We start from the raw sequence: 115,343 nt of genomic DNA on the forward strand, positions 1-115,343 counted from the left end.
CAAATAAGCGATAGCAGCTCTCTTAAAAGCCTTAATAAAACGGCTGAATTTTATCCAAATAGATTGAATGTCAGCCTAAGCTGTGCTTAAGTAGAGACTAAGCTATATCTTCATATAAACACCATTAAAACAGCTTATTTACCATGAGTATTTACGCTGTAATGTATAGCTATAACGATAACAGTACTACTAACCTACAGCATGATAAATAGAATAATCTTTGGCCATCACTCTAGGAGATAGTGTGTCAAAACAAGAGTTAGTATTCGACGACGACTTGTTTGTTTTTGAGACAGTGATGCGTGTGCGTCATACGGAAGCCGACGCAGGACAGCATATGACGGTCGAATCTCTGACAGCGCTATTGTCCGAAGCACGGCTAAGATTTTTATATGCTAAAGGTGTCAAGGAAATCAACGCAGACCATCAAGGCTTGATTATTGATAAATTGCAGCTAGATATTGTTAGCCGTATCCGCGTACGAGAAGAGTTGTTATTTGAAGTTGGTGTTGAGCCAATATATGATAATGGCGGTAATATAATCCTAAAAGTCACACGGATGCACACGGGCGAGATAGTAGCAAAAGCGCGCCAGCATTTTAGAGGTTACGACTTTAACCTCAATAAAGTGACTAAGCTTGATAATACGATCAAAGAAGCGCTGTATCCACATTTATTTAGACTATAGAATCGCTTGAGTACAAGTAGTATGCTGTCATTTAGCATACTTGCACTCTATAGCGCATTTAGTTGACATCATATTGCGAGCTGTCAGCATATTACAGAGCATTTCAGATAATCTCCCCGCTTTAATCATAAGTAGTATAATTGCTTATCACTTTTTTTCACTTTCTACCTATAAGACGACAAATACATTATGACTTTACCTGCTTGGCTGACTGCCGTAACTTTCAATGATGATGGTTTGATTCCTGCAATTGCTCAAGATCATCAGACAGGTCGTATTTTGATGATGGCGTGGATGAATGCAGAAGCATTACAGCTCACTGCACAAACACAGACAGCGATTTATTTTTCGCGCTCACGTGCCAAGCTATGGCATAAAGGTGAGTCATCAGGTCATACGCAAACCGTACATGATATTCGTCTAGACTGTGATGCAGATGTGATTGTGCTTAGTGTCACTCAGGCTGGCGGCATTGCTTGCCATACGGGACGCGAGTCGTGCTTTTATCAGCGTTTGGATTTATCAGGTCAAACGCCTGAATGGCAAACTGTCGATAAAGTATTAAAAGACCCTGCGGATATTTATCATTCTCATGAATCTACTAGCGACACTCGTGAAACTGAAAACACTGGTGCGAATACTGACTCTGATACCATCCAAGCACAAACTGATACTGCTCAAGCACAAGTCGATAAAGCCTCTGTATTGCAGCAACTTGATAGCGTATTAGCAGAGCGCAAACAAGCCGATGCCGACAGCTCTTATGTGGCCAGCCTGTACGCCAAAGGATTAAATAAGATATTAGAAAAAGTTGGTGAGGAGAGCACAGAAAGTATCATCGCTGCCAAAGATTTTGCTAACTGCGATGAGAGTACAGACAAAGCAAGCTACGATGAAGCGCGTCATGAGCTGATCTATGAAGTCGCCGATGTCTGGTTCCATACCTTAGTCGGACTGGCCTGGTTTGATATAGAGTCGGACGCCGTATTAAACGAGCTAGGCAGACGTTTTGGGTTATCAGGTATCGATGAAAAAGCCGCTAGATAAGCCTAAATAAAAAATAAACGTCTATTTTATTGGATTATTGTTGCTTTCACCTATTTGTAATAAGTGCAGGTTATAATATAGCTCTGTTTTATCTCGCATTATATGTCGATGCTTTTTGTTTGCTAGATAGACCTTTTTGCAAACTAAAAGCAGGCATATAAAGACTGAAAACCAAGTCACAAAACCAAGTCACAAAACCAAGTCACAAGGATACCATTATGGGTAGTTTTTCTATTACACATTGGCTGATACTATTGGTCGTTGTCGTTGTCGTGTTTGGCACCTCAAAACTCAGAAATGCTGGTAAAGATTTGGGCGGTGCTGTCAAAGGCTTTAAAGAAGCTGTTAAAGATGAAAATACAGAGCATGCCAAAAAACACGCGGTTCTTGACCACGATGCGACGGCACACACTGAAGAGCGCTCAACCACCAAGGTTGATGATAAGCATAACGTATAGCATCTAAACAGTGACATCGGACCATTATGTTTGATATCGGGTTTTCTGAACTACTTCTCTTTGGCGTTATCGCCCTAATCATACTGGGCCCAGAAAAACTGCCACAGGCAGCGCGCACGGCTGGGCAATGGTACGCCAAAATTCGCCGCACAGTCTCAACATTGCAATCTGAAATAGAGGCTGAGCTTGACTTGGCTGAGACACGTCAGCAAATGCAGAAAGAACTCGCCAAAATTCGCCAGACCGAAGCCGAAATGAGGCGCGAGATGGCTGAGATGCGCGGTAATATGAAAGCTTTTGAAAGCTCGCATAGTCCTGCTTCGATAGCTTCTGAAACATCTACGAATGCTGAAAACAGCAAGGGTGACGAAGCTCATAAAAATAGCCGCACACAAAAGCAGCAATCAGCCACACCAAAAGCATTCGACTATGCTTATGCCACTGACGAGCAGCCAGATACATTAGAAAATAGCCAATTATCGAAGCGCGGTCACAGCGGTGACAATATAAATGATGCAAATGTAGATGATGCAAATGTGAGTGACAACGCCAAAGCAGCACCAGTTGTTCAGACCATCACTACCCGACCGTGGGAAAACATGTGGTTTCGACTTGGCGCTTATGACAAAGCACGTCGGCTTCCAATGCCGCCATACGTGCCAAACTATAAAGCGGATGCCCTACTCAACAGTCCTGCCAACATGCAGACTTCTGACCATAAGCAGGAGACTGACTGATGCAACTACTCAAACGCAAAAAAAGCCGCCAAGAAAAACTCGCGATTTCAGATACTCCTGCTTTAGATGGCATTGATCAAGACGATAAAGCAACAACTGATAGCACTCAAAACGAATCATCAGATGATATTTTAAGCCCTTTGGCCGATATGCCTATTACTGAGCATTTGATTGAGCTGCGTCGGCATTTGATCAAAATATGTGTGGCTGTACTGATAATATTTTTAGGCTTGGTCGGCTATTCGCGCGAGCTATATAACTTGTTGTCTGATCCACTAGTTGCGCAGTTACCTGCCAACTCGACCATGATTGCCACTGATATCACGTCAAACTTTATGGCGCCGATACGTCTGACCGTATTCGTAGCCGCGTTTTTGGCGATGCCCTATATCCTTTATCAAATTTGGTCATTTGTAGCGCCCGGCTTGTACAAGAAAGAAAAGAAAATCGCTATTCCAGTGCTGCTATCTTCTATATTTTTGTTTTATGCTGGTGTGGCTTTTTCTTACTTTATTGTGCTCAAAGGGGTCTTAAAGTTCTTTATCATGTTTGCCCCGCAAAACGTACTACCCATGACGGATATCGACAGCTATCTCAGTTTTGCCTTAAAATTATTTATGGTATTCGGCTTAACCTTTGAGATTCCAGTTGTCACTTTGCTATTGATATTGGCAGGTATTGTCTCCATTCAGAGCTTAGAAGAAAAACGTCGTTATATCATTGTGGGCTGTTTTGCTGTGGCTGCCGTTGTCACGCCGCCAGATGGCGTATCGATGCTCATGCTAGCGATTCCGATGTGGTTGCTGTTTGAGCTTGGTTTGTTTTTGGCGAAGATTTTAATCAAAGAAGAGCCCAGTCCTACTCTCGTATCGACAGACAAAGAATAAAACACTTACCAGTCTAATCTAGACTAAAATAAAGTTATTGATTACATATAGCTATGCGTTAAACTACCATTACACCGTTTTATTCTTGCCTCATTAGTAAGCTGATTGCTTATTATCACGTTTTAGCATCACCACCATCTATAAGCCATTGTTTACCCAGTGGCTTTTTTTGCCCCTTTTATTTTTAATCAATTTTTGTATTTAGGTAGCTTTATTATGTCCGCATCTATGCCAGCTTATATGAGCGATCCCACTGACGAGCAGCTGAGCGCGCTGAATATGGCGATGGATCATAAGTCGTTTAAAGTGGTTGCTTATGCGGGCGCCGGTAAGACAACGACGCTCAAGCTAATCGGTGAGCGCTTACGTGGCCGCGGACTGTATCTGGCTTTTAACAAAGCGATTGCCAATGATGCTCGGTCAAAGTTTCCGCCGCATGTAGAGTGCCGTACTTTTCATTCATTAGCTTATCGTCATGTTGCTCGTGATATTACCGCCAAGCTATCTTTGCCGCGCTTTTCACCTAAGCGTCTCGGTGATGATTTAGGACTACAGCCTGTACAAGTACGTCGACAAATGGATGGGGTTAATAAATACATTACGCTGACACCCGCACGACTATCGCGTTTCGTCAGCGATGCAGTAAGTAATTTTTGCAGCACGCATGCCAGCTACCCTGCGCCAAGGCACATACTGTTCCCAAGTTGGCTCGATGACTCAGATGCAGAGCAGCTGCGCGAAATGCTCTACCCTGCTGTTGAGCAGCGCTGGTTACAGTCGATTGATGCGCGTCACCCTGCTGGTATTGGCCATGATATTTATCTCAAGCTTTGGGCGTTGTCTAAGCCTAGTATCCCAGCGGACTTTATCTTATTTGATGAAGCACAAGATGCTGATCCATTGATGATGGGTATCTTGACCCAGCAGTCGAGACAAGTCATCTATGTGGGCGATGCCCATCAGCAGATTTATGAATGGCGCGGCGCGGTCAATGCGATGAAAAAGCTGCCATTACCGCAGACATTATTGACGCAATCTTTTCGCTTTGGTGAGCCGATTGCAGAAGTGGCCAATACTCTACTAAAAGCACTACAAGAGGACGTACCGCTAAAAGGTAACCCGAATAAGCAGTCTTCTACCGATAAGGGCATGGTACATAGCAAAAAAGATGCTATTTTGTGCCGTACCAATGCTGCTGCCATGTCACAACTGTTGACAGGGCTAAAGCACGGACATCGCGTGGCGCTACAAGCGGATACCGACCGTATGCTCAAATTCTGTCAGGCAGCCGAAAACTTAAAAAATGGTAAATCGGCTTACGGTGTACCTGAGCTGGCGTATTTTTATAACTGGGGTGATGTGCAAGAGTATGCCGAAACCAATGAGGGTAGCGATCTCAAAACACTGGTCAAACTGGTCGATGACCACGGTACCAACGTCTTGAGCCAAGCAGTCAATAGTCTCACCAGTATCGAAAATGCTGACTATGTCATCTCCACCGCTCATAAAGCCAAAGGGCTAGAATGGGGAAAAGTGCAATTAGATGATGATTTTTACTACGATGTGACCACCAATGCGGTCAAGATCAGTCCAGAAGAGCTGCGTTTGCTTTATGTCGCCTGTACTCGCGCGCAAAGCAATTTGGATATTCATAATATTAAAGACTTGATATCAGGATTACAGACGGGCAAAAAAGTGATTTTTGGTAATACTTAATTACCCTACACCTCTGTCAGCCTCAAGTTTTATTCAATCTCTCTTATAACGACCCTTTAGCAGTGAATCACCAGCATGAATAATAGCCAGCAACTTCAAGAACGTCAAAATACTATTAATCAGTTATTTGCGACTCCCGTGCGTTTGCTCGCGCCTATGGAGGGCTTGACCGATCCATTAATGCGCCAAATTTTAACTCAAATTGCGTCTGACTTGGGTCGTCCTTATGATTGGTCGGTCAGTGAATTTATCCGTATCACTCAGCACATCTTGCCTGCACATGTGTTTTATAAATATGTGCCTGAGCTACATCATGATGCCAAAACGGCCGCGGGCACGCCCATTCATGTACAGATTTTGGGTAGCGAAGCGCAGCTTATGGCAGAAAACGCCGCGTACGCTTGTGAGCTTGGTGCACCTGCTATCGATATCAACTTTGGCTGCCCTGCAAAAACAGTAAATAGCCATCGCGGTGGTTCTGTATTGTTAGATGAACCTGAAACCATGTATCAGATTATCAGTGCCGTACGTCAAGCCGTTCCCGCCCATATACCAGTATCAGCTAAGATTCGTCTAGGCTATACCGATACCAGTCGAATGGATGATATCCGAGGCGCAATTAACGACAGTGGCGCTGATTGGCTCACCATCCATGCACGTACCAAAACCCAAGGCTATAAGCCACCTGCCTATTGGGATAAAATTCAGAGTTTTAATGCGCTCGATATTCCAGTCATTGCCAATGGAGAAATTTGGAACTTTGAGCATGCGCAAAACTGTATGACGCAAGCAGGTACGCCGCATTTGATGTTAGGTCGCGGCGCAGTAACACGTCCTGATTTAGTCGCACAGGTTGATAATGATACTGAAAAAAGTACTAACAGCGTAGAGAATACGGCTACATTGTCATGGCAAGACTTAATTGCCCATCAGATTAAATTTTTGGAAGGTGAAGCAAAGAACGATGTAGTGTTAGTTGGTCGATATAAGCAATGGCTAGGTATGCTCACCAAAGGCTATGTTGAGGCGCAAACAATGTGGGAAGGTATTAAACGAGAAAAAAACAAAGCGGTGATTATTAGCGCCCTACAAGCAAGCGTACGAGATTAATCACCTGCTTGTATTTGAGCGTTTCGGTAGTTACGGGTATTTTTATTAGGGTGTGTCCTCATTTCAAAAATGGAGATAAAAATGAGATAAATTGCCGTCAAACGAGAAAAATAGCGTAGATAATATCGAGATACTAGCAAGCGATTTGACGCTGTTTGGCAAAATTTAGCCATTTTTAATCCGTTTAGATAACTGTCGTTTGAATTGAGGACATGCCCTAGACGCTGACTCGTATCGCTAAATAAAATAGCATCAGACAACATGCCATTGATAGTACCCAGAGGATAGAGCGGAACATTGCCAAGTTAGTAATATACGCCACACAAAAACCAATTCGTATCATCACATACAGCCAAGCCAATACGTTGATAATCGACTGCGGTACAAAGAAAAGCATCGCTACCAATACTGCTGCCAAGAATACTGGCAAGGTTTCATAACTGTTTTGTTGTGCTGCATTAGCACGTGCTGCCATGCCTGTTGCATTTTGAAAAAATTCGCGAGGATGTGCATTATTTCTGATTCTAAAGCCACCAGATACTTTTGCAACGACTGACACCGCCCATGGTAGTAGGCTTGCTACCACCATGGCTAAAATGGCAGACGCCACTTTATCAGTTACCAACTCAAAGAATGCACTTATCATTATATAAGTCCCTAGCCTGCAACCACTTCGAAATCATGGGTGATATTGACCCCACCTGCTACTAACATACGGCTGGCAGAACAGTATTTTTCTGCTGATAACTGGATAGCTTTTTCGACTTGTTTTTCTTTGACATCTTGACCAGTGACAACGAAATGCATATGAATATCAGTATAGACCGCTGGTACAGTTTCAGCGCGCTGGGCGGTTAGCTCACAACGTACATCCGTCACTGCTTGGCGTGATTTCTGTAAAATCTCTACGACATCATAACTAGCGCAGCCGCCAAGTCCTAGCAAAATCAGCTCCATTGGGCTTGAGCCTTTTTCTTTATCAGCATCGATTTGTACATTATGTCCTGATGGTGACACACCCATAAAGGCTTTATTCTCTTGCCATATGACGCTTGCTTTTGATTCTGACATTGCAGATGTTCCTTATTTTAAATGGCGTATTGCCTATTATTATTGTGTGAATGATATATTGCCCAGCTAGTGTAGCATAAGCCAAAGCAAGATTTTATAGGCTCATTGTTTTGCTATTAACTCACCAGTGAAATCTGTGCTTTTATCACTTTATACATATCGAAATAGTAGAGTTCGATAGTTTACTGAATAATCGTATATCCATGTGCCTATTACTACTCTTCAACACTTGCCTAAAAATGCCGTATGAAAACCTACAAAAGTCTATTTATAAATAGTTGATTTTAAAAGGTAAAACTCGTGAAACATTTTATAGCAAAATACTGTTACACATTTTGCTTGTTTCTTGGTTTAATAACGGTAATAAATCTTGTTTTGAGCGGATATCGATAACAATCACCTTATAATAATTACGATTGCTGTCACGGTTTCAAGTCAAAACAAGCTATTTTTAAACAAATTAAAAGGTTTAGTCATGATAGATGCAGACGGCTTTCGCGCCAACGTCGGCATCATCTTGGCAAATACACAAGGGCAGGTTCTGTGGGCAAAACGTATTGGTCACAACGCTTGGCAATTTCCGCAGGGTGGTATCGACCGCGGGGAAACGCCGATGGATGCAATGTATCGCGAGCTCTGGGAAGAGGTCGGCTTACATCCGCGTCACGTAGACTTATTGGCAGTCACGCAAGACTGGTTGCGCTATCGTTTGCCAAAACGTTATGTACGTCATGGTCAGCACCCCTTATGTATTGGGCAAAAACAAAAATGGTTTTTGCTACGCTTAGATGAGCCAAATACTCAACATATCCGCTTTGATGAAGGGAAACCTGAATTTGACCATTGGCAATGGGTCAGCTACTGGTATCCACTCGGACAAGTGATTCACTTTAAACGAGGCGTTTATCGTCGTGCCTTACAAGAATTGGTACGCGAACTCCCCCTAAAGCAAGAGCTGATCATTCCTGAGCAAAATAATCATTTGCTTATGTAATGAGTCACTCAATAGTACAACGCAAAACACCCACGATAGTAGCTAGAATGTTAGCAATTACCGTGGGTGTTTTTTTATTATCTATTAACGGTCACTTTGAATGACTGTCAAACTCTCGGCTAATAATATTAGCAATACAATCTGCATCGCTCTCTTTGCGCAACGTTAAGATGCTTTGAGTGCGGGTACCATAAGTAGGTTTGCTGGTTTTGGTATCGCCAAAAGCGACGGGTTCAATATAAACAGACGATAACATCTGCTCCACTTCAAATGCCACGCCAGTAATAGGCAGTTTGTCTTCTGGTGCTTTGATACTATCTGACAAGACATTAAAAGCCGCCGCTTGCCAGTACGCAGGCGAACTATCCTCCGCAATCAATGGCAGCACTTCTTGACGTAGTCGCCCGCGCAACCGCTCTGTCTTAAACCAGCTGTCCTCTGGTTGTCCGTTAGAGATAACATGTAGACCTGCATATAATGGCGTGGGTGCATGACCACGATTATTGACGATCACAGCTTGCACAGCATCACCAATAATCAGATTAAAACCCGCATAATCTTGCAAATCAATCTGCCGTGCAAAATCCATTGGACTTAGAGTCCCTGTCAAGAATTCAGTGACCAGTGCGCCCCGCGATCGCTCATCACTGCTTGCCTGCACTCCATCACGAAAATTTAATACTGCAGCCCAACGACCATTTTGTTGATGATACTCTGCACTCTGCGCTGGTGACACTTGCTGATGAATGCCTAACCACGTGCCACCGCTTTGCTTATCGCGTCCAGCATAGATAGGTTGGTCAGACCACTGGTGGAGCGGCTCAGTTGGGCGCTGCAAAAACTCATCACGATTAGACAGTAGTACCAGTGGTAACTCATCAAATAATTGCCAAGCAATAGCGACAATACACATAGCTTTCCTTTTATAATAATTTTCGTTATGCGGGTAATTTTTAATAAAGGTAAAAATAAGGCAAAAATATTATTCCTGACTTTACCTATTAATAAGGTAGCACTTACAGGCAGTACTTATTAATTGCCAGTTAACAATTTATTGGCAGGATAACTAATTTGGGAGGTTGAACGTATTACTTGTGACTGTTTACTTGGTAAGTCAAATTCCCACGTTACCATGCCTTGATTTTCATTCCAATCTCGCTCAGTTACAGGCGGCGTATGAGTCACCGCAACTTTTAAACTATCGTCACGACTGATAGGTTCACTGCCCAGTACTTGCAAGCGTACGCTACGATTGTGCTGATTGGTCAATTGATATGCCTTGGTAGTCGTCAGTGTTTGCGTACGGTTTAGCACGCCTTTCTCACCTTGCTTATCTTCATTGGTCAGCTCTTTTACGAGCATATTTGAATCACGACCAAATCCAATCCCCTGCTCTTTTAGCACTTGATAATTATAACGTGACTGACCTACATAGTTGTCATCACGGTACAGCTGTAACGAACCATCGATCCAGTCCAGCGTCAAAAACGGCGCTGATGCATACCAGTAGGCAGCAGTCTCAACACTTGGCGTACTGCGAATCCAGAGCTTACTATTACCTGCCTGCTCCCCAATCACTGTGCGTACGCGTCTCCCGTCACTCGGAATACTGACCAACTGCGGTAAACGATACTCGATAATGCCATTCTTGTTTTGGCTACTGACCGTAAAATTAGGTAGCGGTGCCATAGCTGCGCCTGCACCTTTGTTATAAGCAGGCTCTTCCATCATAACAGGGGACGCATCCATCATAGGTAGTTCACGTCTTACTCGAGCATCTTCGCTCTCTTCATACAATGACAGACGCTGCACATACGGCAATTTCCCCGTCGTACTTTGATTGGGATTAACGGTACTAAGTGTCAGTGGTACGTTTGTCCAGTTCTCGCCAGTTTGCTGAGCGATAATCGCAGAAGCTGTGATACTTAACTGTTCACTGTTTGTGTTTAGGCGAGCTTGATACGCAGGTTCCCAACCTGCACCTTGCACTTGATAATGCAACTTAATACTAGTTGGCGAGCGGCTTGCTGTACGTACACTCACCTGTGTCACCTCGTTAAAGGTCGATGTTGCACTGCCTGCCATCAGTTGATTCAGTGCGTCTTGGGCACGCGCTTGTCGCTGTTGAATCTCTAAAATTCTTTGGTTAATACTGGTCGCTTGAGTTTCTATATCGCGGGCATTATTGGCAATCGTACTATCTGTATTGACTTGCGTGGCTTTGGTCAAATTCTGCAAGTAGGCCTTTGCTAACCGTGCCGCTTCTAATTCAGCATTGATATTGGCTAGGGTATTTTGTTGCGTCTGTACCTTGGTATCACCTTGATATTGGCACTGGGCTGCCTGTTCACCTGTCAGCTCTTCGATACTGACTTCCCCAATGTTTATACTACCTGTCGCTTGTACACTTAGACTTTCTTTATCCATATAAGGTGACAGGCACGAAAACACCACCGTTTGCTCACCGCTACCTTTGATTGGCAATGCACGCGTCACGCTCGCTAGCCCCTGATAAATGGTCACTTGCTCAACACTACTGGTGGCCGCTTGTGCCGAAGATAATCCCAAGACGGCACTACTACCAAGTACAAATGGCAGGATAGCAAATCTAGTCATTTGGTTAAGTGGCGGTAATACGCTGCCATGGTCTGTTGAGACAGGCGAATCCGTTAATTGTGCGTTCATACATCATTCCTTAGCAGTAAAAACTCTCACGGCAGCCACGCATTGGCTCAACGCGCAAAATAGTAACTATCTTAGAGATATTACCGTAGCCGTTTTGCAGGTCTTTGGCAATAAATGCTTTTAGCAAGCAGCATTTTTGTTAAGAAGCACTTTTAACGATAAATCTCTTCATGTGGCAGCTATTCAGTTTTAACAATTTGGTTTTTAATATTGCACCATTTTTTTGTTCCTCTCCCCTTTATGGTGCAATTTATTAACTATCCTGCACTAAATTAATGAATATATTAATCAGAACTTAATTATTGCTCAATTATTACTCGATTATTGGCTTTTTTAACTTGGCACGGAACTTGAACTCTTAATAGATGTTCAGGAACATTATTTTACCTTTTATATTTATTAGGAGATGTCCATGTTTTCGTTACCAATTTTAGCCAATACTCAAGTAGTAGACCCTCAATCACACGGAAAAATCAAATCGCGTTTTTCGTTACTAGCGGTGGCCGTCGTTGGCAGCCTAAGTCTTATTGGTTGTCAAAAACCTGCCGAAACTGCAGCATCAACAGAGACTACAACTGAAACCAGCACAGAAACAACCACCGAGCCTGCTGCTGATGGCGACACTATCAAAGTCGGCATTCTACATTCGCTATCTGGCACCATGGCCATCTCTGAAACCTCTCTCAAAGATACCGCGTTGATGACGATTGATGAAATCAATGCCAATGGCGGCGTGCTCGGCAAGCAACTCGAACCAGTAGTTGTCGACCCTGCTTCTGATTGGCCACTATTCGCTGAAAAAGCACGTCAGCTACTCACTCAAGACAAAGTAGATGTCATCTTTGGTGGTTGGACATCAGTATCACGCAAATCTGTATTACCTGTGGTTGAAGAGTTAAACGGGTTGATGTTCTATCCAGTACAGTACGAAGGACAAGAGCAATCAGAAAACATTTTTTACACTGGTGCGGCACCAAACCAGCAAGCCATTCCAGCAGTAGAGTACTTGATGAGCGAAGAAGGCGGCGGTGCAGAGCGCTTTGTGTTGTTAGGTACTGATTACGTCTATCCACGCACCACCAACCAGATTTTAAAGGCATTTCTAAAATCGAAAGGCGTGGCTGATGCAGACATCATGGAAGAGTACACACCATTTGGTTTCAGCAATTATCAAACCATCGTATCTAATGTCAAAAAATTCTCAACGGGCAAAAAGACCGCGGTTATCTCGACCATCAATGGCGATTCAAACGTTCCGTTCTATCGTGAACTAGCGAACCAAGGTATCAAAGCGTCAGATATTCCAGTCATGGCATTCTCAGTCGGTGAAGAAGAGCTACGCGGTATCGATACCAGTCTGCTACAAGGGCATTTGGCGGCGTGGAACTACTTTATGTCGATCAAAAACCCAACCAACAGTGCCTTCACTAAACGCTATAAGCAGTATGCATTGGACCAAAAACTACCAAATGCTGAAAAAGTCGTGACCAATGATCCCATGGAAGCTACTTATGTCGGTATCAACATGTGGAAGCAAGCTGTCGAAAAAGCAGGTACGACTGATGTCGATAAAGTACGTATTAGCATGGCGGGACAAACGTTCGACGCACCTTCTGGCTACACGCTAAAAATGGATGAAGAAAACCATCACCTATGGAAGCCTGTCATGATTGGTCAAATCCGTGCCGACGGACAGTTTGATACGATTTTCAAAACGCCAGAAGTCATCCAAGCACAGCCATGGAGCGAGTACATTCCTAAATAGGCTACTCCCTAAATAAGACAGTACTGAAAAAAACATGGATAGTAATTGAACAGTAGGCGGATGGATAAACGATATAAATAAGCGACCCACCGCCTACTCTCCACATTTATTTTTAACACTTATTCTCAACTTTTAAATAACGCCAAACCTTATCAATACTTCTATCGCTTAGTACGCTAGGCAGTAGTGGCTAAGGGTTTGTTGTCTGTGAAAAACAGGGAGCCGCACATGCAGCACCATACTTTACGCCCGTTTGTAGGGCAAACATCGTCCAAAAATGGTAATAACCCACAAGCATCAGTCAGTGAAGTCATGCAGCATGCGGCTCGTTTTTCAATTTATGTGCCTCTGCGATTACTTGCATTGACGGCATTATGCATAACAACCTTCACCACCACAGCGTATGCCGATCATGATGGTCAGGTACATGACCACGATACGGATATCGCTCATAGTGAGCAATCGTTGCTCACGCCTGTCAACGTAGCCACTTCTACTCAAGCCAGCACCTCAAATATTTCGACAGCAACTACAGGCTCAGGTGATGCCATTCAACAATTCGTGGCGGGTGATTTTAGTAAACGCCAAGCCATGCTAAGTGATTGGCCAGGATCCGTTGAGAGTTTAGATGGTTTGGTTGAATTCATTGCCAATGATGAGCTATATCAAGGCAACGGTGGGCAAACGTATCTACTGAATAAAGATGACCAGCTGTTTACTTATCCTGATAAAAAAGAGACTGATGATTGGCCAAGTGATTTATCACAAATCACCCTGACCAATGCCCTACGTTCAGCGCTCATCTTTGGTCAAGCTAAGGTGAAACTAGCATCTGACAAGCCCGCACAGCGCCTACAAGCTGTAGAGATTTTGGCCGATAATATTGACCAAGTAGATCCATCTATTATCACCTCTGCTGCAGCAAATGAGGACAGCGCTAAAGTCAAAAAGGCACTAATTGCTCTACAGGCGCGTATTGATTTCAAAAACGGCGACCTGCCCACTCAGATTGCAGCGGTCAATCTACTTGCAGATAGTGATAACCCACAAGTTTTGGTCGATATTGAATCTGCCCTCGCTGCGGATAACTTAGATGCCTCGCTCAAAGCTGCACTTATCGATGCTGAATCTAGCGTGTCACGCCGTATCGAGATCAGCACATGGACGGGACATATCTTTACTGGTATGAGTACCGCCAGCATTTTACTGCTAGCGGCACTTGGTCTCGCCATTACTTTTGGTTTGCTCGGCGTCATCAATATGGCGCATGGTGAGCTAATCATGATTGGCGCGTATACCACTTATATGGTTCAAAATTTCTTTCAAGCTTATATACCGAATATGGCAGGTTGGTATTTGCTTGCTGCTATTCCGGCTGCTTTTTTAGTTAGTGCCATCATCGGTATGATTATTGAGCGCATTGTCATTCGCCCACTATATGGTCGTGAGCTAGAAACCTTACTGGCGACCTTTGGCGTCAGTCTGATTCTGATGCAATTGGTGCGGATGATTTTTGGTGCGCAGAACGTTGAAGTCAGTAACGTGGCATGGCTCAGCGGTGCCTATCAGGTGTCATCAAGCCTCGTACTGCCTTACAACCGTATTGCCATTATTGGTTTTACCGTCATCGTCGTGGCACTCTTGGTGTACTTACTCAACAAAACCCGCTTTGGATTGTTTATACGAGCTGTCACCCAAAACCGTCAAATGGCACGTGCTGTCGGTATCCCCTCTGCACGTATTGATATGATGGCATTTGGGTTGGGCTCTGGACTGGCTGGTATGGCTGGCTGCGCCCTTGCCCAAGTCGGCAACGTCGGTCCTGATCTGGGTCAAACTTATATCATTGATACGTTTTTGGTCGTCGTCGTTGGCGGTGTCGGACAAGTATGGGGCGCAGTATTGGCTGCCTTAGGACTTGGTGTGAGCGGTACGGTACTTGAGATTGGTATCGGTGCAGTATTGGCAAAGATTGTGTTGTTGGTTCTTGTGATTCTGTTTATTCAGAAACGGCCACAAGGTTTATTTGCACTCAAAGGCCGCTTTGTCGAATAAGGAGACTTCTATGATACTGACCAAATCACTGTCTGATACGCCGCGTAGTGCTGTTTTAATTGGCTTGTGTTTTGCTGTACTACTGATACTGCCTTGGCTACATCTTATGCCCGAGACTTCAGCCTTTCACCTTTCAGCCTACTGGATTACCCTGATTGGCAAAATCATGGCTTTAGCCATGGTAGCTTTGGCACTAGATCTCGTCTGGGGCTATGCCGGTATTTTGAGCTTGGGACATGGTTTGTATTTTGCTTTGGGTGGTTATGCGTTTGGCATGTATCTAACACGTGAGACAGCAGGCGATGCGCTTCCTGATTTTATGCGTTTCTTGAGCTGGACCGAAATGCCATGGTACTGGGCTGGCACGCAGCATTTTTGGTGGGCAGTCGCACTGGTTGTATTAGTGCCTGGCTTGGTTGCTTTTCTCTTTGGTTTCTTTGCCTTTCGCTCAAAAATTAAAGGGGTGTACTTTTCTATCATCACTCAAGCCATGGTCTATGCAGCAGCCTTGCTATTCTTCCGTAATGAGACAGGCTTCGGTGGCAACAATGGCTTTACTGGTTTTACGACCCTTCTCGGCTACGACATTACCGCTGCCTCTACTCGCTCAATGCTGTGCTTTGTCACGGCCTTAGCATTGTTAGTCTCTTATATGGGTTTGCGTCATTTAATGAATCAGCCTTATGGTCGAGTACTCGGTGCGATTCGTGACAGCGAAAACCGCTTGCAGTATTTGGGTTATCGCACGCTGTGGTACAAGCTATCCGCTTGGGTATTATCCGCTGTCATCGCTGGTATCGCAGGTGCGCTATACGTACCGCAAGTAGGCATTATCAATCCGAGTGAAATGAATCCTGTGAACTCGATTGAGATAGCCGTCTGGGTAGCGACTGGTGGTCGAGGAAGCTTAATTGGCGCGATTTTAGGAACTGGTGTGGTAAATGCTGTGAAAACCTACTTTACGGTCGCCTACCCTGAGTTTTGGCTACTGATATTAGGCGGGCTATTCGTCGTCGTGACGTTGTTTTTACCTAATGGCATTATGGGCTTGTTCGATCGATTCAAAAAGGAGAAACAGTAATGCTAAATGATAAATCCTTATCAACTGAACAATCGACCAAAGCGCTGTCTGAATATGATCATACTGATGGACGTGACGGTCTCAGTCACCCCAAAAAATCAGGCGTCGATTTTAGCCATGGTATTGCTCTGTACTTAGAAGATGTGAGTGTCTGGTTTGATTCGTTTCGCGCACTTAACAATCTATCGCTCTATATCGAAGAAGGCGAGCTACGCTGTATTATCGGCCCCAACGGCGCTGGTAAAACCACGCTAATGGATGTCATCACAGGTAAAACCCGCCCTACGGAAGGCAGCGTGTTTTTTGGTCAGACTCATAACCTTGCCAACTTATCTACTGAAGAAATTGCCGAAGCTGGCATTGGACGTAAGTTTCAAAAACCTACTGTCTTTGAAAATTTTACGGTGATGGATAATCTGTTACTTGCTGCGCCGAAAGACAAACGTGTGGTCAAAAGCTTATTCAACAAACTCAATGCCGATACTCGCGATACCCTCGACGCGACCCTACAACAAATTCGCCTGACCGACAAAATCAACAAGCCTGCTGGTTTGCTCTCACATGGGCAAAAACAGTGGTTAGAGATTGGCATGCTGCTGATGCAGAGTCCCAAACTGATTCTGCTTGATGAGCCAGTGGCAGGTATGACCGATGCAGAAACTGAGCATACCGCCGAGCTGTGTCTACGCCTCAAAAAGAACCATACTTTGGTCGTGGTTGAGCATGATATGACCTTTATCGATGCCATCAGTGAAAAAGTCACGGTATTGGCACAAGGAGCGATTTTGGCCGAAGGTACATTAGCGGAAGTACAAGCCAATGAAGCAGTAATTGAATCCTATTTAGGTCGATAGCCGAACGAATCATCTAGACGAGCCAAACGAATATTCCCTTTGAAATATTAAAAAAGTTTTAGAGTTTAGGAGACAGCCATGTTACAAGTGAACGATATCAACCAGTATTACGGCGGCAGTCATATTTTACGAGATGTCTCGTTTACAGCACCTGTAGGCGCATGCAGCGTGGTACTTGGACGTAATGGCGTGGGCAAAACCACGCTACTTAAGTGCCTGATGGGGATACTACCGATTAAATCAGGAGAGATTTTGCTCAATGATAAAGACATCAGCAAGATGTCTCCCGAGCAACGTGTTCGAGCAGGACTGGCTTATGTACCACAAGGCCGCGACATTTTTTCGACACTGACGGTAGAAGAGAACATATTAATTGGTATGGCAAAGTTTTCACGCAGTAAGGCCAAACATGTACCTAAGCATTTATACGATATTTTCCCCGTACTCGATGAGATGAAACATCGTCGTGGCGGTGATTTGTCTGGTGGTCAGCAGCAGCAGCTTGCCATTGCACGCGCCTTAGCCTCCGAGCCGACTGTGTTGATTTTAGACGAGCCAACTGAAGGTATCCAACCCTCTATTATAAAAGATATTGGCCGTGTCCTTCGAGACCTAGCAGATAAAGGTGACATGGCCATTGTGCTGGTTGAGCAATTCTATGAATTTGCCGAAGAGCTAGCTGACAATTACACGGTACTATCACGTGGTAAAGTAGTCTCACAAGGTGCAGGCGACACAATGGTCGAAAATAACGTACAAGATCTGGTCGCCATCTAATTTCTTTTAATAATAGATGTAATAATACAAATTGGTAGTGAACGCTCGATAATGCTAAAAATGGCATTTTTATCCCAAGCTGCTAGCTACCAAGATTACATATCATCACGAAAACACTCCTTAATTAAAGTCACTTTTTTCACCTCACTTCTTATTTTTTGACGCTTAGCCTATACATTCTCTACTATCTAAAAAACTCAAATTACTCATACACTCTGATTGGTGTCATAGCAATTATGTATGCCCAGCGAACGAAATTTGCTATTATAGTCAGCATTTTATTATCAATATTATGATGCCCTTATGATGATTCATCCTCAGTACGATCCTGTAGCATTAGCAGTTGGACCCGTCGAAGTCCATTGGTATGGGCTGATGTATTTGTTGGCATTTGCTGCCGCCTACGGACTGGCGTGGTATCGCAGTACCAAGCGTGAAGGCTGGACGACAGATATGGTCTCAGACCTAGTGTTCTTTGGCGCACTTGGTGTGATATTAGGTGGCCGTGTCGGCTATGTATTGTTTTATCAGTTCGGTGAACTGCTTCAAAACCCTGCTTATCTGTTCAAGGTCTGGGAAGGCGGCATGTCATTCCATGGCGGCTTGATTGGTGTCATGTTGGGTATGCTGTATTTCGCCCGCAAATATAAAAAGACACCTTTCCAAGTGCTCGATTTTGTCGTTCCCTGTGTACCAACTGGTTTATTGTTCGGACGTATTGGTAACTATATCAATGCCGAACTATGGGGCCGCGTCTCTGACGGTGGCTATAACTGGTTGACCTACTTTCCGCAGGCCGCTAGCGTTGATATGCAGCAGCTACAAGCCAACCCTGCGCTACAAGATCTGATGACTGAGGTCAATGGTCAGTACCTGTTGCCCCGTCACCCGTCGCAATTGTATGAAGCCCTTGCAGAAGGTCTGCTGTTATTTCTATTCTTGTGGTGGTACTCATCGAAGCCCCGTCCTCGTATGGCAGTGACTGGTGTCTTTATGCTTGGTTATGGCTTTAGCCGCTTTATCATTGAGTTCTTCCGCCAGCCAGACATCGACCAAGGATTCATCTTGCTAGGCTGGATGACCAAAGGTCAGATACTAAGCGCCCCAATGATAATTATCGGTCTGTTCTTGATCGGTTATGCCTATAAACGCGGCATCTACGACTGGGGTAAGCAAGCTGCTTATTAAGCCTACCCTTTTGTGATAAAGGTTGAGGACTTAAAATAGGGTAAGCTGTCAAAACGCTTATCCTAGCAATACTTTCAATAATGACAGTGTATATATCGACTATCCATCTAGCCTGTATGCGCAGTCAGTAGTAACTAAAGAGCATTTTATGATCAATGGCACCCAAAGTAATAACGAGCAAGGCTATTTAGATTTGCTACGCCACGTTCTCGACAATGGCACTGAAAAAGGTGATCGTACTGGTACGGGTACGCTTAGCCATTTTGGCGCGCAGCTACGCTTTGACTTAGCAGAGGGATTTCCACTGCTAACGACCAAAAAGGTTCACTTTAAATCCATCGCTTATGAGCTATTATGGTTTTTAAGTGGCAGCACTCATGTCGATTATCTACAACAGAATAACGTTCGTATCTGGAATGAGTGGGCGACAGCAGAACAGACAGCACGCTTTAACCGACCTGCTGGTGATTTGGGTCCTATCTATGGTCATCAATGGCGTAACTATGGCGCAACCAAAAATGAAGATGCCAGTTATAACGCTGATGGCGTCGATCAAATCGCACAAGTCGTTGAACAGATAAAGACCAATCCGAATTCACGTCGTTTGATTGTTTCTGGCTGGAATCCAGGTGAGGCAGAGCAAGTAGCCCTACCACCATGTCATACGTTATTTCAGTTCTTTGTCGCAGACAATAAGCTGTCATGCCAGCTATATCAACGTTCGGCTGACTTATTCCTAGGCGTGCCTTTTAACATTGCGAGCTATGCGCTATTGACTCATATGATCGCGCAGGTGTGTGGTCTAGAAGTTGGAGAGTTTGTCTGGACAGGTGGTGATTGCCATATCTATCAAAACCACCGTGAGCAGGCTGAGCTACAGTTGACTCGCTCGCTATATAAATTGCCGACATTGTCTTTGAACCCTGATGTTAAAGACATATTTGCGTTTGAGTACGAAGACATTAGTGTCAATGACTATGAGTCGCACCCTGCTATCAAAGCCAAAGTTGCCGTATAGAGTTAGTCTGGTTAACTACGCTAAATAAAAGCAAAATTTAAGAATATAATAAAAAGGATATATTATGAGCTATGCCCATACCGAAGTTGCCCAAATCGCTGCCATCAGTAGCAATCGCTGTATCGGCAAAAACAATGAGCTACCGTGGCATATCTCAGCAGATTTGCAACATTTCAAAAGCATGACGACCAAAGAAAACGATAGTAAGATTCAAGGTATCGTGATCATGGGTCGCAAAACATTTGAGTCAATGGGTAGTAAACCATTACCAAAGCGTGTGAGCTTCATTGTCACGACACAGATGGATTATGCTGAGACAAAAGGTCTTTCAGATAGCAGCAATGCTTATGTGGTACACAACCTAGACGATGCTCTGACACAAGCAGCTAGCCTAGCACATGGCGCGCATCTCGATACAATTTGGGTGATTGGCGGCGAGCGAGTATTTAGTGACGCTCTGATGTACACCGACCGTATTGAGCTGACTCATGTAGATACTGACATTGCTGACGGCGATGCATTTTACCCTGAGTTGCCAGAACGCTTTAAAGTAGCAGACGAATCTGAGCAAATGCACGATGAAAAAAGCGATTTAAGCTTTAAATTTACCACTTATAAAGTAGAAACTGATAAGTAGTAAAAGCTTATTAAAAAAGGGGCAGTCTTGGATAAGTAAAATTATCTAAGACTGCCCCTTTTTCTGTTTAACCTCTACACAGTCTTATTTGTAGTCAATTAATATAAATTGCTGCTTGATAATATCTAATCCATTACTCGTGCAATACTTTATAAATCGTCTTTGCGAGTACTGGTCCGATACCTTGTACGCCTGCCAACTCCTGCTGCGAAGCGCCAAGCAGCTGTTGCATACCACCAAAGTGATTGAGCAAGTCACGACGACGTTTCTCACCCAGCCCAGGTATTACCTCTAGCACTGATGACGAGCGACGCTTATCACGTTTCTTACGGTGAGCAGTAATCGCAAAACGATGCGCCTCATCACGAATATGCATCAGCAAGTGCAATGCTTTGCTATCCATTGGTAGATCTAATGGCTCATGATCTAAAAAGTGCAATACCTCAAGCCCAGCCTTGCGCCCTTCCCCTTTTGCCACACTAATGAGCAAGGTGTCACCAAGAATACCCAACTCAGTTAATACTTCTTTGGCAATGCCAAGCTGACCTTTACCACCATCAACCAATAGCAAATCCGGCAACGGCTGCTTTTTATAACGTCTGGTCAGCACTTGTTTCATCGCGGCATAGTCATCGCCGCCTTGGATATCATGGATAGCATATTGACGGTAATCGCGACGACGCGAGCCACCTTGGTCAAACACCACGCAGCTGCCAATGGTCGCTTCACCCATTGTATGAGAGATATCAAAACACTCAATGCGATCAATCGTCCGATCTGTGACAGTCGCCAATACGTCTTTTAGTGCACCAAATCGTGCATGCAGCTCTAGATAATCGCCAAGCTTAGTTTTTAGTGCATTACTGGTATTCAATGTAGCTAAGTCCAGCCACTCTGAACGGTGTTCGCGTACATTGGTCTTGATGACTACTTTATTACCAAAGTGCGTTGCCAATGCTTCACTCACTGCCACCTGATCTGGTATCTGATGGCTTAATATGATTTCGGCAGGCAAATCATCGGTCACTTGGAAATAGAATGACGTAATAAAAGCCGATAAATTGTCTGCTAGCGACTCACTACTATCCACATCTGGGAAATAGTTTTTCCCGCCCAATACACGGCCACCACGTACCGTCAGTACGTTCACACAGGTCATGCCAGCCTGACTGGCAATCGCAATCACATCTGCCTCACCTTGTACGGTATAGACTGCTTGCCTTGCTTGTACTTCACGCAACATGGACAACTGATCACGATAAAATACTGCTTTCTCAAAATCTAACGCTTCAGCTGACGCTTCCATCTTTTCAATCAGCGTACTATGAATATCACTAGAGTCGCCCTTTAAAAAACGGATGGTGTTATTCACATCTTCTGCGTACTCTTCTGGCGAAACCAAACCGACACAAGGCGCACGGCAACGTTTGATCTGATACTCAAGGCAAGGGCGCTGACGCTGCTTAAAAAAGGTATTGGTACATTGACGCATTTGAAACATCTTCTGCATCAATACCAGCGTTTCTTTTGCCGCATGTGCAGAGGGAAACGGGCCAAAGAATCGACCCTTTTGGTGATTGCCTTTGCCGCGGCCGTAAGCCAAACGTGGATAAGGCTTATCGGCTGAGATAAACACATAAAGATAGGATTTATCATCACGCAGCAGCACGTTATAGGGCGGTCGATGTTCTTTGATTAGATTCTGTTCAAGCAACAGCGCTTCGGTTTCACTACGCGTGATAATAGTCTCAATATTATGAATCCGCGCCACTAGCGCCCGCGTCTTTGGATGATCTATCGTCTTGGCAAAATAGCTATTTACTCGGCTTTTTAGCGACTTAGCTTTACCAACGTATAATATATCACCGTTCTTACCCAGCATCTTATATACCCCTGGCAAGTTAGGCAGGCGTTTAATCAAATGCTTAAGACGGGCTTTTTTATCATCGACAGGACTCGATTCTGAGACATTAACCATAGAATTTATTGCTCTTAAAAATCTTAGTAATACTGCTAGTTATGGGGCGGGAGTCATTGTTTTACAAGCCAATTATTATCGCAGCGCTACCCATAAAAAAGCCAGCTTTCGCCGGCTTAGTTTGTTCTATTATCGTGTATGTAACAACATACTACTAATGACGGAAGTTTGCCATCAATGCTGGGATACCCGGCAGCATACCGACGATAGCCATGACGCCTGTCAGTACCACAAACATAATACCTGGTATGATCCAGCGGCTCATCTTAGTCAAATTGGCACTACGCTCTTTAGAGCCAATCAAGCCTAAGTTATCAAGCAACAACGTGAGCGACCAACCAAAGGCTGGGTTAACCAATGCCGACGCGAATACCACGATAGCAGCAGATTGCGTGGTTTTACCTTCACGCGTCATCTCCATACCAGCTTCTAGTAATGGAATAAATACCCCAACGATCAAGGCCACACACATCACTGGCTGCCAAATGGCCAAATCCATCGGATAGCCCCAAACTCCTGCGATAATACAGAATAGAGCCGTCAATAAAGCGCCGGCAGGAATCGGACGTTTAGCAATCGCTGCAGGAACAATATACGTTCCCCACGATGACGCAAAGTTAGCACCGCCCAATACAGAGCCGACTACCTGACGAAATGAAGCGCTAGTCATGGTGTCATCGATATCCATAAGCACTTTTTCAGTACGCTTAGGATAGCTGATTTTTTGGAATACTTGATGGCCCAAGAAATCTGGTGACCACATCGCTACGGCCAAAATAGCAAACGGCAGTACTACAATGAAGCTTTCAATCGTCGGCAGACCTAACATCCAACCTGTGTTTTCGCCCCACCAATACATTGGATTCATGTTTGGTAGACCTGGCGCTGTTTTGAACTCAAAAGGTGCACCCAATGCAAATGCAAGACCACCACCTAACACACAGCTTAGCGGAACCGCGAGCCAGCGTTTTTGCCAATGTTCAAGCAGTGCATATAGCAGGATAGTCGCCAGAATAATAAAGAAAGCGATATGTGACATGCCAATCCCTTCTGCCCAAGCAAAGAGATTTTTGACCTGTGAGGTAGTTCCGATAAAGCCCAAGTAAATCAAGAGGCCACCGCACACACCCTTACTGGTCAAATTAGCCAGCAAACTCCCCCCTTTACTAATCGCGAGGAGCAGACCAAAAGCACCGATAAGCAAACCAAAGGCCATCGGGTGCCCACCAGCTGCTACCACAATAGGAATCAGAGGGATTAGTGGGCCGTGAGTACCAGCGAGGTTGGCCGTCGGCAGTAGAAATCCCGAAAATAAGATAATAAAGAAGGAGACGATCAATAGCTCGTAGCGCACGTTTTCTAGAACAAACGCATCACCTAAGCCGAGTGGACCTGCAAAGGTTGCTGCAATGGCGCCCACCATAACAACTTTACCGATGGTCGCGGCCATTGCTGGAATAGTATCTTCGTATTCAAAACGGTAATCACGGAATGGTAAATTAGGACGCCAGCGTTTCGGCTGCATGATTTGTAATTCATGGTTTAAGTAAGCGTCACGACTGTCGAAACTAGAACTGGGCTTATGCAAATCTACATAACTGCCTTGTACTTGATTGTCGTGGTTTATGTTCGAGGTCGGCGTATTAGACCCTGAAGAGGGGGTCTGAGGGTTACTCATCACATTTCCTTGTGTCGATTACGTCTTTGATTGACTACACACGCTCTGCTCTAATGTCATAGACCAAAGCGCCTATTACAAACTGCGAACTATTGTATGCCAAGACTTGATGAAATGCGAACCTAAAACCATTTAAAGATACTATGTATCTCATTATAATATATAAACTAAAGTTTCTATTTGAGACAAAACTGACCTTGATAGAAAACCATGAGGAAAAATCTCTCTGTTATAGACTTTGAATTAGGATAAACGACCGTTTTATTGATAATGATTTACATCTAGATGATTTTTTATCACATAGATGAATAGCAAAGATAGTTATAATAAATAACGATTGTTACCTGTAAGTGGGCATAAATATGTCATTTTGGTTACGCTTTAGAGCTAGCGGGCTGAGTACTTTTTAATTATGATAAATACTTTTTATTGATTTATTTCTCAGTGATACTGTTTAAAATCGCGTTATTGATACAATCAAAAAATTGAGAAAAAAGGCAACAGGACAAGTTTATGAGCGTATTACCTACCAACCTTGAGACTTTGAAACGTCGGGCCAAGCAAAGCATCATGCCATTGCTGACACCGCATTTATTAAAGCTGCGCCTTAATACTTATGCACCATACATTGGCGCAGGTATCAAAATCGATCATATCAGTCTCGATCAGGGTTTGTGCGTGGTCAGCATGGGACTAAACACTCTGAACAAAAATATCGTCGGTACCCAGTTCGGTGGTAGCTTATATTCAATGGTTGACCCTTTTTATATGCTTATGTTGATGCATCAATTGGGTAGCAATTACGTAGTGTGGGACAAAAGCTCACATATTGATTTCGTTGCGCCTGGCAATAGCAAAGTCACTGCACGCATGAAAATACCTAGCTCTGAAATCATTACCATTCAAAAGCTGGCAAAAGAAGGCGAAGCGGTATTTCGTGAATATAAAGTCGATATCGTTGATGAGCAGCAAAAGCTAATCGCAACCGTCACCAAGACTTTATACATTAGACTGCGCAAATACAGTAAGTCCAAAGAGCAAGTCAACCGTATCGATACATTTGATGCTCAATAAACTTTGGCTGATAACTGATAATTGATAGTATTAGAGCTAATAAAACTTAAATTATTAATGCTATACATACAAAAACCCCAATCTAGCTCTCGCATAGATTGGGGTTTCGTCTTTTTTGGTATGGCCCGCTTATTTATAAATAAACCTATGAATAAGGGCTTGTATCTACTATTACCTTGTCTTGAGACAATCCTAAAATTATAAGACTAACTCAAAACGGCAAACTTGTGCTTAGATACCAGGTGCAGTATCAACTGCATCAGGTACGCCAGCGTCAGTTTTTTTCTTAGCAACTGGACGAGCACCAAGTTTTTCGCGGATACGTGCTGATTTACCAGAGCGCTCACGTAAGTAGTATAGTTTCGCACGGCGAACAGCACCGCGACGTTTCACTTCGATGCTCTCGATGATTGGTGAATGCAATTGGAATGCACGCTCAACGCCAACGCCGCTTGAGATTTTACGTACGGTAAACGCTGAGTTTAAACCGCGGTTACGCTTAGCAATTACAACGCCTTCAAAAGCCTGTAAGCGCTCACGCTCACCTTCACGTACTTTTACTTGTACCACAACGGTATCGCCGGGTGCAAAGCTTGGGCGCTCAAGCAATTGAGCGTTTTCGATGACCTGAACCAATGGATGCTTGTTGCTCATGAGAGTTATCTCCTCACATTAGATAATAGAGGCTTGACGCATATCACCTGTTTGTAATAATTAATCGCATCTCTTTATAGTGAGACACAACGTAAATGGGTTATAACCAACGGCCACTATGCTATGACTCGTTTTATTATTGCTCAAAATTCTGTTTCTTAACTGTTTATCAAACTTAGTAACGATAAAGTTAGATTTTAAACATCTACTTTTTATCTGCTTTGGCCAATGCTTTCAACCACTTCGCTTGCTCTACCGTTGGGGTAAACGCTTGCCATAAGTCTGGACGACGCGTTTGCGTACGACTGACTTGCTGACTAAAACGCCACTTAGCGATATTGGCATGGTGACCTGAAAGTAATACCTCAGGAACTGCCATACCCGCAAACTCATGCGGCTTAGTATAGTGTGGACAGTCAAGCAAGCCATCGACAAAAGAGTCTTGCTCCGCTGACTTGTCATCACCCATGATATCAGGCAGACGACGTATCACACTATCCATCAGCACCATTGCTGGCAACTCGCCACCAGTCAACACGTAATCACCTAACGATACTTCCATATCGACGTATTGTGATAGTAAACGCTCGTCGATACCTTCATAACGACCGCATAATAAAATCATGCCATCGTAATCAGTCATATTGACTACGCTACTCTCACTAAGCGTCTGTCCTTGCGGCGACATATAAATCACCGGACAGTGCTCACTATCGACACGGCAACCATGCTGACTGGCACGCAATCGTGCATCCTCAATGGCTTTCGATAATGGCTCAGCCATCATCACCATCCCAGGACCACCCCCATAAGGGCGCTCATCAATACGGCGATAGTTATCGGTGGTATAATCACGTGGATTAATGCATTCAATCGTAACTTGCTCTTGAGTCACTGCGCGGCCCGTGATTCCAAATTCACGAATCGTGGCAAACATCTCAGGAAAAATACTAATTACGGCAAAATACATCTGATGTCTACTTGCGTTAAGGCTAAAACAATCGGTGTAAGTACTAATAATGTCTGACTAAAAAGCCAGAAACGCTATTAGTAATCACTCGGCCATGCCACAAGCACTGTTTTTTCAGTCATATTGACTTCTATTACAGTTTGCTTATGCCATGGAATCAGGCGTTCTTCATTGTCTAAACTGTCTGAATTTGCCGTTACACGCATGATGTCATGGGCACCGGTTTCAAACATTTCAGTGATATTACCTAGATACTCATCCTGCTCGTTCATCACGCGCAGACTGACCAAATCCGACCAATAATATTCGTCTTCAGCTGTTTCAGGTAGGACGTTCTGTTCGACCCAAACGGTAACACCGTTCATAGTCTCAGCAATATTACGATCAGGAATCTGCTCAAATTGAGCCACAATCCCTGTTCCTTGCTCACGCCAAGCCTTCACAGTTAAAGGTTTCATGCCAGTGGCAGTTTTCATCCACCACGGCTTCATGTCGAATATCGCTGTACGGTCATCCGTATCACTGAATACCCAAAGCCAGCCTTTAATGCCGTAAGGCTTCTTAAGCTGACCAATTTTCATAAGGGCACTAGCGTTTGGAACAGATGACATAGCAGCTAACCTAACAATGATTAAAACAGCAATTGCAAAAACAATTGCGTCAAAAGCGATAAACAGTTAATGGCGCACCCTGGTCAGACCAGTTACGCTATGTATTCTAAAGTCTACTGAGTCATGTCATAGTTTTGCTACGAACGTCTCAGTAACAACCAAAACTTAAGCAGTTGCTTCAGTTTGAGCTGCAGACTTGTTGTAAGCTTTTGCTAATGAAGCAACGCGATCTGAAGGTTGTGCACCTTTTGCGATCCACGCATTGTACGCTTCCATGTTTAGGCGTACTGCTTCTTCAGACTCTTTAGCGAGTGGGTTAAAAAAGCCGATGTTTTCAATATAGCGACCGTCACGCGCGCGGCGTTGATCAGCAACAACTACTTGATAAAATGGGCGTTTCTTGGCACCGCCCCGTGCTAAACGAATAACAACCATGTGAATTCTCTCTTTCGCAGGTATACCAAAAAGGGCATAATTATATCACAGTCTTTATTTGTTGAAAACATAAACTGTGCATATTTAATTATTTATTAACAATAGCTTAAATGATGACCTAAGTAAAATATAACTGATGATAATGGCTTATTTTTAAAGTTTTTCTTTAGGTTCTATAGACTACTATGGTTATTTCTAAAGGTTTTACAGTTATTAGATGGTCTCACCCTTAAGCTTAACTTGATATCTATTCCAATAGATATCTGGCTCGCTCGTCGATTGCATACTGTATCAGTACTATTTATTGGTTATGCTATTCTATGATATATCGCTATAGATTGATGCACGGACTAGCTTCAAGGCAATCGTATTTAGAGAGCTACACGCTATATCACACTAACTTTTCTTTTACTCTGTTGGACACATATGATCTCTCCGAACCCAAAGCCGCGTCGTAAAGGTTGGCTGCCACGCTCTTATTCCAACACTTGGCTAACGACCTTGATGGTTGCCTTTATCGTGCTTATCAGTGTGAGCTTATCAATTTTGTTCTTTTGGCGTAGTCTGTATCTGCCAGAGTTAAAAAACCATGCGCGCTATTTAACGAGTGAATTGCAGCTGATCAATAGTGTCAATAAAGACTGGCAAGGTCGTCCCGAAGTACGCCAATGGATCTACCAACACTCTCATGTCGTCGTGGTAAATAATCCGAGTGATTTCCCAGAGGTCGCTGATAAGCCATTCGTGAGCTTTTTTACTGACGTACTACAACGTGAAATCGGTGCGCAGCTTGGTCGTCCTGTAGAGGTTTATTTTAAATTTAAGCCAACGCCGCAGCTATGGGTACAAGATAGCCGTGATGACAGTTTTTGGGTGCGTGAGCCTGTGGTTTACTATTCACAATATAGCCCGACATTACTGGTTCTATTTTTGATTGGACTGCCTATCCTATCGCTACTAACGATTATTCTATTAGCCCGTCAGTTAAATCGCCCGCTACGCTACTTACAACGTGCAGCCACTAATTATATTCGTCTCGGTCATGCAACCACACTGCCAACACAAAAAGGCCCCACAGAAATACGTCAAGTGAATATGGCGTTTAACCGACTGTTTACGACCTTAAACCAAGCGCAAAAAGAGCGAACAATCATGCTTGCCGGCATCTCACATGACTTGCGGACACCATTGACACGTATGCGCTTGACCGCAGAGATGCTACCAGATGATTTCTTTCGTGAAGGGCTAATCTACGATATTGAGGATATGGACGCTATTTTGGAGCAGTTCATCTCATTTATGAAAGACGGTTCTGATGAGCCAGTCAGCTTAACCAACCTAGACACTATATTTAATGAAATCATGGTGCAGTTTGCGCCAATGAAGTTTGTATATGAGTCAGAATGCGACAAGGTCGTTCCCGTACGTCCATTATCCATCAAGCGTCTGATTATCAACTTGGTCAATAATGCCAATCGTTATGGAAAACCACCTATTTATTTATCGGCAACGGTTGTACCGACATTTATAGAAACTGTCGAAGACGAAGATACGGATGTGGTCAGCGAAAATGTGGTGAACAAAGAAGCTCAAGAACAGCTAGTGATTTGTGTACGAGATTGCGGTGATGGCGTCGCCGACGATCAATTAGAGCGGATTATGCAACCGTTTGAACGTGGAGAGACGGCACGGACTACTCAAGGTAGCGGACTAGGTCTTGCAATTGTTGATCGTATTGCACGATTACATCATGGTACTGTTGAAGCCATCAACCACCCTGAAGGTGGGTTACAAGTATGTGTACGTATTCCCCTACTCTCCAAAGTCGCTGGAGATACGACATTAGCGGCTGAAGTAGAAGAGGTATCTGAGGTAGACCGTACGGTGCCAAATTCAAAATAGCGATGAGGCTTTAATCTGAATAAGCAAAGATATCAAAGCTAGTCTTTGCTACCAATAGCCGGCGGGATATACTCAGCACTGTTAGTAAAAGCTAATGGCTGGGTGATTTCAGCCTGAGCTGCTTGTAGTGTTTGGGTCGTTGACGGCTGTTTTAAGAATAAATAATAGCCTAGCGTAATCGCATTCAACACTACCAAGCCACCAAATAAATATGGCATCCTATGCCCTCCTATGACATTGTCCAACTGTCTTAAAAATAGCGACAAGCGCGTCACCCAGCTATAAAGCTGTATCCCGTTATACCATTAAGATGACGCCTATTGTTTTCAATATCATGACTAATAATTATGGCCTAGCCTTATAATTTAGCCTGATAGCTTGCTCTTATAACTTAGCCCTATAACTTGGTCTAATCTGACAACTTAGTATCGAAGTCGCGCTCGCTTTTCTCTTGCGTCAATTCATCAGCAGCAAGAATCTGCGTCAATGGTTTAATAGGCCACGTCATCACAAACCTTGCTCCGCCTAACTCACGGCTCTCATCTACTTTCATACTACCATTAAACCAAAAGGCGATACGCGATACAATAGACAAGCCTAGGCCATAGCCACCTGAGGCGCGTGTACGACTATCATCTAAGCGTGAAAATGGAATAAATACTTTTTCGCGATCTGCCTCAGGAATACCATGTCCATCATCTTCGACACTGACGAAGGCATTGCCTTTTTTGACACCAGCACTAATGATAATAGTTGTTTCTGCATAGCGTAACGCATTACCTGCAAGGTTCTGAATCACACGGTGTAAGTAGCGTCTATCCGCAACTGCCGTTACTTTTGCATTTGGCAAACTGGTTACTATTTTGATGGGTTTACCGAGTGCATTGGTTTCGCGCTCGATCTGCTCTAACAGCTCTCTTAAGTTTACTGGTTCTAAATCTAACTTTGGCGACCCTTCCTCAAGCTTAGCATAGGTCAAAATCTCATCAATCAAACCATTAAGCGACTCAATATCTTCATCAATATAGTCACGCTGCATAAAACGTGAGTCTTCGTCATCCGTATCAGCAAGCATATCTACTGCAAATCGAATACGAGCCACTGGCGTACGCAGCTCATGTGAGACCGCTCGAGTAAGCTCTCGCTGTGATTCAATCAAACGCTTAATATGTGAGGTCATGGCATTAAAAGTCGCTGACAAACGCGCTATTTCATCTTGACCAATCACCTGTACTTGAATATCAAGGTTACCTTGGCTGACCTCATTCACACCTACCTGAATCAATTGTAGCTTACGTTCAAGCGGGAAGATGAGCGCATATACACCTAAGCTAATTAGGAACATGCTGATAAGAATCATACTGATAATTAAGTTAAGCGGAAACCAATTAAATAACGGTATAGGCCCAATTAAAATTGCCATATCATTGATTTCAGAGGGTACTATTACCCTAATCGCAGAGTTACTCGTACTACTGTTAGTATCTTGCAGTGATATGACAACTTCATCACGACGCAGACGAGACAGCTGATCTGAATCTAACTCAAGTGTATTGACAGCTTTGAACGCTAAAGGGAAAGAAAACTTTTTCTCCAATTCAGCCAAACGTGCGCGCTTGTCCGATAGCGTCATGTGATAAGACAAATCATCTAATAAAAAGACCGCGATTGCCCGTACTTGCTGTTCGGTAACTTGAGAGATTCTTGCTGTTAAAACACTCTTATTATCCGGCAGACGATAATAAACATCTGCATATACAGGCTGGTTAAAATAACGTACAACGGTATTATCATTTTTAAAGCGGCGTAACTCACTGGCGCTAAAATCTACTTCGTCAATAGGCAAGACTTTAAAAGTAGTACCAAACAAACTACTCGCATCTGATAACCAATATTCACGCTCTTCTTCGCTGTTTTGGTGAGCAATTCCTTCACTCACCAAATGAAATGCCCCCATTGCCATATTTTCACGATAGGACTGCACACGCTCCTTATTAATGGTATCCATCAATAACTGCGCAAAGAGTGCCACACACAAGCAGACTATAAGTAGCCCAGCATAGATACGAACAAAAATACTGTGTTTTAAAGAAGAGACTAATGACATACGTGCCGTGACCAACTTAATAAATAAAGATTGCTAATATCATCAAACATATAAGTAGTGCTACGTGTTTGATGATATCGAACATAATCGAATAGAGATAGACTTTAACTTTGACTTTTAATTACCGCATTTTAATTCATATGCAGCAATCATCCAAAGACTTATATGTATGACATATATTTAGTCAGCGTCTATAATAATGGGTTAATTAAACCACATAACACTGCATTTAAGTTTAAAAATTAGAATTTAGCCACAAAAAAACCAGCATCGTTGCTGGTTTTTTCGAATAGTGATTAATAATTAATCAACCTATAGAAGCAACAATATTAGTTGCCTTCTTTTACGAATAGATAGCCTTTACTACGTACGGTCTTAATACGTTTTGGATTTTCTGGATCATCACCGATTTTTGGACGAATACGTGAGATACGTACGTCAATTGAACGATCTTGACCATCATATTCGATACCACGTAGACGCTCAAAGATATCTTCACGAGATAGAATACGACCTGCATTAGAAGCAAGTAACCATAGTAAATCGTATTCAGCACTGGTGAAATCAACCAACTCATCACCTAGGTTAACTGAACGACCACCGTTATCAATTACTAACTCGCCAAACTCTAGACGTTGTGGCACATCTTCTGATGGTGCATTTTCTGAGCGGCGTAATAGCGCACGAATACGTGCAAGCAATACACGTGGCTGAGCAGGCTTAGCAACATAGTCGTCAGCACCCATCTCAAGACCCAATACCTGATCCATGTCTTCAGTACGTGCAGTCAACATCAAAATTGGATTTTGATAATGCGGGCGTACTTCACGGCAGACGGTCAAACCATCGCTACCAGGTAGCATGACATCAAGTACAACCATATCTGGCTGCTCATTGACGATACGGCGAATAGCACGATTACCATCAGTTTCAATTGCCACTTCTAAACCATTTTTGACCAAGTAATCTTGAGTTAACATGGCAAGACGCTCATCATCTTCAACAATCAAGATTCGGGGGGTGTTGTCTTCTTCATTCGTTGTCATTGTTATATCCTCTAATACATCTAATTTAAAAGCAGTAAAAGTAAGAGCGGTAAAATTAATAGCACCATATAGTGGCACAATTGATGTTCGTATAGCTGTTACAAACTTGGTAGCACAGTATACTATTAAATTATCAGCTTCCTATACTATAGCTGATAGTCGGTAACAAAACCTATAAACTACCCCTATCAAAACTTTAGTTTGCGTCCAGAAATTACGCCAATTACTTCATTAGTACATCGCAATTTGTATTATCTATCGTTTGCTAATTATCCAAACCATCGAGCCAACATTATCGCGTACAGTTACTGCTCGTTACTTATAATACGTTATGTCTAATATAACCATATATTACCGTTGTCGCCAGTGTCTTTTTAAGAAAATTCTAATAGGCGATGATTCATTGATAATAAAAGATTTTTCCTAAGAATGAATTGAACTACCGCAAATACTATCCAAGTAATAACTATATGTATTTACCGTAGAACAGTTAATTTCATAATGAATAGGCATAAAAAAACAGCCCATATAATGGACTGTCTTTTTATCATTACTTCTAGCGATAACTATAAATGATTAGCTAGAGCTATCAGTAATAAATTACGCGCGGTTTTTGTACTTACGAATAGTCTGTAATTGTCCTACTGACTCTGCAAGTGAGGCCAAAGCCGCATTGGTTTGTAGCGTATCAGACTGGTTAACTAGCATTTGCTCAGCTTTTTTACGTGCTTCGACGATTTTGCTTTCGTCAAGATTGTGTGCACGCATGGCTGTATCAGCCAATACCGTAACCATCTTAGGCTGTACTTCTAGTACACCGCCTGAGACGTAAATTACTTCTTCTTCACCGTTTGGTGTTTGCACTCGCATTGCACCTGGCTTTAGCAAAGTAATAAGCGGTGTGTGACCTGGCAATACACCAATCTCGCCTTCGGTACCAGTAGCTATTAACATGCTAATTTCGCCTGAATACAACTCTTCACGAGCACTTACGACGCGACATTGTAACGTTGCCATACTTAATTCCTTACCATCAAAGCGCGATCAAAAAACAGTAAAACTGCGATGCGTTACTGAAGAGTAGATACAAGGTTTATATTATATCTACTCGTTAGCTTATGCTTATACAACTTACGCTGACTTAGACTTCATTTTTTCAGCTTTAGCGACTACTTCATCGATGCTACCAGCCATGTAGAACGCCTGCTCTGGTAGGTCATCGTATTCACCAGCGATGATTGCTTTAAAGCTAGCAATGGTATCGCGTAGTGGTACATATTTACCAGGTGCACCAGTGAAGACTTCAGCTACGTGGAATGGCTGAGACAAGAAGCGCTGAATCTTACGAGCACGATAAACAACCAGTTTATCTTCTTCTGATAACTCATCCATACCCAAGATAGCGATGATGTCTTTAAGCTCTTTATAACGCTGTAGAACTTCCTGAACACCACGAGCAACATTGTAATGCTCTTCGCCGATTACTTGTGGATCTAGCTGACGTGATGTTGAATCCAATGGATCAACCGCAGGATAGATACCTTGTGATGCGATATCACGGCTTAGTACAACTGTTGCATCCAAGTGAGCAAACGTTGTAGCAGGTGATGGATCGGTCAAATCATCCGCAGGTACGTATACCGCCTGAACTGAAGTAATAGAGCCTGACTGAGTTGACGTAATACGTTCTTGTAGTAAGCCCATCTCTTCAGCTAGTGTTGGCTGATAACCAACCGCTGATGGCATACGACCAAGTAGTGCTGATACTTCTGTACCCGCTAGTGTATAACGGTAGATGTTATCAACAAACAATAGTACGTCACGACCTTTGCCAGTAACAGGATCTTTGGTATCACGGAAGTACTCAGCCATGGTCAAACCAGACAGTGCAACACGTAAACGGTTACCCGGTGGCTCATTCATCTGGCCATATACCATTGCTACTTTAGACTTACTAAAGTCTTCAGTGTTTACAACGCCAGCTTCCTGCATTTCGTGATAGAAATCGTTACCTTCACGAGTACGCTCACCAACACCAGCAAATACTGACAAACCTTCATGTTTTAGAGCGATGTTGTTAATCAGCTCCATCATGTTAACGGTTTTACCAACACCAGCACCACCGAACAGACCAACTTTACCACCTTTAGCAAACGGGCAAAGTAGATCGATAACTTTGATACCAGTCTCTAGTAGCTCAGTGCTGTTTGACTGATCCGCGTAGCTTGGCGCTTCACGGTGGATAGACCATTTTTCGTCAGCAACAACAGGACCTTCTTCATCGATAGGACGACCAAGAACATCCATGATGCGACCTAGCGTACCAGTACCTACAGGCACAGAGATAGGTGCACCAGTATTAGTAACAGGTAGGTTACGCTTTAAACCTTCGGTTGAACCCATTGCAATAGTACGTACAATACCGTCACCTAGCTGTTGCTGTACTTCTAGGGTAGTTTCGGTACCGTCTACTTGCAAGGCATCAAAAATTTGAGGAACTTCATTACGGTTGAACTCAACGTCAAGAACCGCGCCAATAATCTGTACAATACGACCGCTACTCATTGCGTTCTCCTTGAACTTCTATATATAGGTGTAGTCAATTATGAAACAGCAGCAGCACCGCCAACGATTTCCGAGATTTCTCGGGTAATCGCCGCTTGACGCAGCTTGTTATAAACCAACTGTAAATCGTTAATAAGGTCACCAGCATTATCTGTTGCCGCTTTCATCGCAACCATACGTGAAGACTGCTCAGAGGCAATGTTTTCCATTACCGCTTGATAAACAATCGACTCAATATAGCGACCAAGCAATTCATCAATTAACGTCTTGATGTCAGGCTCGTAGATATAATCCCAGCTAAGTTCTGTCTGTAGACCACTGTCTTCATCATCAAATGACTGCTCTGGTAGAGGAACCAACTGATTGACTGTTGGTTTCTGAGTCATCGCATTGACGAATCGGTTATATACCACATAGATACGGTCAATATTGCCGTTGCTATAGTCTTCAAGCATCGCTTGAACCGGTGCATTTAATTGTTCAAACGTTGGTTTATCGCCATAATCGGTCACAGCCGATGTAACTTTACCACCAAAGTTTTTGAAAAAACTCACACCTTTGGCACCGATGACTGCAAACTCAGCTTGTACAGACTGATCTTGATAATCTTGGATACTTTTAGTTAGGGCTTTGAATAAGTTAATATTCAAACCACCCGCTAGGCCACGGTCAGAGGTAATGACAATATAGCCAACCTTATTGACTGGACGCGATACCATATACGGATGTTTGTAGTCTGATGAGGCATGCACCAAATGTGAAATAACCCGGCGCATACTATCAGCATACGGGCGACCCACTTCCATGCGCTCTTGCGCACGGCGCATTTTACTTGCCGCTACCATTTGCATAGCACGAGTAATTTTCTGGGTGCTTTTAATACTGGTGACTTTGGCACGTATCTCTTTTAAGCTTGCCATAATGATTCCAATATAAGAGGGTTAAAAAGCATTGGCGCATGCGACAATCGTTTGATATACAACATCAATCCTACAGAATAACATTTTATATCTTGTGGCATTACGCGATCTAATACCGATAATGGTTAAAACAGTGGCGCAAATATCTGGTCAGACAACGCGCCACTTTATCAGCTCTAAGCTACAGTTATAACCAATTCGGCTTAACCCGTTAAATTAATAACTGTGATTTTGTTTAAAGGTCTCTAGAGATGACTTTAAACGACCTGCGATATCATCATTGTAGTTCGCAGTGTCATCAATCTCACGCATCAATTCACTTTGCTCATCATGCATATAACGTAGGTACGCTTCTTCGAAAGAACCAATCTTTTCGACAGGTACGTCAGCTAAGAAGCCTTCGTTTGAAGCATAGATAACGGCTGCTTGCTCAGAGATTGACATCGGCTGATACTGCTTCTGCTTCATCAATTCAGTCACACGCTCACCATGATCAAGCTGCTCGCGAGTTGCGTCATCAAGATCTGATGCGAACTGAGCGAATGCTGCTAGTTCACGATACTGAGCTAGAGCGGTACGAATACCACCAGATAGCTTTTTGATGATCTTAGTCTGAGCGGCACCACCAACACGAGATACCGAGATACCAGCGTTTACTGCTGGACGGATACCTGAGGCGAATAAACTAGACTCTAGGAAGATCTGACCATCAGTGATCGAAATCACGTTAGTTGGTACGAATGCAGATACATCACCAGCTTGTGTTTCAATGATTGGTAGAGCGGTTAAAGAACCAGTTTTACCTTTCACTTCACCGTTAGTGAACTTTTCTACGTAATCAGCATTTACACGTGATGCACGCTCAAGTAGGCGTGAATGTAAATAGAATACGTCACCAGGATAAGCTTCACGACCTGGCGGACGACGTAATAGTAGTGAAATCTGACGATAAGCAACTGCTTGCTTTGATAAGTCATCAAATACAATCAGTGCGTCTTCGCCGCGGTCACGGAAGTATTCGCCCATCGTACAACCTGAGTACGGTGCGATATACTGAAGTGCTGCAGGCTCTGATGCTGAAGCAACCACAACAGTGGTATATTCTAGTGCGCCAGTTTGCTCAAGCTTACGTACTACGTTAGCGATAGTCGAACGTTTCTGTCCGATAGCCACGTATACACATTTAATGCCTGACGCTTTCTGTGCGATGATCGCATCGATAGCCATCGCTGTTTTACCAGTCTGACGGTCACCAATGATAAGCTCACGCTGACCACGACCGATTGGAATCATGGTATCAACGGCTTTATAACCAGTCATTACTGGTTGATCTACTGATTGACGGTCGATAACGCCTGGAGCGATCTTTTCGACTTTATCAGTCATCTTGGCATCGATAGGACCTTTGCCATCAATAGGATTACCCAAAGCATCAACAACACGGCCTAACAGCTCAGGACCTACTGGTACTTCAAGAATACGACCAGTACAATAGGCTTTTTGACCTTCTTGCAGCTTTAGGTAATCACCAAGTACTACCGCGCCAACAGAATCACGCTCTAAGTTTAGAGCCATTCCGTAGATTTCGCCTTCAAACTCAATCATTTCGCCGTACATGGCATCTTCAAGACCATGAATCTGCACGATACCGTCAGATACTTTGACAATCGTGCCTTCATTCTTTGCAGTTGCACCCGCATCAAGGTCTTGAATACGCTGCTTAATCAGGTTACTGATTTCCGCTGGATTCAATTGTTGCATTGCCTTGTTTCCTTTAATTTATGATAACCCGCCCACTGACTTAATTGCTCTTATAATCATACAGCCAATATTTGACTATATTGATGATTGGCATTAGGCAGTTAGCTGTGTTTTTAACTGTTGTAACTTGCCGCGCATCGAATCATCAATGACTTTGTCACCGACTTTGATTGTAGCGCCTGCCAATAGACTTGGATCAACTGATTCGTGAATCACTACACTAGCATTTAGCGAGGCAGCAAGACGCGTTTGTAGCGTTTGACGCTGTTCATCAGTCAATGGGTAGGCAGAGGTCACATATGCGTCAAGCTGCTTTAAGCTTATTGCCTTGTGACGGCGATAATGCTCATAAACTTCAGGAAGCAGCGCCAGACGCTCTTGTTCTGATAACTGTTTAACGAAGTTACTAAGTGCTACTGATACTTTTGGATAGCTTACGTTACTGTCAAGGCTAGTCCCTTGAGCTTCGCTTAATAACTGCTTAAAAGCAGAATCATTAGCGCTAGCTACTTGCGTATCATAAAGATCGACCAAAGCAGCTGACTTATGCTCAGCAGAAACAGCTGGATTGTCTAGCCAAGTACTGAACGACTTGTCATTGACAACAGTGCTAGCAACAAGTAAGAAGTTTTCCCACTCGTTGACTGCGCCGTTTTCGTTGGCATAGTCAAACGCGGCTTTAGCGTACGGTCGTGCTAAGGTTGATAAGTCAGCCATTATATCCTCACAATTACAGCTTCGCCGCCAGTTGGTCTAACATACTGGCATGTTTTTGCACATCGACTTTGTCTTGCAAAATCTTCTCTGCACCAAGTACAGCCAGTTCAGCAACTTGGGCACGCAATGATTCACGCGCTTGATTGATTTCTTGATCGATAGATGCTTGCGCTTGTTGACGAATGCGCTCGCCTTCCGCTTGGGCTTGCGATTTTGCATCTTCGACGAGCTGATTGGCACTCTTGTTCGCTTGCTCGATTAGAGCGGCAGCCTTGGTCTTTGCAAGATCAAGTTCCTGCTGGACATTTTGCTCCGCGGTCGCCAAATCTGCTTTTGCTTTTTCTGCGGCATTCAGACCTTCAGCGATTTTACGCTGACGCTCATTGATGGCACCGATAAGTGGTGGCCACACGAATTTCATGCAAAAAATCACAAATATTGCAAAAGCAATGGCTTGACCGACGAGGGTAAAATTGATATTCACGTGATCACCTCTTTGTTAATGAAAAATCAGTTTCATTGATCATGTTTGGTAGTCAAATCTTGACTATATTTGATAGAAAGTCTCCGAATACCAAACATTTACAACTGAGCTTTCGGATTAACCTGCTAGAGGGTTAGCGAACAACAATAGCATAGCAATACCAACACCGATCATCGGAATAGCATCAAGAAGACCTGCTACGATGAACATACGAGTTTGCAATTGTGAGCCAAGCTCTGGTTGACGCGCAACGCCTTCTAAGAATTTTCCACCTAGAATAGCAAAACCAATACCTGTGCCAAGTGCGCCAAGACCGATAAGTAGTGCTACTGCGATAACTGTGTAACCACCTAATACTGGATCCATTGATGTATCCTCATTTACCTATTGAATGTCTAATTAATGTTCAGTTGATGATGCAAGCGACATGTAAACTATCGTCAGCATCATGAATACGAACGCTTGAAGTGTAATAACTAAGATGTGGAAGATAGCCCACGGTACCGATAACGCCCATTGAATCCAAAACGGCATTAGAGCAATCAGTATGAAAATCAATTCCCCAGCATACATGTTGCCGAATAGACGCAAACCAAGTGATACAGGTTTGGCTATTAGAGTAACTGCTTCTAGGATGAAGTTGATGGGAATCAAAATCGCTTGTACGATTGGGTTTTTGGCACCAAACGGATGCAGTGTTAACTCACCGATAAAGCCGCCCAAACCTTTTTCTTTAATGCTATAAAAGATAATCAGTGCAAAGACAGAGAACGACATGCCAAGCGTGATGTTAGGATCAGTCGTTGGAACAATCTTAAAGAAAACATGATGTGGATCATGGCCCATAGCGGCACCAATTTGTCCAGCAATACCTGGAATGAAATCAACAGGTATCAAATCCATCAAGTTCATCAAAAAGATCCAGACAAAAATGGTCAACGCCAATGGCGCAATCAGTTTTGATGTACCACTATATGAATCACGAACGTTGTTATCAACAAACTCAACGATCATCTCAACTGCTGCCTGAGTTTTTCCTGGCACGCCTGAAGTGACTTTTTTGGCAACCATCCAAAAGACGGCGCAAAATAAGATACCTAGACCAATCGACCATAGCATAGAATCAAGATGGATAGCGTTAAAGCCCATTGCCCCTGCTTCTTCAGCAGTATGAGCAACTTTCCAACCTTCGCCCGGCAGATAGCCATACGTCCAATTCGTTAAGTGGTGAGAGATATATTCTGATGATGTTTGCTCGGATGCCATAATGTAAGCTTCTTATTAATCAACGATTTAATCAACTACCAAAAATATGGTTGTCATCTGATGAGGTGTAGTATTGATATCTATCTTGCTATTAAGCAGACAAATAAACCTTACTAAAACACTCATGTAACCAACAACATCCAACCCATAGTTCTATTACTAATATGCAATATTTGATAGCGTGAGATAAATTTTAGCTATCAAAAAAGGGCTTATGATAACTCAGTAATAGCCCTTGCATTTTTATACGCAAAATTATTATATATGTGCTTGCCCACTGACCGTTTTTTACGATCGGCGCTTAATGTAGCGCTTATAAGCAAAATATTTAGCCGCCTATATTAATGCAGCGTTGTATTCGTGTAAAGTCAATTGTGATTTTTTTATCCACTGTATGAATAAGTTAGCCACCAGTTTTACTTGCTAATATAGCTACTAACCATAATTAGATAACAGTACTCTAATTATCAGCAATACAGATAGTTGAATAACCCCTACCCTCTCACTGCATACTACGTCTAACATTGAGACTCATAGTGCGGTCTTTATAATCACTGGTGCTATCCTAAGACAGCGTTGTGCTTCGACTTTTCGAACTAGTCATAGAGAAGCTGGACGGCAGGGTGACTTGCCAGTACTATTAATAAACCATCTGTTTAGCGATCATTTATTAGCGCTAGCGTATATGCCACAACATCCAACTGTGACTAATTTGCATTACCATAAAACCGATAAACAGCGCTGGCGCAGATAGGGGTTGTACGGTAATAAAAATTAGTGCAAAACCAAACACGGTCAATAACCATTTTGACATTTGACCCCGATATAGCTGGCTAACGATGTGTTGGCGCGCGCGATATCCGGTGTACCAAAAAACAAAAAACGCAAATACTGCTTGAGTGATAAAACTTAGTAGCGCACCAATTGCAGCGCTTTTTGCTATCGTAAGCTCACTATGTAGCCAAATAGTATCTACTATCCAAGCAATGATAATAAGGATAAATAGTATCCATACTTGTCGTTTAATATAGATGCCAATCTTGTCTTTTTGCGTGCGTTTGGCAGGCTTGGTCATCGGTATTCCTATAGCCCTTACAGCATTGGGACAATATATCATACTTATGATAATTTTATCCGTGAATGACTTACTCTACAGGCATTACCTTTCGGCCAAAATAAAACGCTACTTATTATAGGTAGAGCGTAACTATTAAGCAAGTAAAATATGACTTTTATCAGTCACCTAACGCATTTTGCTAAGATTATTATATTATGCAGTCTGTAATAAATGCTTGAAGCGAAGCTATACAACCAACTCAAACAATCCTAGCAAATTGCTGTTCTTGATTACATTATGAGATACATTGATATATCTGCTTGGCCATACTCTGCCAACCGCTGATAAAGTCATCGCTACTACTCATATCTTCTGGCTGTACCGTACTCTTCACTGGTTGTAGCTTCGCAAGTAAGCCTTTTGCTGGCTCACTTGGACTGACCAAACACATTTGTTTGGCTGGGCGTTGCTCATTCAACCAACGGAGTTGGCTTGCTTTGGGCGATAGATGATGATCCACGCTAAGGCTACCAACGAGCGTTAAGTTTAAGCTGTCTTCGATATATTGATAGGCATCATGATAAGCCCAATAAGGTCGTGTTTTTGAGTCACTCTGAGTAAAGCTTTGCTCAAATGTAGCAACTTCTTCGTCTAGCTGCTGCGCAAATTTTTTCGCGTTGGCTTGGTATAGATCTTTATATTGTGGATTGGCATGACTATGAATCACAGCCAATGCACGGGTAATGGCTTTGGCATTTTCAGGATCTAGCCAAATATGTGGATCTAGTGTACCCGCGATAGCGTTGCCCTTTACATCACGTAATGGATGTCGATTGAATGCATCGAACTCAAATAAAGCAATGGTATTCGGGGCTGTTTTTAGGCTTGCTGCTAGATTGTTTTCTAGCGGCTCACCAAACCATACGACGAACTTGCTGTCTTTGATTGCCTTGATATCACCAGGGCTGATACTACCATGATGCCCAACCTCCCCCGCTTGCAATAGTCGATTGGCTGATGGCGCACCTTCTGTTACTGCTTCACTTAACAAGAATAGCGGATAATTACTAACACTGACCGTTGCAGCTTGTGCATTCAGTGTGAAAGTTCCTAAAACTATCAGTCCTGTCATTAGCAAGCGCTGTAATGTGATAAGCGAACGTACGGAGTAAGTAAAAACAGCGTTCATAGTAAGCTCTTTTATTGTTAGATAGCATTGTTGGATAACGAACGTATGAGTAATAGTGTCCTGCCCCACTCCTGTAAAAAGGGTAGATATACAAGACTACTATAAGACAATTAACTCAGTTCTTATTTTAGTATGTTATACTATAACAATAAAAAACGCTATCATAAAAAACGTCATGCGATTACCATGCTATTTTTAGGAGCTTGTACCATGTCTATTACTTCATCGATCTGCGAACATTTGCATGATGTGCAAGATCTGACTCCGCATGATGTTTATGAACGCTTAGCAGCAGCTAAAGAGCATTGCCGCCTAAATGGCGCGCGCTTTACGCCTTTGCGTCAGCAGATATACCAATTGGTTTTAGAGGCGGATCAGCCCGTTGGCGCTTATGACCTAATCACTCAGTTGCAGCAAATGCGGTTGTCTATACCTGATGACAGCGATATTCAAAAAGTAGCGAGCTCACCAACACTTTCGGTAGAAACTAAGACAACCAAAAAACGCGCGCCAAAAAACGTCGCGCCACCAACGGTTTATCGCAGTTTAGAGTTTTTGCTAAGTGAAGGGTTGATTCATCAGTTAACCTCTATTAATGCTTATGTTCCTTGCTGTCATCCGCGCGCCCAACATACAGCCGCCTTTTTGATCTGCGATCAGTGTCAACGAGTGCAAGAATGCAGCAGCCTACCTGTTCAGGAAATGATGAGCTTCGCCGAGCAAGATGTGGGGTTTGTGGTTGAGCGTAGTGTCATTGAGCTTAGCGGTCGTTGCCAAGCTTGTCAGTAGAGCTACTATGGTTTGTGTAAACGTTTTAAGCATGATTCGTCGATTGTCTATTTACCTATGCGTTGTCATATTATGAATACCTCTACCCTACCTTATAATCAGTCAAATCCTGCTGTTACAAATGACAGTACTGTGAGTAACGCTGACAAATTATTGAGCTTAAACAATATCAGTTATCATATTGGGCCTCAACGCCTGCTCTCTCACATCGATATTGACATTGCTGTTAACGAGACAGTCAGCCTTATCGGTCCCAATGGCGCTGGTAAGTCAACGCTAGTCAAACTTATCTTAGGTTTGATTGAGTCAACTGATGGCTCTATGACAGCACATCAGCCGTTACAGCTTGGCTACGTACCGCAGCGATTTGCTGTACCACCGATATTGCCATTACGCGTTTGCGACTTGTTGGCGCAAGCAGATAAAAAACGTCTAACCCCTGAGCAGCGGCAGTTTATCTTTGATAACTTATCATTAACGCATTTACTGTCACGGCAGATGTTGCATTTATCAGGTGGTGAGACGCAGCGCGTACTATTGGCCAGAGCGCTACTAGACAAACCCAATTTGCTTATTTTAGACGAGCCAATGCAGGGGCTCGATCCTGATACTGAAGTTTGGCTATATCAGTTCATTGATGAGCTACCAGATTTCTTACGTTGCGCCATGCTAGTGGTGTCTCATGATTTGCACTGGGTCATGAAAGGCAGCCGCCGCGTCATTTGTTTGAACAAACATATTTGCTGTGAAGGACAACCAAGCGAGCTAGCTATTAGTACCGAATTTCAAAAGCTATTTGGTCATCATTACGAGCAGCCATACGTGCATCAGCCTCATTCCTGTGAACACCATGCGCCAAGCGAGTTATAGCGTTAGTAATCAAGGTTCGAAATCGTCGAAATCCAGCTCATTAAAGCCAAAACTATTAAACATATAAATAATACGGCTTTACTCTATTTATAAAAATTTTACGGACATTCATTATGACTGCTTGGTTAGCCATCATTGCGCCTGCTTGGATCGCTGGCAGTATATTAGCGTTGTTATCAGCGCCGTTAGGTTGCTTAGTATTGTGGCGGCGTATGGCGTTTTTCGCTGATGCCTTAGCCCATGGCACGTTGTTAGGTGTGGCGTTGGCTGTGTGGTGGCAACTGCCAATGGGTATCGGCATTGCATTAGTCAGTGTCATGGTCGTGCTGGGACTGGTCTTGATTGATGATGAGCGTCTGCCAGTGGATGCTGTATTGGCAGTCGTGTCAGTGTCGCTCTTGTGCCTAGGCTTACTGGCTTTGACCCAATTGACTGACCAACAGGCCAATGTGCTCGGGTTTTTATTCGGCAATTTGCTAGATCTCGATTGGGCAGATTTGCCTTTGCTTGCTGGTAGCGTATTAGCTGGCTTGGGACTGCTTATCTATATTTGGCCTGCGCAAATCAAGCTTGCAACACATGAAGCATTGGCACGTATTCAAGGTATCAACCCAACACGGCAACGACTGTTTTTTATGGGTGTACTGGCAGGGTTTTGTGCGATTGCACTACAAGCAGTTGGAAGTCTATTAATTAGCGGATTATTAGTGCTACCTGCACTGACCGCACGTCTATGGTCAGCATCGCCAAAACAAATGGTGATTATAGCGTTGATAATCGCTCAACTGGGTGTGACACTTGGTGTGTGGGGCAGTATTTTGCTAGATATCCAAACGGGTCTTTCTATCGTCTTGATATTAGCTGCTTTATTTTTTGCTGCACTCATTTTTTCGAAGTTAATAAAGATAAAACTTTAGTTAGCGTCGCTGTAAATACGTTATAATGAATAAATTACGACTATTTTTCGCTATCTTTTTGTTCGACTTTATTTTATTAATATAATGAATACTTTAGTTCAACATTACTATAAGTTGGCTCTAACTTTGATATTACTAGTTGATAGTATAAACATCGTTGATTGGAGACAAAGTAAGCTCAAGGCAAACGCTGTGCTCTTTTATAGTGGATTAATAATAATTATAAATACCCAGTGAAAAATAGTTGCTCATTTATCCATACTCGCGCTAACAATGCTTATTGTTGTGATTCGATAAGGGACTGGACCAATGCCAAACTATCCTGCCAATAAGTTAAGCACCTCTGATCAAACGATAAATATCTTGCAGATTACTGATTTGCACTTATCGACGCCTGTCCTTGTTGATGAGAGTAATACCTATAGTGATGACGTGACTTGTCAGCATAGTTTTGAAGCCGTGCTTCAACAGGCGCTTAGTGAAGATATTCGCTGTGATTTGATTATTGTGACTGGTGACTTGGTCAATCGAGTAAAGTCTTCAATTTATGATCATATCTTTACTGTATTACAGGCGACTCAGATTCCTTTTGCTTGTATTGCTGGCAATCATGATGTGACGGACGAGAATGGTAAAGACTTGCCGTTTTTTCAGCGAGAGCTTGTCGCTCAGCCTGCTGACTCACGTTTGTTAAGTCGTCATGTCATTGAGACTGAATACTGGCAGCTGTTGTTATTAGACTCCTCCATTTCTGGTAAGGTCGCAGGCGAGATTACGCCTACTGATATCAATTGGTTATGTGAGAGACTCAGCACCTGTGATAAGCCCGCATTAATCGCCCTACACCATCATATTGTTCCAGTTGACTCTGACTGGATTGATACCCATATGGCAGAAAACACTGAGAGTTTTTGGCAGCATATGGCACCATTTGAACAGCTACAAGTGGTGATCAGTGGGCATATTCACCAAGAGCAAGTTCGACTGCGCCAAGGCGTCACGGTGTATAGCACGCCATCCACCTGCTATCAGTTCAAACCCTACGAAGATGATTTTTCTTATGATGAACATGCATTACCAGGATATCGCTGGTTGCAATTAGCCAACAATGGAACAGTTGCAAGCTGGGTTGAAAGACTGGATACTTGATGCCCAGAATTATTGGTACTAGTAAAAGCTATAACCCTTTATACTTATAGCTTTCGTCAATAATTCCTAATCAAAAATGCAGTGATGAACAAATAAAAGATGCATTCAATATAAAAAATCACTTCATTATTATTACAAACAATGATACAACTTATGAAATAAAGCAAGGGTGGCCAAATATCTAATATGAAGTCACTGCACGATAGCTAGGATGGCCCATTAACCACAAGCTCAGTTTTCACAATCAATGACCTACGGCATGCTTTAGACAGTATTATTAAATACCGAAGTTTATATAACAACCTATCTAACAATCGGTATATAACTGTCAAGATATAAAGTCTACGATATTATTTGATCAGCTGTGTTACTTGTATTACCAAGTGGTGAAACGTTTGACAAAAGGACAAATTGTAGCGTTTGTAGCATTAATAACGTCTTGTCTTTTGATACGTCGTTTTATTGAATTAATTTGAAAAAGTAGGATACCCATATGAGCACCCTGACCACGAATCCGAGTGAAGTTAAATTTACTCCTTATGTGCCGGCCAAAGACGAAGAGTATATGTCTGATGCGCAGTTGGAGCACTTTAAGGCTATTTTATTGGATTGGAAAAACCAACTGATTGGCGAAGCGGATCGTACTAAAAACTACATCCAAGATGAGTCAAGCGCCATGCCAGACATCAATGACCGTGCCACTCAAGAAGAAGAGTTTGCATTGGCATTACGTACTCGCGACCGTGAGCGCAAACTTATCCGCAAAATTGACAAATCTATGTTAGAAATCGAAAATGATGACTATGGATTTTGTGAGACTTGTGGTGTAGAGATTGGATTACGTCGCCTTGAAGCACGTCCAACCGCTACCCAATGTATCGACTGCAAAACCTTATCTGAAATCAAAGAACGTCAAAACCAAGGCGCTTAGATCAGATATTACAGATATGAATGTAAGCAGAAGCGACCTTATAATAGGTCGCTTTTTGCATTTTAGACTGTCACTACTTTGCTGTATTGCTGACTTTGTTCTGAAAAACACAATCGCTTGAATAATGACATGACTAACAAAACAATCTCATTTAATGAATATCTTTTGATACTTATATTTATTATTCTATCTTTATTACCTCTTATAGACAGCCATTTATTTTGAAAACAATGCCTACCGCCATGCCGACTCAAACGCCACCATCACAGCCCATTGGCCGCTTTGCGCCTTCACCAACGGGTGAGTTACATCTTGGCTCTCTAACGACTGCGCTTGCCAGCTTCTGCCATATCAAATCACTCGGTGGTAAATGGCTGTTGCGTATGGAAGATACCGATACTGAACGCTGTGACAGGCAGTTCACTGAGCAAATTTTGATGGATCTTGAGGCCCTTGGGCTACATTGGGATGGTGATGTTATTTATCAGTCTGAGCGCATTGATATCTACAACGATTATCTATCATCATACCTAGGGCCGTTGACCTATGGCTGCCAATGCTCCCGTAAAGACTTAGAACAGTACTGGGCGCAAGAAGAGATAAGTAGAAACCATAGTCTTGCTAGCTTAGCTGCGCTGACCGACCAGACATCGTTAGACGAACAGGTTTCATCAATTAGCCAAGTACAGCCAAATCGGCAGCGCTATCCGCGGCGCTGTGTGGCAGCTGACCTTGATAGACAGCAGCATAAGCTACGTATTCAGCTACCAGACTATCGGATTGGGTTCAATGATGGTATTCAAGGACTACAATGGGATAATCCGCAGCAGACATTAGGCGATATGGTTGCTCGCCGTCAGGATGGCATGATTAATTATATACTGGCAGCCAGTCTCGATGATGGTCTACAGCAGGTTACTCATATCATGCGTGGTCTTGATATTCTACCTATGACGACGGCGCAAATCGGTATCATGCAAGCCGCGCGCCTACCCACTATTGATCAATGGTATCATCTGCCATTGATTAATAATGCTGATGGCCAAAAGCTCTCTAAGCAAAACCTTGCTCAACCCATCGATACATCAGACCCGAGTCAGCTAATTGCTGAAGCCCTATCGCTACTGCAGCAACCAAAGGTGGATATCGATACCCCTGAAAATATGCTTAAACAAGCCATTGCTCAATGGGATAACTCCCCGTTACAAGGCAAGCAACAGTTAAATTTGTCCTATTAATAGGAGTTCAAAGGCTATAAATAGACAATAAAAAGCGCCACTATAAGTGACGCTTTTATTGCAATAATGCTAAACACTATTTACCGAAAATCTGAAGCTATGCAACGACTATTATATATAGAGCCTATTAGTAATAACGACATTGGCTTTTTTCTATTTCAGGGCTTTCTTTATATATCTTTAATAATAGCGCGACCATAACCAAACTAATCAACATAGACGAACCGCCATAACTAAAGAACGGCATAGTCAGACCTTTGGTTGGAATGGCGCCCATATTCATCGCAGCGTTAATAATCGTCTGAGCAATAAATACCACACCGATTCCGAAAGCGGTATAGCTCATACGCATCTGGCGGCGTTTTAGCGCGTTGTAACTGATCCGCATCGCACTACCGATGATCAACGCTTCAAGTATCAGCACCATGCTGACACCGACGAACCCTAATTCTTCACCCGTAATGGCTAATAAAAAATCCGTATGCGCCTCAGGCAAATGCGACAGTTTCTGTACACTTTCACCATAGCCGACACCCGTGAACTGGCCACGGCCAAAGGCGATCAAACTACGTGCCAACTGATAATCGGTATCCTGCACGTCATCGAATGGATCCATAAACGACATCACACGCACCAATCGGTACTCTGCCGTAGTCACCATCAACACTGCACCGCCAACAGCAGCAGCCCCCAATGCTAAGAAATGCTTGTAAGGCGCCCCAGCGATATAAAAAATCGCGAACAGCGTACCAATAATGACGACAAAAGAACCAAAATCTGGCTGCGACAATAGCAGTATCGTTATCAGCGCCACTACCAGCATAATTCGTAAGAAACCGTCTAGGCCATTACGAACTTCAAAAGATCGGCGCACCACAAAGTCAGATACAAACACAATCATGACCAGTTTGGCTAACTCGGCTACCTGAAAGTTAAAACCACCTACCGTAAGCCAGCGTTTGGAACCATTGATTGGTGTGCTAAACAACGTGGCAACAAGCAGTAGCCCTGTGATGCCTAACAAAGCAAACTGGGTCTCGGTCTTATATAGGGTGCGTAAAGACACGCCATAATAAGGAATGACCGCAACGATTAAACCAATCGTCATATACAACAGCTGATTTTTGAAAAAATACAGCTCTGTCATACCGCGGCTAAGCGCAAAAGGAATAGAAGCAGAAGCAACCATCAGCAGACTAAGCACCATCATACAGCCGACGCTTGATAATAAAATTGCGCGCGCTGATGGCATAGACAGAACACCATCTGAGCCAGAGGCTTGCTTGGTTTGGGGCGAGGAACGAAAAAAAGAAGAGAGCGCCATAATTTTATATACACTAACAAACGAAAAAACACGGCGTCTATGAAACGCCACCGTTTAAAAAATCATAAAATAAATCGTACTAAATAGATGGTGATAGAAAACCTGTAACCATCGGCAAACGCCTTAGCTAGCACCTATTTTAGCAATCAGGATTATATGCTTGACAGTAGCAGTAATCTATAAGCAAAACAATCATTTATCCAGAAAATACTGGCTGTTGCTAGAGAAGAGACATCTGCTATGCCAATCTATATAGCTGCTTAATATATTCGACTACCTATCAAGCTTCTGATTGTGCGGTATCTAATTGATTGACCAGTTGGCTAAAGTGGTCACCGCGAGCCGCATAACCACTATATTGGTCAAAGCTGGCACAGGCAGGTGACAGCAATACAGCCTGTACTTGCGATAAACTACTAGTAGTGACTTGTTGGATAGTCGCAAAGGCATTCTCTAATGTCTGACACTGATGTAGCGCAACATCATCACTCAGTTTCGCAGCTCTTAAGTGCTTTTCAATCTGCTGGCCATCTTCACCAATGAACAAGACTTGGCTCACGTATTGATTGATAAAAGGCGTTAATTCACCAAACTGTTGCCCTTTGCCTTGCCCGCCTAAGATCAATAGTAGCTTACCGTCTTTTGGCGCATAGACTGCACCCAAGCCTTCGATAGCGGCCATGGTCGAACCAATATTTGTGCCTTTAGAATCATTGAAATAATCAATACCAGCAGCATTGGCCACATATTGGCAGCGGTGCTCAAGACCTGTGAACTGCTGCAAAGTGGTCAGCATACTCTCTAGAGGCAATCCTGCAAGCTCACCGAGTGCCAAAGCCGCTTGCGCATTCAGTAGATTATGACGACCTTTAATCAACAGTTTGTCTGCCGACAGTAATCGTTCTGTACCACGAGCAAGATAAGTTTGACCCTCTGTGTCGGTAATCAGACCATACTGACCTTTATCAGGAGCATGAATACCGGTACTAATTCTCGGTAGGTTGTCTGCGACCAATGGACGAGTCAGCGCATCTTCACGGTTAATCATCACTGACTTAGCACCTTGGAAAATACGATGTTTGGCTTGATGGTAGCCAAGCATGTCTCCATGACGATCTAAATGATCAGGCGACATATTGAGCACAGTCGCTACTTTTGCGCCCAAGTTAGTGACGGTTTCTAATTGGAAACTAGACAGCTCAAGCACCGCAAGCTCCATATCAGAATTATCTAGCAATGTTAAAGCTGGTACACCGATATTGCCGCCGACACCCACGTTAACGCTAGCATCTGCCGCCATTTGACCAACTAACGTAGTGACCGTACTTTTAGCGTTAGAGCCTGTAATTGCTACGATTGGTGCGGTACACGCTTCACAGAACAATTGAATATCGCTGACTACAGGAATATTGGCTTGGCGAGCAGCAGCCACAGCGGCAGTCTCGAGAGAAATACCTGGGCTAATAATAATACGTGCCGCTTGCTGCAATAAATCGGCATCTATCTCACCGAATTGACGAATCTCAATCTCGGCTGGCAACTGATCGGCCAACTTAGGGGTAGCTTGAGCATCAGTTACTGCGACTTGATAGCCTTGCTTGGCCAGATAATGCGCGACTGACAATCCAGACTGCCCCAAACCGACCACAACTTGTAGACCACTACCCTTATGAAGTAAGGCTTCTGTTGCTATGTTAGTGGTCATATCTATTCCTTCTATTAAACGAGAAAAGTTGTATCAAATAAATCTACTGTATAGCGACTCTAAACGACGCCGCTAAGATGTGCAGCATCTTAACGCCATCGTTCAGATTTCGGTACTGATTTTTTATGAGTTTATGCTATTATTCGCCTGTTTTTATATTAAGTGGCTAATGCTATAATAGTCAGCTTGATTAATATTTATCAGTATTTTGCTGAGCACATTGCTCAAGCATTTTAGTTTAGCATGTTGTCACATTTATCGCGCTATTGTCACGCCTCTTCATCAACGATTCTTGTTGTGATAAGGGTGTATCAGACAATTTTGATAATTTGACGAGTGATATATCACCTTCTACTACAGCAAGTGATTGCTGACTCTATATATTATTGTAGGTACATCTATCTAGTCGCCTATTTTAAGCAATCTTTTAAAAAATATTTTTAGGTAATTTACTGCCCTTATCATCGTATTGATTATTGATGAGCGTATTTTTGATACCAAAAAAATCAGTAGATACCTCGGTTATTAGTTAGATATCTTGGTTATTAGTTTCTCACAATTCAACACAGCAACATGACCTAGTGCATGTTGAAGTAAAAGAAAAATGAATAGCTATTATTAGCGACGCGATCATTTTATAAATGAGTAATGATTACTTTTTTTGCCTCTAACCCTATGTAGTTTACTTATGACATCTTTTATTGATAACTTGCGTGACGAGTGGTTTTCCAATGTTCGCGGTGACGTTTTATCGGGTTTGGTTGTAGCCCTAGCCCTTATTCCAGAAGCCATTGCCTTTTCTATTATCGCTGGTGTTGATCCAAAGGTTGGCTTATACGCCTCATTTTGTATCGCGGTAGTGATCAGTTTTGTCGGTGGTCGTCCAGGTATGATTTCGGCAGCGACTGGTGCTATGGCATTGGTCATGGTCGATTTGGTTGCTGATCACGGTCTGCAATATTTGCTTGCTGCAACTTTGCTTTGCGGTGCCATTCAGGTCGTGATGGGCATTCTAAAGCTTGGTAATCTGATGCGCTTTGTCTCTCGCTCAGTGGTTATCGGTTTCGTCAACGCTTTAGCAATATTGATTTTTGCTGCGCAATTGCCAGAATTGAACCCGATGACTGAGCGTGTTGGCATGACTGTTTATATCATGACGGCAGCTGGTTTAGCGATTATTTATCTATTTCCACTTATCCCTAAAATCGGTCGCATCGTTCCTTCACCGCTTATTTGTATTGTAGGTTTGACCGCCGTTGCAATGTATATGAATCTCGATATTCGCAATGTTGGCAGCATGGGTGATTTGCCAGATTCATTGCCAGTATTCTTGTTGCCTGACATTCCGTTAAACCTAAATACCTTGCTGATTATTGCACCCTATTCTATCGCACTTGCCATCGTTGGTCTTTTAGAGTCTATGATGACAGCGACAATCGTCGATGAATTGACCGATACACCAAGTGATAAAAACAAAGAGTGTCGTGGACAAGGTATGGCTAACGTCGTGTCAGGTTTCTTTGGTGGTATGGCAGGCTGTGCGATGATTGGTCAGTCAATGATCAACGTCAAATCGGGTGGTCGTACGCGTCTGTCTACTTTGATGGCCGGTGTTGTCCTTCTGATTATGGTTGTGTTCTTAAGTGAATGGGTCAGTCAAATTCCAATGGCAGCCTTGGTTGCAGTCATGATTATGGTATCGATTGGCACGTTTAACTGGCAGTCTATTCGCGAGTTTAAGACGCATCCAATGTCGTTCAATATCGTTATGCTAGCGACTGTATTGACTACCGTCTTTACTCATAACTTAGCTTACGGTGTGGGCGTAGGTGTCTTGCTATCTGCTTTAGCATTTGCTAATAAAATTGGTCAGTTCTTAACGATCTTTAGTGAATATGATGACAGCAGCAATACCCGCTACTATTATGTTCAAGGGCAGGTATTCTTTGCTTCTACCACCCAGTTCCTACATAGTTTTGATACTAAAGAAGCTGTAGATAGTATTCAGATTGATGTAAGCCAAGCGCATTTTTGGGATGTTAGCGCTGTTGATACCTTAGACAAGCTAGTGATGCGCTTGCAACGTGAAGGTATTGATGTCAAAGTGGTAGGACTCAACAATGCGAGTCGAACACTGATTGATCGCTTCTCTGTTCATGACCGCCGAGACATTGGCTTGTTAGACTAAGCGAAACTGCTAAGCGAATCTACGCGGTTGCCATGTGGCTATATTTTTAGTCTATGGCTAATATATCGGATATTAATAGACAGTTATATTGGTAAAAGGGTTGGATGTATTTTGCATACACCCACCCTAAACTGAGATAGCCGATTTTTATTATTAAAATGATGTGGTCGTTTTATGAGTAATTTAAAACCAGATAGTGTGATTGCTTGCTTGGACTGTCCTGATCATGTTCAAGCGGTACTAGAGGCCAGTATGTGGGCTTCTATTCGCCTGCGCGCGCCTGTTGGCTTATTGCACTCGATGCCAAGCTTGCAGCAAAAAGCCGCTATTAATTATTCTGGTTGCCTCAATATTGATGATGAAAACGCTTTGCTCGAACAGTTCACATCCAAAGAGCATCTAAGTAACTGTGAGCTAAAAGCGCAGGGCCGACTGCTATTATCTCAAGCTACCTCGTATTGTGAGCAGCAGCGCCATAAGCTAAAGACATATACATTGCATCGTCATGAGAACCTCAATCAGAGCATTGATTACGTCGATGACCAAGCACAATTGATCGTTATAGGGCATCATGTCACTTGCAAATCTACACTGAGCCAACTTATTCGAGTCAGCCACTGCCCTATTTTGGTGACACATGCACCATTTTTGCCCCCTACTACTGCTTTATTTGCGTTTGATAACAGTCCAACGTGCCATAAACTACTAAATTGGCTGTGTAAAACGCCACTGGTGCGTGCACTAACGGTTCATATTGTGATGGTTGGCAAGGAAACTTCTGATAACTGTGATGCGTTGCGTGAAGCCTATGCCAAGCTCAAACAGGCGGGTATCAAATCTAAAAAGACATTGCTTGACTGCCGTGATGTAGCTGCGGCTTTGAACTACTATCAAAACCAACATGATATCGGTTTACTTATGACTGGGGCTTTTGGCCAATCTCGTCTACGCGAATTACTACAAGGTAGCGATACAAAAAAGCTATTGGTCAGCACAAAAACTCCTTATCTACTATTTCCTAAAGCATAACGACATATATACCAACACGTCCAAACCCTTTATCTACCTAAGCGCAGGGGTCTGACTACTATGTTAGGCTCTGACGCTTATCTCTATTTTCTCTCTACCTTCCCGCCATTCATCTTTGATACGCTTGCATGAAAAGGCCAAGCTAACGACCAAACTCAAGTTAGCAAATCGTCACATGAAATAAAGGGATAGCCTCCCCAAGCACTCAAAAAGTTGGTTATAATAAAGTTTTCGTTAACCAAACGCTAAAGATTGATTCACCTTTATTATGCTTGTAGCGATGGCTCTAATCGTTGCATCGTAGCCCATACTCTATGTTACTACTGTCATTACTTTTTAATGAACAATGCCAATTCTACCTCCCCCCTTGAGTAGGTTGGCATGGTTCTTGAATAACTTACAGTAAGCAAGGCAGAGATATGATGATGCATCATAGTACTTCTATCAATCTGCGGCATCACACAAATAAGGAATTTTTTATGAAGCTAATCACTGCGATCTTAAAACCGTTTAAGCTCGACGACGTGCGTGAAGCGCTTTCCGACATCGGTGTTAAAGGTGTCACTGTCACTGAAGTCAAAGGTTTCGGTCGTCAAAAAGGTCATACAGAGCTCTATCGCGGCGCAGAATACGTGGTGGACTTTTTACCTAAAGTAAAAGTCGAAGTCGCTGTGATCGACGAGATGGTTGAGCCTGCTATCGAGGCAATCACTCGTATCGCTAGCACTGGTAAGATTGGTGATGGCAAGATTTTCGTCACTGCACTTGAGCAAGTTATCCGCATCCGTACGGGTGAAACGGGACCTGACGCTATCTAAATTTGAAGACCTACCTACGGGCATAAACTTATAGGTACAGACTCTTACAGCATTTTTATCTATCGGTAATGCCGATATCTATATTATAAATTCAAGGGGGAATTTAAATGGAAAGTCAAATCTTTGAGCTCCAATATGCGCTCGATACGTTTTACTTTTTGATATGTGGTGCGTTGGTCATGTGGATGGCAGCAGGCTTCACTATGTTAGAGGCCGGACTGGTCCGATCAAAAAATACAGTCGAAATCTTAACCAAAAACGTCGCACTATTTGCAACGGCTAGCATCATGTATATGGTATGCGGCTATGCGATTATGTATGGTGGCGACCTATTCTTAAGCGGAATTGCAGGCGGTGATACGTTAGTAGAAGACGCCTTAGCAGCCTCTGCTGAAAACGGCTTCGGTGGCGACTCTGTCTACTCTGCCGCATCAGACTTTTTCTTCCAAGTGGTCTTTGTAGCGACCTGTATGTCAATCGTATCAGGTGCTGTTGCTGAGCGCATGAAACTGTGGTCATTCTTGTTATTCGCTGTGGTCATGACCGGTGTTATCTACCCATTAGAAGGTAGCTGGACATGGGGCGGCAACGATGTCTTTGGTTTATTCAACCTAGGCGACATGGGCTTCTCTGACTTTGCAGGCTCTGGTATTGTACATATGGCTGGTGCAGCAGCAGCTCTAGCAGGTGTATTGCTCTTAGGCTCACGTAAAGGTAAATATGGCCCTAACGGCGAGATACGCGCTATTCCTGGTGCCAATCTACCATTGGCGGCACTTGGTACGCTAATCTTGTGGATGGGTTGGTTCGGTTTCAACGGTGGTTCAGTGCTCAAATTAGGCGACATCGCTAGTGCTAATGCTGTTGCAATGGTATTCTTGAACACTAATGCTGCTGCTGCTGGCGGTGCTGTCGGTGCCTTGATCTTAGCTCGCATCATCTTTGGTAAAGCGGATCTAACTATGCTCCTAAACGGTGCATTAGCAGGTCTAGTTGCCATTACTGCTGAGCCTTCAACCCCTTCTGCATTACAAGCTACTATCTTTGGTGTTATTGCCGGTATCATTGTAGTGTTATCAATCTTAGCCTTAGACAAAATCAAAATTGATGATCCAGTGGGTGCAATCTCAGTTCACGGTGTGGTCGGTCTATTTGGTTTGCTAATTGTACCTATCACTAACCCAGCATCTACCTTTATCGGTCAGATTGTGGGCGCTGCAACCATCTTTGCTTGGGTATTCATTGCCAGCCTAGTGGTTTGGTCTATTATCAAGCTGGTTATCGGTCTACGTATCTCTGAAGAAGACGAGTACGAAGGTGCTGATATTGCAGAATGTGGTATGGAAGCTTACCCAGAATTTATAAGATAAGCTCCTTTCCAGTAAGCTAAGGATTACTGTTAAATACGCTGATACTACCTACTGTAGTATCGGCGTTTATAATTTTAGTGTTTAAAGATCTCCCCTATTGAAGCCATAAGCTTAAATCTAAAACGTAAAAATCCCGCGAGACCTTTCGGTAACGCGGGATTTTATATATTAAGCTAAGACTAATTTTTTAGTTTATTTCTTTTTCCACTCTTGGCTACGAGAGAATGGCCCGATATAGCCTTTTAGCTTTAATGTGTTGCCGCTTAAGCTTGCAGTCATACGATAGTCTTTACCTTTTGCTGGATCAGTAATCGTACCACCACTATATTTACCACCACCGTCAGCTTTTAGACCTCTAATAACAGTCGTACCAACGTGCTTTTTGCCTTTCGCAGTATTAGCAGCAATAAGAGTACCGGTCAGAACACCATTTGACTCAGTGATTTTTACCGTACCTTTTGGTTCACCATCATCATATGTCTGCCAAGTAGTGTTGGCTAATGGGTCAGCGGCGAATGCCATGCTAGCAATACCAATACCAGCAACTGCTAAAGTGGTCTTTGTAAATAATTTCATAGATTGACTCCCTTCATACAATGATTACTCGAAACGTTATGTTTCTGTTGTCCTATGCTTATCCTTTGCTAGAACCTTTCATTACGAGCTTTACGGTTTCGACCTTTTTCAATGATAGTTACCATTACAACTTATAAGCTTTTGGTTAAAGATTCGAGCGACACAAGCGATGTCTTAACTCATTATAAGCAATTTTTAGGTTTTGCCTAGTAATTTTTTTATAGTTTCTTATTTCTACAAAAATAAAGCCATATCAAAGACTTATAGGAAAGGATTGTCGATATCCTTATCTAATTGGTCATCATTTTCCTTTGACTTAGCATCGTTCTTGCTATATAGATTTTTATCTGTAAACGCTTGTACGATTTTCCCCGACAGCTCATGTAGCTGTTGGGCTTGCTCGTATCCTAACTCATCAAAAGTGAGATCAATATCACCATATATAATAATCTTGTCTTTTTGATTTTCAATGACAAGATCACCAATCTGCATGCTTTGATGGTCGTTGGCGAATGGCTCAATCATTTGATTATCCTTATTATCAGTAACATTTTATTTTTTTCGAAATGAGTGTGTTTTTGGGTCTTTCTTTCAGTTTAAGCCTGCAACTGTGCAATTAACCATTCTAAAATAGCCCACACAAACAGCATCCACTCTGGCTCTTCTACTGGTGCCTCAGGGGTATCTGAGCTCTCACCTGCCTTCAATGGTAAATCAAACGCTTGAGATTTGGACTGACTATCTAGCATAGGCAATACATCGATACCAATCTCAGTGGTTAGCTCATCGATACTAATCACATCGATGCGTTCCGACTCATCATTTGGTGCGTAATACACGCCTGCTTGATTGGTTGCTGGGATATATACAGCTTTGAAGAAATGGCTAGGCACAAAGACACGATTAGCGAGCTGCTTGGTTTTTTTATCAGTAAATGCCACACCTGTGATGGTATACACCTCACCGTATTGCTGCGTTAAATACCGAGTGGCAGATTCGATATTACGCCAGATATAGCGATTGTTACGTGGTGACTGCGGGGCAATATTGGCTAAACTAAAACTATCATACTGCTGGCTGCGATTGGCCATATTGGCATTGGGTGCCAAATGCCCTCGATCATAGCCAGAACCTGAATAATCAGACAATGAGGCTCGTGCTGACTTTGGCAGTTTACTCTCTTCGTGGAAGCTATCTTCACGATCGATCTGCTTAGCTTGTTGTAGACGTGTGCGATCGAGATGCTCTGCTGACCAAAGCGGTGTACGCGATACCCCCGAGTACATAACCACAAAACCATCCATGCATAATGCTTGTGTGTCTTTTTTTAGCTTGGTATTGGTAAATTCAGGATAAACACCCCCATAAAAAGACTGGCTACACTGGGTCAAATCATCAGCATGTGCTTGGGTAATACCCGTCGCGACAAGCAATACTGCCATCAGCGCACTATTCTTACATCCGTACTTAAGCCTACTAAAACTTATCATTCAACTTTCAACCATTTATACTTGCCGTTACATACTTGCTATCCTAGCAGGCGCTTGCCAATAAAGAAAGATAGCGCGCAAGTCGTGACATTCTAAATGGTATCCGCTATACTTAGGCGTTCAAAAAACGGTGAAGTGGGTGAGTGGCTGAAACCGCACGCCTGGAAAGTGTGTATACGTTCATAGCGTATCGAGGGTTCGAATCCCTCCTTCACCGCCAATCTTATTTTGCGTAAGCAAAGCCTTTGTTTTTCATCTTGTTCTACCCTTTCCTAAACATTCTTTATATATTTTAACAGTAAGACTTTCAGTCTATACTCACCCTATACTGCTGTCTGAAACATTTCTGTTTAGCCTTAATTTCATATGTCGTATGAGATCTAATCACTATATATCTAATTGAATAACACATTAATTGACCAATCTAAAAAACTCGTATCATGGACTGAGAGTGACTCATATAAGAGTTATAACACAAGATAACTATCTGCTCTTCTATAAGATCAAACAATAAAAACCCCAGTTGGTCAACTGGGGTTTTTTATTATCCTCAAATACCAATCTAACTTTTAGAGCATGGCTTGCGCAATCATCGCTGATCCGATGAAAGTACCTGTAAAGGTTAATACCGCAACAATGGCAATTTTAAAGCCCGATTTCTTAAACAAATCGACTTCCATTTGCGAGATGGCAAAACCAGCGTAAGCAAGTACTGGTGTTAATAATTGCAGAACGCCCAGTTTAGCGGTTTCTTCCAAAACATAAGCATTAAATGGAAACTGTGGTAGAGAGATTAAAATAGCCACAATAGATATCCAAGCAATTGCCGGTACATTGACTGGAATAAATCGCTTTAACAGCATACCAATCACACAACAGACAAACAAAATGAGCATGGCAGGTAATGCCGTTAATGGATTTACACCTTGCCCTACCCAATTGCTCAGTAGCAAGACCACGCAAATCACAGCCAATAAAATAAAAGACTGCATGATTGAAAGACTGGCAGGCTCTTCCATGACTGCATCAAGATTGGTTTCTGTCGTAGCGACTGTCTGCTTGTTCTTCTTAAATTTACTGACTACTTTATACAAAAACTCTGTAAAAGGCAGTGCTACAAACAAACTAACAAATAAACCAGTGGCATACGTTAGCAAGTTAGAAGTAGCGGCAAAGGCAGTAATGGTTTCTGCTTGGGCAGGCACCGTCTCTGCTAATGCTGCTGAACAAGCACCCATCATACTACCGCTACCAATACCGCATGCCATAGCAAGTGCGCGTACATCCATAATGTCCATCGAGGCAATGATACCGGCCATTAATGAGAAGTAAATCGCGCCAAACAAGGTGCCCATGACATAGACACCCATCACACCAATGCCTTCTGGACTTTGTAAGCCGTACTTATCAGCAATCAAAGCAACGTTAGGTTCACGAGCAACAGAGTGCGTGGCACCGATGGCTTCTCGGCCCATGCCAAAGACAAGCACTGCAACAGGTAGCGCAATCAGAACGGTCGCTACATTACCTAACTCTTGTAACAGTAGTGCTGGACCAGCAGCGATGATTTCTTCGATATTGGGACCAACACCAACACCGAATTTGGCGATAAAAGGCATAATACTTAACAGAATGGCATAACTGGCAAACTTGGCGCGTTTTTTGGTTATAACCGCTTTCATCGAAGGCACGACATTAGGATTTAATAAAATCGCAAAGATAAAAGCATAAAGTAATGGCAGCAACACCAAAATGCCAATACCGATAGGGATTTTTATAATACCTATCCATTCTGCTAATAACGACACAGCAACCACTAATAAATGCAGTTTCCAATCACGCAGATGCTTTGTCATAGTAGGCGACAGCACGCTATTGTTGTTCATATAAATTCCCTTTGAGTATGATGATGACTCTATTGATTGAACTTGGTCTGTTGAGCTTTATCTATTGATAATAAAATTTTATTCAGCGCTCTTCGGTAACTCTGACTCAACCAAAGAAACCCATACTTTGATACCTGTCTCGATAGCATCATCATTGAAGTCATAAGAGGCATTGTGCAGCGGCTTAGAAGGTATGCTGCCATCAACGCCCAACCAAAAATAGGCGCCTTTAACTACCTGACTCATAAATGAGAAGTCTTCAGAAGCCATAGAAGGTTCTACATCGGTATTGACTTTATCAACGCCCAACGCCTTAGTAGCCGCTTCTTTAATCTCAAGGTAAGCTTGACTGTCGTTGGTGGTTACTGGATAACGAATGTGGTAATCCATCTCGCCTTTGACACCATATAAAGGCGGCAGAGTGGCGACCATTTCTGTTAGCATCTCTTGCATAGATTGGCGTACATCCATATCAAAACTACGAACCGTACCTTTTAAGATGGCGACATCTGGAATCACGTTGGTGGTATCGCCGCTGTTCATTTGCGTCACGCTAATAACGCCAGACTGCAATGGCGAGACGCGGCGAGAGATAATAGATTGGATATTAGTGATTAGTGCAGCACCTGCGGCTATAGGGTCAGCGCCCAAATGCGGCATGGCAGCATGTGTGCCTTTGCCAGTTAATGTAATTTCAAAAGTATCAAAAGAGGCCATCATGGGCCCATTATTTACAGCGATTTCCCCCACTGGCAGCCCAGGCCAATTATGCAAGCCATACACAGCATCCATCGGAAATTTATCAAATAAGCCATCATCAATCATGGCTTTGGCACCGCCTAACACCTCTTCAGCAGGCTGAAAAATAAAGTGAATGGTGCCGCTAAACTCTTTATGTTGACTTAAGTGTTTTGCCGCTCCTAGCAGAACAGAGGTATGACCATCGTGACCACAAGCGTGCATACAGTTTACGTGGGTAGATTTATGCTCAACATCGTTTTGTTCTGCGATTGGCAACGCGTCAATATCGGCTCTTATACCGATAGTAGGGCCTGCACCGTTTTTCAAAGTACCAACCACACCAGTGCCACCCAAGCCTTGATGAACTTCAATACCAAAAGATTGTAACTTATCTACGATGAATGAAGAGGTCTTAAATTCTTTGAATCCAAGCTCAGGCTGGCTATGAATCTGTTTGCGCCATTGTTTGACTTCATCTAATAATGCTTCATTAACTGACATTTATTTTTCCCTTTGAGAGTATGTATTGATATACCGACGTTGGCATTGATACGCGCTATCAACTTTTGGACAGCGAAAAACCATCTAATCTTTTTGCACTTTTTTATTTTTACCAATAAATAAGCCACTTAAAGTGGCTTATTTATGACGTACTAGAGATATGTTTTCTTGAACAGCTATTGTAACCTATTTTCACGCATTCGAATAAAGCCGAGTCGTATTAGTAAGCTTCGCCTTTATCTCTTTTTAAATAGATTTTTTTACAGTCGTGCAGATTATAAACATTTTTTCAGTCGTGTTTGGCCGTATAAAACTGCCTTTAAATGAGTAGATATTCTATTACTATTTGTTTTATTATCAGCTTAATTTTATTCCTAGACCCTTATACGAAAAGGCTTTGAGTTTTCTGTGGCGCTCACTCTAGCTTTATATCTATATTTACCATCATTGCTATACCGTACAAAAATGTAATAACAGTAGAGTCACTGATACTCGGCAGATGCCATTGTCCAAAAATTGGATTATAGTAGATATCGGTAGTATTTATTTAAATAAACTAAAGGATACAACAATGAAAACAATAGGAATGTGTATCGTAGCAGGACTCGGATTGAGTGCTTGCGCTACTGGCATAGGCGGTACGGCAACAGGTAATACCAGTCAAAATAATAGCTCTGATAAAGTGGTCACTCAATACCCAGTTGAGACTGCCCTACTCAATGTCTATACCAAACAACGTAGTGAAAAATTGGTAGTCACTGTCGGAGGACAAAGCGTAGCCGCAGATATTCAAATCACCCCTAAAGGCAGCATGCGTTTTAATAATAAAATGGTACAAGGCGCAGAAGTCAGCACAATCAACACAGTGAATCAGCAGATTACGGATCAGTCCGTCGCTATCAATTACTTTACGCTAAATCCATTGGTGTTCCATGGTTTTACGGATAGTACGGGTGAGTATTCAATCGCTAACCAAACGACGAGTATTCCTAAAATGGCTACTGTAGGCGACTCAAGTCAGCTTATCACTGAAAACGTATATGCTGACAATAGTATGCGGCAGAAAACCGCCACTTATAAGCAGGACTGGTCGCTCACACAAGATACAAATAACACGGCGTGGCTCTGTATAGAAACCTCAGGCAATCTACTTTTAACTTCTGATGCTGCAGGTACGTCTTCAGAGTGCTATAAAATCAATGCCAAAGGCGATGTTTTAAGTAGTAAAGTCACACTCACTCAGCCTAGTAAAAATGGCGTGTCCAAATCAATGACGTTTATCAGTCAGTAGCATTTGCTCAACTAGTAACGCTCAATAGTGTCATATAAAAACAAAAAAATAGCGCCTCATTAAGGCGCTATTTTTGGATGCAAGGATTGTATTTTTACGATCGACGATCATGGTTGTTTCTGTCATGATTGTTTTTGTCGTGGCTATTTTTAGCATGAACATTTTTGGCTATTGCTTTGTGCTTAGCAGCCACTACGTTCGCTTTGTGATGTGACTTTTCTGCCTTAGCTTTGGCATGCTTATAGCTATTACTCGCTTTATTGTTGCTGTGTTTTTGTTGCTGTACTTGAGCTGAATGATGCTTATCAAAATTAGGTGCAGCATTGGCTTGACCCACCATCGACAAACAAGCAGTAGCGGCTAAAATCGAACTAACTAGTATCTTTTTCATCATTTTATTCCTTTGAATTCATATTTAGAGTAGTTATAGATAATGCATTTAGTGTTAAATGAACTATCGTGATAAAGCTTTACTCTATCGACAAAGAGAATGATAAATGATTCTAGTATTAAGTAGATTTATGAAACTTGAAGAAAGGTTGCGATTGTTACGAGGGCATACGCGATCAAAGGAATGTTAGGTGTTGGCGTAATGTTTGGTTAAATGACAGACTATTTACGATTCATCGGTAAGCATCGTAGAAAGGGTATTTATAAAAACGCGAATGACTAGCTGATTGTTGAAGAATGCAAATACGGAAACGGTGAAGTTGCTGGCTAATATTTAAAACGAGCATAGCAATACTCCATACTGCTATGCTCTAAATGTGCTAAACAGACGTTTTCTGCAAAATATAAACCACAAACTTCGCCTCTGTGCTAAATGCTGCTGTTTCTACGGCAGCCAATAGTACTTGCCTTTTTTCGCTGCGGGCACGGTACGCATAAGGTGTCATCGTCATCAAATCAGCCAAATCCTCTGCGGATAACGTTAGCTCTGTACTGACACGGCAGGTCTCAACCAACGTAAAATATGGTGCCAATTCTTGCAAAAATTTATCAGAATCATGCTCACGTACATCATCAAATAGCGCATCACGCATCGTTGCCAAATGCCCGACATCAGGCTTGGCAATGATCAGATAGCCACCATACATCAACACATTATCAAACGCCTCGGGCAAGATAGGGCTAAAAATACTGCTAATACCCGTCATACTGTGCGGGCGTAATGGTAAATGTGCAGCACTGGTCACTAATGGATAGACCGCTGTCGTTTTGGCAGTATCTTCTTGGCGCGGCTGATACCATAGACGACCTGCTAGTTTACTGACTTTGGCCAGCTCAACCACTGCAGGCTTACTGATGTCAGCGGCTATCAGCGTGTCTATAACCTTCAACCCCATTTGTGCCATTGCCTGCGTGTAATAGCCTTCTCCGCAGCCAATATCAAGCCAACTGACTGGCTTGCTATCTTGCTCGTTTATAAACTCATCGTTAGACAGCAACTCTGTCATTTTTTGACTAATTAGTTTTTGGAGCGGTGCATAGTGCCCATGATTCAAAAACCGTTTACGCGCATCGATAGACTCTTGGCTATCCCCAGGTGCTTTGGACTTTTTTTGTTGTACTGGCAGCAGGTTGACATAGCCTTGACGCGCTACATCAAAAGGATGCGAAGTTTGCTTAGGGTGCAAACTACCATCACAGCGCCAAGTATCTGCGGCAAGCTGTAGTGATGACTGACAAAGTGGACAAATAAATAACGACACGGGCATCTCAAAGTGATAGCAATATGCTTCGCATTTTAACAAAATTCATGGGTCTTGAGCGACAAAAAGCCGTCTCAATAATAATTGAGACGGCTTTTTGGAGTTTTGCAAATTGATAGCTATATAGATATTCGGCTGTTATAGCTTAACGCAGCTTTAGCGTCATTAACCCGAGGATGACAAGAATAATAGCAATAATCCAAAATCTCGCCACCACTTGTGTTTCTTTCCAGCCAATTTCTTCGAAATGATGATGCAGCGGTGCCATACGGAAGACGCGTTTTTTGCGTAGTTTGTACGAGCCAACTTGCAACATAACTGATAGCGCTTCGGCGACAAACAAACCACCCATAATCGCAAAGGCAATCTCTTGACGGGTCATTACGGCGATAGTACCCAGCATTGCACCCAATGCTAGCGCGCCAACATCACCCATAAATACTTGTGCTGGATGCGCGTTGAACCATAAGAAACCAAGGCCTGCTCCGACCATTGAACCGCAGACGATGATGACTTCGGAGTTATAAGGAATATAAGGCACATGCAAGTAATCAGCAAAGCGTACATCGCCTGATACATAGGCCATCGCGCCCAAACCTGCAGCGACGAGAACGACTGGCAAAATCGCCAAACCATCCAAACCATCGGTTAGATTGACTGCGTTAGAAGCACCATTAATCACAAAATAGGTAAAGATGATGAAGCCAATACCAAATGGCACTGCTGAAAATGGAATCATCCAGTCTTTGAATACTGGCAATAGCAAATCTTGCATCTCACGCGTGGTGTTGATATCGGGTTGTAATGTGGCGATATAATACAAAGACACACCGACAAATAACGCACCCATAGACAACCAAAAGTACTTTTTGCGAGCGATTAAGCCTTTTGGATCTTTGTACTTAATTTTTAGCCAATCATCAGCCCAACCTACGGCGCCGAAGATAACCATAACCACGAGCAAAATCCAAACATAGGGATTGTTCAATCGTGCCCACAGCAGCGTCGATATGCCAATCGCACTTAGGATCAATACCCCGCCCATGGTTGGTGTACCAGTCTTGGCCAAATGCGATTGAGGCCCATCATTACGAATGGCCTGACCATATTTGAGCGAACGCAAGTGCCGAATGACACGGCCACCAAACATCATGCTAAATACAAGGGCGGTAACAACTGCAAGCAATGCTCGTAGTGTCAACGAAGAAACCGCAGAAAACGGCGTATAATACTGGCCAAGCCAGCCGAACAACCAAACTAACACCGCCTACTCCTCTACTAGCGCATGAATAAGTGTTTCCATTCCCATGGAACGAGAGCCTTTGAATAACACAGTACAAGGCTTAGCTTGTTGCGCTTGCAAATACGGCTGTAAATACTGTAATAAACTGTCTTTGTCGGCAAAAGCATGAGCACTGATATCAGACACCTCTTGCGCACCTGCAACGGTATAAGGGGCATATTCGCCAACACAAAGCAGCACATTGATACCTGTGGTCGCGATAGTACGGCCCAAGCTTTGATGTTCACTAATAGCAGCCTCTCCTAGCTCACCGATATCGCCCAGCACCATGACCTGCGTACCTGTTTGCGCGGCCAATACTTTGGCGGCGGCACGTACCGAATGCGGGTTGGCATTATAAGTATCATCAATGAGACGATGCATACCAAGTATCTGGCTATTTAGACGACCTTTAGCAGGACGCGCATTTTCTAGCCCAATGACGATGTCACTCACCGCAATATTTAGCGCATGCGCACAGGCAGCAGCAGCCAAGGCATTATTGACATTGTGTTCACCTGCCAATGGCAAGTTGATATCATGGATTTGGTTACCGATATGTAGTTTGAACTCACTACGTTCAGGCTCTACGTCTAGATGGCTTGCACTTACATCCGTATTACCAAAGCCAATCACATGCGAGGTGTACTTTTCAGCGATACGACGCAACTGATTGGTAAAATCATCCTTATCAGGAACAATTGCGAACTGTGCGTCCGTCAACGTATGGTAAATCTCTGCTTTGGTCTGGCAGATGCCTTCACGGCTACCAAACTCACCCAAATGCGCTGTACCGATGTTTAAGATACAGGCCACATCAGGCTGAACGATTTCAGTCGTATAAGCAATCTCGCCAATATGGTTTGCGCCTAGCTCTAAAATAGCATAGCGATGATGATCCGATAGCTCAAGCAACATCATTGGTACACCCAAATCGTTATTGAGGTTACCACGAGTGATCAAGGTCGGTGCCAATCTACCAAAAATACTGCCTAGCATTTCTTTGCAAGTGGTCTTGCCGCTAGAGCCCGTAATAGCAATCACGGTCAAATCTGTATGCTGCTGACGACGATAGGCTGCCAATTGACCTAGCGCCAAACGGGTATCGCTGACCACCAATTGCGGAATAGCATTTGGGCCGGACAACGAAATAGGACGCGAGACGACAGCGGCAACTGCGCCTTTTGATATTGCTGTCTCGATATAATCGTGACCATCGAAATTGTCGCCGCTTAGCGCCAAAAATATATCGCCTGGCTTTATCGTGCGAGTATCAGTGGCTATCCGCTTACTGGACAAGGCCGTCTGTTCTGCATGGCCTTGTGGTAGTTGCCACTGCCCATCGAGCGACGTGGTCGCTGCGAGCAGATTGTCCATTTGCCAGACATAGAGCCCTTGCGACTGGGCAGTATTATCGGTGTCGGCTGTCATAATGATTACCTTATATGATGACTACTTAATTTTTATATTTAATGATCAATTTTTACTAATACATGCATCCTGAGCCAATCAACTACACGCGGCCAGCTTGATTCAATGCCTGCTGCAAAACAACACTGTCATCGAAATCATAGCGAACGTTATTAATCTCTTGATAGGTTTCGTGACCTTTGCCTGCGATGACCACGATATCATCCACACCTGAGTGACTAACTGCATATTCAATGGCCGTCTGACGGGCAGGCTCGATATGGGTTCGTTGATATTGCTCAGCGGTCATACCAGCCTGCATATCTTGCAAAATTACATTTGGGTCTTCGGTACGTGGATTATCCGCGGTCAAAATAACTTGATCAGCACCTGCCAGACCCGCTTGCGCCATCAACGGTCGCTTGCCTGCATCGCGATCTCCGCCGCATCCAAATACCGCCCAAAGCTGACCTTTACAGTGGGTTTTTAAACTTGCCAACACTTGGCTTAGAGCGTCTGGAGTATGCGCATAATCAACGATAAAGCAGCCATCATTTGACGGTACACGCTGCATACGCCCAACCGCACCTTGCAACTGTGCAACAGCAGGCGCAATACGCTCAATATTCATGGCTAAGTCAACATCGAGTGCTACGACAGCTGCTATCGCTGCGAGCAAATTGGCTACATTGAAGCGACCTAATAATGGACTGACAATCTCCATGTTGCCAGTTCTCTCATTACCAAACTCAATACGCAGATTGATTTGGACGCCTTGCAGACTCGGCGTAATATCAGCGGCAACAAAAGTAGCCGCTTTTGATGAATCCAAACTGTATGTCCATACCGTCAAACCGCTGGCATTTGCCATATCTAACATAACCTGAGCGTGCTCATCATCGATGTTGATAATGGCATGGGTCAAATCTGGGAAATGAGCTTTATCAAACAGCTTGGCTTTGGCAGCGGCATATTCTGCCATATCGGCATGATAGTCTAAATGGTCACGACTCAAATTGGTATAAATCGCCACAGTGACTGGCATACCTTGTAGACGTTGCTGGTCCAACCCGTGAGAGCTGGCCTCTAATGCCAATATCTCAGCCTTTTCTGTTCCCATTTGATATAGAAACTGTTGGACAGCTAAAGCGTCGCCCGTAGTATGGCTGGCTTGCACCAGAGCACCAAGTCTACCATTACCTGCCGTACCCATCACCGCGCTACTCAGACCCATCAGCTGAGTAAGCTGTGCTACTAATTGACTGATGGTTGTTTTGCCATTCGTACCAGTTACCGCAACCACGGTCGGTAGAGTCACTGGCTGCTGATATTGAAGGCGCGCTTGAATTAAGCTACCTAAAAAGTCGCGAATGTTAGGAACGTATAAGACAAGACATGGCAATGCTGCTAGTTGCTGCATACTAGTGATACTATCTGTCTGCAGTTCATTAGTGGTATTTGAAGGATTATTTGCTCCGCTAAGCAAAACAACAGGGTCAATTTCTGAGAGAATAAACGCGGCTTGTTCAGCGGCTTGCAATAGATAATCACGACTTTTTTTAGAATTGGCTGTTTGACTTTTTAAAAGGACAAATACGTCGTTCGCTTCCAGTTGGCGACTGTCCAGGCGAAATTGTTGAAACGGAATATGGGCAATAGACTGGGCTTGATCTGAACCTACCTGATTAGATGCTTCCTGAATCGATGCTGCTATCATCGCTGTAAGCTGCTCAGCCAGTTTATGCTGCTGGCTTTTATTAGCATCTATAAGCTGTTGTAAAGTAACAGTAGCGCTATCTAGCGATGATATAGTCATAGATAAATCCTAAACAGTTAAAACGTGTCAGCTCAGTAGAACTGGACATTTAAAATAATTGAACGCTTACTGCGCTTCCGTTTTTAGTGGCTTATCCAAAGGCACATTATACAATCGCAATGCTTCTTTCATTACATTATGGAAGACAGGTGCGACCGTTAGACCAGCATAAATCTGACCGCGCGGGTCTTCGATAAGCATTACGCCTACCAGCTTTGGATTGGATGCAGGCGCCATACCAGCAAAGACATTACGATACTGATCCGTATAGTAACCACCGTCTGGATTGATGCGGCGTGACGTACCCGTCTTACCTGCCACGCGATATCCATCAATGGCAGCGGCTTTTGCCGTACCACCAGGCTCAGTCACACTCTCGAGCATCTGCACGATAGACATTGCCTGCTCATGCGCCATAATACGTTTGCTTGGCTGCGACTTGTCATCTTTAATTAAAGTTAATGGATGCATGACCCCACCTGCTGCTAGGGCTGAGTACGCCTGTGCAACCTGTGCCAATGTCACTTGTAGACCATAACCATAACTAACCGTCGCACGGCGCGAGGTTTCTTTCTCTTTTGGCGTGACGATTAAACCACTGCCCTCACCTGGGAACTGCAAAGGTGTTTTTGAGCCAAAGCCAAACTGTCTTTGCATATTACTAATAGCATCGGCTGGCAATGATAGCGCAATCTTGGTGGAGGCCACGTTACTGGATTTCTGTAGTAGCGTGGCCATGTTAATCATGCCCAAATTATTATGATCTCGAATGGTATAGCCGCGTACGCGAATCGAACCGGGATTGGTATCAATCAAAGTCGTTGGCGTATACTTACCCGAGTCTAGCGCTGCCGCCACGGTAAACGGTTTCATCACCGAACCTGGCTCAAACACATCTAACAATGCGCGGTTACGCTGGTTTTCACCCGTCATCTCGTTAAGGTTGTTCGAGTTAAACGACGGCCATGTCGATAACGCCAGCACTTCACCAGTTTGCACATCAACAATCATACCCGTGGACCAACGGGCTTTTTGCAAACGCCCAGCTTTTTCTAGCTCTTTATATAGCAAATACTGTAAACGCGAATCAATCGTCAATGCCACATCTTTGCCGGGTACTTCTGGCTCAATTTGCTTAATTTCTTTTAGGCTATTTTGTTTGGCGTCTTTTAGAACTAAAACTTTTCCGTCATCACCTGCCAGATCTTTTTCATACTGACGCTCAATACCAGCACGGCCTTCGTAACCGCCTTCAGGATCTTTGGCGTTTTGACCCATAAAGCCCAGCAGCTGCGCATTAGACTGTGGCTGTGGATAATAACGCTGAAAGAAATTCTTTTCGTAGACGCCTGGGAAATCAAGCGAGCTGACGCTTTGGGCAATCTCAGGTGTGACCTTATTAAGCAGTGGCAAATAGTGCGATCCTGCGCCAGACGGCAAAGCAGCTTTTACCGCTTTCTCATCGGTCACATCGATACTGTCATCAATTGCCGTGACTTTCTTCAACTCATCGACCGATATATTGGCAGCAGCGGCTAGCTTGGTCAGATCCATATTATCTAGGCGCTTTTGCATACGCGCCTGTAATTGAGGACTGCTAGGATTGGTAATGATAATGCGCTTTAGCTCGTAATATTCACGAGAATAATCATGCGGACTGAATGAAACTGTCGCGAGCGGCGCACTGACTGCAAGCGGTAGATTATTACGGTCGGTAATCATACCGCGATAAGATTTTTGGGTACGCTCACTGGTAATGAGCTCATTACCTTTATCCTGATAAAACTGTGCGTTGGCAACCTGAATATAATAGGCGCGGCTAATCAGTAGCGCTAATATGACCAGCGCTAGACCCCAGACCATACGAAAACGGTTTTTGTCTTGTTCGAAACCTCCGAGAGCAGAAGCACCTGACGCTTTGCTCGAAAAAACCATTTTACTTTTGCGGTTTTTTACACTGGTATAAGCGCCTTGGGTGTCGCTTTTTTTGATGCGTCCGAATAGTTTTGCCTTACGATTACTTGCAGCTTTATCAGGCTTGCTACTCGTCTGACCAGATTTAGCCGCACTGGCTCGGCGGAGGGGTTTGGTTACCTTGCCGCTGGCTGGTTTCTTGCTGGTATTTTTTGCGGTGGATTTAGGCTTTTTCTCACTCATTGTCCTGCCTCCGTCGCTGGTTCTTCAGGAGAGATGTCGGTAGAGGCACGTGGCCCAATGACGTCAGACATATCTTCATCTGAGTCTTCCGTAACCACTGGCACCAATGCAGTAGCGACACCAGGCTGGATAATCAGCTTATCCTTTAATGTTGGCGAATACATACCCAATTCAGCAACCGCTCGACTGGCAATCTGTGGCGTGGCGCTAAAGGTTTGTTGCTCAATTAATAGACGCTGATGCTCTACTTGTAGCTTACGTTCTTGTTTTTTCATGTCTTGCAAGGTTTTGTAGTCCTGATGATATTGCTGAACTTCTTCGGCAGTTTTGATACCACTCCATACAATCGTGGCTGCCAATAGCAATAGCACGACCACATAAATGCTCACCACATTAAACCGGCGCACGAACAGCTCGCCGACATCGGTATTATAAGGTGTAGCAGTGCGGCGATTCGCAGGTTTGTCAGATATTGCCATGACGATCTCAAAAAGGTGAACGTAAACGATAGAGTAGATAACGGATTGCGAAAGATGAACGTGTCATTATTCGGTCATACCATCGATAAATATAAAACCAAAGACACTTATAAGTGTAAAAACCACACTTAAAAAACGAACGTAAAAAGTATATTCGATAACTAATTTATTCAGGAGCCATAAATCATTACAACTCATGGCTATCAATAGGTCATACCACAACCAAACACGTTGCATGGCTATACTACATATAAATCTGTGCAGCTATCATGCAGATAAAAAACCAACTGCTGAGCCTAACAGACAATATTTACAGATTTTTAACAGTGGCGTAGCCATTAGGACATTTGCGCATCATTTAGACAAACATTAGCAATCTTAGACAACTCAATAATCATATTCAGATATAACTTATGCCGTCATGATGTTCTTCTATACCCCTGTTGTCTGCTCATAACCTGTGTCAGTACGCGTTGCCATACGCAGCCATGCACTACGCGCGCGCGGATTCTGACTCGTCTCATCTTTGCTTGGGCCGACACGTTTTGGTTTGCTAAAATAGCGTGGACGATTCGGCGGCATTGGCAGGTTTTCGTCTTCTGGATATTGCCCTTTGCTATGGCGCTGCAAAAACTGCTTGATACGGCGATCTTCTAATGAGTGAAAACTAATGACCGCAAGCTGCCCACCTGACTTTAAGATAGGAATGCTTTGCGCTAAAAAGTCATCAACATCGCCCAGCTCATTATTAATAAAAATACGCATGGCCTGAAAGCTCTGTGTGGCTGGATGTTTGCCGCGTTGCCAATTGGGATGCGCCACTTTGATGACCTCTGCTAGCTCAAGTGTAGACTCGTAGCTCTCCATCTGTTTGATAGCTCGCGCAATACGGCGGCTGTGACGCTCTTCGCCAAACTCATAAAGCACATTGGCCAACGTTTCATCATCGACTTTTTCGAGCCATTCGGCAACTGACTGGCCGCGACTGGTATCCATACGCATGTCTACTGCCCCATCACGCATAAAGCTAAAGCCCCGACTACCATCGTCAATCTGCGGTGATGAAATGCCCAAATCTGCCATTAAGCCATCAACTTCAGTGATACCCATAGCAGCTAGACTGTCGGTCAACGTCGCAAAACTATCGTGAACCACACGTACACGGCTGTCTTTGCTTGCCAGCTCTTGCGCCACGCTAATGGCTGTTGGATCTTTGTCAAAGACAATCAGTGTGGCGTCATCGGCAAGTTGACTTAATAGCAGTCGACTATGACCACCACGGCCAAAGGTCGCATCAACGTAGATGCCACTTATATTTAAGCTATTTTGGACGCCTTCTTTTTGCTTGGGCAAGGATTTTACACCCAGTACTGCTGCGACAGTCTCTTGCAGCAGCACCGCATCATGGACAAAACTCAATTCATCAGACGTGATATCGCCCTCATGACGGGCATGAGTAACATCCAGATCGACATCTTGCGTAGACGCATCCTTTACAGCAGAAGGACTAGACACTGACTCAGAGAGATCAGCGGCGGCAGAAGGACTGGCTTTCGATTTTGGCTTAGACTTTGATAGGGACACAAACAACTCAATAGATGACGACCATACTGGCCAGTAATTAGATGAAAATAAACAAGTTATGACTTGCTTAGCATTATTATCGCAAGGATACACCTGTAGTCAAGCACTAGAAGGGCTTTTCATTAAAAATATCACATGTCTCTGTTATACTAGCGCTATATTTTACGCTATTTCTTAACATCGACTTCATATCTTTCATCGCTATTTATACTGATAGCTTATATCGATAGCAAACTTTGAGACTTTTATCATGCAAACCTCTACTGACAGCACGCGACCTGTACGTACGCGTATCGCCCCATCGCCAACTGGCTTTCCTCACGTAGGTACTGCCTATATTGCCCTGTTTAACTTGGCTTTTGCCAAAGCTCACGGCGGCGAATTCATCTTACGTATCGAAGACACTGATCAGACTCGCTCGACTGAGCAATCAGAACAAATGATTTTGGATGCCCTACGCTGGGTTGGTCTGGATTGGGTAGAAGGCCCAGATATTGGCGGCCCACACGCCCCTTATCGTCAGAGCGAGCGTAGCGATATCTACAAAAAGCACGCCGAGATACTCATAGAAAAAGACCATGCGTTCCGCTGTTTTTGTACCAGTGAAGAGTTAGATGTTATGCGCGCTGAACAAATGGCCAATGGCGAGACCCCACGTTATGATGGTCGCTGTGCTCATCTTGCACCAGAAAAAACCGAGCAATTGGTAAGCGAGGGCAAACCGCACGTGATTCGTATGCGTGTACCGGCCGAAGGCACTTGTCAGGTACAAGACATGCTACGTGGCACCGTTGATTTCCCTTGGACTCAAGTCGACATGCAAGTACTGCTAAAAACAGACGGCATGCCAACCTATCATCTAGCTAACGTCGTTGATGACCATTTGATGGAAATCACTCATGTGATGCGCGGTGAGGAGTGGCTGAACTCTGCGCCTAAGCATCAACTGCTTTATGATTATTTTGGTTGGGAAATGCCTACGCTTTGCCATATGCCACTACTGCGTAATCCTGATAAATCAAAACTGTCTAAACGCAAAAACCCAACCTCTATCACCTACTATCGTGATGCAGGCGTGCTACCTGAAGCATTGTTAAACTATCTCGGTCGTATGGGCTACTCAATGCCTAATGATGCTGAGCAGTTCACGCTAGAAGAAATGATTGCCAGCTTTGATATTCAGCGTGTGTCGCTTGGTGGCCCTATCTTCGATATTGAAAAATTAAACTGGCTCAATGCAGAATGGCTACGTGCGCTTAGCCCTGAAGAATTAAAGAATAAAATTCTTGAGTGGGCCAGTAACAGTGACAAGCTAACGGCTATCGCAGCCGCAATTCAGCCACGTATCGAGCTATTGTCTGATGCGGTTAATTGGGGTGGTTTCTACTTCCAAAACCTACCTGACATCAATGCTGAGAGCTTCACTCATAAGTCGCTCACCCCTGAGCAAATTATCGAGATGCTGCAATTAGCGCTTTGGCAGTTAGAAGTCTTACCAACGTGGTCAGAAGAAAACATCTATGCCACGCTAAAAGGCCTTGCTGCTCATCTTGATATTAAGATGCGTGACTTTATGGCGCCGTTCTTTATCGCTATCGCTGGTAGCACCTCATCGACGCCAGTCATGAACTCTATGTCGATTATCGGTGCCGATATGACTCTGACTCGCTTGCGTCATGCGGTTGATGTACTGGGTGGCCTCGGTAAAAAGAAATTGAAAAAACTTGAGAAACAAGCGGCAGAATTGCCAGATTTCTTAGCTGCTGCTGAATAACTTATCTACTAAATAGTTAACTAGCTAAACTTGTCGAATGTAAAAGGGTCAGGCCATCTCTGGCCCTTTTTTTGTTAAGCGCAGCTATTACTACCTCAAATTATTAGACATCTTTTATTAAATATTTTAATTGGAACTAAACATGGCCGCCAAAACCGTCACGATAGAAAGCAAAGATTATGTCTTTAACACGCTAAAAGAAGCACAGAAATATTATGATGCCCTCGTAAAAGAACTGTTTGATGCAACTTTGACCCTGACCAAGGGCCAAGACTTCGAAGATTTAAAATGGATATACAGCACTTACTGTGGTTACACCAAGCATAATCTAGATAAATTGGGCAAATATGACATCATTGGCGTCAAAGGTATCAGAACGATCCGAGAAAAAGGCGGTCAATATATGCCAACTGAATGCTGTGCGATTATTTTTTCTGATGGTAGCGAAGAAGAGTTTTATACCGATAAAGCCATCAAAGAGATCGCGCTGAAGCAAAATCCACGCTAATTTGGGCTTATTGAGCCTTTAAAATAGGCTAAATCGCTTTTTTTTGCATATTTATGAATTATTTTTAAAATAGTTGTTGACAAGACTGCCGCTCTTACATAAAATACGCACACTCTTAGCGAGGGGCTATAGCTCAGTTGGTAGAGCACTTGCATGGCATGCAAGGGGTCAACGGTTCGACTCCGTTTAGCTCCACCATACTTATTTATAGCAACGCTCAGTATTACTGAAACGTAATAATAAATACTCGCTAGTAGGACGATATCAGCACCTAGGCAATGCTTATTTACTAAGCTATCTGATATTGTGAAGTACCGTTGTAACCACTGGTTATAACACTCTATGCGTCCCCATCGTCTAGAGGCCTAGGACACCGCCCTTTCACGGCGGTAACGGGGGTTCGAATCCCCCTGGGGACGCCACTATTCGGCGTCACTTATTAGCACTTTTGCTTAGCATCAGGTTAGACTAATAAGCGAACAATAAAAAAGCCCAGTCATCATATGGTGACTGGGCTTTTTTATGTCTGTCGTTTCTCAAAACCCTCTATTCTGTTGTCGTTAGCTTATTATTAATAGCTGCTAGCTTAGTGTGAATAGCGCTATTGCCAACCTATCTAATACTCGTTAATATCGACCTGATAAGCATATTTATAAAGTGCAGCCACATACTATAAATGATGGGTCTTGGCGTGATTAAAGGGAAGTGATTGCGATGTTTGGTATCGAGAATTATCTGGGGTTTATTTTGGCGGCGATTTTGTTAAACCTAACGCCAGGTACGGATAGCATGTATATCATCACCCGTAGTATTTCACAGGGGCAAACAGCAGGGTTTTATTCTGTTCTTGGCATTACTTCGGGTATTTTGGTACACACCCTATTGGCGGCGCTAGGATTGTCCGTATTGCTTGCCAATTCCCCTACTGCTTTTATAATTGTCAAATATATTGGGGCCAGCTATTTGTGTTATTTAGGCTTTAAGATGCTGACGAGCAAAAACTCTAACTCGATTGCAAACAATTTATCCAAAGATCAGAACGTGACTAGCCAAAAGGCTGTAGATGGTTGGCAAATATATAAGCAAGGTGTGTTGACCAATACTTTTAATCCAAAAGTCGCTTTATTTTTCTTGGCGTTCTTCCCGCAGTTTATCGACGCTAGTTATGCTTATGGCATGCTGTCATTTTTGATGTTGGGACTGACTTTTGCCACCACAGGCTTTATATGGTGCTTGAGTTTGGCGATGTTGGCGTCAAAGTTCAGCAAAAAATTAAGAGAGAATCCAAAAATTGAATCCATGATGAATAAAATAAGTGGTATCGTATTTATGGGGCTAGGAATTAAGTTATTGACTGAAAAGGCTTGATTAGCAAAATAACTCAGTCTTAGGAGAAATAATGAGTATTATCCAAAATGCAATTGATTCAATTCAGATTGGGGTTGAAGATTTTGAAAGTAAGGATGATAGGCGCAGTGTTTCTGCTGTGAGAAATATAGCCGCTGGGATTTTGTTACTTTATAAAGAAAAGCTATGTCGATTATCCCCACCCGATAACAAAGAATTATTGATAAAGCAGAATATTAGGCCTGTGCAAGATGCGAAAGGTGAAATAACTTTTGAAGGTAAAGGTAATAAGACAATTGATGTTCAATCCATAAAAGAAAGATTCAAAAGTTTAAACATTACAACAGTAGATTGGGACAGGTTTGATGAAATCAGTAGACTAAGAAACGATTTAGAACATTACTATACATCTAAGTCTCCTGATGCTGTCCGAGAAATCATAGCCAAGTCATTTCTACTAATTAGAGACTTTCTATCAGAGCACTTGCAGGAAGATCCTCAGGAGATTCTGGGCGATGATTGCTGGAAAGTTCTACTCGAGATAAATGATGTTTACTCAGCAGAAGAAAATGCTTGTAAAGCGAGTCTTGATGCAGTCGATTGGAAATATCATTCAGTTGAAGTAGCTCTTAAACACCTTCGTTGTGATCAGTGTCACTCCTCATTAATACAAGCTCCACATGCTGAAGATGTTTATCCAATGATTGACTTGCATTGTAAGTCATGTGGGGAAGACTTCAGCTTTTATGACGTACTTGAAGAATATATTACAGACTCTTTGGCTGGAGAAGCACATTTAAATATAAAAGATGGTGGCGAATCTCCCTATGATGACTGCCACGAATGCGGAAAAAGCACCTTTATTTACGAAGAGAGTTGTTGTGTAGCCTGTAACTATGAAATGGAATATAACGAATGTGAAATGTGCGGAACTTCTCTTAACTTAGAAGATCAATACAATGAAGGTAAATGCAGTTACTGCCAGTATAGGTGGGAAAAAATTATGGCAGAATAAGCTTTCTCAATTTAAAAAATAATGCATAAAAAAGACCAGTCATTACGACTGGGCTTTTTATCATACCAAGTCTAGTACATCACTAGCCTGCTTCTTTGCTCTCAGCAGCCAATTGACGTAGTACATAGTGCAATACGCCGCCATGACGCACATATTCGCGCTCTTTTGGCGTTTGTAGACCGACATTTACCTCAAAGGTTTCTGCCGAACCATCAGCACGTGTAGCCGTAACCGTGGCTGTTTTACTCTCACCATTATCTAGACCCGTGATGCTCAGCACTTCAGAACCATCTAGTTTGTATGTTTCTGCGTTTTGACCGTCTTTAAACGTCAATGGCAGCACGCCCATACCGACTAGGTTTGAACGGTGAATACGCTCAAACGAGCTGGTCAACACGGCTTTTACGCCGAGCAGGATTGTACCTTTGGCTGCCCAATCACGGCTCGAACCAGAACCATACTCTGACCCACCCAATACCACTAGCGGACGCTTGTCTTCTTTATACTTCATCGCTGCATTATAGATAGGCATTTCTTCGCCATCTTGTAGCGTAGCGCTGTCATCTTTGAAGTAATAGGTATAGCCGCCTTCTTTACCGCCCATCATGGTGTTTTTGATACGGATATTGGCAAAGGTACCACGAGTCATGACTGCATCATTACCACGGCGTGAGCCATAGCTGTTGAAGTCTGCTTCCATCACACCGCGCTCTTGCAAGTACTTACCTGCTGGTGAGTCCGGATCGATATTACCTGCTGGTGAGATATGATCGGTGGTAATTGAATCACCAAACAGACCTAGGATACGCGCGCCTTCGATATCAGGGATGCCTTCTGGTTCCATGGTCATACCATCAAAGAACGGTGGGTTTTTAATGTACGTTGACCCTTCATCCCATGGATATAGTTGGCTATCCGCTGAACTAATTGCGTTCCATGCTGCACTACCATCAAATACTTCGCCGTAGTTCTTGCGGAACATATCAGCATCAATATTGTTGGCAATTAACTCGTTAATTTCTTCCGAGGTCGGCCAGATGTCTTTTAGGAATACATCATTGCCATCTTGATCCTGTCCGAGCGGATGAGTCGTCAAGTCAATATCAACAGTACCTGCCAATGCATAGGCAACGACCAATGGTGGTGAGGCTAAGTAACTGGCTTTGACATGCGAGTGAATACGACCTTCAAAGTTACGGTTACCAGACAGTACCGCTGCTGCGACCAAATCATTTTCTTCAATGCCTTTTTCGATCTCTTCTGACAATGGTCCTGAGTTACCGATACAAGTGGTACACCCATACCCTACTAGGTAGAAGCCCGTTTTTTCTAGCTCATCCATCAGATGGGTCTTTTCTAAATAGTCGGTGACCACTTTAGAACCCGGTGCGAGCGATGTCTTAACCCAAGGCTTGGCTTTAAGACCTTTGGCAGCAGCTTTTTTGGCCACTAGACCTGCACCAATCATTACTGCTGGGTTTGAAGTATTAGTACAAGAAGTAATAGCAGCAATAACTACCGACCCGTCTCGTAGTTTGTGTTGTTTGTCATCGATGCTGACATTTGAGAAGACATTGTTGGCTGGCGCATAACCTGCATTGTCATCACTGGTATCAACTTCGATATTCGGTTCAGCTGCCAAGTGTTCAGCTTGCTCTTGCTCGCCGCCTTCTTGATCAAAGCGTACTTTACCTTCTACTTCTGACTTACGATCTTTGGTCATTTTTTCTAGCGTTTCGCCAAACTTCTCATGCATATCAGACAAATTGATACGCTGCTGTGGCAAGTTTGGACCAGCAAGTGCTGGCTGTACTGACGACAGATCTAGTTCTAATTTACTTGAATAAGTCGCCGCAGGTGTATCGGCATCGTGCCATAAGCCTTGCGCCTTAGCATATTTTTCAACCAGCTCAATCTGTTCTTCTTCACGGCCTGATAGACGCAGGTAATCAATCGCCATTTGGTCAATTGGGAAAATACCACAAGTCGCGCCATACTCTGGTGACATGTTGGCAATGGTGGCGCGATCCGCTAACGGCATACTGTGTAAGCCTTCGCCATAAAACTCGACGAACTTGCCCACTACGCCATGTGCACGCAGCATTTCAACGACACGTAATACCAAATCGGTTGCCGTGACGCCTTCAGTCAGCTTGCCTTTTAGCTCAAAGCCGACCACTTGTGGAATCAGCATCGAAGACGGTTGACCTAGCATCGCCGCTTCAGCTTCGATACCGCCCACACCCCAACCAAGTACACCGATACCATTAATCATCGTGGTATGACTATCTGTACCAAACACTGTATCTGGATAAGCCGTCAGCTCGCCATCGACGTCTGCTGCCATTACCACACGGGCTAAATACTCAAGGTTAACCTGATGCACGATACCTGTCGCTGGCGGTACCACGACGAAGTTTTCGAAGGCTTGCTTGCCCCAATGCAAAAATTCATAGCGCTCATTATTACGCTTAAATTCAATCTTTTCGTTCAAATCTAGCGCATCTTCGCGACCATAAGCATCAACCTGTACAGAGTGATCGACGACCAGCTCACTAGGGATAAATGGATTGATCTGCTCAGCCTTTCCACCAAGCTCGACTACTGCATCACGCATTGCAGCTAAATCGACTACTGAAGGTACACCAGTAAAATCTTGCAATACCACACGCGCTGGCATAAAGGCGATTTCTTTTGACGCCTCAGCCCCTGCATCCCAGTTGGCAACCGCTTCGATATGGTTTTTACCAACCGACTGGCCACCGTCTTCGTTACGCAATAGGTTTTCTAATACCACTTTCATACAAAATGGTAGTGTCTTGATATGCTCATAAGTTTCGGTCAGCTTTGGCAGGCTGTAGTAGGCATGTTTCTTGCCAGCAACCGAAAGGGTGTCTTTTACATCAAAAATATCACTCATGATAGCTTCCTTATCGTTGTTATAAATCCTGGACATAAATTATTATAAGTTTATGTATGACTGGTGGCTCAATAAATGATTGATCTGTTTTGAATCAATATCGCAGTTTCGCAAAACTGTCTGATATGAGTCCGTGTTAACAAAAGAGATAATCATATCTGTAATGATTAACAGAAACTCCCTTTTACCATAACAAACATATGAGGCTTTGTTAACGTCTGGACGTTGTCGAATCGTGGCACAATCGTAAACGTAACAACGGTTTAGCGAGCTATCTTTAAATGATTTACTCCTATTTAATTTTTATCTTTTTTACGTCGTCCACTGCGAAACACGTAGCTGTCTTCATAAAAGCCAGTATCTGCATTTTCTGCCCAAAAATGCGGCACCCCTAAAATCGGTAACGGCGCAAGCTGGCGCGGCTTGACGTCAGCATTTGATAATAATGTATCCATGTATTCGGCAACCTTGTCATCCAAATAGTGCATACGTTCAGCTAAGGATAAGGTAAAGAATTCTGGTGCAACATGAATGACAATACTGTGTGCGCATAGAGGTTTGCGTGGGTGTACCAACTGCTCAAGCAGGGCATGCCCAAAAATATAGACTGCGGCTTGAGCGCTGTTATCAGGCTGGGTTGGGTTGTCCCATTTAGCACGTGGTTTCACCAAACTTGCCTGCCAGTCAAAATCGACTAACGCCTCACCGATACTAGCATCAGAAGTTACTAGCACTGCGCCATTCTCATCAAAGACAGTAATAGTGTCGCGCACACGCCCTCGGCGCTCACTAATGCCCTGCTTAGCGATTTCTAGCATGTGGTAGTAATTGAGCATAGCTTTAGTCTTCGGAAAGGTCAGCCAAATACTGCCATTAAACAAGTCATGTAAGTTATCACGCGTCGGGATATTGCCAGTTGTGCCGATGAAATGCTCATAGGCCTCCCCTTCAGGCAATGCATTTTGAGAGACGAACTGTAGCGTCTGAGATTTGTGATCATGAGCAGGTTTAGTATGTGGTAACGGCTGCTCTAAATGATTTGCCTGCTGCATCATCGCCGTTTTTAAGACTTTGGTAATCGTGTCAGGCGTATTGATGTCAAAAGCATTTATATCGTGCTCATCTAGACTTTTCACATTATCCAAACCTTCTGAATCACCCAAATTACCTAAACTATCCAAGCTATTTCTCTGTGATTTCGAGCGACTAAGCCGCTCAATCGTGTTGCTGATATGACTCAATTGAGTAATATGCGATAACCAAGGCACTTGCCAGTCAATGGTAGCAAAGCTGTTATCAAGCTGACCTTCTACTACAGGTAGCTGCTTAGTATGAGTATCAGAGTTAAGTGTGGCGGGTAAATCACTGGCAGGCATAGAAGCTCTCTCTTACAGGCTATCTCTATTAGACGTATGGACGGTCTATGGTATCATGGTGCGCTTTTTTACTGCTAGATAGGCCGCTCGAAAGGACTTTTTGAGCGCTATGGATGAATGAGTTTTATGGCAAATTTTAATACCCACTTAAATGTCGCTTTTATGGTCAGCGGCACACTGAGTTTGACGGTTTATAAAGCTGGATTGATTGATGATTCGGGGTTTTTGGTGTGTGTGGCGCTTGGTACTATCGGTGGATTGCTGCCAGACTTGGACTCTGATAATTCAACACCGATTAAGCTCGGTTTTAATATTACCTCGTTTATATTTGCCTTTGGGCTGGTCATGCATTGGCGGAGTGATTTGAGCTTACTGGCATTGATAGTATTGTGGCTGGCGGGCTACGGTTTTATGCGTTACGTCGTCTTTCATATCTTTACCACTATGACGGTGCATCGAGGCGTCATCCACTCTGTACCGTATATGGCAATACTGGGATTGGGTCTGACATGCCTAAGTTATTATGGCTTGCACCTACCACTGACGACCAGTTGGTTTTATGGCCTGTTTTTATTTGGTGGCGCAATGGTTCACTTATCATTGGATGAGCTATATAGCGTCAACTTGTCCAATATGAAAATGAAACGCTCATCGGGCACAGCGATGAAGTTTTATCAGCCAAAAGACAAATGGTGGTATTTGCTTCTATACACTATCCTTGCGCTACTGGTATATGCCGCCCCGCCTTTTGAGATGTTTTGGTCACGACTAAGTGATCCTTCTGCATGGGCGCAGCTCAAAGTCGGCATATTGCCAGAATTAATAAAAAGCATGCTGCAATAAAGTTATCAAAAGACCGTTGAGCCTAAACGAATGAGTCCAAACAAAAATTAGAGTAAAACATGCAATCTTACCCAAGTACTTGCCCTTGCCAAATCAATCTAACAGCAGAGACGACAGACGCTCCGCTATCCTACCAAGACTGCTGCCAGCCATATCATGATGCTTTTTATAATGGTGCTTTTTATAATGATGAGGTTAATAAAGCAGATTGTATAAAAGCGGAGACAGCCGAACGGCTTATGCGCACGCGCTATAGTGCCTTTGCATTGGTGAAACCAGAGTATATCGTCAAGACCACAGTGCCTGCTCAGCAAGCATTACTTGATGTTGCAGCGATTGAAAGTTGGGCAAAAGAGACAGATTGGGCAGGACTAGAGATTGTAGAACACAAGCCAAAGCTGGGTAAAAGGCATGCACAGGTTGAGTTTAAGGCTTATTTTAAAAGTTCTGAGAAAACAACAAGTGGTTTAGAAGAAAAAACACAGGCGCATCATGAGCTGTCCACCTTCGTGAAGGTAGAAGACAAGGCTAATAGCGATGCGCGCTGGTATTTCTTAGACCCGACGGTTGCGATGACTGTCAGCCAAAAGCAACCGTGTTTTTGTAGTTCTAGAGAGAAGTTTAAACGGTGTTGTGGGGGTTATTTGTAAGCTATGCTATGTTCACTCGTTTTTACTCAATTTTCCTAAGAAAAAACATTAGTTTAAACTTATTGAGTTTTAGTACAAGTTGTCATATATTTAGTTGGTGTATTCACAAACCTCAAGAGATAACTATGAAGCCATTATTCTTTGCAGCTTTTTTTGGTATTGTCATAGGACTATCGGGTTGTGCTACCTCATATAAAGCTCAAGGTATGAAAGGTGGCTTCTCAGATACTCCTCTTGCAAAAAACACGTATGCTGTCAATTTTCAAGGTAATGGTTATACTTCTGCGAGTAAAACAAGAGATTTTGCTCTTTTGAGGGCAGCTGAAATAATGCAAAACAATAATTATCCTTACTTTATTGTTCTGCAAGGAGATACAAGTACCATTGCTAAGAACGTTGAATGGTCACAAACTCAGCAAAACACTTTGATAAATAGTTACAGTGGTATAACACGCATCAATACATCAACATCTGCTCCTGTCACATCTGTAGTATCTAAACACGATACTCAAGTTGTAGTAAAAGGTTTTAATTTACCTAATGTTCCTCAAAATGCACTATCAACACAGCAAATTATCAGCTCAATCAAAGCAAAGTATAAAATAGATGATTAAATAAAGATCGAATATAATTCAATCTAGTTAAAAGTTTATAGTCATGCTTCTTAAAAAACTTTCTTGAAGTAGATTATTTCTATAGGAGTTTGACCATAACCTTTCGTTATCTTCTCTAATAACTCAAAATAGAAGCAACAGCTAAACACTCGCTCCAACGGCTCGTGCAATTGCAATCCCTTCATCAACGGTCAAAAACTTGCGCTGGCTCGGGCTGTCTTTATAAATCACGTCGCCATCTTGAAATATTAAGCATTCATTGACGGCGAGCTGTTGCCATTTCTCATTTTCAGTCAATGGCACAGTGACTAGAATAGTAACTTTATCTGTATCTGTAGTCACATCACCAAAGTTAATCGCCATATCATCATCAGCGAGTTTCGCTTCACCAAATGGTGCTTTGCGCGTGAGATAAAACAGTAAGCTACCGGCATAAGCCAGTTGCCACCTGCCATTCGATATCAAGCAATTAAATAATCCATTGGCCGATAGATAACGACATTGCGTGGTCAAAAAATTAAACAGTGTCTTGTCATCAGGGCGTGACTTAAAGCTACTTTTTAGACGATTGACCAAATAACAGAATGCCATTTCAGAATCAGTTGAACCAACTGGCTGACAGTGTGAGGCATTGCCGTTGTCTTGTAGGCGCTGACAGCGTTTGATAAATTCGCTATTCATCTGTCCATTGTGCGCAAATACCCACTGCTCGCCCCAGACTTCACGGACGAATGGATGCGTGTTTGCCAAGCAGTTCTGCCCTTGCGTTGCCTTACGAATATGCGCAATGACATTCATGGCTTTGATTGGATAATTATTAACCAAATCAGCGACTGGCGACAGATGGCTTGGACGATTGTCATGAAACAAACGCAGACCCGTTGAGTCATTTGCCGTCTCATCGTTGGTTTTGTCATTATTGCTGCATTCGCTGCGCTCAAAAAAGGCAATACCAAAGCCATCTTCATGACTGTCCGTCATCCCGCCGCGCTTGCGAAACCCTGCAAAGCTAAAGCCAATATCCGTTGGGGTATTACAGTTCATTCCTAAGAGTTGACACATTTAATCATTACCGCCGTTATTGTCGTCTATTATCGAGTTACCTTGAATAGGATTGCTTTGAGCAGCAGATAGCGCATCAAAGTCAGCATCACTCATTTCATCAAGCAAAGCGGCACCATCAGTTGGGATGGTATCCAAAATGCGCTGAGCGCTTGCCAAATCTGTACTTTCTACCCAGAGAACGATACCAGAGTTCATACCTGGAATAGCGCTGAGCGGCTGCAAGGACACGGTGATGCCGTTATTACGTAGTAGGTTGGCGTGCAGCTCACCCTGCATATTGGTATCGTAGCGCGCCAGTTTGTGCCAGTTATCAACTTGATCGGTCATGGGGTCGCCTCTAAGGTTTCGGTACTAAAATTAGTACTAGAATAAATGAATAAGCAATGCTTAAGACAATTGATCTAGCGTATATTCTTTAATTGCAAACTCACTACTACTTAATGTTTCCTGCGCTTGTTCGGCTTGGGTGATACTGCTAAATACACCAACTATTTGATTGTCTGGTTTGGTTGATAGTACAAATACGGTATTTTGTGATTTTTCAACATGCGCCCAATGGTAAGCGGCCAGACGTTTCATCAAGTCAGGGTTTTTGACCATGATGTTATCACCCGTACGACCTTCGGTACGATTGTAGTGAATCACGTTTAGGCGTAATAACCAGAAAATCACCGCCGCCTTTGCCAGCATAACAGGTAGTGCACGGTTTTCGTCGTTATTTAGCGGGCGAATCGATTCATAACCTTGTAAGAACGCCGCCATTTTGCTCCGGTCAAAGTTAACGGATTCGCCTTGTTCTGCAACGCCCCACGTGGTACAAAAATCATTGATAGTAATGGCAATATCCATCACGTAATGCTCGACACTGACTTCAGTAAAGTCCAACAGGCCCGTCAAACGCGCTTCGCCTTTTTGTAGATTCCATAAGGTATTGTCGGCGAACATGTCTAAATGGCATAAGCCTTTTGGCAAGGTTGCCAGTGGCAATTCTGAATAAGAGCGCCAGATATCGCTCATCAGCTTGGCTTCGTCACCTGGCATGAACTGCATTTCACGGTCGCGCACATCCGCCCATGGATACAAAGGCACGCCATATTGTTCACTTGGTTGTAGTGCTTGTAGCGTTTCATGCAGCATGGCTAATGCCGCGCCAATGTCATGACACATCGCTTGCGTGGTTTGATCAGGATGTGAGCCTGCTAGACATGGTACTAGCGTAAGCGCTTTGTCTTCATAATGGATGACATAGCGCTTATCGTCGCCATCCGTTTGCGAACCAGTTGACTCAATAACGGCTAGCGGCGCGGCTACTGGTAGCTTGCCATTTAATTGATTAAGAATAACGGCCATTTTTTCGATATCAGCGGGCGGACGCTCTTCAAATAAAGTAAACACGTAAGAGTATGTGCCATCTACATCGTCAGTCGTTTGAATAAACCAGTTTGAGTTTTTAATACCTTGAGTGATCGGAATCGCGCGGGCAAACGACACGCCAAAGCTTTGGCAAAAGGCGGCAAACTGGTCATCGGTTAACTGGGTATAGACGGACATGACATCTCACTTATAGCAATTGGATAAGAAGTTAAATAGGATAAATTTATGCGGTAATAACAGCAATTGTACCGCGCATGATAAAACTATGGTGAAAAGCGTAATAATCTTGCGAAAACCTGCCTGAAATAGCAGTGATTTTGCTAGACTAGCACCTATGAATTGATTATAAGGTGAAAGACCCTATGTTAGCAAAGCGTATCATTCCTTGCTTGGACGTAGACAATGGCCGCGTGGTCAAAGGCGTGCAGTTTGTCGATATAAAAGACGCAGGCGATCCTGTCGAAGTAGCCAAACGCTACAACGAACAGGGCGCTGATGAGATTACTTTTTTGGATATTACTGCGACCAATGATGAGCGCGATACCACTTATCATACTGTTGAACGCATGGCAGAAACGGTATTCGTTCCGCTAACCGTTGGCGGTGGCGTACGTAAAATCGCTGATATCCGCAATTTACTCAATGCTGGCGCAGATAAAGTGGCGATTAACTCAGCAGCCGTATTTACGCCGGATTTCGTTGGTGAAGCTGCGCAGAAATTTGGTAACCAGTGTATCGTCGTTGCCATCGATGCCAAACGCGTCGCTGATATCAACGTCGATGGTATCGTCGTACCGCGTTGGGAAATTTTTACTCATGGTGGTCGTAAACCAACTGGTATCGATGCCGTTGCTTGGGCGAGCAAAATGGCTGAACTGGGCGCAGGTGAATTACTGGTCACCTCGATGGACGGTGACGGCACCAAAAAAGGCTACGACTTGGCGCTCATGCAGCAAATTACCAGCCGCGTTAATGTACCAGTTATTGCCTCAGGCGGCGTTGGTAACCTGCAACATTTGGCAGAAGGCGTACTAGAAGGCGGCGTAGATGCCGTACTTGCCGCCAGTATTTTTCACTTCGGTGAGTACACGGTATTGGAGGCCAAAGAGTATATGGCAGCGCAAGGAATACAGATGCGTCTTTAGCACGCTCGTAATATACAAATAAAACCCAAAAAAATGCTATCATAGCGCTAACCATTTATTTTCGTTCAATTAACTAGGGCAACGCCAAAATAATAGGCGATCGAGTCGATTGAACGCATCAGACTATTTAGCTACTTATTGACGCCTATATTTCAATTGAATGCTTATTAAGCAAAGGATTTTTTATGTCGAATTTACAACAGCAGCGCAACGACGTGACTCATATCGATGGTAACCTACATCAAAACGCTGATGCTCGCATTGGTATCGTGGTTGGTCGTTTTAACGGTTTCGTCGTTGAGTCATTGGTTGATGGTGCAATCGATGCCCTACTCCGTCATGGTGTATTGGGTAGCAACATTACTGTTATCCGTGTGCCTGGCGCATTTGAGCTACCACTTGTGGCCCAACGTGCTGCTGAATCAGATCGTTTTGACGCGATTGTGGCATTGGGTGCAATCATCCGTGGCAGCACGCCGCATTTTGATATTGTAGCTAGCGAGTCGGCCAAAGGTTTGAGCGCTGTGGCAATGGATTATAATATCCCTGTTGCTAACGGTATCATCACTACTGACAGCATCGAGCAAGCTATCGAGCGCTCTGGTACTAAAGCTGGTAACAAAGGCTCTGAAGCTGCGATGGTTGTACTAGAAATGATCGCTGTTTTGTCACAACTTGATATTGATGATATCGATGAAGCGTAAGCTTTAAAGCTCAAATTTATTAGTTTAACTGGTGCTGCTATTTAGTAATAACAGCACCTCATAGCACTAGCCAGCTATCAAAACAATTGGCTACTTTTTGAATTTTCGCCGTATTTCTATACCCTTTAAAGCTTTGAATCAGCATAGCTAAAAAACTACTTTGCTAATTTATATTTTGACTGGGTATCATCTCAAAAATTTAGGTACAGACCCCCTATGACTGACCAACTCAAGCGCGCTATTAGCGCTGCGAAAACCGCACAAGCCAATGATGGACAAGCTGAGGCTACCCGTATAGCGAGCAGTAGTGCGGGTGATCAAACATTCGATATGAGTGAGTCTTCTTACAAGACCAGTCACACTGCTATCCGTAAGGCACGTCGCTTTGCGATGCAAGGCCTATACGAATGGCTCGTCACTGATCGCCGCTTTGATGTAGATGGTAAGCTTGGCTGGAAAGCCAATGCTCCGCACGATATTGCTGCTCGCACGCGTGCAACCAATGCCATGCATACCGTCCATATCGGTTATTATCATGAAATGATGCGCGACATCCCAGAGCAAATTGAAGCTCTCGATGCGCTTATCAGTCAGCATCTCGATCGTGAGGTTGATAAGTTAGATACTGTTGAGCACGCTATCTTGTTGATTGGCGCGTATGAGCTACAGAACCGTGTAGAGATTCCTTACAAAGTCGTGCTTGATGAAGCAATGAAGCTAAATAATCACTTTGGGGCGACTGACGCTCACAAACTGATCAATGCGGTACTGGATAAAATGGCTGGTGAGCTGCGTGCTTTAGAGGTACAAGCAGATACTAATGCTAATCTACGTACGTCACAAAAAGCGGCGGCTAAACAGCCTGAAGCGAGTTCGGCTGAAGTAACGGTAGCTGACAATATCGAAACTGCTGCTGAAACAGAAAGCACGATTGTCGATGAGCCGACTGCATCAAACAAGCCGCGTATCAGTGCTAACAAAGCCAACGTTAAACGCAGTAGTGCTAGTAAAGCCAGTGCAAATATCAGTGACTTTAAGGCGAGCAAGAAAAACGCTAACGATATCAAAGACTAAGACTAGCCATGAACGAGTTTGAGCTGATTGAGCGTATATTCTCACAGATGCAGGCCACGCATGCACCATCAATTGGTATCGAAAAAGGTATCGGTGACGACGCGGCTGTGATGGCATTGCCAGCAGGATCACGCTTGGTTAGCTGTATTGATACACTGGTTCAAGGTCGTCACTTTCATGCTGACTGGCAAAGAGTTGACGAGTTAGCGTTTGCAATTGGCTATAAAGCCGTGGCCGTTAATGTCTCAGACATTGCAGCTATGGGTGCGACGCCGCATAGCATTATGCTAGCGTTGGCACTACCTGAACGTCTAGCAAAACACGAATGGCTCACTGAATTTGCCAAAGGGCTGTTTCATGCTTGCCAGCTGTTTGGCGTGACGCTGATAGGTGGTGATACCACGCGTAGTGAGCGCTTAGTGCTCAGTATCAGCGCACAAGGGTTGCTGTCCGCAGATACACCAGCTGTTTATCGCTCAGGTGCACAAGTTAGCGATAAAGTCTATGTCTCAGGCAGCCTTGGTGATGCCGCTTTCGCCTTGCAGCATCCTGACAGCGCACAAGGTATCGAGTTGGCGCATCGTCTACATATGCCAACGCCGCGTATTGCGCTAGGTGCAGCATTGGCAAAGATGGATGCAACAGCGATGATAGATATTTCCGACGGCCTTTATCAAGATCTTGGCCATATCTGTCAGCAAAGCTCTGTCGGCATGCGCATCCATTTAGATAAGCTACCGAGTAGCGAGTCATTATCTACTGTCGATTTGTCTGATCGCTTATTAGGTCAGCTAGCGGGCGGCGATGATTATGAACTGGCATTTACTTTGCCTGCGCATATCAAACCGCCTACTGGCAACACACCTGTCACTTGTATCGGCGAGGTAATTGCACTAGCAGATCCGATAGCGACAGATACCAATTCTCCTGATAACTCACGTCTTGAACTGTTTTATCAAAATCAGCCAGTGACGCCTACTCAGCCCGCACCGTTCTCAATATGGCCCAACCTTACTGGCTACCAACACTTTACAGGCTAATCCATGACTGATCACGACTTATCTAAGCCTGACATCCGTAAAGCAAATGACTGCCCACCGCTACCAGACGGTGCCAGTATGCTTGACCGTGTGGTTTATTGGCTCGGTATCGGTTTAGGTAGCGGTCTGCCGCGCCGTGCACCTGGCACTTGGGGTACTGTTGGTGGGTTAATTATTGCCATACCATTATTGAGTTTGGGCTTTGTACCTTTTCTCATTTTGACAGTTCTATCTTGTATTTTGGGTGTTTGGATTTGCGGACGCACTGCTGAGCTTATGCAAGGTCATGATGATCCGCATATCGTTTGGGATGAGTGGGCAGGTATTTGGATTACCCTACTACCCTTGTCTTATATGGGGATTGCTGACGATAACTTCTGGCAAAATGTGTCTCAAGAGCTTGCTATTTTCGCCATTGTTTTCGCTTTTATCTTATTTCGATTTTTTGATATCGTTAAGCCGCCACCGATTGGATGGGCTGACAAAAGAGTTGCTGGAGGGTTAGGCATTATGCTTGATGACATCATCGCAGGTATCATGGCAGCAGTAGTATGGGTAGTGGTTATGTTTGGTGTGCTGTTATAAGCTACCCTAACTACTACGATACTGAATTGGCTATTCTACAACCGCTTATCCTAGCAACGTTATCAATTTGAACGCTACTCTCCTGTATAGACAATTGATCTATTGTTAGTAGGTGGCATTACAAAGCCTGCACATCACAGCATTTTTATAAATGAACATTTGCGCTATAATCCAATATTATATTTTGTTACATTTGTGAGCCTATTATGACATCTCCTCTTTCTGTAATTATTTTAGCTGCCGGTAAAGGCACACGTATGCAATCGGCAAAGCCAAAGGTATTGCAGACATTGGCTGGGAAGTCTTTATTAGGCCATGTGCTAGATACTTGTCATCAGCTCACTGTTGATGAAACCATCATTGTTCATGGCTTTGGTGGTGATCAAGTAAAGTCAGAGATTACCAATCAATATACACAAGCATCGATTACTTGGGTTGCTCAAACTGAGCAATTGGGAACTGGCCATGCGGTCAAGGTGACACTGTCTGATTTACCCAAGTCAGGACAAAGTCTTATTCTTTACGGTGATGTGCCATTGGTCAGCTGTCAGACATTGACAGCATTAAAAATTGCCAATACCAATGGTATGTCGATGCTGACGTTGACTGTCGACAATCCATTTGGCTTGGGTCGTATTAAACGTGACCAAGCGGGTAATATTGAAGCCATCGTTGAACAAAAAGATGCCAATACTGACGAGCAAAGTATTAAAGAAATTAACAGCGGTATCTACTGCGTCGATAATGCGTTACTGCACAAATATTTGCCTGAGCTTTCTAACGACAATGCACAGCAAGAATATTATCTGACGGATATTGTCAAAATGGCCGTCGCCGATGGTATTACTATCGCGGCAATTGAGCCTGAGCATACGTTTGAGATTGAAGGGGTTAATAACCGTCAACAGCTTGCTAGTCTAGAGCGCACTTGGCAGCGTAAGCTAGTCGCTGATTTGCAAGAAGCTGGCGTGCAATTTGCCGATCCTACCCGTGTCGATATTCGTGGTACGTTAACCGCTGGTCAAGATGTGTTTATTGACGTTAATGTGGTATTTGAAGGTGACTGTACCTTGGGTGACAACGTCTATATCGAAGCGGGCTGTGTCATCAAAAATGCCCAGATTGGTAATGCCTGCTACATCAAACCGTATTGCGTGATCGATCGCGCTGATATTGGTGCTGGTGTTGATATCGGACCTTTTGCGCACTTGCGTCCTGATACCGTACTATCTGATAACAGCAAAATTGGTAACTTTGTCGAAATTAAAAAATCGACTATTGGTCAAGGCAGTAAAGTAAATCACTTAAGCTACGTCGGTGATGCAACCGTTGGCACAGGCGTTAATATCGGTGCTGGTGTCATTACCTGTAACTATGACGGTGCTAATAAATCGCAAACCATCATTGAAGACAATGCGTTTATCGGCTCTAACGCCAGTCTAGTCGCTCCAGTGACGATTGGCGATACTGCTACCGTTGCTGCTGGTTCTGTGATTACCAAAGACGTTGATAGTAGTGCGTTGGCATTTGGTCGTGCGCGTCAAGTACAAAAAAATGATTTTCAAAGACCCCCTAAAAAATAATTGCTCATTGGTGGTTTAGTCAACCTCAGTCATTCTTGAACTATTTTAAGCAGTACGGCAATCTTTGTGGTGCTGCTTCATCATATTTATCTGTTGATGACTCATCATTAATGACCAACCAAATTATTTGATCTTGCAACATTATATATTGAACTAATAAAATTTGAATCTAAGGAATAGCCATGTGTGGAATTGTAGGCGCCGTTGCTGAGCGAAATATCGCTAATATCTTACTTGAAGGCCTAAAGCGTTTAGAATATCGTGGCTATGACTCAGCTGGCCTGACGGTTATTCGTGATGGTGAATTACACCGTGAGCGTCAAGTGGGTAAAGTACAGGCACTGGTTAATGCCGTTGCTATCAATCCAGAGTTTTTTGATGGTCATATTGGTATTGCTCATACGCGCTGGGCAACCCATGGTGAGCCAGCACAGCGTAATGCACATCCACATGTGTCAGGCAAAATTGCGGTCGTGCATAACGGCATCGTCGAGAACTATGCTGAGCTGAAAGAAGAACTAATAGCCAAAGGCTACGTGTTTACTTCACAGACAGATACTGAAGTTGTGGCGCATCTAATCCATGATATCTACAAAAAAACGCCTGACTTGTTGGAAGCGGTCCGCACTATCATTCCGTTATTGCACGGTGCTTTTGCATTGGGTATCGTCCACGTAGATTGCCCTGATGAGCTCATTACTGTACGTCTAGGCTCACCTTTGGTTATCGGTGTCGGTATCGGTGAGAATTTTATCGCATCAGATCAGTTGGCTTTGCTGCCGGTGACCAATCGCTTCATGTATCTAGAAGAAGGTGATATCGCCAAATTAACTCGTAATAGCATTCAAGTTTATGCAAATGGTGTTGAAGTCCAACGTCAGATACATGAAATTGATGCAACCCAGCACAATGCCGATAAAGGCGAGTTCAAACATTACATGCTCAAAGAGATTTACGAGCAGCCAGATGCCGTCGCTCGTACGATAGAGATGGCTTTGGATAATGGTGAAACCACCAAGCTACGCGACGATTTTTTACAGCGTCATGAGACACTGTTATCAGGTATTCGTCATGTACAAGTGATTGCTTGTGGTACCAGTTACCACGCTGGTATGGTCGCAAAATACTGGTTTGAGAGCCTTATTCGTATACCTTGTTCGGTCGAGGTTGCCAGCGAATTCCGCTATCGCAATCCTGTCGTCGTCGATAACACTTTGGTCATCTGTATTTCTCAATCTGGTGAAACGGCTGACACCTTATCAGCGTTACGTGATATCCAGAAGCAAACACCAACAGGCTTAGTCAGCTTGGCATTATGTAATGTACCGACGTCATCGCTGGTACGCGAAACAGATATTTTCTTGCCGACGTTAGCAGGACCTGAGATTGGCGTCGCCTCTACCAAAGCATTTACCACTCAGCTTGTGGCATTGATATTGTTGATATTAAAAGTTGGCGTCACGCAGAAGCGCATGACTGACGAACACTTAAATACGTTATTAAGTGAGTTACATCAATTACCAGGACAACTCTACGCCAGCTTAAACCTTGATGCTCCTATCAAGACCATGAGTGAAAGCTTTGAAGATAAGAAGAGCTGTCTATTCTTAGGTCGCGGTCTACAGTTCCCGATTGCTCTGGAAGGCGCGTTAAAGCTAAAAGAAATTTCTTACATTCATGCAGAAGGTTATGCGGCAGGTGAACTCAAACACGGTCCATTGGCATTGGTCGATAAAGACATGCCCATCGTCGTATTGGCACCTAAAGATAGTATGTTTGATAAATTAAAAGCCAATATGCAAGAAGTGCATGCGCGTCATGGCGAGCTATTTGTCTTCGCTAGCGAAGCCAGTCAGATGGTCGCTGAAGATAGACTGCACTTAGTATATGTGCCCGATGTTTGCGAGACGCTTGCCCCTATCGTCTACAGCGTGCCTGTGCAGCTGTTGTCATACCATGTAGCAGTAATGCGTGGTACAGACGTCGACCAGCCACGCAATTTGGCAAAATCAGTCACGGTAGAATAAGAAGAATTACTCTACGAGAGCTCTGAAAAAACAAATATTTACCCCTGCTATTGTGAACTCAGTAGCAGGGGTTTTTTATAATTTTAAAACGATCTACTAGCAGTTTAAAAAAGTAGTAATAATTGGCTGAGCAAAAATTAAATAAAGATACTTAGACCCAGTTCCAAATAATTCTCATATTTTAAAAACTGGTGAAAAGTAGAATTACGATACAAAAAAAATAGTGATACTCCGTCTATTAACTAGAGTATCACTATTATTGTTCTTATTTGGTGGCTACATTTAGTTGCCTGTAACGACGTTTAGTCTCTCTCTAGCACCACTCTATAGCGAGCATTGCCACTCTCTAATCGCTCAAACGCTTCATTAATCTCAGACATTTTGTATGTTTCAGTGACTGGCTGAATATTATGGCGAGCAGCAAAATCTAGCATTTTACGTAGCGTCGCTGGTGAGCCAACTGGTGAGCCTGATAGACTGTTTTGAGCCATAATCATTGGTGCAGCCGATATCTCTAGTGGTGCTTCTAGCAGTCCAACAAAATGCAGCTTACCTTTTGGTCTTAGCGTCTTGATCACGACATCCCAGTTCATATCAACGTTCACTGTTGAGATGATTAAATCAAAAGAACCTGCGGCTTTTTCAATTTCGCTATCGTCTCTTGAGTTTAGTGAATGGTGAGCGCCCATCTCTTTTGCTTCTTCCATTTTTGATTCACTGGTAAATGCAGTCACTTCACAGCCCCACGCGTTGGCAAATTGCAATGCCAAATGACCCAAGCCACCAATACCAATTACAGCCACTCTAGAAGTTGGTTTGATGTCGTACTGCATAAGTGGGTTAAACACTGTGACACCGCCACATAACAGTGGTCCTACCGCGTTAAAATCAAGCCCTTCAGGTATCTTGATGACGCTAGTATCTTTTGCGCGTACTTTATCTGCAAAGCCGCCATGATTACCAATGATCGTACCTTCTTGCTCAGGGCATAGGTTGTGGTCTCCATCAACGCATAGATCGCAGACGTTACAGTATCCTTTATGCCAGCCAAGTCCGACTTTATCGCCCAATTCTAGATGCTTGACGTGCTTGCCTTTATTGAGGACTTTACCTGCAACCTCATGCCCACCGACAAACGGATATTGAGTCATACCCCATTCGTTTTGCCACATCGATAAATCACTATGGCAGATACCGCAGCTATGTACTTCGATTTCTACTTCGTGATCGCCTAGAGCACCTGGGTCATATTCATAAGGCTCAAATTTGCCACCTTTCTCTTTTGCTGCATATGCGTTAATCATAGTTATTCCTTATTTTCTAGTTTTTTAAAGATTAGTTTATAGCGATTGGTTTATCGTTCTAGAAGCTATTAATATGTTAGTAAAATTAAAATAGCGCTATAAGATATAAACAATTTCTTCAATAAATTTGATTGGACAGACTATAGCAAAGACTGACCCACTTAATCCATTCAACTTACCAGTTTTAGACTAACGTCATACAAAGAGTCATACTTAGTAGGCAGTCACTCATCAAAAATACTGCTTGTTATCAGCAACATTGTTTTGCTAATTGTTTGATTACTTATATAGTGCATGTCTTCTTCGATAACCTGTCAGTTTTGGCGTCTTCATTACCTGCAGTAAGAGACAGATTATCATTAGTGACATTCCTAGCCAGCCGATAGGAGAGAATGTTTCACCGATTATAATGATAGCCAATATAGTGGCCACAATAGGTTCTAGTAACGTGATAAGCGTTGCTTTGCTCGCCTCAATCACTCTCAACGCTTGACCAAAAAGTAAATAACCAAAGAACATCGGCGCAATTGCTAGATATAGGGCAACGCTTATATGTTTTACATCTAAAAACAGGTTTTCCCCTGTTAATAATAATGATGGCAACAATAAGATTGCAGACAGACCAAAAATGCTAGCCATCGCTGATTTCGAGTTTACCCCGTTCTCTATCATTTGACGTGCTGACCATGAATATGTGGCATAGGTCAATCCTGCAACTAACCCTAACAACACGCCTAGTATTCGACTATTTGCTTGTGCGTTTATATCTAAATATTGAGTTTTCCCTAAAGTTAGCAAAATAACGCCAACCACACCAAATATAAAACTTATCACCCATCGACTACTGACTCTTTTATTGCTAATCAGACGCTCCATGATAACAGTGAAAAATGGTGCACTGGCAATTGAGATCACTGTACCAATAGCGACACCAGCCGATCTCATAGAGGAATAAAAAGCTAAAGGATAGATAGCAACGCATAGGCTACCGATGAATAAGAGACTGGGCTGAGAAAGTAGTTTCTGTCTATCGCTTAATAAATTATTCTTAGCATTCAATACTAGCAATACACCGCCTACCCCCATCGAAAACGCACCAACGGCTAATGGACTAACGTCAGGTATAAAAGCAGAGGCTGTACCTGTCGTTCCCCAAAGGACACTGGCAGCTATCACACATAAAATAGCACTTAGACTAGATTTATTCTGCAGCATAGTAGCTACCTCTAACGTTATAATGAATAATATTATTATAGAGAGTTACAGACTACTATTTGTGCAGATTGGACGGTTTGCATGTCTGGTTAGACGTGTTTTAATTTGGAAGGGGCAATACCGAAATATTTAGAAAATCGGCGGCTAAAAGCACTAACATCCGTATAACCAACCAGTTCGGCTATGATAGCGATAGGTGAATCAGTATGTAGTAACAAAGCTTGCGCCTTTTGCATTCTGATCTTTGTAATGTATTCAGTGACGGTCTGGTTTGTTTGCGATTTAAAGTTCTTTTTAAACTGTGTGGCACTGAGACAGGAGATATCCGCCAACACTTCGATAGAAAGGTTGTTAGCAAAATTGTGGTGAATATATGCGACGACTTCTCTAATTCGAGCGTCATATTGCACAAATAGATTTTGTTGTTCTAGGAGTTTATAAAAGGTATCAAACATCAGTCTCTCGACTTCAGGGTTGATTTGATACCTTAACTGACTTTCTGAAAATTCCAAAAATGCCAACAATGGCGAACTTATAGAAAAGACAATTTGTGATGAATGAAGCACATTTTCTGGCAATAAAGCTGTATCCACAACGATAAACTTTGCATTCTCTTCAGCGCTAAAGTAATGCTTTTCATTTGCCTTGACGACAACACATTCGCTCGGAATAACCTTTCCAGTATAGATCCCAACTTCGATATTGATTGCCCCTCGCAAAGGCAAAACAATCTGATGAAAGTCATGAGAATGCCCTCTAGTTTGACGAGTATATGACCTAATTGAGAGTGTATTAATCATTCAGCAGTTTCCACATTGCTACTATTGTGTCGTGTCTTGGCTCATTATTTGGTTAGCTATTTGGCTCTCTATGAGAAGTGACTATTAGAGGTCACTAGGTTTGCCATGTGGAGCTAACCATTTAGCAAACCACCCAGATAAATCATCCATCAAGGTATAGACGACAGGAATAACAACCAAGCTCAATAGCGTAGAGGTTACCAAACCACCCAGTACCGCTGCTGCCATCGGACGCCTAAACGTAGGATCTGCATCGCCCCAACCAAATACTAGGGGCAACATACCTGCACCCATCGCAATGGTCGTCATGATAATAGGCCGTGCACGCTTGCGACATGCATCTACAATAGCCTCAAAACGCGCTAGACCTCGGCGCTGGGCAATCAATGCGTAATCGACCAGCAGGATTGAGTTTTTGGTCGCAATACCCATGAGCATAATAAAGCCAATCATCGAAGGCATCGATAAGCTGCTATTGGTAATCACCAAACCCACAAATGCCCCACCAATCGACAGAGGTAACGCCATCAGAATGGTAAAAGGCTGCAATAAACGACCAAAAAGTAGAATCAGCACGCCTAAAATACAAACCACACCGACGGACATCGCAATGATAAAGCCACTAAAGAGGTCTGCCATGTTTTCGGCTTGACCTTGGTCGATAATGGTAATCGAAGGCGGCAGTTGCTGCATGGTCGGCACTGCTTTGACCGCTTGTACCAAATCGCCAAGCTCGCCACTCGCAGGTTGTACCGTGATACTAATGGCACGCTCTCGATCCAATCTGCTAATTTGCGCAGGCCCAGTGCCAAAGTCTAGCGTAGCAACCTCACCGACGCGTACGCCTTGACCTGCAGGCATAGTACTCGGCACGTACAAACCTTCTAGTTGGCTAACATTTTGCTTAGCCGCGTCAGGTAGACGTACAACGATTGGTACTTGGCGCGTATCAAGATTAAGCTTGGACAATTGCTGCTCGTAGTCGCCTACAGTCGCCACACGTAGAGTCGTAGCGATATCTTGCGTGGTCACCCCTTTGTCAGCCATTGCCAATCTATCTGGCGTTACCGTTAGCTCTTGGCGTGGTAGACTGCGATCACTGGTCACAGCGCCTGCACTTGGTAGCCCCCGAATCTCAGACATGATTTTTTGTGCAGTTTGTTCAAGCAGTTGCGGATTGGTACTGGTCAATGAAAAGTTATAGCCACTTTCACCACCACTCGATAGGCCGACTGTAAACCGTGCTCCTGGCACTTCTGTCATCAGCTTACTAATTTTGCGTTCTATCTCTTGCTTGGTGCCTCGTTCTGCACGCGGAGCAAGCACGATATCCAAGCCCGCAATGTTTTCAGCCTTACCGCCGCCACCATCTGACGCACCCATCGACGCCTGCGCCTCTCCCACTGAGGTAAAGATATTGGTCACCTCAGGCATGGCCAAAATGCGAGCACTCGCTAGCGCTGCCACGCGCTCAGTATCTGCCAACGACACGTCAGGTGTCAGCTCAATAGCCACTCGAGTTTGATCGATATCGTTGTCAGGGATAAATGACGTGGGTAGCAACTTAACCAGAGCTAGCGATGCTACAAATAAAACAAGTGTTGCACCCATGGTCAACCAACGATGATGTAGGGTCCAAGACACAATCTTAAGATAGTACTTCATCATCGAGCTTTGTTTTTCGACGTGCTTTTTCTCAGGTCGTAAGATATAAGCTGCCATCATAGGGGTAATCAGGCGCGCCACCATCAGCGAGGCAAAAATTGATAAGGCAGCCGTCCAACCAAACTGACGGAAAAACTGTCCAACGATGCCGCCCATAAAGGCTGTTGGTAAAAACACCGCAATCAAAGTAAAAGTGGTGGCGACGACCGCGAGACCGATTTCATCAGCGGCTTCCATCGCCGCTTCATAAGGCGTCTTACCCATGCGTAGATGGCGTATGATGTTTTCGACCTCAACGATTGCATCATCGACCAGCACCCCAATGACCAGCGATAATGCCAGTAGCGAGATAATGTTGAGGCTAAAGCCAAATAAATACATACCCAAAAAGGTTGGAATCACTGATAACGGCAAAGCAACCGCGGCAACGATAGTCGCTCGAATATTGCGCAAAAATAGGAAGACTACCACTACAGCCAACAGCCCACCCTCGATGAGCATTCTTAACGAGGCTTCATAGTCTTCTGCAATGGGTGTCGCTCGGTCATAGACTTTCTCAATACTGATATTACCGACATCAGCAGTCAGCTTGGCAAGCTCCTCATCAACTAGCTCCATCACATCGACTTCACTGGCACCGCGCGAGCGAGTGATGTTAAATGCCACTACGGTTTGACCGTCTAGCTTGGCAATCGAGCTTGGATCTGCTGCGCCGTCAGTGATTTTTGCCATACGACCTAAAGCTTGTGTACCTCCTGTAGGGACAGCCACTTGCAAATCGTTTAGCTCATTTGCTCGCTCAACGGCACCGAGAACACGGATGGTCTGAGTCGTATTGCCAACTTCTGCCTCCCCGCCAGAGCTGTCCTGCTGGATACCAGCGATTTGCTGCGATAATTGCGAAATAGAAAATTTCAAACCACTTAACGCAATTGGGTCGGCAGCAACCGTAATTTCACGCTGCAACCCGCCAACACGGCTCACGGTACTAACGCCTGGTATATCAGATAGCCGCTTGGTAACGGTATCATCAACAAACCAAGATAGATCCTCCACGCTCATATTCTCAGCAGCAACAGAGTACGTAACCACTGGAAACCCAGCGGTAGATACTTTGGTAATGATAGGATCGTTGGCCGCAGCTGGTAGATCACCACGTACTTCGCCGACTGCTGACCGCACATCGTCTACCGCTTCTTGAATGTCTTTTTCTAAGGTGAATTCAGTGGCAATGGTTGCCGCACCCGTCTGTAGCGTGGTACGAATATGGCTCACGCCTTCGATACTGGTCAGTTTATTTTCAATCTTTTTGGCGATATCGTTTTCGAGCTGTGAAGGCGCAGCACCGGGTAGCGTGACCGTGACTACCACCGCTGGCAAGTCTATATCTGGAAATTGCTGGACTTTCATTTTCATGAAACCGTAAATGCCGCCCAACGTCAGCAGCACAAACAGCAAGATAGCAACGAGCGGATTTTTGATCGAATAAGCGGAGACGTTTAAGCTCATGGCTGTGCCTGCACTGGCTTACTGGTTTGAAACACACCATTAACAACGCGCACTAGGTCACCATCATTTAAGAAGCTACCGCCCTGTTTTACGATACGACTGTCATTGGGCAAAGGCTCTAACACTGCTACGCTCTCGCCCAATCGCTCACCCAATGTTACTCGCTGCTGCTTGATACGTCCCATCGACCGATCGTCTCGAGTAGTCGATTCGGTAACGAGCATCACATAATCATAACCATCATTGCTGACCACTGCGCTATTAGGAATCGTTTGCGTACTGGTATTTCCTAATAGGAATTCGCCTGTTTGATACATGCCTGCACGTATCTTTGAGTTGGCAGCTAGGCTGGCATAAATCGTAATTTGGCGGTTGTTGTCTGCGGTTGGTGCGATGCGGTTTACTTGCCCCATCACTGTATCACCACCCGGTAGACCGACTTGTACAGGCGTACCAACGTTTATATCACCGATAAGCTTAGGATCTATATCTGCTCGCCACTCCAAAATGCCGCCCTTGATAATCGTAAATAGCGGATCCCCGCCTGCCACCTGCCCAACTTCTACCATTTTTTCACTGATAATACCGCTGACAGGAGCGACGACTTTTGCGTTCTCTAATGTCAAACGCTGATTGCTCAAACGGGCTTTGGATGCTTGCAAAGAAGCTCTGGCACGGACTTCCGAGGTACGATAGCGATCGGCCTCTTGTTTGCTAATGGCATCGATATCGATCAATGGCAGCACACGTGCAGCGTCAGCACTAGCATTGGCAAGAGTAGCTTCCGCTTCTGCGACATCTGCTTGCGCCTGTAGCACTTGCTGCTCCATAGCATCGGTATCGAACACGGCTAAGACCTGACCCGCTCTAACCCGGTCACCTTCTTCGACCAAAATACGCTCGATAGCCACACCATTGACTTTTGCACTGACGTTCGCAGTATCCTTAGCACTGATGGTTCCATCGGCACTGAGGGTGCTGCCGATATCATCTTGGCTTGGACTGACTGTTTCTACTGAGAGTACCGATTGCTCAATACTGGCATCGCTACCAGTTGCCTGATCGTTTGCGACAGAATTAGAAGTTGCTGACTCATCTGTAGCTGCATTACTATCATTGCCCCAATACTTGCCAAGCAGCACCCCAACCACTAGCACGGCTGCCAATACGGGCCATAACCATATTGGTAATTTTGCAGATGGTCTTTGAGATGAAGTGTCAGGTTGACGATATGGCGGCAACTCAGATTCAGCTGACGGCTTAGAATGGGTTTCTTCAAAATCGCTCATGATAACTCTCTGTAGGTACAGTCAATATTGAAATACTCGATATAAAATGACTAAAAATATCAATCATTCACAGCAATAATAAAAAGTGGCACGCAATCGAAGCAATGTTTGGATAGCCTGATATAGGGCTATGAGCGTTACTTACAGAGAATATTACGATGTTCTCTAAAGCACTGTTTATTATTATAATAGTCCATCAAATTATCGAGAATAGCATATATTTAGTTATCATCTTATTTTTATATATAGGGTCTAGCGTTCATAAATTTAATTGAAACTTAGACCGAATATCTGTGCAATGTTCAAGGCATATCGACCAATTTAAAGAAATGAGAGCGAGTGCAGCCAGCTATTGAATATCTGATGTATTCAACGACTGACTATGGATGGAGTGTTGTCTATAAATAACTTTAACCTTGCGGCCATGCTGTTTGATTATATCCAGAGCTAGGTTCAATGACATACTGAACCTACTTGCCGATACTAAGCACTATGTACTAGACACTGGATACTAAGCTCTGATTACTAAATACTAAGCATTGGTATAGCGACTTGCTTCAGGCATCCAGCGATGAATCAATTGACTGACATCTACTTTTCGCGCAGGGTCTGCTATCAAATGCTTCGCTAACCGCTGAGCAATGGCAAATAATTGCTCATCACGGATTAGATCAGCCAAATAGTAACCAACGTTACCTGTTTGACGTTTGCCTAACAGCTCTCCTGGCCCACGTAGCTCTAAGTCTTTTTGAGCAATGACGAAGCCATCGGTACTATCACGTAGGACGTTTAGTCGCTCAGTACCTGTCTCCGATAGTGGCTTTTGATATAGCAGTACACAGAAACTTTTGGTCGAGCCACGTCCGACTCGCCCGCGCAGCTGATGCAATTGTGATAGTCCCAAACGCTCTGCATTTTCGATAACCATCAATGACGCATTAGGCACATCAACCCCTACCTCGATGACAGTCGTCGCAATCAGCAAGTCCAAATTACCTGCTTTGAACTCCTGCATGATGGCTTGCTTATCAGCAGACTTCATCTTGCCATGTACCAGTCCAATACGAATATCTAGACGTTCATTTAAGTCCTCATAAGTGGCTTCGGCTGCCTGCGCATCCAAGACACTAGACGCTTCTACCAGTGAGCATACCCAGTATGCTTGCCTACCCGCTTCGCAATTGATCGCAATACGTTCTATAACCTCGTCGCGTCGATTGCGATCGATGGTTACCGTCGTAATTGGGGTACGCCCCGGTGGCAATTCATCAATGATCGAGGTATCCATATCGCCATAGACGCTCATCGCTAAGGTTCTTGGAATCGGTGTTGCGGTCATGATTAGCTGGTGTGGGGTACTATTAGCCACGCCTTTATTGGTCAATGCCATACGCTGCTCAACACCGAATCGATGTTGCTCATCAATGATAACCAAGCCTAATTTAGCGAACTGAACTTGCTCCTGAAACAGTGCATGAGTACCAACAACCACTTGCACGGTATTTTCTGCAACCGCTTCCAATGCTTCTCGGCGTTGTTTGGCCGTTTGCTTACCTGCGAGCCAACCGACACCAATACCTAATGGCTCAAACCATTGCTTAAAATTCAGTAGATGCTGCTCTGCCAAAATCTCAGTCGGTGCCATTACTGCGACCTGCCAGCCACTATCGAGCGCATAGCCTGCCGCCCCTGCTGCCACCAATGTCTTGCCAGCACCCACATCACCTTGTACCAGTCGCAACATCGGAATTGAGGTTGCCATATCAGCAGTGATGTCTTTCATCACTCTTTTTTGCGCACCTGTTAGATCAAAAGGCAATGCAGAAAACAGCTTGTCAGCAAGAGGACTATTGATTGTGCATTTGGGCGCTTTATGCTGATGTAGCTGCTGGCGACGATATAGCAAACTGAGCTGATGCGCAGTCAACTCTTCAATAATCAAGCGCTGGCAAGCAGCATGCGTACGAGCACTAAGTTGAGTGAATAGTTTGTATTGCTGAGACGCGCTGGTATAAGTAGGCGGCGTATGCAGCAGTACCAATGCTTCAAATATCGTTAAATTATAGACATTGTGCTGAGCAATACTGGCCGCGACGCTATGTATGTCATTATCTGCCTGATAGGTAGAAGGACTGGGTTTGTATACGCTATTGCCAATCGCATTATCAGGCACGCTGCGTGCTAACGTTGAGAAAATATCTTCGGTATATTCGGCCTCTGACACCGCTGACTTAGATGGCTCAAAAGGCACTAATGGCAAATCGGATACAACTGCAAAATCTTCAGCCGTAAACAATGTCATCGGCAGACCTTGGCTCCGAACTGTTTGCAATGCCAGCTTAATTAAAGTGCGCAGCTTGTTTTGATGTAAGCCTTTAACTGTAGGATAAATAGGCTGCAATCCCGTATCGGTCATGACTGTATTGTCAGTGATAACTTGATATTCAGGATGATGTATTTGCTTGCCGTAGCGGCTGACTTTGACCTCACCAAATAGCTGTAAACGTGTTCCTAAATTCATAGTCTGTACCAGACCACGATAGACCTTAAAAAACCGTAACGATATCGTACCCGTATCATCGTCCACCGTCACAGTCATCCCACTGCGTTTGGTATCGACATGGACGATGTGACCGGTAATTAGCACTGATTGTCCATGTTCTACATCGGCGATTGATACCAGTCGACTACGATCCTCATAATCACGGGGCAAATGTAATAGCAAATCGAATATCCGCTTGATATTCAATTGCGCCAACTGCTCTGCGACTTTTACCCCCACACCTGCTAGCGCAGACACTGGCATATCTAGTGCTGACAACGGCATGTCAGATCTAAAGTGATCTAATGAGTTGGCTGAGGCATGACTCTCCGATATTGGCATTAAAGTTCCTAACAATATTATTTTTAATTTTTGTATGCTAAATCGAGCATTTTTAGTAGGTTGCACATGATGACTTGTAGCATAGAATAGCCATAACGATAGTACGTATAAAAAGTCGACTCATTTCATTATAGCTGACAATACAATTGCTTATGCTAGGCTATTTAGTAAAATAGCACCTATACAGTCCATCTACTATAGATAAACCGCTTCTCCTCATCATACCAATAACTGATGTCTTATTTTTTGAATTCTGGCAATTTCGTAAGGTGTTTTTCTATGCTTATTTCAATTTTGCCTCATCAGTTTCGTCACAATCTGATTCGTCATAATTTAAAACTACTGAGGTTGAGCTTAATACCAATTCTCGGTTTTTATATTAGTGCGTGTAGCATCTTGCCATCGACTACTCCCGACACACCAGAGCCTGTTATTAAAGCCCCTACTGTCGCACTGGTGTTGGGTGGTGGCGGTGCAAAAGGGTTTGCCCATGTAGGCGTCATCAAGGCGCTAGAAGAAAACGGTATCAAACCAACATTAGTAGTCGGTACGAGTGTGGGTAGCTTGATTGGCAGCTTATATGCCAGTGGTTACACGCCGGCACAGCTTGAGCAATTGGCACTGACCACTACAGATAGCCAGCTCACAGACTTTACCTTGTCCAATCAAGGTTTTATCGAAGGTATCAAGTTAAAAAACTTTATCAATAGCAAAGTGAATGCGCGTGCTATAGAAGACTTCCCCATTGCTTTTGCGGCAATCGCAGCAGAAAAATACACTCTGAAGAAAACAGTCTTTACCACTGGCGATGCTGGGCTTGCCGTGCAAGCGTCCTGTAGCGTACCTAATATTTTTATTGCCCCGCGCATTCCTGAAAAGGTCGGTAAAAAATATATCGACGGCGGTTTGGTCAGTTTAGTACCAGTAGATAGCGCCTATGACTTGGGTGCTGACATTGTCATTGCTGTAGATGTGACGGGAGCTCGAGGCAGTGATAGTACTAATAATCAAATACCGATTATGAACTCATTGAGTGACTTTTGGGGATTTCTCGAGATCAATATTCTAGCTACCAACCTGACTGCTAATCGCTCCGCATCAAACCAGATCGAGCGGGATCGAGCGGATATTGTTATTACTCCCAATGTCGGTCGTAACAGTTCGATAGATACTAGGCAGCGGCGCAGTCTGATACAAGCAGGCACTCAAGCTACAACGCCACAAATCAATGCTATCAAACAACTTATTCAAGAGAAATCTAGTAGCAAATATGCCACGCTGTAGCTGAGTATTATTAATTACTTATCAGCATAAACACCAAACGTCCTGTCACACCATAAAAAAGCACCGCAGCTATAAACTGTAGTGCTTTTTTATTGATAGCTTTCAATACTAAATGGATAGTTTTTAGTGCTAACTACATCAATACTAGCTAAATTCTAATCCAAAAGTTCAGGACTATTTAACGCGCGCGCGATATTTTACAGCGACGGTATCATTTAGGCCTACGCCTTCTAGGTCCCAACGTACCGCTTTATAGTATTTAAGCGCGACATCTTGTAGTTGATTATCTACTTTGGTACGTAATGGCATACGAGCAAAGTTATTGCCATCTACACTGCCATATGGGAATTCAGGAGCAACAGTCTTCAGCAGCTCTACCTGCTCTGGAATGCTCATCGTAACGGTCATTTTACGGACGCGATCTGCATTGGTATTGGTAAAGTATCCTTGATATTCCAATACATTACCTGACTGCAAACGAGTATTGGTATCTACAGGGACAAGCACTTCTTGACCGTTGGCATCAACACTGACCAATGACGCTGTGATTCTACTATTAACGGCCTGAGCACTTGAGTTGCTGCTCTTGTTGGCATCTGTCTGAATAGCCATCGAGCTATCAACCGCTTGCTCTGGTGTTGGCAGCATCGCTGAGGCTTGTGTGACTACCATTGCACCGATGAGCGTACCGGCAACAATGTGAAATAAGCGGTGGCCGCTCCAAGCACTGAACGGGCTAGCAAACTGGTTACTTTTTTTCATGATTTTCATTATCCCTGGTTGATATATCGGTAAAACACAGATGGTGCAACTTAAGTTATTTTTATAATTTGTTCAACAGATAAAACGCATTACGATGTACATAAGATATCGCTGTGAAATAGCTCATACAATCTATGAAGCACCTGAACTCACTTATCTAACCTGATTATCTTCGCTCAGCATCTGTAAAGCAATAGCGCTTAGCATAACAAAAAGCATTTGTACGTACATTAACCCAGTGTTGAGGTTGTGTATATCAGCGATTGGCAATAAGAATGCTTGAATACAGCTGAAATAAAAGATAGCTCATAACCGCGTTTTTTGCTATGGTAAATCTTTAGCGTTAGGCATTTTTTTGCTGCGCCCCTTTTCTTATTCTAACGACTACTGCTCCCATTATGACTACTAGCTCCATGCCCCAGATCAACCCTGAATACGTCCATTGGTTCCGTAACTCTGCACCTTACATTAATACCCATCGCGGCAAAACTTTCGTGATCATGTTTGGTGGTGAAGCGGTCAATCATGCGAACTTCAGCACACTTATTCATGATTTTGCCTTGTTGCATAGCTTGGGTATCAAGCTGGTACTGGTACACGGGGCACGACCGCAAATCGAAAAGAACTTAAAAGACGCTAATATTGAATCGCCGCTACATCAAGACATCCGTATTACGCCACGTGCAGCGATGCCATCTATCTTACAAGCCGTTGGTGCTATTCGTTTACAGATTGAAGCTCAGCTATCCATGGGACTGGCCAATTCTCCGATGTATGGTTCGCGTATCGATGCGATATCGGGTAACTTCGTGACAGCGCGCCCATATGGTATCCGTGAAGGTATTGATTACCAAATGACGGGTGAAGTGCGTTCTATCGATGTGGAAGCCATCAAAAACAACCTACTTCATGACCATATCGTTGTACTAGGCTCGATGGGCTACTCTGCGACTGGCGAAGTATTTAACTTATTGGCCGAAGATGTGGCCCTAAGCGCGGCCGTAGCATTGGGTGCTGACAAGCTTATATTCTTAGGTGAAGAAGCGGGTATCAACGATGATGATCGTTTATTACGTGAAATGATTCCTAATGAAGTTGATCGCTTCTTACGTGACCGTGATCTAAATTGCGAAATCAATTATTTCTTAAACTGTGCAAGCTTGGCCTGTCGTCAAGGTGTGCATCGTACGCATATTATCTCGTATGCCAAAAACGGTGCATTACTAGAAGAGCTATTCACACGTGATGGTTCTGGTACGTTGATTAGTCATGATCCTTATGAAGAAATTCGCCGTGCCAATATCGATGACGTGGTTGGTCTGATTGAACTGCTGTCACCTCTAGAAGAGCAAGGCATCTTGGTCAGTCGTTCACGTGAGCGCTTGGAGCAAGAGATTGATAACTATAGTGTGATTGAGCGCGATGGTATGATTTTGGGCTGTGCAGCATTGCATACGCTAGATTCAGAGTCAGCAGAAGTCGCCTGTGTTGCCGTGCGTCCTGAGTACCGTAGTGGTAGCCGCGGTGCAGATTTACTAGCGTTTCTAGAACAGCAAGCGCGTAGCCATGGCTTGTACAAGCTGTTTGTTTTGACCACTCGTACCGCACACTGGTTCGTCGAGCAAGGCTTTGCTGAAGTTGAAGCCAGCGCTTTGCCTGAAGCACGTTTAGAAAAATATCATAATGGCCGTAACTCTAAAGTCTTTCAAAAGAATCTATGATTTATCACCAACTTGATATCTGCTTTGTAAGGTCGATATCAGTCTGATATAGAATATTTAATCAAAAAAAGCCTTCATATAATTATGAAGGCTTTTTTTAAGTTAAGTACCTAAACACTATTTGTTTTAGATACTTATTTTACTTTTAATAGCTCAACAGTAAAGATAAGCGTGCTGTTAGGCTCGATACCAGCGTTACCCGCTTCACCATAAGCGATGTCTGATGGGATATAGAACTCGTATTTTCCGCCTTCTTTCATCAACTGTAGACCTTCAGTCCAGCCAGCGATTACTTGGTTTAGTGGGAACTCGATTGGCTCACCGCGCTCATAAGAGCTATCAAATACCGTACCATCAAGCAATTTACCTTCGTAGTTTACCTCAACCACGTCAGTTGCTTTTGGTGATTTACCAGTACCTGCTTTGATAACTTTATACTGTAAACCAGACTCTGTTTGCTTCACACCTTCTTTTTTAGCGTTCTCTGCTAAGAATGCAGTACCAGCGGCTTTATTTTCTGTCGCTTTGGTTTCCATGTCTTTAACGAATTGCTCTTCTTGCTCTTTTTGATAGTCCATCAATACTTGTTGCATTTGCTCTTGGGTCAATGCTGATTCATTGCCTTCGTAGCCATCACGGAAGCCTTTTTCAAAAGTATTTAGGTCTAGATCTTTGACAGCGTCTTTATTGCCTTCTGCCATCATGAAACCTAAGCTATAACCTACTTTTTCACTAGCTGAGCTTTGTTCAGTAATGGAAACGCTTTGAGCGGCTGTTTCTTGATTGCCATTGTTGGTGCTACAGCCTGTTACTAACAACATAGCGCTAGCAAGTGCACTAACGCCTAAAGTAGTGATTTTTTTCATAAAGTACTCTCTAATTGTAAGAATAGTGGCGAGATGTCACATTCCTCTATAATAACAAATCTTAGTTTTGGGAACCACGCTTTGCACGAAATTATCGGGCCAATGTATAGTCTATGTTAATATCTTCTATCATAATAACAAGTTATCACACAAATATAGTAACAGGTAAAGCTTTCTGTCTTTAAATCCATCAATACATCAGCTAAGCTGAATTAGTTAAGGAGATAAGTAACCGAGCGTTAATTTTTATCAAAAATAAGCAGATATCGATAGCGAAGTCACTGTAATATAAATAAGAGATACTGCTGATAATAATTTATGCTCAAAAACGATAATATCTCTATATAACTGATTCTAAAAATACTATTTATGACAACCATCTGTATGTCTTGCTCATTAATCGCTGTATGAACATTGTTTTTGGCGAGTTATATAAGATGCTTCAAGGAGGATAAGATGAACCCAATGTACACATCTTTTAACGGCTATCTCGGTGGACCTATCGGTTCCATCATTGGTGCTATTTTGATATTCGTTATTGGTTGGTTAGTAGCCCTTGGTATCGCAGCACTGGTACGCGGCGTACTCTCTAAAGTTAATCTCAATCAGCGTATGAACTCTTCAACTGGTAAGACCTACGACCTTGAAGGTATCATCTCCAAAATTGTTTTCTGGTTTATTTTCATCATTGCTATCTCAGGCGCACTTAGCCAATTAAACTTAAACTCTATCTCAGCACCATTCGCAAATATGGTTAATCAAGTATTGGCATTTATCCCTAATCTTATCGGCGCTATCGCACTTGGTGTGATCGGTTGGGTCGTGGCTACTGTTGCACGCACAGCGATCAACGCAGCTCTTGCGAAAACCTCTATGGATGAGCGTTTAAGTGCACAAGCTGGTGTAAAACCAATGAGCAGCACGATTGCTGATATGGTTTACTGGTTCATCTTATTGGTTGTGTTGACCATGGTACTTGGTCAATTAGAGCTTGATGGTTTGTTCGCGCCACTGACTAATATGGTCGACAAAATCTTTAGCTTCATCCCTAATATCTTGATTGCTGGTGTGGTCTTCGTCGTTGGTTATATCATTGCCAAAGTCGTACGCGGCATCGTAACCAATCTTGTTTCTACTTTTAATGTACAAGAATTGGCGTCAAAAGCAGGTTTAAGTGAGCAAAACAGCTTACCTAACATTGCAGGTTCATTAGCATTTTTAGTGGTTATTATTCCAACCATTATTGCTGCTCTAAATGCACTAAAAATCGAAGTAATTGCTCGCCCTGCGACCAATATGCTTAACAAAATCATGGAAGCCTTGCCAAACATCTTTATGGCAGTCGCTATCCTAGTAGTAACTTTCTATGTTGTACGCATGGTTGCCAACATCATCAAAGGTCTGATTGAGAACACTCAAATCAATCAATTACCTGCGAAAGTTGGTCTACAAGAAACCATGGGTGATAAGAAAATCTCTGACCTAGTTGGTTATGCGATTATCTTCTTCGCTATGCTATTTGCTGCTATTGCAGCTGCTGACTTGTTAGGTTTCGAGCCTATCTCAGCTATTATCACGATGTTTATCGCATTCGGTGCAAATATCATCTTAGGCGCAATTATCCTATTCATTGGATTCTGGCTTGCCAATATCATTGCAGGTGTGGTTGAACGTTCTGAGCAAGGTTCACAATTCCTAGCAAACATCGTACGTGTATTAATCATGGGCCTAGTATTAGCAATGGGTCTAAAAGCGATGGGTATTGCCGATTCAATCGTTAACCTAGCATTTGGTCTGACACTAGGCGCGGTAGCCGTTGCCTTTGCCCTATCATTTGGTCTTGGTGGTCAAGAAGCTGCAGCTCGCTTCCTACGTAAAATGCAGGATAAGATGGATCATGAACGCACTGAAGCGAAAGCAAAATCTGCGCTACAGCCAAGTTCATCAACTCAAGAAAAAGTTGCTGATTCAGTTCGTGAAAACACGCCATCTGCTGCTAGCACACCTACCACTGATTTACGTACCGATGTAGTTGATACACCACGTGTTGATACTAATGACATCTACAACAGTGATGACGTACTCCCTGGTAGCGGTCTCAATGACGACCTCAATAAATAAGTATTTTTGATTGTTTAGTTTAGATACGAAAAAGACAGCCTAGGCTGTCTTTTTTTATGTTAGTAAATATATTAATAATATCTGTGGTTCTTAATATCTATAATTCTTGTTATCAAAGTTCATTCAAACAATTTCACGCTATAATCTATTGCTTATCCTTACGTGCTGGAATCGTTAAGCTCATCTGTACTTGAGGTAGCTTCTCTTTTTGCGCCTTCGCAGGTTTACCATCCTCCATGCTACTAGCAGGTGGCATATTTTGCTTATCTAATTCTTGTTGTTTTAGTTTCTGCATTTGCTTAGTAAGTTGGCGCTCCCGCTGAGTCATCGCATCAACTGGCTGAATCCACAAATCAATATCGAAAAAACTCTCATTATTCTCAGTGATAAAGTCGATACCAAGCACGACTACATGATGTAGCTCAATAATTGGCAAACGCGTAGCAACGTCTTGTGCGATCTTCGCTAGCTTTGGTTGGACAGCGGCTTTACTATTAGGCCCTTTTGACTCCTGACTATAAAAAACCAGTACATAATGTCGTCCCAAACTCTCATAAGAATGTTGATGTACGACATAGCCATCTTTTTGCAGTGCTGCGCTCTGTTTAGGGTGTCTATATAGCGTACGAATAAGCTCGTGACGTGAAAACAAAGATTCATCTAGCAATTGACGTTGCCAGTGAGCGAGTGGTATTGCTGTTTGGTCGTCGTTATTAGCTGCGTGCTTTTTACCATACGTATCTATCATCTGCATACTTAGCTGAGACCATATCGTGGCTGCCTGTATCATATGCTGATGGTACATCTGAGCAGTTGAGCTTTGGTTCTTGTAGGCAAGCGTAATGGCTACCAGTGCTGAGTTAGGTTCGTCTTGTACTTCATTTTTGATGAGCGCATTGTCTACTACAATAGCAGGGGCAAATAAATCTGAGCTTTGTAAGAAACGCTCAACCAAAGCGTCTTCCGATTCAAAACTTGGAATATGGTTTACGGCCGACTGCTGCAGCTGCTCCAGATGATAGGCTAAGAAACGCCTTAACTCACACGGGGTTCGTACCGCTGCTGCGATCGAGTACCAATCATCCCAGCTAAATACTTGTAGCAGCTGCATGCTTTCGCTCATGTCGACAACTAAGTCTTCTAAAAAGTAACGAACCCCAAAATTGTGTTTAAGTCGCTGTAGAGCACTATTTGAATGGTTTGCACTGTCATCGTTATCACCTTGATTAGGACTACTACCCCCTCCAACAAGCTGAATGTCAAAAATCATGGCTTCATAACCAATTGAAGCATTGTCTTCATTTTGAGTCGATAATGACTTGTACCACGTAAGTGCTGACTTTACCGCAGTCATGCGTACAGCCTCAATGTCAGCTGATTCTGTATCATAGGGTAAATACAGTGTCAGCTCCAACAGCTGTAGCTTGCCAAGTGGTAACTGATATTGATATTGACGAGCGATATACTGAGCATTATATTCATGCTCAATTGTATGCATGCCTGCCAAGGTCACTGCCATAGCATCGGCTTGTAAATAACTGACCAGCTCAGTCGTCAGGTAGCCCCAGTCGGGCATAGTAGTAATCGAATGGGACACAAGTTCCAACCTTCTATTATCGTATGGTGAATATCGCACATGCCAGCTCGTAATAATAACAACATGATTATCGCGTATTACAAATATCTGAATGATGCAAAATTATGCTACATAAGCACTAACAGAGACAGTCGCTTTCAAAGCGATCACTTGTTATGATGATATTAAAGCAGTATTGCTTGCGTGCAAGTTTATGGATGACGAACTGTACTTAGTTGTATTTATCGAAACCATAGTCGTTGAATTT

97 protein-coding genes, 3 tRNA genes and 1 pseudogene are annotated in these 115,343 nt (G+C 43.5%); 49 read left to right on the forward strand and 52 right to left on the reverse strand.

What is annotated here, in order from left to right; all coding sequences use genetic code 11:
- Window positions 1-244 precede the first annotated feature (244 nt).
- The 7 genes from ACIGBM_RS11890 (at window position 245) to ACIGBM_RS11920 (ending at window position 6,643) form a co-directional block, all read left to right on the forward strand.
- Window positions 245-688, forward strand: a complete 444-nt coding sequence (locus ACIGBM_RS11890) for a thioesterase family protein (protein WP_102093896.1) — start codon at window positions 245-247, stop codon at window positions 686-688.
- 189 nt (window positions 689-877) lie between these two features.
- Window positions 878-1,735, forward strand: a complete 858-nt coding sequence (gene hisI / locus ACIGBM_RS11895) for a phosphoribosyl-AMP cyclohydrolase (RefSeq protein WP_397477884.1) — start codon at window positions 878-880, stop codon at window positions 1,733-1,735.
- Window positions 1,736-1,953: 218 nt separating this feature from the next.
- A complete protein-coding gene (gene tatA / locus ACIGBM_RS11900) occupies window positions 1,954-2,193 on the forward strand; it encodes a Sec-independent protein translocase subunit TatA (protein WP_057761945.1) in 240 nt (79 codons plus the stop codon).
- Window positions 2,194-2,219: 26 nt separating this feature from the next.
- Window positions 2,220-2,930 carry a Sec-independent protein translocase protein TatB gene (tatB, locus tag ACIGBM_RS11905; protein WP_397477885.1) on the forward strand — a complete coding sequence of 237 codons (711 nt, stop codon included), beginning with the start codon at window positions 2,220-2,222 and terminating at the stop codon, window positions 2,928-2,930.
- The gene (tatC, locus tag ACIGBM_RS11910) at window positions 2,930-3,817 is read left to right on the forward strand and encodes a twin-arginine translocase subunit TatC (RefSeq protein WP_397477886.1); all 888 of its coding nucleotides are present in this window, start codon (window positions 2,930-2,932) and stop codon (window positions 3,815-3,817) included. Before tatB ends, tatC begins: the two co-directional genes overlap by 1 nt.
- 216 nt (window positions 3,818-4,033) lie before the next feature.
- Entirely contained in the window at window positions 4,034-5,533 is a 1,500-nt protein-coding gene (locus tag ACIGBM_RS11915; RefSeq protein WP_057761950.1) for a UvrD-helicase domain-containing protein, read from the forward strand.
- A 75-nt stretch (window positions 5,534-5,608) separates the two neighbouring features.
- Window positions 5,609-6,643, forward strand: a complete 1,035-nt coding sequence (locus ACIGBM_RS11920; protein ID WP_397477887.1) for a tRNA dihydrouridine synthase — start codon at window positions 5,609-5,611, stop codon at window positions 6,641-6,643.
- A 217-nt stretch (window positions 6,644-6,860) separates the two neighbouring features.
- Here the strand turns inward: ACIGBM_RS11920 and ACIGBM_RS11925 are convergent, their stop codons facing one another.
- The gene (locus ACIGBM_RS11925) at window positions 6,861-7,289 is read right to left on the reverse strand and encodes an MAPEG family protein (protein WP_397477888.1); all 429 of its coding nucleotides are present in this window, start codon (window positions 7,287-7,289) and stop codon (window positions 6,861-6,863) included.
- A gap of 11 nt (window positions 7,290-7,300) precedes the next feature.
- Entirely contained in the window at window positions 7,301-7,714 is a 414-nt protein-coding gene (locus ACIGBM_RS11930) for an OsmC family protein (protein WP_102093887.1), read from the reverse strand.
- Window positions 7,715-8,189: 475 nt separating this feature from the next.
- On the opposite strand from ACIGBM_RS11930, the gene ACIGBM_RS11935 reads away from it, so the two are divergent.
- Complete coding sequence (locus ACIGBM_RS11935; RefSeq protein WP_057761956.1) at window positions 8,190-8,708, forward strand: RNA pyrophosphohydrolase; 519 nt, start codon at window positions 8,190-8,192, stop codon at window positions 8,706-8,708.
- Window positions 8,709-8,799: 91 nt separating this feature from the next.
- Here the strand turns inward: ACIGBM_RS11935 and ACIGBM_RS11940 are convergent, their stop codons facing one another.
- A complete protein-coding gene (locus ACIGBM_RS11940) occupies window positions 8,800-9,621 on the reverse strand; it encodes an NRDE family protein (RefSeq protein WP_397477889.1) in 822 nt (273 codons plus the stop codon).
- A 119-nt stretch (window positions 9,622-9,740) separates the two neighbouring features.
- Window positions 9,741-11,393, reverse strand: a complete 1,653-nt coding sequence (locus ACIGBM_RS11945) for a DUF4139 domain-containing protein (protein ID WP_397477890.1) — start codon at window positions 11,391-11,393, stop codon at window positions 9,741-9,743.
- A gap of 412 nt (window positions 11,394-11,805) precedes the next feature.
- Here ACIGBM_RS11945 and urtA point away from each other — a divergent pair, with 412 nt between their 5' ends.
- From urtA to ACIGBM_RS11985, 8 genes are all read left to right on the forward strand, one after another.
- The gene (gene urtA, locus ACIGBM_RS11950) at window positions 11,806-13,158 is read left to right on the forward strand and encodes an urea ABC transporter substrate-binding protein (protein ID WP_347163574.1); all 1,353 of its coding nucleotides are present in this window, start codon (window positions 11,806-11,808) and stop codon (window positions 13,156-13,158) included.
- A gap of 228 nt (window positions 13,159-13,386) precedes the next feature.
- Complete coding sequence (gene urtB / locus ACIGBM_RS11955) at window positions 13,387-15,213, forward strand: urea ABC transporter permease subunit UrtB (protein WP_397477891.1); 1,827 nt, start codon at window positions 13,387-13,389, stop codon at window positions 15,211-15,213.
- Window positions 15,214-15,223: 10 nt separating this feature from the next.
- The gene (gene urtC, locus ACIGBM_RS11960) at window positions 15,224-16,294 is read left to right on the forward strand and encodes an urea ABC transporter permease subunit UrtC (protein WP_397477892.1); all 1,071 of its coding nucleotides are present in this window, start codon (window positions 15,224-15,226) and stop codon (window positions 16,292-16,294) included.
- 44 nt (window positions 16,295-16,338) lie between these two features.
- On the forward strand, window positions 16,339-17,148 hold the full coding sequence (gene urtD / locus ACIGBM_RS11965; protein ID WP_397477942.1) for an urea ABC transporter ATP-binding protein UrtD: 810 nt from the start codon (window positions 16,339-16,341) through the stop codon (window positions 17,146-17,148).
- Window positions 17,149-17,226: 78 nt separating this feature from the next.
- Window positions 17,227-17,925, forward strand: coding sequence for an urea ABC transporter ATP-binding subunit UrtE (gene urtE, locus ACIGBM_RS11970; RefSeq protein WP_101204888.1), 699 nt, complete (start codon window positions 17,227-17,229; stop codon window positions 17,923-17,925).
- A gap of 303 nt (window positions 17,926-18,228) precedes the next feature.
- Window positions 18,229-19,113 carry a prolipoprotein diacylglyceryl transferase gene (lgt, locus tag ACIGBM_RS11975; protein ID WP_057761969.1) on the forward strand — a complete coding sequence of 295 codons (885 nt, stop codon included), beginning with the start codon at window positions 18,229-18,231 and terminating at the stop codon, window positions 19,111-19,113.
- A 148-nt stretch (window positions 19,114-19,261) separates the two neighbouring features.
- Complete coding sequence (locus ACIGBM_RS11980; RefSeq protein WP_397477893.1) at window positions 19,262-20,131, forward strand: thymidylate synthase; 870 nt, start codon at window positions 19,262-19,264, stop codon at window positions 20,129-20,131.
- A 64-nt stretch (window positions 20,132-20,195) separates the two neighbouring features.
- Window positions 20,196-20,768, forward strand: coding sequence for a dihydrofolate reductase (locus ACIGBM_RS11985; protein WP_397477894.1), 573 nt, complete (start codon window positions 20,196-20,198; stop codon window positions 20,766-20,768).
- Between the two features lie 133 nt (window positions 20,769-20,901).
- Here ACIGBM_RS11985 and uvrC read toward each other — a convergent pair whose 3' ends face one another.
- Window positions 20,902-22,746: an excinuclease ABC subunit UvrC gene (gene uvrC, locus ACIGBM_RS11990; RefSeq protein ID WP_397477895.1), complete on the reverse strand. Its 1,845-nt coding sequence runs from the start codon at window positions 22,744-22,746 to the stop codon at window positions 20,902-20,904.
- Window positions 22,747-22,900: 154 nt separating this feature from the next.
- The gene (locus ACIGBM_RS11995; protein WP_290176746.1) at window positions 22,901-24,424 is read right to left on the reverse strand and encodes a DUF3360 family protein; all 1,524 of its coding nucleotides are present in this window, start codon (window positions 24,422-24,424) and stop codon (window positions 22,901-22,903) included.
- Between the two features lie 513 nt (window positions 24,425-24,937).
- On the opposite strand from ACIGBM_RS11995, the gene ACIGBM_RS12000 reads away from it, so the two are divergent.
- Complete coding sequence (locus ACIGBM_RS12000; RefSeq protein WP_298810206.1) at window positions 24,938-25,498, forward strand: DUF4442 domain-containing protein; 561 nt, start codon at window positions 24,938-24,940, stop codon at window positions 25,496-25,498.
- Window positions 25,499-25,729: 231 nt separating this feature from the next.
- On the opposite strand, the gene rplS is transcribed toward ACIGBM_RS12000, so the two are convergent.
- The 4 genes from rplS to rpsP form a co-directional block, all read right to left on the reverse strand.
- On the reverse strand, window positions 25,730-26,152 hold the full coding sequence (gene rplS / locus ACIGBM_RS12005) for a 50S ribosomal protein L19 (RefSeq protein WP_057761981.1): 423 nt from the start codon (window positions 26,150-26,152) through the stop codon (window positions 25,730-25,732).
- Window positions 26,153-26,357: 205 nt separating this feature from the next.
- Window positions 26,358-27,122 (reverse strand): tRNA (guanosine(37)-N1)-methyltransferase TrmD, encoded by a 765-nt coding sequence (gene trmD, locus ACIGBM_RS12010; RefSeq protein ID WP_102092093.1) that lies wholly within the window; start codon window positions 27,120-27,122, stop codon window positions 26,358-26,360.
- A gap of 77 nt (window positions 27,123-27,199) precedes the next feature.
- Window positions 27,200-27,733: a ribosome maturation factor RimM gene (gene rimM, locus ACIGBM_RS12015; RefSeq protein WP_397477896.1), complete on the reverse strand. Its 534-nt coding sequence runs from the start codon at window positions 27,731-27,733 to the stop codon at window positions 27,200-27,202.
- 165 nt (window positions 27,734-27,898) lie between these two features.
- The gene (rpsP, locus tag ACIGBM_RS12020; RefSeq protein WP_021812802.1) at window positions 27,899-28,168 is read right to left on the reverse strand and encodes a 30S ribosomal protein S16; all 270 of its coding nucleotides are present in this window, start codon (window positions 28,166-28,168) and stop codon (window positions 27,899-27,901) included.
- Window positions 28,169-28,594: 426 nt separating this feature from the next.
- Here rpsP and ACIGBM_RS12025 point away from each other — a divergent pair, with 426 nt between their 5' ends.
- The gene (locus ACIGBM_RS12025) at window positions 28,595-30,070 is read left to right on the forward strand and encodes an ATP-binding protein (RefSeq protein WP_397477897.1); all 1,476 of its coding nucleotides are present in this window, start codon (window positions 28,595-28,597) and stop codon (window positions 30,068-30,070) included.
- A gap of 38 nt (window positions 30,071-30,108) precedes the next feature.
- Here the strand turns inward: ACIGBM_RS12025 and ACIGBM_RS12030 are convergent, their stop codons facing one another.
- From ACIGBM_RS12030 to ACIGBM_RS12090, 13 genes are all read right to left on the reverse strand, one after another.
- Window positions 30,109-30,288 (reverse strand): hypothetical protein, encoded by a 180-nt coding sequence (locus tag ACIGBM_RS12030; RefSeq protein ID WP_201548390.1) that lies wholly within the window; start codon window positions 30,286-30,288, stop codon window positions 30,109-30,111.
- A 191-nt stretch (window positions 30,289-30,479) separates the two neighbouring features.
- A complete protein-coding gene (locus ACIGBM_RS12035; RefSeq protein WP_397477898.1) occupies window positions 30,480-32,177 on the reverse strand; it encodes an ATP-binding protein in 1,698 nt (565 codons plus the stop codon).
- 329 nt (window positions 32,178-32,506) lie between these two features.
- Entirely contained in the window at window positions 32,507-33,223 is a 717-nt protein-coding gene (locus ACIGBM_RS12040; RefSeq protein ID WP_057761994.1) for a response regulator, read from the reverse strand.
- Between the two features lie 600 nt (window positions 33,224-33,823).
- On the reverse strand, window positions 33,824-34,240 hold the full coding sequence (locus ACIGBM_RS12045; RefSeq protein WP_057761996.1) for a F0F1 ATP synthase subunit epsilon: 417 nt from the start codon (window positions 34,238-34,240) through the stop codon (window positions 33,824-33,826).
- Window positions 34,241-34,354: 114 nt separating this feature from the next.
- Window positions 34,355-35,788 (reverse strand): F0F1 ATP synthase subunit beta, encoded by a 1,434-nt coding sequence (gene atpD / locus ACIGBM_RS12050; protein ID WP_397477899.1) that lies wholly within the window; start codon window positions 35,786-35,788, stop codon window positions 34,355-34,357.
- Between the two features lie 38 nt (window positions 35,789-35,826).
- Window positions 35,827-36,708: a F0F1 ATP synthase subunit gamma gene (atpG, locus tag ACIGBM_RS12055; protein ID WP_102093132.1), complete on the reverse strand. Its 882-nt coding sequence runs from the start codon at window positions 36,706-36,708 to the stop codon at window positions 35,827-35,829.
- A gap of 216 nt (window positions 36,709-36,924) precedes the next feature.
- Window positions 36,925-38,469, reverse strand: coding sequence for a F0F1 ATP synthase subunit alpha (gene atpA, locus ACIGBM_RS12060; RefSeq protein ID WP_057762002.1), 1,545 nt, complete (start codon window positions 38,467-38,469; stop codon window positions 36,925-36,927).
- 93 nt (window positions 38,470-38,562) lie between these two features.
- Window positions 38,563-39,186 (reverse strand): F0F1 ATP synthase subunit delta, encoded by a 624-nt coding sequence (locus tag ACIGBM_RS12065; RefSeq protein ID WP_057762004.1) that lies wholly within the window; start codon window positions 39,184-39,186, stop codon window positions 38,563-38,565.
- 13 nt (window positions 39,187-39,199) lie between these two features.
- On the reverse strand, window positions 39,200-39,670 hold the full coding sequence (locus ACIGBM_RS12070; RefSeq protein ID WP_101205956.1) for a F0F1 ATP synthase subunit B: 471 nt from the start codon (window positions 39,668-39,670) through the stop codon (window positions 39,200-39,202).
- Window positions 39,671-39,787: 117 nt separating this feature from the next.
- Window positions 39,788-40,036, reverse strand: a complete 249-nt coding sequence (gene atpE, locus ACIGBM_RS12075; protein ID WP_010197960.1) for a F0F1 ATP synthase subunit C — start codon at window positions 40,034-40,036, stop codon at window positions 39,788-39,790.
- Between the two features lie 33 nt (window positions 40,037-40,069).
- Window positions 40,070-40,936, reverse strand: a complete 867-nt coding sequence (atpB, locus tag ACIGBM_RS12080) for a F0F1 ATP synthase subunit A (RefSeq protein WP_101205957.1) — start codon at window positions 40,934-40,936, stop codon at window positions 40,070-40,072.
- Window positions 40,937-41,612: 676 nt separating this feature from the next.
- Window positions 41,613-42,011 carry an ATP synthase subunit I gene (locus tag ACIGBM_RS12085; protein WP_397477900.1) on the reverse strand — a complete coding sequence of 133 codons (399 nt, stop codon included), beginning with the start codon at window positions 42,009-42,011 and terminating at the stop codon, window positions 41,613-41,615.
- 277 nt (window positions 42,012-42,288) lie between these two features.
- The gene (locus tag ACIGBM_RS12090) at window positions 42,289-43,182 is read right to left on the reverse strand and encodes a metal ABC transporter substrate-binding protein (RefSeq protein ID WP_290178525.1); all 894 of its coding nucleotides are present in this window, start codon (window positions 43,180-43,182) and stop codon (window positions 42,289-42,291) included.
- Window positions 43,183-43,392: 210 nt separating this feature from the next.
- Here ACIGBM_RS12090 and ACIGBM_RS12095 point away from each other — a divergent pair, with 210 nt between their 5' ends.
- From ACIGBM_RS12095 to gluQRS, 6 genes are all read left to right on the forward strand, one after another.
- The gene (locus ACIGBM_RS12095; RefSeq protein ID WP_191114371.1) at window positions 43,393-43,971 is read left to right on the forward strand and encodes a Fur family transcriptional regulator; all 579 of its coding nucleotides are present in this window, start codon (window positions 43,393-43,395) and stop codon (window positions 43,969-43,971) included.
- A 72-nt stretch (window positions 43,972-44,043) separates the two neighbouring features.
- The gene (locus ACIGBM_RS12100) at window positions 44,044-44,841 is read left to right on the forward strand and encodes a metal ABC transporter ATP-binding protein (protein WP_397477901.1); all 798 of its coding nucleotides are present in this window, start codon (window positions 44,044-44,046) and stop codon (window positions 44,839-44,841) included.
- A 113-nt stretch (window positions 44,842-44,954) separates the two neighbouring features.
- The gene (locus ACIGBM_RS12105) at window positions 44,955-45,758 is read left to right on the forward strand and encodes a metal ABC transporter permease (protein WP_397477902.1); all 804 of its coding nucleotides are present in this window, start codon (window positions 44,955-44,957) and stop codon (window positions 45,756-45,758) included.
- Between the two features lie 309 nt (window positions 45,759-46,067).
- Window positions 46,068-46,907: a metallophosphoesterase gene (locus tag ACIGBM_RS12110; protein ID WP_397477903.1), complete on the forward strand. Its 840-nt coding sequence runs from the start codon at window positions 46,068-46,070 to the stop codon at window positions 46,905-46,907.
- 493 nt (window positions 46,908-47,400) lie between these two features.
- Entirely contained in the window at window positions 47,401-47,838 is a 438-nt protein-coding gene (gene dksA, locus ACIGBM_RS12115) for an RNA polymerase-binding protein DksA (protein ID WP_057762021.1), read from the forward strand.
- Window positions 47,839-48,080: 242 nt separating this feature from the next.
- Window positions 48,081-49,076, forward strand: coding sequence for a tRNA glutamyl-Q(34) synthetase GluQRS (gluQRS, locus tag ACIGBM_RS12120; protein ID WP_397477904.1), 996 nt, complete (start codon window positions 48,081-48,083; stop codon window positions 49,074-49,076).
- 127 nt (window positions 49,077-49,203) lie between these two features.
- Here gluQRS and ACIGBM_RS12125 read toward each other — a convergent pair whose 3' ends face one another.
- The gene (locus tag ACIGBM_RS12125) at window positions 49,204-50,400 is read right to left on the reverse strand and encodes an FtsW/RodA/SpoVE family cell cycle protein (protein ID WP_180958148.1); all 1,197 of its coding nucleotides are present in this window, start codon (window positions 50,398-50,400) and stop codon (window positions 49,204-49,206) included.
- A gap of 280 nt (window positions 50,401-50,680) precedes the next feature.
- The gene (gene murD, locus ACIGBM_RS12130) at window positions 50,681-52,105 is read right to left on the reverse strand and encodes a UDP-N-acetylmuramoyl-L-alanine--D-glutamate ligase (RefSeq protein WP_397477905.1); all 1,425 of its coding nucleotides are present in this window, start codon (window positions 52,103-52,105) and stop codon (window positions 50,681-50,683) included.
- Between the two features lie 688 nt (window positions 52,106-52,793).
- On the opposite strand from murD, the gene ACIGBM_RS12135 reads away from it, so the two are divergent.
- The 4 genes from ACIGBM_RS12135 to ACIGBM_RS12150 all read left to right on the forward strand — a co-directional run bounded on the left by ACIGBM_RS12135 (window position 52,794) and on the right by ACIGBM_RS12150 (window position 57,510).
- The gene (locus tag ACIGBM_RS12135; RefSeq protein ID WP_057762027.1) at window positions 52,794-54,293 is read left to right on the forward strand and encodes a SulP family inorganic anion transporter; all 1,500 of its coding nucleotides are present in this window, start codon (window positions 52,794-52,796) and stop codon (window positions 54,291-54,293) included.
- Between the two features lie 174 nt (window positions 54,294-54,467).
- A complete protein-coding gene (locus ACIGBM_RS12140; RefSeq protein ID WP_102092102.1) occupies window positions 54,468-55,322 on the forward strand; it encodes a universal stress protein in 855 nt (284 codons plus the stop codon).
- A 479-nt stretch (window positions 55,323-55,801) separates the two neighbouring features.
- Window positions 55,802-56,140: a P-II family nitrogen regulator gene (locus ACIGBM_RS12145; protein ID WP_010197981.1), complete on the forward strand. Its 339-nt coding sequence runs from the start codon at window positions 55,802-55,804 to the stop codon at window positions 56,138-56,140.
- 107 nt (window positions 56,141-56,247) lie between these two features.
- Entirely contained in the window at window positions 56,248-57,510 is a 1,263-nt protein-coding gene (locus ACIGBM_RS12150) for an ammonium transporter (RefSeq protein WP_057762031.1), read from the forward strand.
- Between the two features lie 192 nt (window positions 57,511-57,702).
- Here ACIGBM_RS12150 and ACIGBM_RS12155 read toward each other — a convergent pair whose 3' ends face one another.
- The 3 genes from ACIGBM_RS12155 to ACIGBM_RS12165 all read right to left on the reverse strand — a co-directional run bounded on the left by ACIGBM_RS12155 (window position 57,703) and on the right by ACIGBM_RS12165 (window position 59,528).
- Window positions 57,703-58,086 carry a DUF2147 domain-containing protein gene (locus tag ACIGBM_RS12155; protein WP_191114376.1) on the reverse strand — a complete coding sequence of 128 codons (384 nt, stop codon included), beginning with the start codon at window positions 58,084-58,086 and terminating at the stop codon, window positions 57,703-57,705.
- A gap of 261 nt (window positions 58,087-58,347) precedes the next feature.
- A complete protein-coding gene (locus ACIGBM_RS12160; RefSeq protein WP_397477906.1) occupies window positions 58,348-58,611 on the reverse strand; it encodes a hypothetical protein in 264 nt (87 codons plus the stop codon).
- 71 nt (window positions 58,612-58,682) lie between these two features.
- Window positions 58,683-59,528, reverse strand: coding sequence for a DNA/RNA non-specific endonuclease (locus ACIGBM_RS12165; RefSeq protein WP_397477907.1), 846 nt, complete (start codon window positions 59,526-59,528; stop codon window positions 58,683-58,685).
- Between the two features lie 177 nt (window positions 59,529-59,705).
- Here ACIGBM_RS12165 and ACIGBM_RS12170 point away from each other — a divergent pair.
- Window positions 59,706-59,796: transfer RNA gene (locus ACIGBM_RS12170), tRNA-Ser, on the forward strand.
- 349 nt (window positions 59,797-60,145) lie between these two features.
- On the opposite strand, the gene ACIGBM_RS12175 is transcribed toward ACIGBM_RS12170, so the two are convergent.
- Together ACIGBM_RS12175 and ACIGBM_RS12180 are read right to left on the reverse strand one after the other, a co-directional pair.
- Complete coding sequence (locus ACIGBM_RS12175) at window positions 60,146-61,462, reverse strand: DUF3100 domain-containing protein (protein WP_397477908.1); 1,317 nt, start codon at window positions 61,460-61,462, stop codon at window positions 60,146-60,148.
- A 78-nt stretch (window positions 61,463-61,540) separates the two neighbouring features.
- Window positions 61,541-62,704 (reverse strand): M20 aminoacylase family protein, encoded by a 1,164-nt coding sequence (locus ACIGBM_RS12180; protein ID WP_394125035.1) that lies wholly within the window; start codon window positions 62,702-62,704, stop codon window positions 61,541-61,543.
- 571 nt (window positions 62,705-63,275) lie between these two features.
- Here ACIGBM_RS12180 and ACIGBM_RS12185 point away from each other — a divergent pair.
- Window positions 63,276-63,995 (forward strand): hypothetical protein, encoded by a 720-nt coding sequence (locus ACIGBM_RS12185; RefSeq protein WP_397477909.1) that lies wholly within the window; start codon window positions 63,276-63,278, stop codon window positions 63,993-63,995.
- Window positions 63,996-64,089: 94 nt separating this feature from the next.
- Here ACIGBM_RS12185 and ACIGBM_RS12190 read toward each other — a convergent pair whose 3' ends face one another.
- The 8 genes from ACIGBM_RS12190 to rsmH form a co-directional block, all read right to left on the reverse strand.
- Window positions 64,090-64,386, reverse strand: coding sequence for a hypothetical protein (locus ACIGBM_RS12190; protein WP_397477910.1), 297 nt, complete (start codon window positions 64,384-64,386; stop codon window positions 64,090-64,092).
- Between the two features lie 379 nt (window positions 64,387-64,765).
- Complete coding sequence (locus ACIGBM_RS12195; protein WP_397477911.1) at window positions 64,766-65,713, reverse strand: putative RNA methyltransferase; 948 nt, start codon at window positions 65,711-65,713, stop codon at window positions 64,766-64,768.
- 139 nt (window positions 65,714-65,852) lie between these two features.
- A complete protein-coding gene (mraY, locus tag ACIGBM_RS12200; protein WP_101205970.1) occupies window positions 65,853-66,971 on the reverse strand; it encodes a phospho-N-acetylmuramoyl-pentapeptide-transferase in 1,119 nt (372 codons plus the stop codon).
- 3 nt (window positions 66,972-66,974) lie between these two features.
- A complete protein-coding gene (murF, locus tag ACIGBM_RS12205; RefSeq protein WP_397477912.1) occupies window positions 66,975-68,420 on the reverse strand; it encodes a UDP-N-acetylmuramoyl-tripeptide--D-alanyl-D-alanine ligase in 1,446 nt (481 codons plus the stop codon).
- Window positions 68,421-68,502: 82 nt separating this feature from the next.
- Window positions 68,503-70,215, reverse strand: a complete 1,713-nt coding sequence (locus tag ACIGBM_RS12210; protein ID WP_397477913.1) for a UDP-N-acetylmuramoyl-L-alanyl-D-glutamate--2,6-diaminopimelate ligase — start codon at window positions 70,213-70,215, stop codon at window positions 68,503-68,505.
- 66 nt (window positions 70,216-70,281) lie between these two features.
- On the reverse strand, window positions 70,282-72,372 hold the full coding sequence (locus ACIGBM_RS12215) for a penicillin-binding protein 2 (RefSeq protein ID WP_057762051.1): 2,091 nt from the start codon (window positions 72,370-72,372) through the stop codon (window positions 70,282-70,284).
- Window positions 72,369-72,851 (reverse strand): cell division protein FtsL, encoded by a 483-nt coding sequence (locus tag ACIGBM_RS12220; protein ID WP_057762053.1) that lies wholly within the window; start codon window positions 72,849-72,851, stop codon window positions 72,369-72,371. The genes ACIGBM_RS12215 and ACIGBM_RS12220 overlap by 4 nt, the downstream gene beginning before the upstream one ends.
- A 432-nt stretch (window positions 72,852-73,283) precedes the next feature.
- Window positions 73,284-74,318 (reverse strand): 16S rRNA (cytosine(1402)-N(4))-methyltransferase RsmH, encoded by a 1,035-nt coding sequence (gene rsmH / locus ACIGBM_RS12225; RefSeq protein WP_397477943.1) that lies wholly within the window; start codon window positions 74,316-74,318, stop codon window positions 73,284-73,286.
- Between the two features lie 364 nt (window positions 74,319-74,682).
- On the opposite strand from rsmH, the gene gltX reads away from it, so the two are divergent.
- The 6 genes from gltX to ACIGBM_RS12255 all read left to right on the forward strand — a co-directional run bounded on the left by gltX (window position 74,683) and on the right by ACIGBM_RS12255 (window position 79,079).
- Complete coding sequence (gene gltX, locus ACIGBM_RS12230) at window positions 74,683-76,209, forward strand: glutamate--tRNA ligase (protein ID WP_397477944.1); 1,527 nt, start codon at window positions 74,683-74,685, stop codon at window positions 76,207-76,209.
- Window positions 76,210-76,351: 142 nt separating this feature from the next.
- Window positions 76,352-76,717, forward strand: coding sequence for a hypothetical protein (locus ACIGBM_RS12235; RefSeq protein ID WP_397477914.1), 366 nt, complete (start codon window positions 76,352-76,354; stop codon window positions 76,715-76,717).
- 122 nt (window positions 76,718-76,839) lie between these two features.
- Window positions 76,840-76,915: transfer RNA gene (locus ACIGBM_RS12240), tRNA-Ala, on the forward strand.
- Between the two features lie 148 nt (window positions 76,916-77,063).
- Window positions 77,064-77,139 (forward strand) — tRNA-Glu (locus ACIGBM_RS12245).
- A 292-nt stretch (window positions 77,140-77,431) separates the two neighbouring features.
- Entirely contained in the window at window positions 77,432-78,085 is a 654-nt protein-coding gene (locus ACIGBM_RS12250) for a LysE family translocator (protein ID WP_397477915.1), read from the forward strand.
- Between the two features lie 31 nt (window positions 78,086-78,116).
- Window positions 78,117-79,079: a hypothetical protein gene (locus ACIGBM_RS12255; protein WP_397477916.1), complete on the forward strand. Its 963-nt coding sequence runs from the start codon at window positions 78,117-78,119 to the stop codon at window positions 79,077-79,079.
- 82 nt (window positions 79,080-79,161) lie between these two features.
- Here the strand turns inward: ACIGBM_RS12255 and acnA are convergent, their stop codons facing one another.
- Together acnA and ACIGBM_RS12265 are read right to left on the reverse strand one after the other, a co-directional pair.
- Window positions 79,162-81,999: an aconitate hydratase AcnA gene (gene acnA / locus ACIGBM_RS12260; protein WP_397477917.1), complete on the reverse strand. Its 2,838-nt coding sequence runs from the start codon at window positions 81,997-81,999 to the stop codon at window positions 79,162-79,164.
- A gap of 296 nt (window positions 82,000-82,295) precedes the next feature.
- Window positions 82,296-83,375, reverse strand: coding sequence for a DUF3025 domain-containing protein (locus ACIGBM_RS12265; RefSeq protein ID WP_397477918.1), 1,080 nt, complete (start codon window positions 83,373-83,375; stop codon window positions 82,296-82,298).
- Between the two features lie 126 nt (window positions 83,376-83,501).
- On the opposite strand from ACIGBM_RS12265, the gene ACIGBM_RS12270 reads away from it, so the two are divergent.
- From ACIGBM_RS12270 to ACIGBM_RS12280, 3 genes are all read left to right on the forward strand, one after another.
- Complete coding sequence (locus ACIGBM_RS12270) at window positions 83,502-84,218, forward strand: metal-dependent hydrolase (RefSeq protein WP_101205981.1); 717 nt, start codon at window positions 83,502-83,504, stop codon at window positions 84,216-84,218.
- A 59-nt stretch (window positions 84,219-84,277) separates the two neighbouring features.
- Window positions 84,278-84,868, forward strand: a complete 591-nt coding sequence (locus tag ACIGBM_RS12275; RefSeq protein WP_397477919.1) for a YchJ family protein — start codon at window positions 84,278-84,280, stop codon at window positions 84,866-84,868.
- A gap of 125 nt (window positions 84,869-84,993) precedes the next feature.
- Window positions 84,994-85,482 carry a CC0125/CC1285 family lipoprotein gene (locus ACIGBM_RS12280; RefSeq protein ID WP_397477920.1) on the forward strand — a complete coding sequence of 163 codons (489 nt, stop codon included), beginning with the start codon at window positions 84,994-84,996 and terminating at the stop codon, window positions 85,480-85,482.
- Between the two features lie 141 nt (window positions 85,483-85,623).
- Here the strand turns inward: ACIGBM_RS12280 and ACIGBM_RS12285 are convergent, their stop codons facing one another.
- From ACIGBM_RS12285 to ACIGBM_RS12295, 3 genes are read right to left on the reverse strand one after another with little or no spacing between them, the layout of a single operon-like run.
- Complete coding sequence (locus tag ACIGBM_RS12285; RefSeq protein WP_057762068.1) at window positions 85,624-86,544, reverse strand: class II glutamine amidotransferase; 921 nt, start codon at window positions 86,542-86,544, stop codon at window positions 85,624-85,626.
- Entirely contained in the window at window positions 86,545-86,874 is a 330-nt protein-coding gene (locus tag ACIGBM_RS12290) for a hypothetical protein (protein ID WP_347163516.1), read from the reverse strand. It abuts the gene before it with no gap.
- Between the two features lie 60 nt (window positions 86,875-86,934).
- Window positions 86,935-88,098 carry a homoserine kinase gene (locus ACIGBM_RS12295; protein ID WP_397477921.1) on the reverse strand — a complete coding sequence of 388 codons (1,164 nt, stop codon included), beginning with the start codon at window positions 88,096-88,098 and terminating at the stop codon, window positions 86,935-86,937.
- A 185-nt stretch (window positions 88,099-88,283) separates the two neighbouring features.
- Between ACIGBM_RS12295 and hisF the strand changes: the two genes are divergently transcribed.
- The 7 genes and pseudogenes from hisF to glmS all read left to right on the forward strand — a co-directional run bounded on the left by hisF (window position 88,284) and on the right by glmS (window position 96,079).
- On the forward strand, window positions 88,284-89,066 hold the full coding sequence (gene hisF / locus ACIGBM_RS12300) for an imidazole glycerol phosphate synthase subunit HisF (protein WP_397477922.1): 783 nt from the start codon (window positions 88,284-88,286) through the stop codon (window positions 89,064-89,066).
- 185 nt (window positions 89,067-89,251) lie between these two features.
- Window positions 89,252-89,770: a 6,7-dimethyl-8-ribityllumazine synthase gene (ribE, locus tag ACIGBM_RS12305; protein ID WP_057762077.1), complete on the forward strand. Its 519-nt coding sequence runs from the start codon at window positions 89,252-89,254 to the stop codon at window positions 89,768-89,770.
- A gap of 216 nt (window positions 89,771-89,986) precedes the next feature.
- Window positions 89,987-90,823 (forward strand): annotated as a pseudogene (nusB, locus tag ACIGBM_RS12310) (transcription antitermination factor NusB); the annotation flags it as partial.
- Window positions 90,824-90,852: 29 nt separating this feature from the next.
- On the forward strand, window positions 90,853-91,884 hold the full coding sequence (gene thiL / locus ACIGBM_RS12315) for a thiamine-phosphate kinase (protein ID WP_397477923.1): 1,032 nt from the start codon (window positions 90,853-90,855) through the stop codon (window positions 91,882-91,884).
- 3 nt (window positions 91,885-91,887) lie between these two features.
- Window positions 91,888-92,469 (forward strand): phosphatidylglycerophosphatase A, encoded by a 582-nt coding sequence (locus ACIGBM_RS12320; RefSeq protein WP_397477924.1) that lies wholly within the window; start codon window positions 91,888-91,890, stop codon window positions 92,467-92,469.
- Between the two features lie 206 nt (window positions 92,470-92,675).
- Window positions 92,676-94,052 (forward strand): bifunctional UDP-N-acetylglucosamine diphosphorylase/glucosamine-1-phosphate N-acetyltransferase GlmU, encoded by a 1,377-nt coding sequence (gene glmU / locus ACIGBM_RS12325; RefSeq protein ID WP_397477925.1) that lies wholly within the window; start codon window positions 92,676-92,678, stop codon window positions 94,050-94,052.
- A 182-nt stretch (window positions 94,053-94,234) separates the two neighbouring features.
- Complete coding sequence (gene glmS / locus ACIGBM_RS12330; RefSeq protein WP_397477926.1) at window positions 94,235-96,079, forward strand: glutamine--fructose-6-phosphate transaminase (isomerizing); 1,845 nt, start codon at window positions 94,235-94,237, stop codon at window positions 96,077-96,079.
- Between the two features lie 302 nt (window positions 96,080-96,381).
- Here the strand turns inward: glmS and ACIGBM_RS12335 are convergent, their stop codons facing one another.
- The 6 genes from ACIGBM_RS12335 to recG form a co-directional block, all read right to left on the reverse strand.
- The gene (locus ACIGBM_RS12335; RefSeq protein ID WP_397477927.1) at window positions 96,382-97,383 is read right to left on the reverse strand and encodes an NAD(P)-dependent alcohol dehydrogenase; all 1,002 of its coding nucleotides are present in this window, start codon (window positions 97,381-97,383) and stop codon (window positions 96,382-96,384) included.
- 279 nt (window positions 97,384-97,662) lie between these two features.
- Window positions 97,663-98,598, reverse strand: coding sequence for a DMT family transporter (locus ACIGBM_RS12340; protein WP_397477928.1), 936 nt, complete (start codon window positions 98,596-98,598; stop codon window positions 97,663-97,665).
- Between the two features lie 89 nt (window positions 98,599-98,687).
- Window positions 98,688-99,398, reverse strand: a complete 711-nt coding sequence (locus tag ACIGBM_RS12345; protein ID WP_397477929.1) for a helix-turn-helix domain-containing protein — start codon at window positions 99,396-99,398, stop codon at window positions 98,688-98,690.
- 84 nt (window positions 99,399-99,482) lie between these two features.
- Complete coding sequence (locus ACIGBM_RS12350) at window positions 99,483-102,572, reverse strand: efflux RND transporter permease subunit (RefSeq protein ID WP_397477930.1); 3,090 nt, start codon at window positions 102,570-102,572, stop codon at window positions 99,483-99,485.
- Window positions 102,569-103,861 carry an efflux RND transporter periplasmic adaptor subunit gene (locus ACIGBM_RS12355; RefSeq protein ID WP_397477931.1) on the reverse strand — a complete coding sequence of 431 codons (1,293 nt, stop codon included), beginning with the start codon at window positions 103,859-103,861 and terminating at the stop codon, window positions 102,569-102,571. The genes ACIGBM_RS12350 and ACIGBM_RS12355 overlap by 4 nt, the downstream gene beginning before the upstream one ends.
- Before the next feature lie 532 nt (window positions 103,862-104,393).
- Entirely contained in the window at window positions 104,394-106,745 is a 2,352-nt protein-coding gene (gene recG, locus ACIGBM_RS12360; RefSeq protein ID WP_397477932.1) for an ATP-dependent DNA helicase RecG, read from the reverse strand.
- A gap of 279 nt (window positions 106,746-107,024) precedes the next feature.
- Between recG and ACIGBM_RS12365 the strand changes: the two genes are divergently transcribed.
- Window positions 107,025-108,029 carry a patatin-like phospholipase family protein gene (locus ACIGBM_RS12365; protein WP_397477933.1) on the forward strand — a complete coding sequence of 335 codons (1,005 nt, stop codon included), beginning with the start codon at window positions 107,025-107,027 and terminating at the stop codon, window positions 108,027-108,029.
- Between the two features lie 174 nt (window positions 108,030-108,203).
- Here ACIGBM_RS12365 and ACIGBM_RS12370 read toward each other — a convergent pair whose 3' ends face one another.
- On the reverse strand, window positions 108,204-108,791 hold the full coding sequence (locus ACIGBM_RS12370; protein WP_397477934.1) for a hypothetical protein: 588 nt from the start codon (window positions 108,789-108,791) through the stop codon (window positions 108,204-108,206).
- A 398-nt stretch (window positions 108,792-109,189) separates the two neighbouring features.
- Between ACIGBM_RS12370 and argA the strand changes: the two genes are divergently transcribed.
- Window positions 109,190-110,512 carry an amino-acid N-acetyltransferase gene (gene argA, locus ACIGBM_RS12375; RefSeq protein WP_057762129.1) on the forward strand — a complete coding sequence of 441 codons (1,323 nt, stop codon included), beginning with the start codon at window positions 109,190-109,192 and terminating at the stop codon, window positions 110,510-110,512.
- A gap of 134 nt (window positions 110,513-110,646) precedes the next feature.
- On the opposite strand, the gene ACIGBM_RS12380 is transcribed toward argA, so the two are convergent.
- A complete protein-coding gene (locus tag ACIGBM_RS12380) occupies window positions 110,647-111,378 on the reverse strand; it encodes an FKBP-type peptidyl-prolyl cis-trans isomerase (protein WP_057762133.1) in 732 nt (243 codons plus the stop codon).
- A gap of 456 nt (window positions 111,379-111,834) precedes the next feature.
- On the opposite strand from ACIGBM_RS12380, the gene ACIGBM_RS12385 reads away from it, so the two are divergent.
- Window positions 111,835-113,499, forward strand: a complete 1,665-nt coding sequence (locus ACIGBM_RS12385) for a mechanosensitive ion channel (RefSeq protein WP_379543391.1) — start codon at window positions 111,835-111,837, stop codon at window positions 113,497-113,499.
- 145 nt (window positions 113,500-113,644) lie between these two features.
- Here ACIGBM_RS12385 and ACIGBM_RS12390 read toward each other — a convergent pair whose 3' ends face one another.
- On the reverse strand, window positions 113,645-115,096 hold the full coding sequence (locus ACIGBM_RS12390) for a hypothetical protein (RefSeq protein WP_397477935.1): 1,452 nt from the start codon (window positions 115,094-115,096) through the stop codon (window positions 113,645-113,647).
- Window positions 115,097-115,343 lie beyond the last annotated feature (247 nt).

Origin of the sequence: Psychrobacter sp. NPDC077938, from assembly GCF_044542635.1 — a bacterium.
Taxonomy (GTDB): domain Bacteria; phylum Pseudomonadota; class Gammaproteobacteria; order Pseudomonadales; family Moraxellaceae; genus Psychrobacter.

Excerpts from the sequence above, each read along its gene's own strand:
- ACIGBM_RS12380 (WP_057762133.1), bottom strand. The coding sequence starts at position 111,378 with ATGAAAAAAATCACTACTTTAGGCGTTAGTGCACTTGCTAGCGCTATG.
- argA (WP_057762129.1), top strand. The coding sequence starts at position 109,190 with ATGACTACTAGCTCCATGCCCCAGATCAACCCTGAATACGTCCATTGG.
- urtB (WP_397477891.1), top strand. The coding sequence starts at position 13,387 with ATGCAGCACCATACTTTACGCCCGTTTGTAGGGCAAACATCGTCCAAA.
- ACIGBM_RS12085 (WP_397477900.1), bottom strand. The coding sequence starts at position 42,011 with ATGACCAAGCCTGCCAAACGCACGCAAAAAGACAAGATTGGCATCTAT.
- ACIGBM_RS11930 (WP_102093887.1), bottom strand. The coding sequence starts at position 7,714 with ATGTCAGAATCAAAAGCAAGCGTCATATGGCAAGAGAATAAAGCCTTT.
- dksA (WP_057762021.1), top strand. The coding sequence starts at position 47,401 with ATGAGCACCCTGACCACGAATCCGAGTGAAGTTAAATTTACTCCTTAT.
- ACIGBM_RS12340 (WP_397477928.1), bottom strand. The coding sequence starts at position 98,598 with ATGCTGCAGAATAAATCTAGTCTAAGTGCTATTTTATGTGTGATAGCT.
- ACIGBM_RS11915 (WP_057761950.1), top strand. The coding sequence starts at position 4,034 with ATGTCCGCATCTATGCCAGCTTATATGAGCGATCCCACTGACGAGCAG.
- ACIGBM_RS12355 (WP_397477931.1), bottom strand. The coding sequence starts at position 103,861 with ATGAGCGATTTTGAAGAAACCCATTCTAAGCCGTCAGCTGAATCTGAG.
- ACIGBM_RS12140 (WP_102092102.1), top strand. The coding sequence starts at position 54,468 with ATGAGTAATTTAAAACCAGATAGTGTGATTGCTTGCTTGGACTGTCCT.
- ACIGBM_RS12220 (WP_057762053.1), bottom strand. The coding sequence starts at position 72,851 with ATGGCAATATCTGACAAACCTGCGAATCGCCGCACTGCTACACCTTAT.
- ACIGBM_RS12105 (WP_397477902.1), top strand. The coding sequence starts at position 44,955 with ATGACTGCTTGGTTAGCCATCATTGCGCCTGCTTGGATCGCTGGCAGT.
- ACIGBM_RS12265 (WP_397477918.1), bottom strand. The coding sequence starts at position 83,375 with ATGCCTGCCAGTGATTTACCCGCCACACTTAACTCTGATACTCATACT.
- ACIGBM_RS12185 (WP_397477909.1), top strand. The coding sequence starts at position 63,276 with ATGAAAACAATAGGAATGTGTATCGTAGCAGGACTCGGATTGAGTGCT.
- ACIGBM_RS12040 (WP_057761994.1), bottom strand. The coding sequence starts at position 33,223 with ATGACAACGAATGAAGAAGACAACACCCCCCGAATCTTGATTGTTGAA.
- ACIGBM_RS12370 (WP_397477934.1), bottom strand. The coding sequence starts at position 108,791 with ATGAAAAAAAGTAACCAGTTTGCTAGCCCGTTCAGTGCTTGGAGCGGC.
- urtE (WP_101204888.1), top strand. The coding sequence starts at position 17,227 with ATGTTACAAGTGAACGATATCAACCAGTATTACGGCGGCAGTCATATT.
- ACIGBM_RS11935 (WP_057761956.1), top strand. The coding sequence starts at position 8,190 with ATGATAGATGCAGACGGCTTTCGCGCCAACGTCGGCATCATCTTGGCA.
- trmD (WP_102092093.1), bottom strand. The coding sequence starts at position 27,122 with ATGTATTTTGCCGTAATTAGTATTTTTCCTGAGATGTTTGCCACGATT.
- ACIGBM_RS12365 (WP_397477933.1), top strand. The coding sequence starts at position 107,025 with ATGCTTATTTCAATTTTGCCTCATCAGTTTCGTCACAATCTGATTCGT.
- atpE (WP_010197960.1), bottom strand. The coding sequence starts at position 40,036 with ATGGATCCAGTATTAGGTGGTTACACAGTTATCGCAGTAGCACTACTT.
- rplS (WP_057761981.1), bottom strand. The coding sequence starts at position 26,152 with ATGAGCAACAAGCATCCATTGGTTCAGGTCATCGAAAACGCTCAATTG.
- ACIGBM_RS12215 (WP_057762051.1), bottom strand. The coding sequence starts at position 72,372 with ATGAGTGAGAAAAAGCCTAAATCCACCGCAAAAAATACCAGCAAGAAA.
- ACIGBM_RS12095 (WP_191114371.1), top strand. The coding sequence starts at position 43,393 with ATGTCTATTACTTCATCGATCTGCGAACATTTGCATGATGTGCAAGAT.
- ACIGBM_RS12285 (WP_057762068.1), bottom strand. The coding sequence starts at position 86,544 with ATGTGTCAACTCTTAGGAATGAACTGTAATACCCCAACGGATATTGGC.
- rpsP (WP_021812802.1), bottom strand. The coding sequence starts at position 28,168 with ATGGTTGTTATTCGTTTAGCACGGGGCGGTGCCAAGAAACGCCCATTT.
- ACIGBM_RS11985 (WP_397477894.1), top strand. The coding sequence starts at position 20,196 with ATGAGCTATGCCCATACCGAAGTTGCCCAAATCGCTGCCATCAGTAGC.
- ACIGBM_RS12035 (WP_397477898.1), bottom strand. The coding sequence starts at position 32,177 with ATGTCATTAGTCTCTTCTTTAAAACACAGTATTTTTGTTCGTATCTAT.
- tatA (WP_057761945.1), top strand. The coding sequence starts at position 1,954 with ATGGGTAGTTTTTCTATTACACATTGGCTGATACTATTGGTCGTTGTC.
- urtA (WP_347163574.1), top strand. The coding sequence starts at position 11,806 with ATGTTTTCGTTACCAATTTTAGCCAATACTCAAGTAGTAGACCCTCAA.
- ACIGBM_RS12145 (WP_010197981.1), top strand. The coding sequence starts at position 55,802 with ATGAAGCTAATCACTGCGATCTTAAAACCGTTTAAGCTCGACGACGTG.
- ACIGBM_RS11940 (WP_397477889.1), bottom strand. The coding sequence starts at position 9,621 with ATGTGTATTGTCGCTATTGCTTGGCAATTATTTGATGAGTTACCACTG.
- ACIGBM_RS12385 (WP_379543391.1), top strand. The coding sequence starts at position 111,835 with ATGAACCCAATGTACACATCTTTTAACGGCTATCTCGGTGGACCTATC.
- murD (WP_397477905.1), bottom strand. The coding sequence starts at position 52,105 with ATGACCACTAACATAGCAACAGAAGCCTTACTTCATAAGGGTAGTGGT.
- atpD (WP_397477899.1), bottom strand. The coding sequence starts at position 35,788 with ATGAGTAGCGGTCGTATTGTACAGATTATTGGCGCGGTTCTTGACGTT.
- ACIGBM_RS12275 (WP_397477919.1), top strand. The coding sequence starts at position 84,278 with ATGCAATCTTACCCAAGTACTTGCCCTTGCCAAATCAATCTAACAGCA.
- ACIGBM_RS12195 (WP_397477911.1), bottom strand. The coding sequence starts at position 65,713 with ATGCCCGTGTCGTTATTTATTTGTCCACTTTGTCAGTCATCACTACAG.
- ACIGBM_RS12190 (WP_397477910.1), bottom strand. The coding sequence starts at position 64,386 with ATGAAAAAGATACTAGTTAGTTCGATTTTAGCCGCTACTGCTTGTTTG.
- ACIGBM_RS12165 (WP_397477907.1), bottom strand. The coding sequence starts at position 59,528 with ATGGCAGTATTGCTTGTCGCGACGGGTATTACCCAAGCACATGCTGAT.
- hisI (WP_397477884.1), top strand. The coding sequence starts at position 878 with ATGACTTTACCTGCTTGGCTGACTGCCGTAACTTTCAATGATGATGGT.
- ACIGBM_RS12160 (WP_397477906.1), bottom strand. The coding sequence starts at position 58,611 with ATGATTGAGCCATTCGCCAACGACCATCAAAGCATGCAGATTGGTGAT.
- ACIGBM_RS12250 (WP_397477915.1), top strand. The coding sequence starts at position 77,432 with ATGTTTGGTATCGAGAATTATCTGGGGTTTATTTTGGCGGCGATTTTG.
- atpA (WP_057762002.1), bottom strand. The coding sequence starts at position 38,469 with ATGCAACAATTGAATCCAGCGGAAATCAGTAACCTGATTAAGCAGCGT.
- glmS (WP_397477926.1), top strand. The coding sequence starts at position 94,235 with ATGTGTGGAATTGTAGGCGCCGTTGCTGAGCGAAATATCGCTAATATC.
- lgt (WP_057761969.1), top strand. The coding sequence starts at position 18,229 with ATGATGATTCATCCTCAGTACGATCCTGTAGCATTAGCAGTTGGACCC.
- gluQRS (WP_397477904.1), top strand. The coding sequence starts at position 48,081 with ATGCCGACTCAAACGCCACCATCACAGCCCATTGGCCGCTTTGCGCCT.
- glmU (WP_397477925.1), top strand. The coding sequence starts at position 92,676 with ATGACATCTCCTCTTTCTGTAATTATTTTAGCTGCCGGTAAAGGCACA.
- thiL (WP_397477923.1), top strand. The coding sequence starts at position 90,853 with ATGAACGAGTTTGAGCTGATTGAGCGTATATTCTCACAGATGCAGGCC.
- ACIGBM_RS12065 (WP_057762004.1), bottom strand. The coding sequence starts at position 39,186 with ATGGCTGACTTATCAACCTTAGCACGACCGTACGCTAAAGCCGCGTTT.
- ACIGBM_RS12030 (WP_201548390.1), bottom strand. The coding sequence starts at position 30,288 with ATGCCATATTTATTTGGTGGCTTGGTAGTGTTGAATGCGATTACGCTA.
- ACIGBM_RS11925 (WP_397477888.1), bottom strand. The coding sequence starts at position 7,289 with ATGATAAGTGCATTCTTTGAGTTGGTAACTGATAAAGTGGCGTCTGCC.
- ribE (WP_057762077.1), top strand. The coding sequence starts at position 89,252 with ATGTCGAATTTACAACAGCAGCGCAACGACGTGACTCATATCGATGGT.
- ACIGBM_RS12345 (WP_397477929.1), bottom strand. The coding sequence starts at position 99,398 with ATGATTAATACACTCTCAATTAGGTCATATACTCGTCAAACTAGAGGG.
- ACIGBM_RS12175 (WP_397477908.1), bottom strand. The coding sequence starts at position 61,462 with ATGAACAACAATAGCGTGCTGTCGCCTACTATGACAAAGCATCTGCGT.
- ACIGBM_RS12025 (WP_397477897.1), top strand. The coding sequence starts at position 28,595 with ATGATCTCTCCGAACCCAAAGCCGCGTCGTAAAGGTTGGCTGCCACGC.
- ACIGBM_RS12000 (WP_298810206.1), top strand. The coding sequence starts at position 24,938 with ATGAGCGTATTACCTACCAACCTTGAGACTTTGAAACGTCGGGCCAAG.
- tatB (WP_397477885.1), top strand. The coding sequence starts at position 2,220 with ATGTTTGATATCGGGTTTTCTGAACTACTTCTCTTTGGCGTTATCGCC.
- recG (WP_397477932.1), bottom strand. The coding sequence starts at position 106,745 with ATGCCAATATCGGAGAGTCATGCCTCAGCCAACTCATTAGATCACTTT.
- ACIGBM_RS11995 (WP_290176746.1), bottom strand. The coding sequence starts at position 24,424 with ATGAGTAACCCTCAGACCCCCTCTTCAGGGTCTAATACGCCGACCTCG.
- ACIGBM_RS12090 (WP_290178525.1), bottom strand. The coding sequence starts at position 43,182 with ATGAACGCTGTTTTTACTTACTCCGTACGTTCGCTTATCACATTACAG.
- ACIGBM_RS12335 (WP_397477927.1), bottom strand. The coding sequence starts at position 97,383 with ATGATTAACGCATATGCAGCAAAAGAGAAAGGTGGCAAATTTGAGCCT.
- ACIGBM_RS12100 (WP_397477901.1), top strand. The coding sequence starts at position 44,044 with ATGAATACCTCTACCCTACCTTATAATCAGTCAAATCCTGCTGTTACA.
- atpB (WP_101205957.1), bottom strand. The coding sequence starts at position 40,936 with ATGGCATCCGAGCAAACATCATCAGAATATATCTCTCACCACTTAACG.
- ACIGBM_RS12155 (WP_191114376.1), bottom strand. The coding sequence starts at position 58,086 with ATGAAATTATTTACAAAGACCACTTTAGCAGTTGCTGGTATTGGTATT.
- ACIGBM_RS12135 (WP_057762027.1), top strand. The coding sequence starts at position 52,794 with ATGACATCTTTTATTGATAACTTGCGTGACGAGTGGTTTTCCAATGTT.
- ACIGBM_RS12235 (WP_397477914.1), top strand. The coding sequence starts at position 76,352 with ATGGCCGCCAAAACCGTCACGATAGAAAGCAAAGATTATGTCTTTAAC.
- atpG (WP_102093132.1), bottom strand. The coding sequence starts at position 36,708 with ATGGCAAGCTTAAAAGAGATACGTGCCAAAGTCACCAGTATTAAAAGC.
- ACIGBM_RS12320 (WP_397477924.1), top strand. The coding sequence starts at position 91,888 with ATGACTGATCACGACTTATCTAAGCCTGACATCCGTAAAGCAAATGAC.
- tatC (WP_397477886.1), top strand. The coding sequence starts at position 2,930 with ATGCAACTACTCAAACGCAAAAAAAGCCGCCAAGAAAAACTCGCGATT.
- ACIGBM_RS12180 (WP_394125035.1), bottom strand. The coding sequence starts at position 62,704 with ATGTCAGTTAATGAAGCATTATTAGATGAAGTCAAACAATGGCGCAAA.
- ACIGBM_RS12125 (WP_180958148.1), bottom strand. The coding sequence starts at position 50,400 with ATGGCGCTCTCTTCTTTTTTTCGTTCCTCGCCCCAAACCAAGCAAGCC.
- ACIGBM_RS12045 (WP_057761996.1), bottom strand. The coding sequence starts at position 34,240 with ATGGCAACGTTACAATGTCGCGTCGTAAGTGCTCGTGAAGAGTTGTAT.
- hisF (WP_397477922.1), top strand. The coding sequence starts at position 88,284 with ATGTTAGCAAAGCGTATCATTCCTTGCTTGGACGTAGACAATGGCCGC.
- ACIGBM_RS12350 (WP_397477930.1), bottom strand. The coding sequence starts at position 102,572 with ATGAGCTTAAACGTCTCCGCTTATTCGATCAAAAATCCGCTCGTTGCT.
- ACIGBM_RS12150 (WP_057762031.1), top strand. The coding sequence starts at position 56,248 with ATGGAAAGTCAAATCTTTGAGCTCCAATATGCGCTCGATACGTTTTAC.
- ACIGBM_RS12280 (WP_397477920.1), top strand. The coding sequence starts at position 84,994 with ATGAAGCCATTATTCTTTGCAGCTTTTTTTGGTATTGTCATAGGACTA.
- ACIGBM_RS11945 (WP_397477890.1), bottom strand. The coding sequence starts at position 11,393 with ATGAACGCACAATTAACGGATTCGCCTGTCTCAACAGACCATGGCAGC.
- ACIGBM_RS12270 (WP_101205981.1), top strand. The coding sequence starts at position 83,502 with ATGGCAAATTTTAATACCCACTTAAATGTCGCTTTTATGGTCAGCGGC.
- urtC (WP_397477892.1), top strand. The coding sequence starts at position 15,224 with ATGATACTGACCAAATCACTGTCTGATACGCCGCGTAGTGCTGTTTTA.
- rimM (WP_397477896.1), bottom strand. The coding sequence starts at position 27,733 with ATGTCATCTGTTCCAAACGCTAGTGCCCTTATGAAAATTGGTCAGCTT.
- uvrC (WP_397477895.1), bottom strand. The coding sequence starts at position 22,746 with ATGGTTAATGTCTCAGAATCGAGTCCTGTCGATGATAAAAAAGCCCGT.
- ACIGBM_RS12110 (WP_397477903.1), top strand. The coding sequence starts at position 46,068 with ATGCCAAACTATCCTGCCAATAAGTTAAGCACCTCTGATCAAACGATA.
- murF (WP_397477912.1), bottom strand. The coding sequence starts at position 68,420 with ATGACAGCCGACACCGATAATACTGCCCAGTCGCAAGGGCTCTATGTC.
- ACIGBM_RS12210 (WP_397477913.1), bottom strand. The coding sequence starts at position 70,215 with ATGACTATATCATCGCTAGATAGCGCTACTGTTACTTTACAACAGCTT.
- acnA (WP_397477917.1), bottom strand. The coding sequence starts at position 81,999 with ATGAGTGATATTTTTGATGTAAAAGACACCCTTTCGGTTGCTGGCAAG.
- ACIGBM_RS11920 (WP_397477887.1), top strand. The coding sequence starts at position 5,609 with ATGAATAATAGCCAGCAACTTCAAGAACGTCAAAATACTATTAATCAG.
- ACIGBM_RS12255 (WP_397477916.1), top strand. The coding sequence starts at position 78,117 with ATGAGTATTATCCAAAATGCAATTGATTCAATTCAGATTGGGGTTGAA.
- ACIGBM_RS11980 (WP_397477893.1), top strand. The coding sequence starts at position 19,262 with ATGATCAATGGCACCCAAAGTAATAACGAGCAAGGCTATTTAGATTTG.
- ACIGBM_RS12295 (WP_397477921.1), bottom strand. The coding sequence starts at position 88,098 with ATGTCCGTCTATACCCAGTTAACCGATGACCAGTTTGCCGCCTTTTGC.
- ACIGBM_RS12290 (WP_347163516.1), bottom strand. The coding sequence starts at position 86,874 with ATGACCGATCAAGTTGATAACTGGCACAAACTGGCGCGCTACGATACC.